This window comes from Methylobacterium marchantiae (genome assembly GCF_042679825.1).
Classification (GTDB): Bacteria; Pseudomonadota; Alphaproteobacteria; order Rhizobiales; family Beijerinckiaceae; genus Methylobacterium; species Methylobacterium marchantiae.
This window is the reverse complement of record NZ_JBHTND010000016.1, coordinates 1-111021: the sequence shown is the minus strand read 5'-3', so window position 1 is coordinate 111021 and position 111021 is coordinate 1. Positions and strand designations below refer to the sequence as shown.

Annotated in this window: 107 protein-coding genes, 3 pseudogenes and 1 riboswitch (1 of these 111 only partly in view); of the genes and pseudogenes, 57 read left to right on the top strand and 53 right to left on the bottom strand. The window is 67.0% G+C overall.

From position 1 onward, the window contains the following. From ACFQ4G_RS13280 to ACFQ4G_RS13270, 3 genes are all read right to left on the bottom strand, one after another. Positions 1-175, bottom strand: partial view of a hypothetical protein gene (locus ACFQ4G_RS13280; RefSeq protein WP_238206229.1) — the 5' portion only. The gene continues 53 nt to the left of window position 1, outside the view; the window shows 175 of its 228 coding nt (coding positions 1-175); it begins with the start codon at positions 173-175; its stop codon lies off the left edge, out of view. A gap of 196 nt (positions 176-371) precedes the next feature. After that, complete coding sequence (locus ACFQ4G_RS13275; RefSeq protein ID WP_238206228.1) at positions 372-1877, bottom strand: carbohydrate porin; 1506 nt, start codon at positions 1875-1877, stop codon at positions 372-374. Positions 1878-2045: 168 nt separating this feature from the next. Then, complete coding sequence (locus tag ACFQ4G_RS13270) at positions 2046-2843, bottom strand: enoyl-CoA hydratase/isomerase family protein (RefSeq protein ID WP_238206227.1); 798 nt, start codon at positions 2841-2843, stop codon at positions 2046-2048. 426 nt (positions 2844-3269) lie between these two features. Here ACFQ4G_RS13270 and ACFQ4G_RS13265 point away from each other — a divergent pair, with 426 nt between their 5' ends. Next, a complete protein-coding gene (locus ACFQ4G_RS13265) occupies positions 3270-4130 on the top strand; it encodes an SDR family oxidoreductase (protein ID WP_238206226.1) in 861 nt (286 codons plus the stop codon). Between the two features lie 91 nt (positions 4131-4221). On the opposite strand, the gene ACFQ4G_RS13260 is transcribed toward ACFQ4G_RS13265, so the two are convergent. The 4 genes from ACFQ4G_RS13260 to ACFQ4G_RS13245 form a co-directional block, all read right to left on the bottom strand. Continuing rightward, the gene (locus ACFQ4G_RS13260; protein WP_238206222.1) at positions 4222-5079 is read right to left on the bottom strand and encodes an outer membrane protein; all 858 of its coding nucleotides are present in this window, start codon (positions 5077-5079) and stop codon (positions 4222-4224) included. Between the two features lie 173 nt (positions 5080-5252). After that, positions 5253-6518, bottom strand: coding sequence for a D-amino acid dehydrogenase (locus ACFQ4G_RS13255; protein ID WP_238206221.1), 1266 nt, complete (start codon positions 6516-6518; stop codon positions 5253-5255). 311 nt (positions 6519-6829) lie between these two features. Beyond that, positions 6830-7219: a tautomerase family protein gene (locus ACFQ4G_RS13250; RefSeq protein ID WP_019906553.1), complete on the bottom strand. Its 390-nt coding sequence runs from the start codon at positions 7217-7219 to the stop codon at positions 6830-6832. A gap of 80 nt (positions 7220-7299) precedes the next feature. Next, on the bottom strand, positions 7300-8649 hold the full coding sequence (locus tag ACFQ4G_RS13245; RefSeq protein ID WP_238206219.1) for an aspartate aminotransferase family protein: 1350 nt from the start codon (positions 8647-8649) through the stop codon (positions 7300-7302). A 176-nt stretch (positions 8650-8825) separates the two neighbouring features. Between ACFQ4G_RS13245 and ACFQ4G_RS13240 the strand changes: the two genes are divergently transcribed. From ACFQ4G_RS13240 to ACFQ4G_RS13225, 4 genes are all read left to right on the top strand, one after another. Then, entirely contained in the window at positions 8826-10232 is a 1407-nt protein-coding gene (locus tag ACFQ4G_RS13240; RefSeq protein WP_238206217.1) for an aminotransferase-like domain-containing protein, read from the top strand. A 59-nt stretch (positions 10233-10291) separates the two neighbouring features. Beyond that, the gene (locus ACFQ4G_RS13235) at positions 10292-10708 is read left to right on the top strand and encodes an HIT domain-containing protein (protein ID WP_238206215.1); all 417 of its coding nucleotides are present in this window, start codon (positions 10292-10294) and stop codon (positions 10706-10708) included. Further along, a complete protein-coding gene (nudC, locus tag ACFQ4G_RS13230) occupies positions 10708-11613 on the top strand; it encodes an NAD(+) diphosphatase (protein WP_238206214.1) in 906 nt (301 codons plus the stop codon). Before ACFQ4G_RS13235 ends, nudC begins: the two co-directional genes overlap by 1 nt. 90 nt (positions 11614-11703) lie before the next feature. Next, positions 11704-12267, top strand: a complete 564-nt coding sequence (locus tag ACFQ4G_RS13225; RefSeq protein ID WP_238206212.1) for a TY-Chap domain-containing protein — start codon at positions 11704-11706, stop codon at positions 12265-12267. 32 nt (positions 12268-12299) lie between these two features. On the opposite strand, the gene thiC is transcribed toward ACFQ4G_RS13225, so the two are convergent. Beyond that, positions 12300-14207 carry a phosphomethylpyrimidine synthase ThiC gene (thiC, locus tag ACFQ4G_RS13220; protein ID WP_379040363.1) on the bottom strand — a complete coding sequence of 636 codons (1908 nt, stop codon included), beginning with the start codon at positions 14205-14207 and terminating at the stop codon, positions 12300-12302. 72 nt (positions 14208-14279) lie between these two features. After that, a riboswitch (TPP riboswitch) is annotated at positions 14280-14385 on the bottom strand. A gap of 272 nt (positions 14386-14657) precedes the next feature. On the opposite strand from thiC, the gene ACFQ4G_RS13215 reads away from it, so the two are divergent. The 3 genes from ACFQ4G_RS13215 (at position 14658) to uraD (ending at position 16726) form a co-directional block, all read left to right on the top strand. After that, positions 14658-15410, top strand: coding sequence for a BA14K family protein (locus ACFQ4G_RS13215; RefSeq protein WP_238206209.1), 753 nt, complete (start codon positions 14658-14660; stop codon positions 15408-15410). A 251-nt stretch (positions 15411-15661) separates the two neighbouring features. Further along, positions 15662-16084 (top strand): hydroxyisourate hydrolase, encoded by a 423-nt coding sequence (gene uraH / locus ACFQ4G_RS13210; protein ID WP_379040378.1) that lies wholly within the window; start codon positions 15662-15664, stop codon positions 16082-16084. Between the two features lie 3 nt (positions 16085-16087). Then, entirely contained in the window at positions 16088-16726 is a 639-nt protein-coding gene (gene uraD, locus ACFQ4G_RS13205; protein WP_238206207.1) for a 2-oxo-4-hydroxy-4-carboxy-5-ureidoimidazoline decarboxylase, read from the top strand. Between the two features lie 207 nt (positions 16727-16933). Here uraD and ACFQ4G_RS13200 read toward each other — a convergent pair whose 3' ends face one another. Together ACFQ4G_RS13200 and ACFQ4G_RS13195 are read right to left on the bottom strand one after the other, a co-directional pair. After that, positions 16934-17188, bottom strand: a complete 255-nt coding sequence (locus tag ACFQ4G_RS13200) for a hypothetical protein (RefSeq protein ID WP_238206205.1) — start codon at positions 17186-17188, stop codon at positions 16934-16936. A gap of 96 nt (positions 17189-17284) precedes the next feature. Further along, entirely contained in the window at positions 17285-18064 is a 780-nt protein-coding gene (locus ACFQ4G_RS13195; RefSeq protein ID WP_238206203.1) for a site-2 protease family protein, read from the bottom strand. A gap of 198 nt (positions 18065-18262) precedes the next feature. On the opposite strand from ACFQ4G_RS13195, the gene ACFQ4G_RS13190 reads away from it, so the two are divergent. The 3 genes from ACFQ4G_RS13190 (at position 18263) to ACFQ4G_RS13180 (ending at position 20711) form a co-directional block, all read left to right on the top strand. Further along, a complete protein-coding gene (locus tag ACFQ4G_RS13190; RefSeq protein WP_238206201.1) occupies positions 18263-19096 on the top strand; it encodes an alpha/beta hydrolase in 834 nt (277 codons plus the stop codon). 24 nt (positions 19097-19120) lie between these two features. After that, positions 19121-19489, top strand: coding sequence for an HNH endonuclease (locus ACFQ4G_RS13185; protein WP_238206199.1), 369 nt, complete (start codon positions 19121-19123; stop codon positions 19487-19489). Between the two features lie 127 nt (positions 19490-19616). Beyond that, positions 19617-20711 carry an acyltransferase family protein gene (locus tag ACFQ4G_RS13180; protein WP_238206197.1) on the top strand — a complete coding sequence of 365 codons (1095 nt, stop codon included), beginning with the start codon at positions 19617-19619 and terminating at the stop codon, positions 20709-20711. A 22-nt stretch (positions 20712-20733) separates the two neighbouring features. Here the strand turns inward: ACFQ4G_RS13180 and ACFQ4G_RS13175 are convergent, their stop codons facing one another. Continuing rightward, on the bottom strand, positions 20734-21636 hold the full coding sequence (locus tag ACFQ4G_RS13175) for a response regulator transcription factor (RefSeq protein ID WP_238206195.1): 903 nt from the start codon (positions 21634-21636) through the stop codon (positions 20734-20736). Beyond that, complete coding sequence (locus ACFQ4G_RS13170; protein WP_238206194.1) at positions 21629-25069, bottom strand: hybrid sensor histidine kinase/response regulator; 3441 nt, start codon at positions 25067-25069, stop codon at positions 21629-21631. The genes ACFQ4G_RS13175 and ACFQ4G_RS13170 overlap by 8 nt, the downstream gene beginning before the upstream one ends. 340 nt (positions 25070-25409) lie before the next feature. Between ACFQ4G_RS13170 and urtA the strand changes: the two genes are divergently transcribed. The 10 genes and pseudogenes from urtA to ACFQ4G_RS13120 all read left to right on the top strand — a co-directional run. Continuing rightward, the gene (gene urtA, locus ACFQ4G_RS13165) at positions 25410-26669 is read left to right on the top strand and encodes an urea ABC transporter substrate-binding protein (protein WP_238206193.1); all 1260 of its coding nucleotides are present in this window, start codon (positions 25410-25412) and stop codon (positions 26667-26669) included. Between the two features lie 301 nt (positions 26670-26970). Further along, positions 26971-27897, top strand: a complete 927-nt coding sequence (urtB, locus tag ACFQ4G_RS13160; RefSeq protein ID WP_238206192.1) for an urea ABC transporter permease subunit UrtB — start codon at positions 26971-26973, stop codon at positions 27895-27897. 13 nt (positions 27898-27910) lie between these two features. Beyond that, on the top strand, positions 27911-29077 hold the full coding sequence (urtC, locus tag ACFQ4G_RS13155) for an urea ABC transporter permease subunit UrtC (protein ID WP_238206191.1): 1167 nt from the start codon (positions 27911-27913) through the stop codon (positions 29075-29077). Positions 29078-29088: 11 nt separating this feature from the next. Then, complete coding sequence (gene urtD / locus ACFQ4G_RS13150; RefSeq protein WP_238206185.1) at positions 29089-29874, top strand: urea ABC transporter ATP-binding protein UrtD; 786 nt, start codon at positions 29089-29091, stop codon at positions 29872-29874. A 74-nt stretch (positions 29875-29948) separates the two neighbouring features. Beyond that, complete coding sequence (gene urtE / locus ACFQ4G_RS13145) at positions 29949-30638, top strand: urea ABC transporter ATP-binding subunit UrtE (protein ID WP_238206269.1); 690 nt, start codon at positions 29949-29951, stop codon at positions 30636-30638. A 28-nt stretch (positions 30639-30666) separates the two neighbouring features. After that, positions 30667-31722 carry an alpha/beta fold hydrolase gene (locus ACFQ4G_RS13140; RefSeq protein WP_238206267.1) on the top strand — a complete coding sequence of 352 codons (1056 nt, stop codon included), beginning with the start codon at positions 30667-30669 and terminating at the stop codon, positions 31720-31722. Positions 31723-31855: 133 nt separating this feature from the next. Further along, positions 31856-33085 (top strand): formamidase, encoded by a 1230-nt coding sequence (fmdA, locus tag ACFQ4G_RS13135; RefSeq protein WP_238206183.1) that lies wholly within the window; start codon positions 31856-31858, stop codon positions 33083-33085. 1 nt (position 33086) lies between these two features. Then, positions 33087-33404: an FmdB family zinc ribbon protein gene (locus ACFQ4G_RS13130; RefSeq protein WP_238206181.1), complete on the top strand. Its 318-nt coding sequence runs from the start codon at positions 33087-33089 to the stop codon at positions 33402-33404. Between the two features lie 58 nt (positions 33405-33462). Further along, positions 33463-34494, top strand: coding sequence for an aliphatic amidase (locus ACFQ4G_RS13125; protein WP_238206179.1), 1032 nt, complete (start codon positions 33463-33465; stop codon positions 34492-34494). A 414-nt stretch (positions 34495-34908) separates the two neighbouring features. Then, positions 34909-35534 (top strand): annotated as a pseudogene (locus ACFQ4G_RS13120) (IS1595 family transposase); the annotation flags it as partial. Positions 35535-35552: 18 nt separating this feature from the next. On the opposite strand, the gene ACFQ4G_RS13115 reads toward ACFQ4G_RS13120, so the two are convergent. Then, positions 35553-36635: a RelA/SpoT domain-containing protein gene (locus ACFQ4G_RS13115; RefSeq protein WP_238206177.1), complete on the bottom strand. Its 1083-nt coding sequence runs from the start codon at positions 36633-36635 to the stop codon at positions 35553-35555. Between the two features lie 157 nt (positions 36636-36792). Then, positions 36793-38493, bottom strand: coding sequence for a sensor histidine kinase (locus ACFQ4G_RS13110; protein WP_238206175.1), 1701 nt, complete (start codon positions 38491-38493; stop codon positions 36793-36795). 241 nt (positions 38494-38734) lie between these two features. Here ACFQ4G_RS13110 and ACFQ4G_RS13105 point away from each other — a divergent pair, with 241 nt between their 5' ends. Further along, a complete protein-coding gene (locus ACFQ4G_RS13105) occupies positions 38735-39622 on the top strand; it encodes an aldose 1-epimerase family protein (protein ID WP_238206173.1) in 888 nt (295 codons plus the stop codon). Further along, a complete protein-coding gene (locus ACFQ4G_RS13100; RefSeq protein WP_238206171.1) occupies positions 39619-40302 on the top strand; it encodes a TenA family protein in 684 nt (227 codons plus the stop codon). Before ACFQ4G_RS13105 ends, ACFQ4G_RS13100 begins: the two co-directional genes overlap by 4 nt. Here the strand turns inward: ACFQ4G_RS13100 and ACFQ4G_RS13095 are convergent. Then, positions 40275-41150, bottom strand: a complete 876-nt coding sequence (locus tag ACFQ4G_RS13095; RefSeq protein WP_238206169.1) for a class II glutamine amidotransferase — start codon at positions 41148-41150, stop codon at positions 40275-40277. The genes ACFQ4G_RS13100 and ACFQ4G_RS13095 overlap by 28 nt on opposite strands. Before the next feature lie 289 nt (positions 41151-41439). Between ACFQ4G_RS13095 and ACFQ4G_RS13090 the strand changes: the two genes are divergently transcribed. The 3 genes from ACFQ4G_RS13090 to ACFQ4G_RS13080 all read left to right on the top strand — a co-directional run bounded on the left by ACFQ4G_RS13090 (position 41440) and on the right by ACFQ4G_RS13080 (position 46245). Next, the gene (locus ACFQ4G_RS13090; RefSeq protein ID WP_238206167.1) at positions 41440-43992 is read left to right on the top strand and encodes an ABC transporter transmembrane domain-containing protein; all 2553 of its coding nucleotides are present in this window, start codon (positions 41440-41442) and stop codon (positions 43990-43992) included. Between the two features lie 225 nt (positions 43993-44217). Next, positions 44218-44796 (top strand): hypothetical protein, encoded by a 579-nt coding sequence (locus ACFQ4G_RS13085; protein ID WP_238206165.1) that lies wholly within the window; start codon positions 44218-44220, stop codon positions 44794-44796. A 243-nt stretch (positions 44797-45039) separates the two neighbouring features. Further along, positions 45040-46245: a L,D-transpeptidase family protein gene (locus tag ACFQ4G_RS13080; RefSeq protein ID WP_238206163.1), complete on the top strand. Its 1206-nt coding sequence runs from the start codon at positions 45040-45042 to the stop codon at positions 46243-46245. A gap of 13 nt (positions 46246-46258) precedes the next feature. On the opposite strand, the gene ACFQ4G_RS13075 is transcribed toward ACFQ4G_RS13080, so the two are convergent. The 17 genes from ACFQ4G_RS13075 to ACFQ4G_RS12995 all read right to left on the bottom strand — a co-directional run bounded on the left by ACFQ4G_RS13075 (position 46259) and on the right by ACFQ4G_RS12995 (position 60644). Next, positions 46259-47473 (bottom strand): divergent polysaccharide deacetylase family protein, encoded by a 1215-nt coding sequence (locus ACFQ4G_RS13075; protein ID WP_379040353.1) that lies wholly within the window; start codon positions 47471-47473, stop codon positions 46259-46261. Between the two features lie 164 nt (positions 47474-47637). Next, on the bottom strand, positions 47638-48960 hold the full coding sequence (locus tag ACFQ4G_RS13070) for a S41 family peptidase (protein WP_238206161.1): 1323 nt from the start codon (positions 48958-48960) through the stop codon (positions 47638-47640). Beyond that, entirely contained in the window at positions 48960-50336 is a 1377-nt protein-coding gene (locus ACFQ4G_RS13065; protein WP_238206159.1) for a murein hydrolase activator EnvC family protein, read from the bottom strand. Before ACFQ4G_RS13065 ends, ACFQ4G_RS13070 begins: the two co-directional genes overlap by 1 nt. Then, entirely contained in the window at positions 50333-50836 is a 504-nt protein-coding gene (gene rlmH / locus ACFQ4G_RS13060; protein WP_238206157.1) for a 23S rRNA (pseudouridine(1915)-N(3))-methyltransferase RlmH, read from the bottom strand. Before rlmH ends, ACFQ4G_RS13065 begins: the two co-directional genes overlap by 4 nt. A 34-nt stretch (positions 50837-50870) precedes the next feature. Continuing rightward, positions 50871-51299: a ribosome silencing factor gene (gene rsfS / locus ACFQ4G_RS13055; protein WP_238206155.1), complete on the bottom strand. Its 429-nt coding sequence runs from the start codon at positions 51297-51299 to the stop codon at positions 50871-50873. Positions 51300-51372: 73 nt separating this feature from the next. Next, a complete protein-coding gene (locus tag ACFQ4G_RS13050) occupies positions 51373-51984 on the bottom strand; it encodes a nicotinate-nucleotide adenylyltransferase (RefSeq protein ID WP_238206149.1) in 612 nt (203 codons plus the stop codon). Between the two features lie 35 nt (positions 51985-52019). After that, a complete protein-coding gene (locus ACFQ4G_RS13045) occupies positions 52020-53318 on the bottom strand; it encodes a glutamate-5-semialdehyde dehydrogenase (protein WP_238206148.1) in 1299 nt (432 codons plus the stop codon). Positions 53319-53425: 107 nt separating this feature from the next. After that, complete coding sequence (gene proB, locus ACFQ4G_RS13040) at positions 53426-54547, bottom strand: glutamate 5-kinase (RefSeq protein ID WP_238206263.1); 1122 nt, start codon at positions 54545-54547, stop codon at positions 53426-53428. Then, on the bottom strand, positions 54547-54948 hold the full coding sequence (locus ACFQ4G_RS13035; RefSeq protein ID WP_238206147.1) for a type II toxin-antitoxin system VapC family toxin: 402 nt from the start codon (positions 54946-54948) through the stop codon (positions 54547-54549). The genes proB and ACFQ4G_RS13035 overlap by 1 nt, the downstream gene beginning before the upstream one ends. Next, on the bottom strand, positions 54945-55214 hold the full coding sequence (locus ACFQ4G_RS13030) for a type II toxin-antitoxin system VapB family antitoxin (protein WP_238206146.1): 270 nt from the start codon (positions 55212-55214) through the stop codon (positions 54945-54947). The genes ACFQ4G_RS13035 and ACFQ4G_RS13030 overlap by 4 nt, the downstream gene beginning before the upstream one ends. Before the next feature lie 63 nt (positions 55215-55277). After that, on the bottom strand, positions 55278-56312 hold the full coding sequence (gene obgE / locus ACFQ4G_RS13025) for a GTPase ObgE (RefSeq protein WP_238206145.1): 1035 nt from the start codon (positions 56310-56312) through the stop codon (positions 55278-55280). Between the two features lie 64 nt (positions 56313-56376). Next, a complete protein-coding gene (locus ACFQ4G_RS13020; protein WP_238206144.1) occupies positions 56377-56871 on the bottom strand; it encodes a hypothetical protein in 495 nt (164 codons plus the stop codon). A 151-nt stretch (positions 56872-57022) separates the two neighbouring features. Beyond that, on the bottom strand, positions 57023-57289 hold the full coding sequence (gene rpmA / locus ACFQ4G_RS13015) for a 50S ribosomal protein L27 (RefSeq protein WP_238206143.1): 267 nt from the start codon (positions 57287-57289) through the stop codon (positions 57023-57025). Between the two features lie 32 nt (positions 57290-57321). Next, positions 57322-57636, bottom strand: a complete 315-nt coding sequence (gene rplU, locus ACFQ4G_RS13010; protein WP_238206142.1) for a 50S ribosomal protein L21 — start codon at positions 57634-57636, stop codon at positions 57322-57324. 164 nt (positions 57637-57800) lie between these two features. Then, positions 57801-58370 carry a helix-turn-helix domain-containing protein gene (locus ACFQ4G_RS13005; RefSeq protein WP_238206141.1) on the bottom strand — a complete coding sequence of 190 codons (570 nt, stop codon included), beginning with the start codon at positions 58368-58370 and terminating at the stop codon, positions 57801-57803. Positions 58371-58503: 133 nt separating this feature from the next. Further along, a complete protein-coding gene (locus ACFQ4G_RS13000; protein WP_379040347.1) occupies positions 58504-59106 on the bottom strand; it encodes a hypothetical protein in 603 nt (200 codons plus the stop codon). Positions 59107-59123: 17 nt separating this feature from the next. Next, a complete protein-coding gene (locus tag ACFQ4G_RS12995; RefSeq protein ID WP_238206139.1) occupies positions 59124-60644 on the bottom strand; it encodes a helicase HerA-like domain-containing protein in 1521 nt (506 codons plus the stop codon). Between the two features lie 159 nt (positions 60645-60803). Here ACFQ4G_RS12995 and ACFQ4G_RS12990 point away from each other — a divergent pair, with 159 nt between their 5' ends. Together ACFQ4G_RS12990 and ACFQ4G_RS12985 are read left to right on the top strand one after the other, a co-directional pair. Beyond that, the gene (locus tag ACFQ4G_RS12990) at positions 60804-61190 is read left to right on the top strand and encodes a DUF2267 domain-containing protein (RefSeq protein WP_238206138.1); all 387 of its coding nucleotides are present in this window, start codon (positions 60804-60806) and stop codon (positions 61188-61190) included. 247 nt (positions 61191-61437) lie between these two features. Beyond that, complete coding sequence (locus ACFQ4G_RS12985) at positions 61438-62493, top strand: GNAT family N-acetyltransferase (RefSeq protein ID WP_238206137.1); 1056 nt, start codon at positions 61438-61440, stop codon at positions 62491-62493. A 94-nt stretch (positions 62494-62587) separates the two neighbouring features. On the opposite strand, the gene ACFQ4G_RS12980 is transcribed toward ACFQ4G_RS12985, so the two are convergent. The 3 genes from ACFQ4G_RS12980 to ACFQ4G_RS12970 form a co-directional block, all read right to left on the bottom strand. Then, positions 62588-63451, bottom strand: coding sequence for an SDR family oxidoreductase (locus tag ACFQ4G_RS12980; protein ID WP_238206136.1), 864 nt, complete (start codon positions 63449-63451; stop codon positions 62588-62590). Then, positions 63448-64578 carry a tRNA epoxyqueuosine(34) reductase QueG gene (queG, locus tag ACFQ4G_RS12975; RefSeq protein WP_379040375.1) on the bottom strand — a complete coding sequence of 377 codons (1131 nt, stop codon included), beginning with the start codon at positions 64576-64578 and terminating at the stop codon, positions 63448-63450. Before queG ends, ACFQ4G_RS12980 begins: the two co-directional genes overlap by 4 nt. Before the next feature lie 83 nt (positions 64579-64661). Continuing rightward, entirely contained in the window at positions 64662-65354 is a 693-nt protein-coding gene (locus tag ACFQ4G_RS12970; RefSeq protein WP_238206134.1) for a glutathione S-transferase family protein, read from the bottom strand. Positions 65355-65558: 204 nt separating this feature from the next. On the opposite strand from ACFQ4G_RS12970, the gene ACFQ4G_RS12965 reads away from it, so the two are divergent. The 4 genes from ACFQ4G_RS12965 to ACFQ4G_RS12950 all read left to right on the top strand — a co-directional run bounded on the left by ACFQ4G_RS12965 (position 65559) and on the right by ACFQ4G_RS12950 (position 69433). Beyond that, a complete protein-coding gene (locus ACFQ4G_RS12965; protein WP_238206254.1) occupies positions 65559-66362 on the top strand; it encodes an undecaprenyl-diphosphate phosphatase in 804 nt (267 codons plus the stop codon). 183 nt (positions 66363-66545) lie between these two features. Continuing rightward, positions 66546-68417 (top strand): methylmalonyl-CoA mutase subunit beta, encoded by a 1872-nt coding sequence (locus tag ACFQ4G_RS12960; RefSeq protein ID WP_238206252.1) that lies wholly within the window; start codon positions 66546-66548, stop codon positions 68415-68417. A gap of 64 nt (positions 68418-68481) precedes the next feature. After that, the gene (locus tag ACFQ4G_RS12955) at positions 68482-68868 is read left to right on the top strand and encodes a hypothetical protein (RefSeq protein ID WP_379040372.1); all 387 of its coding nucleotides are present in this window, start codon (positions 68482-68484) and stop codon (positions 68866-68868) included. A 145-nt stretch (positions 68869-69013) separates the two neighbouring features. Further along, positions 69014-69433, top strand: coding sequence for a hypothetical protein (locus ACFQ4G_RS12950; RefSeq protein WP_238206132.1), 420 nt, complete (start codon positions 69014-69016; stop codon positions 69431-69433). Between the two features lie 569 nt (positions 69434-70002). On the opposite strand, the gene lepA is transcribed toward ACFQ4G_RS12950, so the two are convergent. Together lepA and ACFQ4G_RS12940 are read right to left on the bottom strand one after the other, a co-directional pair. Beyond that, positions 70003-71808 carry a translation elongation factor 4 gene (gene lepA / locus ACFQ4G_RS12945; RefSeq protein WP_238206131.1) on the bottom strand — a complete coding sequence of 602 codons (1806 nt, stop codon included), beginning with the start codon at positions 71806-71808 and terminating at the stop codon, positions 70003-70005. Positions 71809-72255: 447 nt separating this feature from the next. After that, positions 72256-73065 carry a HugZ family pyridoxamine 5'-phosphate oxidase gene (locus tag ACFQ4G_RS12940; protein WP_238206250.1) on the bottom strand — a complete coding sequence of 270 codons (810 nt, stop codon included), beginning with the start codon at positions 73063-73065 and terminating at the stop codon, positions 72256-72258. Between the two features lie 352 nt (positions 73066-73417). Here ACFQ4G_RS12940 and ACFQ4G_RS12935 point away from each other — a divergent pair, with 352 nt between their 5' ends. Next, positions 73418-74128: a response regulator transcription factor gene (locus tag ACFQ4G_RS12935; protein WP_018046124.1), complete on the top strand. Its 711-nt coding sequence runs from the start codon at positions 73418-73420 to the stop codon at positions 74126-74128. On the opposite strand, the gene ACFQ4G_RS12930 is transcribed toward ACFQ4G_RS12935, so the two are convergent. Then, positions 74125-74382, bottom strand: coding sequence for a hypothetical protein (locus tag ACFQ4G_RS12930; RefSeq protein WP_238206278.1), 258 nt, complete (start codon positions 74380-74382; stop codon positions 74125-74127). The genes ACFQ4G_RS12935 and ACFQ4G_RS12930 overlap by 4 nt on opposite strands. Between ACFQ4G_RS12930 and ACFQ4G_RS12925 the strand changes: the two genes are divergently transcribed. The 4 genes from ACFQ4G_RS12925 (at position 74263) to ACFQ4G_RS12910 (ending at position 77526) form a co-directional block, all read left to right on the top strand. Next, positions 74263-75960 (top strand): stimulus-sensing domain-containing protein, encoded by a 1698-nt coding sequence (locus ACFQ4G_RS12925; RefSeq protein ID WP_238206248.1) that lies wholly within the window; start codon positions 74263-74265, stop codon positions 75958-75960. The genes ACFQ4G_RS12930 and ACFQ4G_RS12925 overlap by 120 nt on opposite strands. Before the next feature lie 12 nt (positions 75961-75972). After that, positions 75973-76497 carry an HPr kinase/phosphorylase gene (locus tag ACFQ4G_RS12920; RefSeq protein ID WP_238206126.1) on the top strand — a complete coding sequence of 175 codons (525 nt, stop codon included), beginning with the start codon at positions 75973-75975 and terminating at the stop codon, positions 76495-76497. Between the two features lie 122 nt (positions 76498-76619). Then, on the top strand, positions 76620-77021 hold the full coding sequence (locus ACFQ4G_RS12915) for a PTS sugar transporter subunit IIA (protein WP_238206124.1): 402 nt from the start codon (positions 76620-76622) through the stop codon (positions 77019-77021). 178 nt (positions 77022-77199) lie between these two features. After that, positions 77200-77526, top strand: coding sequence for an HPr family phosphocarrier protein (locus ACFQ4G_RS12910; protein WP_238206122.1), 327 nt, complete (start codon positions 77200-77202; stop codon positions 77524-77526). Positions 77527-77556: 30 nt separating this feature from the next. On the opposite strand, the gene ACFQ4G_RS12905 is transcribed toward ACFQ4G_RS12910, so the two are convergent. The 3 genes from ACFQ4G_RS12905 to ACFQ4G_RS12895 form a co-directional block, all read right to left on the bottom strand. After that, complete coding sequence (locus ACFQ4G_RS12905) at positions 77557-78399, bottom strand: hypothetical protein (protein WP_238206120.1); 843 nt, start codon at positions 78397-78399, stop codon at positions 77557-77559. A gap of 226 nt (positions 78400-78625) precedes the next feature. Beyond that, entirely contained in the window at positions 78626-79753 is a 1128-nt protein-coding gene (locus tag ACFQ4G_RS12900; protein ID WP_238206118.1) for a CobW family GTP-binding protein, read from the bottom strand. A gap of 51 nt (positions 79754-79804) precedes the next feature. After that, positions 79805-81331: a D-alanyl-D-alanine carboxypeptidase family protein gene (locus ACFQ4G_RS12895; protein ID WP_238206116.1), complete on the bottom strand. Its 1527-nt coding sequence runs from the start codon at positions 81329-81331 to the stop codon at positions 79805-79807. Positions 81332-81965: 634 nt separating this feature from the next. Here ACFQ4G_RS12895 and ACFQ4G_RS12890 point away from each other — a divergent pair. The 7 genes and pseudogenes from ACFQ4G_RS12890 to ACFQ4G_RS12860 all read left to right on the top strand — a co-directional run. After that, on the top strand, positions 81966-82604 hold the full coding sequence (locus tag ACFQ4G_RS12890) for a helix-turn-helix domain-containing protein (RefSeq protein WP_238206114.1): 639 nt from the start codon (positions 81966-81968) through the stop codon (positions 82602-82604). Further along, on the top strand, positions 82597-83829 hold the full coding sequence (locus tag ACFQ4G_RS12885; RefSeq protein ID WP_238206112.1) for a type II toxin-antitoxin system HipA family toxin: 1233 nt from the start codon (positions 82597-82599) through the stop codon (positions 83827-83829). Before ACFQ4G_RS12890 ends, ACFQ4G_RS12885 begins: the two co-directional genes overlap by 8 nt. Positions 83830-84044: 215 nt before the next feature. Then, a complete protein-coding gene (gene queE / locus ACFQ4G_RS12880) occupies positions 84045-84677 on the top strand; it encodes a 7-carboxy-7-deazaguanine synthase (protein WP_238206110.1) in 633 nt (210 codons plus the stop codon). A 49-nt stretch (positions 84678-84726) separates the two neighbouring features. Then, the gene (gene queD / locus ACFQ4G_RS12875) at positions 84727-85092 is read left to right on the top strand and encodes a 6-carboxytetrahydropterin synthase QueD (protein ID WP_238206108.1); all 366 of its coding nucleotides are present in this window, start codon (positions 84727-84729) and stop codon (positions 85090-85092) included. Further along, the gene (gene queC / locus ACFQ4G_RS12870) at positions 85089-85793 is read left to right on the top strand and encodes a 7-cyano-7-deazaguanine synthase QueC (RefSeq protein ID WP_238206099.1); all 705 of its coding nucleotides are present in this window, start codon (positions 85089-85091) and stop codon (positions 85791-85793) included. Before queD ends, queC begins: the two co-directional genes overlap by 4 nt. A gap of 295 nt (positions 85794-86088) precedes the next feature. Continuing rightward, positions 86089-87765, top strand: a complete 1677-nt coding sequence (locus ACFQ4G_RS12865; protein ID WP_238206098.1) for a methyl-accepting chemotaxis protein — start codon at positions 86089-86091, stop codon at positions 87763-87765. A 16-nt stretch (positions 87766-87781) separates the two neighbouring features. Beyond that, positions 87782-88036 (top strand): annotated as a pseudogene (locus tag ACFQ4G_RS12860) (hybrid sensor histidine kinase/response regulator); the annotation flags it as partial. 307 nt (positions 88037-88343) lie between these two features. Here ACFQ4G_RS12860 and ACFQ4G_RS12855 read toward each other — a convergent pair. The 6 genes and pseudogenes from ACFQ4G_RS12855 to ACFQ4G_RS12830 all read right to left on the bottom strand — a co-directional run. Continuing rightward, positions 88344-88529, bottom strand: a pseudogene (locus ACFQ4G_RS12855) (YjbQ family protein); the annotation flags it as partial. Between the two features lie 153 nt (positions 88530-88682). Next, a complete protein-coding gene (locus ACFQ4G_RS12850; RefSeq protein ID WP_238206096.1) occupies positions 88683-89036 on the bottom strand; it encodes a hypothetical protein in 354 nt (117 codons plus the stop codon). Between the two features lie 92 nt (positions 89037-89128). Further along, positions 89129-90055 (bottom strand): hypothetical protein, encoded by a 927-nt coding sequence (locus tag ACFQ4G_RS12845; protein WP_238206088.1) that lies wholly within the window; start codon positions 90053-90055, stop codon positions 89129-89131. A 338-nt stretch (positions 90056-90393) separates the two neighbouring features. After that, positions 90394-90864: a secondary thiamine-phosphate synthase enzyme YjbQ gene (locus ACFQ4G_RS12840; protein WP_238206086.1), complete on the bottom strand. Its 471-nt coding sequence runs from the start codon at positions 90862-90864 to the stop codon at positions 90394-90396. Continuing rightward, positions 90861-92600: a cisplatin damage response ATP-dependent DNA ligase gene (locus ACFQ4G_RS12835; RefSeq protein ID WP_238206084.1), complete on the bottom strand. Its 1740-nt coding sequence runs from the start codon at positions 92598-92600 to the stop codon at positions 90861-90863. Before ACFQ4G_RS12835 ends, ACFQ4G_RS12840 begins: the two co-directional genes overlap by 4 nt. Next, a complete protein-coding gene (locus ACFQ4G_RS12830; protein WP_238206083.1) occupies positions 92597-93664 on the bottom strand; it encodes a ligase-associated DNA damage response exonuclease in 1068 nt (355 codons plus the stop codon). Before ACFQ4G_RS12830 ends, ACFQ4G_RS12835 begins: the two co-directional genes overlap by 4 nt. 55 nt (positions 93665-93719) lie before the next feature. On the opposite strand from ACFQ4G_RS12830, the gene ACFQ4G_RS12825 reads away from it, so the two are divergent. Both ACFQ4G_RS12825 and ACFQ4G_RS12820 read left to right on the top strand, forming a co-directional pair. Further along, positions 93720-94673, top strand: coding sequence for a class I SAM-dependent DNA methyltransferase (locus tag ACFQ4G_RS12825; RefSeq protein WP_238206081.1), 954 nt, complete (start codon positions 93720-93722; stop codon positions 94671-94673). A 190-nt stretch (positions 94674-94863) separates the two neighbouring features. After that, the gene (locus ACFQ4G_RS12820; protein ID WP_238206079.1) at positions 94864-95589 is read left to right on the top strand and encodes a YoaK family protein; all 726 of its coding nucleotides are present in this window, start codon (positions 94864-94866) and stop codon (positions 95587-95589) included. On the opposite strand, the gene arfB is transcribed toward ACFQ4G_RS12820, so the two are convergent. Continuing rightward, complete coding sequence (arfB, locus tag ACFQ4G_RS12815; protein WP_238206077.1) at positions 95590-96012, bottom strand: alternative ribosome rescue aminoacyl-tRNA hydrolase ArfB; 423 nt, start codon at positions 96010-96012, stop codon at positions 95590-95592. Positions 96013-96043: 31 nt separating this feature from the next. After that, positions 96044-96322 (bottom strand): BolA family protein, encoded by a 279-nt coding sequence (locus ACFQ4G_RS12810; RefSeq protein ID WP_238206075.1) that lies wholly within the window; start codon positions 96320-96322, stop codon positions 96044-96046. Between the two features lie 140 nt (positions 96323-96462). Here ACFQ4G_RS12810 and ACFQ4G_RS12805 point away from each other — a divergent pair, with 140 nt between their 5' ends. The 7 genes from ACFQ4G_RS12805 to ACFQ4G_RS12775 all read left to right on the top strand — a co-directional run bounded on the left by ACFQ4G_RS12805 (position 96463) and on the right by ACFQ4G_RS12775 (position 103064). Further along, the gene (locus ACFQ4G_RS12805) at positions 96463-97095 is read left to right on the top strand and encodes a J domain-containing protein (protein WP_238206073.1); all 633 of its coding nucleotides are present in this window, start codon (positions 96463-96465) and stop codon (positions 97093-97095) included. A 233-nt stretch (positions 97096-97328) separates the two neighbouring features. After that, the gene (gene cobS, locus ACFQ4G_RS12800) at positions 97329-98312 is read left to right on the top strand and encodes a cobaltochelatase subunit CobS (protein WP_238206070.1); all 984 of its coding nucleotides are present in this window, start codon (positions 97329-97331) and stop codon (positions 98310-98312) included. 20 nt (positions 98313-98332) lie between these two features. Beyond that, a complete protein-coding gene (locus tag ACFQ4G_RS12795) occupies positions 98333-98830 on the top strand; it encodes a DUF29 domain-containing protein (RefSeq protein WP_238206068.1) in 498 nt (165 codons plus the stop codon). 6 nt (positions 98831-98836) lie between these two features. Further along, positions 98837-100741 carry a cobaltochelatase subunit CobT gene (gene cobT / locus ACFQ4G_RS12790; RefSeq protein ID WP_238206066.1) on the top strand — a complete coding sequence of 635 codons (1905 nt, stop codon included), beginning with the start codon at positions 98837-98839 and terminating at the stop codon, positions 100739-100741. Between the two features lie 215 nt (positions 100742-100956). Then, positions 100957-101433 (top strand): BLUF domain-containing protein, encoded by a 477-nt coding sequence (locus tag ACFQ4G_RS12785; protein ID WP_238206064.1) that lies wholly within the window; start codon positions 100957-100959, stop codon positions 101431-101433. Positions 101434-101686: 253 nt separating this feature from the next. Beyond that, positions 101687-102601, top strand: coding sequence for a cobalamin B12-binding domain-containing protein (locus ACFQ4G_RS12780; RefSeq protein WP_238206062.1), 915 nt, complete (start codon positions 101687-101689; stop codon positions 102599-102601). Between the two features lie 40 nt (positions 102602-102641). Beyond that, complete coding sequence (locus tag ACFQ4G_RS12775; protein ID WP_238206061.1) at positions 102642-103064, top strand: BLUF domain-containing protein; 423 nt, start codon at positions 102642-102644, stop codon at positions 103062-103064. Positions 103065-103113: 49 nt separating this feature from the next. Here ACFQ4G_RS12775 and ACFQ4G_RS12770 read toward each other — a convergent pair whose 3' ends face one another. The 4 genes from ACFQ4G_RS12770 to rpmB all read right to left on the bottom strand — a co-directional run bounded on the left by ACFQ4G_RS12770 (position 103114) and on the right by rpmB (position 105627). Then, positions 103114-103674 carry a TetR/AcrR family transcriptional regulator gene (locus ACFQ4G_RS12770; RefSeq protein WP_238206060.1) on the bottom strand — a complete coding sequence of 187 codons (561 nt, stop codon included), beginning with the start codon at positions 103672-103674 and terminating at the stop codon, positions 103114-103116. A 22-nt stretch (positions 103675-103696) separates the two neighbouring features. Then, the gene (locus ACFQ4G_RS12765) at positions 103697-104170 is read right to left on the bottom strand and encodes a nuclear transport factor 2 family protein (protein WP_238206059.1); all 474 of its coding nucleotides are present in this window, start codon (positions 104168-104170) and stop codon (positions 103697-103699) included. Between the two features lie 78 nt (positions 104171-104248). Further along, positions 104249-105178, bottom strand: a complete 930-nt coding sequence (locus ACFQ4G_RS12760) for an AEC family transporter (RefSeq protein WP_238206058.1) — start codon at positions 105176-105178, stop codon at positions 104249-104251. 143 nt (positions 105179-105321) lie between these two features. Then, entirely contained in the window at positions 105322-105627 is a 306-nt protein-coding gene (gene rpmB / locus ACFQ4G_RS12755; RefSeq protein ID WP_018046086.1) for a 50S ribosomal protein L28, read from the bottom strand. A gap of 310 nt (positions 105628-105937) precedes the next feature. On the opposite strand from rpmB, the gene ACFQ4G_RS12750 reads away from it, so the two are divergent. The 4 genes from ACFQ4G_RS12750 to ACFQ4G_RS12735 form a co-directional block, all read left to right on the top strand. After that, the gene (locus ACFQ4G_RS12750; RefSeq protein WP_238206057.1) at positions 105938-106843 is read left to right on the top strand and encodes a DUF3108 domain-containing protein; all 906 of its coding nucleotides are present in this window, start codon (positions 105938-105940) and stop codon (positions 106841-106843) included. A gap of 39 nt (positions 106844-106882) precedes the next feature. After that, the gene (locus tag ACFQ4G_RS12745) at positions 106883-107452 is read left to right on the top strand and encodes an STM3941 family protein (protein WP_238206056.1); all 570 of its coding nucleotides are present in this window, start codon (positions 106883-106885) and stop codon (positions 107450-107452) included. Continuing rightward, positions 107452-107799, top strand: a complete 348-nt coding sequence (locus tag ACFQ4G_RS12740) for a hypothetical protein (protein WP_238206055.1) — start codon at positions 107452-107454, stop codon at positions 107797-107799. The genes ACFQ4G_RS12745 and ACFQ4G_RS12740 overlap by 1 nt, the downstream gene beginning before the upstream one ends. 81 nt (positions 107800-107880) lie before the next feature. After that, positions 107881-111021, top strand: a 3141-nt coding sequence (locus ACFQ4G_RS12735) for a helicase-related protein (RefSeq protein WP_379040328.1), incomplete at its 3' end; no start/stop codon positions are given.

Below are 111021 nucleotides of genomic sequence, written 5' to 3'. Positions count from 1 at the left end.
CACGCGGGGTCAGGGACGGCGTGGTGGTCAGCTCGGAGGCCGGACGCACGGCGGCCGTGGCGCGGGCCTGCTCACGATAGAGCGTCGGGGTGACGGTGATGCGCTCGTCGGCGATCGCGGTACCGACCAGGGTGGCGGAAGCGAGAGCGGCTAGGACAAGGGTACGAACGGTCATGATGGTGATCCCTCTGATGTTTCGGGGCCGATGCCCCGTTTCATGAGAGGGATATATTTTGCGGCGCACCATCAATCAAACAGATGATATCGATAGTCGATATCGATAGAATCAATGTCGAAGAATGGCGGACGTTCGCGGAAAGCAGATCTGCCCGAGCGCTAACCGGCCCCGAGCGGGAGCGCCGTGAGCGATCTCAATACCGCACCGTCGCCCGCAGCCCGAACACGGCGGCGTTCTTGATCCGGGCGCCGTCGGGATCGCGCGGGTTCGCCACCCCGCCGCTCGGGCGGAAGACGTACTGGAAGTCGGGCTGCACCGTGACGCCGGGGCCGAGCACGGCCTGGTAGGTCGCCTCGATCACCGCCTCGCTGCTGCGGCGGGGTCCGGTCGCGCCGCCGAGCAGGATCGCATCGGTGTCGAGCCCGCGGGCGCTGTCCGAGATGCGGGCCAGGGCGAAGGCGATGCCGATCGTATCGTCCGACCGTCCCTTGAAGAGCCCCTTATAGGCGATGCCCGCATCGGCGTAGAAATCGACGATGTTGCGGTCGGAGGGCGATCCGGACAGGCGCACGAACACGCTGGCGCCGTCGTTCGGGTCGTCCGGCTCGCGGTAGATGGTCTGGTCGATGATGCCGTAGAGTCCGCTATCGCCGCGGAACCGCCGGGCAATGCCGGTGGTGGACGGGTCGGCGAGAGAGCGCCCGGCATTGTCGAAGCGCTGGCTGTCGAACCGGCCGAAATGGTGCCAGCCGCCCAGCGTCACCGTGCCGGGATCGCCGATATCGCCCTGCGCGATGTTGTAGGCATAGGCCGCCTCGGCGATGACCAGGGCCGGATCGCCGGTGCGGAAATTCGTGCCGGTGCGGTTGCGGCGCTGGGGGTCGAGATCGCTCGGGCTGGGCCCGGCCGGATCGCCGTCGAAGAGGCCGACCTGCAGCGAGAAGTTCTGGTTCGGGACGTATTTCGCGCGGATCGCCGGCACCGCCAGCGGGTAGATCGGGCCGCCGCTCGGCAGCACCTCGGCCATGATGTTGGGCCAGCCGAAGGTGGAATTGATGAACAGCGTGCCGGTCTGGCTCACGGCGAACTCGGTATCGGCGGCGATCTGCCCGACCTTCAGCCCGAACTGGCCGTCGAAGAGCTTCTGCTCGATCCAGAGTTCGTAGAGCCGCGAGGACGGCAGCGCCTCGATGGCGCTCACCGTGATGAAGTTGTTGACGTAGTAGCGCGACAGGCCGGTGCCGTGGATGAGGTAGAGGTTGGTGTGGAACGCCGCTCCCTGCCAGCCCATCAGTGTCTCGAGATCGGCATCGAACTGGACGTCGAGGCGCCCCTCGTAGATCGCGCCGCGCCGCGCGCCGCCCGTCGCATTGCCGAAGCTCTCGCCGATATAGGTGAGGCTGTACTCGATGCCCCTGGCCTTCAGGAACGAGCGCAGGCCGTAGGGATCGCCGTAGGGCCCGAGCTGATCCTGGATCGAGGTGTTGAGGTTGGCCGAGGGCTTGGCCGAGGTCACCGACTGGGCCACCGATGTCTGCGGATCGCCGCCGGCGCCGCGGGGCGAGCCGATGTCGAGGCCTTCCAGCGCCAGGCGCGCACGCCGCGCCGCGTCCTCCGCCGCGCTCTGGGCATGGGCGCCCGAAGCGGCGAGGCCCCCTATCAGAGCGGCGGTCGCGAGACGAAACGGGCAGCGCATCATCCCTCGGAAAAAGCGTGTTCCGGGGCGAGCTTTCCCCTCCGCGACCCCTATCACGACGAGCATGACAGGGCTGCAACCGGGCCGGGGGGAGCAGGGCGACGGGCCGCTTTCCCGGCCCGGTGTGTCGCGCCGCCCACATCCGCATCGGGCGGAGCGCTTCGAAGCGCCCTACCGGCCGGTCCAGTCGGGCGGACGCTTGGCCAGGAACGCCTCCATGCCCTCGCGGAAATCGGCGCTGGTGTAGCACATCAGGATCAGGTCATCGCCGGGGCGCTCGCCCTCCGCCTCCTCCTCGGCGGCGAGCCGGCGCAGGCCTTCCTTGGTGGCCCGCAGGGTCAGCGGCGCATGGCCGGCGATCTGCGTCGCGAGGGCCGAGGCCCTGGCGGCGAGGGCTTCGGCATCCTCCACCACCTCGCCGACGAGGCCGGCCGCCAACGCCTCCTCGGCGCCGAACAGCCGGGCGGTGAAGATCATGTCCTTCACCCGGGCGGGGCCGATGAGGCCGGACAGGCGCCGGAGGTTGGACATCGACAGGCAATTGCCCAGAGTCCGCGCGATGGGAAACCCGAACCGGGCGTCGCGGGTGGCGATGCGCAGGTCGCAGGAGGCGGCGATGGCCGCCCCGCCCCCCGTGCAGGCGCCGGCGATGGCGGCGATGACGGGCACCCGCAGGCGTTCCAGCGCGCCCAGCACCCGGTCCATGAAGCGCTCGTAGCCGAGGGCATCCTCGGCGCTGGAGAAGCCGCGGAACTGGGCGATGTCGGTGCCGGCGGCGAAGGCCTTCTCGCCGGCGCCGGTGATGACGACGACCTTGATCCGCTCGTCCGCCTCGATCCTCCCGCACAGGTCGATGAGGCCCTGATACATCGCGAAGGTCAGCGCGTTGCGGGCCTGCGGCCGGTTGAGGACGATGCGGGCGATCCCCGCATCGTCGGTGTCGAACAGGATCTCGTCGGTGGCGCTCATGCTGGGTGTCTTTCGCAGGGTCGTCGAACGAGCCCCGATGTCGAACCGGCAGGGCCGGCGGGTCCGGCACCGGTCTCGCCCATCCTGGCCGTCGCGATCAAGGGTCGAGCGATGTCCGGCGGGCGATACCCGGGAGGCGGCGCCGACACGGGACGCACACGCCGATGCGCGGATCATTCCCCCGGAACGATGAGAACGGGCGAAACCATGCGATGCGCAAGGTGTTGTCTGGTCAGAATCGTCAGGTAGCGATGACCGACGACGGCCATCGTTTCGATCAGAACTCGGCTTTATCTCCGCCTATCCTGAACGACATGGAAGCGTGACCATGGATCGTCTCGCTCCATCGGCTTCCGGCCACCGGATAGACTTGAGCTGAGCGTCACCCGCCGATCGGAACGTCAGATCATTCGAGGATCGTTCGAGATGTTGGATTTCCCGAAGCCGCCATTCGAGAACCAGCGCCAGCTGACCCCGCCGGGCCGCGACGCCGACATGGACCCGCGCCCGGATTACGGCGAGGCGCATTACAAGGGCTCGGGACGTCTCGCGGGCCGCAAGGCGATCATCACCGGTGGCGACAGCGGCATCGGCAAGGCCGTGGCCCTGGCCTATGCCCGTGAGGGAGCGGACGTGCTGGTGAGCTACTACGACGAGCACGACGACGCCCAGGAGGCCTGCCGGCTGGTGGAATCCGCCGGCCGCAAGGCCGTGCGGATGGCGGGGGACGTGAAGGACCCCCGGCATTGCCGGGCCATCGTCGAACGCGCCGTCGCGGAATTCGGGGGGATCGACATCCTCGTCAACAACGCCGCCCACCAGAAGACCTTCGCCGATCCGGAAGACATCTCGGACGAGGAATGGGAGGTCACCTTCGCCACCAACGTCCACGCGATGTTCTACCTCGTGAAGGCGGCGCTCCCGCACATGAAGGCCGGCAGCTCGATCATCAACACGACTTCGGTCAATGCCGATTCGCCGAGCCCGCATCTCCTCGCCTACGCCACCACGAAGGGGGCGATCCAGAACTTCACCGGCGGGCTCGCGCAGATGCTGGCCGAGCGCGACATCCGGGTGAATTGCGTGGCGCCGGGCCCGGTCTGGACCCCGTTGATCCCCGCCACCATGCCGATGGAGAAGGTGCGCGACTTCGGCAAGCAGGTGCCGATGAAGCGTCCGGGCCAGCCCTGCGAACTCGCGCCCGTCTATGTGATGCTGGCGAGCTCCGAGGCGAGCTACGTCTCCGGTGCCACCGTCGCCGTGACCGGCGGCAAGCCGATCATCTGATCGTCGTCGCGCGGGCGGCGCCCGGGCCGTAATAAAACCCGCCCCGTCTCGCGACGCGGCGGGTGTCCGGCATGGCGTTCGACCGAAGAAATCAGTACGTGCCGAACTTGTAGTTCAACCCGACGCGGACGACGCTGCCCTCGGAGCGGAAGCGGGAGACGGCATCGACCGTGGGCCGAGGGAAGGCGTTCGCATTCACGAGCGAGACGTTCCGCTTGTTGAGATCGTAGTGCAGGTACTCGACCTTGAGCGTCACCGCCGAGGACCGGAACACGTTCAGGAAGCTCTCGGTCGGCAGCGCGTATTCGATGCCGCCGCCATAGGCGAAGCCCGTCTCCAGCCGGTCGATTCCGCCCGCGTAGAGATCGAGGGTGGGGATGGCCGCGACCTGGAAGGTGGTGCTGCTCTCGGTACGGACGTTTCCGTAGGCGAAGCCGCCGGTGCCGTAGACCAGGACACGGTCGAAGGCGTAGCCGAGGCGGCCGCGGACGGTGCCGAGGAAATCGAGGCTCTGCCGCGTCGTGTTGGTGATGAGGGATCCGCCGGCCCCGCCGAAGAGCGGCCCGGACACCCGCCTGGTCTTGTCGAGATCGGTATAGGCGATGTCGGTCTCGACACCGAAGACGAGCCCGGAACCGGGCGTCAGCTGGTAATTGTAGCCCGCCTGCCCGCCGACGGCGAAGCCCTGCTGCCGCGACGACAGCGAGCCGGTGCCGATCCGGCTGATGAACAGGTCGACGCCGCTGCCGTTCACTTCCGTCGTGCGGATGGTCTGCTGATCGCTGAAGGCGTAGCCGGCCTGGATGCCCGCATAGAAGCCCGTCCAGGTGAAGGGCTGAACCGGCACGAAGACCGGCGGAGGAGCGGAGCGACGGGGAAGATCGGCGGCCGAAGCGGCTCCGGTCATCAGTCCGAACACCGTGCCGAAACCAAGCAGGATTTTGTACATCGACCCCTCGTCCCCCTCTGGAAGCGGCGACGAGAATCCGAGCGCCGGGGCGCCGACTAGTGCGGGAGGGCCACATTCCGCGGCGGAATGAAACCGAACCTTAACCGGACCATGCAGGGCCGGGCTTCATCGGCCTTCGATGTAAAAATGTCACAGCCGGCCGGCCCTCTCCGTCAGGCGCGTCCCACGTAGCGGGCGACTGCGAGGTCCGGAGTGGCGATGTCGGGTTCGCGGCCGGAGACGAGGTCGGCGAGCACGCGCCCGGAGCCGCAGGCCATGGTCCAGCCCAGCGTGCCGTGACCGGTATTGGTATAGAGGTTGGCGAGCCGCGTGGCCCCGACGATCGGCGTGCCGTCCGGCGTCATCGGCCGCAGACCTGTCCAGAACTGCGCCTGGGCGAGATCGCCCCCCGCCGGGAACAGGTCGTCGACCGAGCGGGCCAGGGTCTCGCGGCGCGGCGCACGCAGGAGCGCGCTGAAGCCGGCGAGCTCGGCCGTGCCGCCGACCCTGATGCGATCGCCCAGCCGCGTGATCGCGACCTTGTAGGTCTCGTCCATCACCGTCGAGACGGGCGCCGCCTCGGCATCCAAGACCGGCAGCGTCAGGGAATAGCCCTTCACCGGATAGACCGGGAGGTCGATGCCGAAGGGGCGCAGCAAAGCCGGGGTGTAGCTCCCCATGGCGGCGACATAGGCGTCGGCGGTCAGGACCGCGCCATCCGCCGTGACGACGCCCTCGATCCGGTCATCGGCGCCCCGCAATCCGGCGATGGACGTGCCGTAATGGAAGACGACGCCGAGGCTCTCGCAGATCGCGGCGAGGCGCTGGGTGAACAGATGCGCGTCGCCGGTCTCGTCGCCCGGCAGCCGCAGGCCGCCGACGAAGGTTCCGGCCACCCGCGCCAGGGCCGGCTCGGCCGCGATGCAGCCGGCGGGGTCCAGCACCGCGTAGGGTACGCCGTAAGCGTCGAGGACGCGGGTATCGTCGCCGACATGGTCGAGCTGCTTCGCCGTCCGGAAGAGCTGGAGCGTGCCCCGCTCGCGGTGGTCGTAAGCGATGCCGGTCTCGGCGCGGAGGTCGCGCAGCACGTCGCGGCTGTACTCGGCGAGGCGCACCATCCGCCCCTTGTTGCGCCGGTAGGCCTCCTCCGTGCAATTCGCCAGCATGCGCGCCAGCCAGCCGTAGAGGCGCGGCTCGAAGCTCGGCCAGACGACCAGCGGCCGGTGGCGCATCAGCAGCCACTTCATCGCCTTGACCGGGATGCCCGGGGCGGCCCAGGGCGCCGAATAGCCCGGCGAGACCTGGCCCGCATTGGCGAAGCTGGTCTCGAGGCCGGCCCCGTTCTGCCGCTCGATCACGGTGACCCGATGTCCGGCCCTGGCGAGGTAATAGGCCGAGGTGACACCGACGACACCGCCGCCGAGGATGATGACATGCATGGCCGGCGTTCCGTAGAGGGTAGAGACAGGGTCCGGAATGGGCTTGGCGCCCCGCTTGGGTTCGGGCCGCAGGAGCGGCGACCGGTGTCGCGAAACCCGCTCGGGGCCTGTTTGAGTTGTTTTCCTCTGCGGATGCTTCTGCCGAAGCAGGTCATCCCATCAGACCTCCTCATCCTGAGGTGCCCTTTGCTTGAGCAAAGGGCTTTGAGGGAGCCCTCCAGTGGTCGCGCGATCCCTGGAAGCCTCCTTCGAGGCCGCTGCGCGGCACCTCAGGATGAGGTAAAGCCTTGGAAAAACAACTCGAACGGCTCCTAGAGTTCGCCGGTGAGGAACTGCGCCCGGCCGTGGCCGAAGGACCAATCCTCGTCGGTGTTCTCCACCGTGGAGACCATGACGTCGGCCGGTGCGATCCCGCAGGCGGCTTCGAGCTTCTCGGTGAGCAGCCGGTAGAACAGCTGCTTCTTCTCCTTGCCGCGCGGCCGGGTGATCATCTGGACCACCACCACGTCCTTGGTGCGCGGGATGTCGAGACCGGTATCCTCGACGATCATCCGTGAGGGCTTGTGCTCGGTGACGATCTGGTAGCGGTCGCCCGGCGGGACGTTGAACGCCTCCAGCATCGCCTCGTGCGCCGCATCGAGGAGCGTCTTCAGCTCGGCATCCGTGCGGCCTTCCAGAATATCGAAGCGCATGAGGGGCATGGTCTGAGGATTCCTTGTCTCGGCGTGATGGGGGTTGGGTGGATCTCGGAACCTCGAAAAGGCGGCCGGGCGACCGCGGATCAGGCTTCGGCGCGGATGAGCGTGCGCAGCATCTCGATCATGCCGGTGATCTCGGCGGGGGTCGAGATGAAGGGCGGCCCCATGGCGATGGTGTCGCCGGTGAAGCGCAGGAGGATGCCCTCGCGCAGGCCGCGCTCGAAGATTCTCAGGGCGCGCGCGCCGGGCTGGCCCGGCATAGGTTCGAGATCGACGGCGGCGGTCAGGCCGAAATTTCGGATGTCCTTGATGCCCGGCTCGTCGCGCAGCGTGTGGACGGCCCCCTCCAGGATCGGCTCCAGCTCGCGCACGCGGGCGAACAGGTCGCCCTCCTCCATCAGGTCGAGGGAGGCATGCGCCACGGCGGCGGCCAGGGGATGGCCCGAATAGGTGTAGCCGTGGAACAGCTCCACCGCCGAGGCCGGTCCGGTCATGAAGGTGTCGTAGATCTCCTTGCGGACGATGACGCCGCCCATCGGCACGATGCCGTTGGTGATGCCCTTGGCGAAGGTGATCATGTCCGGGATCACGCCGAGGCGGTCCGCGCCGAAGGGCGCGCCGAGGCGGCCGAACCCCGTGATCACCTCGTCGAAGATCAGCAGGATGCCGTGCCGCGTGCAGATCTCGCGCAGGCGCTCCAGATAGCCGAGCGGGGGAACGATGACGCCGGCCGAGCCCTGCAGCGGCTCGACGATGACGCAGGCGATCGTGCCCGCATCGTGCAGCGCCACCATCCGTTCGAGGTCGTCGGCGAGATGCGCGCCCCAGGTGGGCTGCCCCTTCGAGAAGGCCATCTCGGCGTAATCGTGGGTATGGCGCAGGTGATCGACACCCTGGATCATCGCTGTGGCGAACATCTTGCGGTTGGCCACCATGCCGCCCACCGACATGCCGCCGAAGCCGACGCCGTGATAGCCCTTCTCGCGGCCGATCATCCGGAAGCGGCCGGCCTCGCCGCGCAGGCGATGGTAGCCCAGCGCGATCTTGAGGGCGGTATCCACCGCTTCCGAGCCGGAATTGGTGAAGAACACCCGGTCCAGCCCGGCCGGCGCCATGTCGGCGATGCGCTCGGCGAGCCGCAGCGTCACCGGATTGCTCATCTGGAAGGCGGTGCAGTAATCGAGGGTCTCGGCCTGCCGGCGCAGGGCCTCGACGATCCGCGGCTGCGCGTGGCCGAGGGGACAGCACCACAGGCCCGACAGGCTGTCGAACAGCTCGCGCCCTTCCGCCGTGCGGTAATAGGCCCCCTTGGCCGAGGTGATGATGCGCGGCGTCGGATCGGCCTTCACGTGCCGGTTCGGCGTGAACGGCATCCAGTAGGGCTCGACGTTCAACTGCCGGTCGCCGGCTTGGTCGATGATCGTCCGATCCATGTGGCACTCCGCCGGTCCGCGATGGGCGATCCCGCCCGGTGCGTTATCGCCCGGCGGGGATGAACCGCCTATCGACAGTTGGCGAGTTGGCGCACGCAGCTGTATCTGTTCACCCGCATGTACAGTCGGGCCATCTCAGGCCGCCGACGTCGTCGTCGCTCCACCCGGGACCGTCCATGATCAGTCTCGATCCCGCCAGCACCGCGCCCCTCGTGACCCAGCTGGTCGAGGCGTTCTCCGAGCGTATCCGCAGCGGAAGCGTCGCGCCGGGCGCCCGCCTGCCCTCCGTGCGCAAGCTCGCCGTCCAGTGCGGCGTCAGCACGCTGACCGTGTCGAACGCCTATAACCGGCTCGTGGCCGACGGCCTGCTCGAAGCCCGTCGCGCCAGCGGATACTTCGTCTCGGCCCGGATCCTCGATCGCAAGGCCGTCGTCCCGCGCCGCAAGCCGGTTCAGATCTCGGTGGATTCCGGCTGGCTGCTCCAGCGCGTCTACGAAGAGGACACCTTCGCCATCAAGGCCGGCTGCGGCTGGCTCCCCGACAGCCACCTGTTCGCCGACGGCATCAAGCAGGCCCTGTCGGCGCTGGCGCGGCGGCCCGACCGGCTCGTCTCGCGCTACGGGCACCCGCTCGGCTACGCCCCCTTGCGCCGTGCGATCCAGCTCCTCCTCGCGCAGCGCAACATCGACTGCGATCCGGACCAGATCCTGCTCACGCACGGGGCAAGCCAGGCCCTCGACCTGACCATGCGGACCTTCCTGCAGCCGGGCGACGTCGCCTTCGTGGACGATCCCGGCTATTGTAACCTCTACCCCTCGCTCCATGCCATGGGGGTGACGATCGTCGGCGTCGAGCGCACCCTCCAGGGCCCCTCGGTCGCGGCGCTCCAGGCACTGGCGGAGCGGCACAAGCCGAAGCTGTTCTTCACCAACACCAATTTCCACAACCCGACCGGCACCTCCTGCTCGCCGGCCACCGCCTACCAGATCCTGCGCATCGCCGAGCGGCACGACTTCCAGATCGTCGAGGACGACATCTATGCGAGCTTCGTCGAGGAGACGGCGCCCAGCATCGCCAGCCTCGACCAGCTCGGGCGCGTCATCCACATCAGCAGCTTCTCGAAGACCATCTCGCCCTCGCTGCGGGTCGGCTACCTCGCCTGCAGCCCCGAGAATGCGCGCCGTCTCCTCCACATGAAGATGGCGGCGAGCCTCACCAGCTCCGAGATTTCCGAGAGCATCGTCCACTCGATCCTGACCGAAGGCCAGTATCGGCTGCACATCGCGCGGCTCCGCGAAAAACTCGCCGCCGAGCAGAAGATCGTGGCCGACGCCCTGCTCTCGGTGGGCCTGTCGCTGTTCCACCGTCCCGCCAACGGGCTCTTCCTCTGGGCCGGCTTCGGCGGCGATCCGGACACGGCCGGCCTCGCGCAAAGGGCCGCCGCCAAGGGCATCATGCTCGCTCCCGGACACCTGTTCCGCGCCGATCAGGAGCCGACCCCTTGGCTGCGGTTCAACGTGGCGCATGCCAACGCGCCGGCCCTGTTCCGCTTCCTCGACACCGAGCGGCCCGCGCCCGCGTGACTTACGAGCCCGAACCGGCGAGAACTCGGCCTTCCCGACGCATCCCAGCTTGAGCGGCGATGACAGACGAATTCACCCTCGACCCGCGCCTCGCCGCCGACACCGTGCCGGTGGGCGACCTCGCCCTGTGCAGCGTCCTGCTGATGGACGATGCCCGGTTTCCCTGGCTGATCCTGGTGCCGCGGCGCGCCGGCGCGAGCGAGCTCACCGACCTGCCGGCCGAGGAATCCCATGCGCTGATGGACGAGATCAGGATCGCCACCGGCGTGATGCTGGCCTTCGCCAAGCCCGACAAGGTCAACGTCGCGGCTCTCGGCAACGTCGTGCCGCAGCTCCACGTCCACGTGATCGGGCGCTTCCTGTCGGACCCGGCCTGGCCCAAACCGGTCTGGGGCGTCGGCACGAGCCAGCCCTACCCGCTTCATGCCCGCGCCCAGATGATCGAGCGCCTCGGCGCCCTGTTCGCGGCGGCCTGATGAGGGCCCGCCTCGACGGCCTCGGCTATGCGGAAAGCCGGCTCATCCGCCACTCGGCCGAGAGCATCGACGCCGTGCCGACATTCGACGCGCCGGATTCGCGGATCGTGCTCATGGCCGGCGACCGCGTCGTCCTGGCCGGCGATTCCGCGCTGCTGACGGCCGATCTAGCCGCGAGCGCATGCCACGGCGACCTCACGCTCTTCCTCGGGCGCCTCGACGGTGCCCCGGTCTTCGCCTGCGCCATCGCCCCGGAGGCCGCCGAGGCCTACGAATCCGCCCCGGACTGCCGGACCACCGACCTGCGCAGCCTCGCCGCCGAGAACGCGGTGGCAGCGCATGAGCTCGGCCTCCTCGCCACGGCGAAATCGATCCTGGCCTGGCATGCCCACCACGGCTTCTGCGCCAATTGCGGAACGGCGACCCGCTTCGCCGCCGGCGGGTTCCGCCGCGAATGCCCGAGTTGCGAAGCGCATCACTTCCCGCGCGTCGACCCGGTGGTCATCATGCTGATCGCCCGTGGCGATTCCTGCCTGCTCGGGCGCTCGCCGCGCTTCAAGGAGGGGATGTATTCCTGCCTCGCGGGCTTCCTCGAACCCGGCGAGACCATCGAGGACGCGGTCCGCCGCGAGACCTTCGAGGAGGTCGGCCTGCCTGTCGGCGCGGTGACCTATCACGCCTCGCAACCCTGGCCGTTCCCGTCCTCGCTGATGATCGGCTGCGTGGCCGAGGCGCTGGACGAGACCATCACCATCGATCCGAACGAACTCGCCGATGCCCGCTGGTTCTCCCGCGACGAGGTCTCGGCGATGATCGCCGGCACGCATGGCGACGGCCTCACCGTACCGCCGCCGATGGCGATCGCGCATCTCCTGATGCGGGCATTCGTCGACCGGCAGGTCTGACACCCGCCACCCTGACGATACAGTCTTGAATTGCATGGCCGTTCCATAGACAACCGCCATAGGGCGGGCTGTCGAGGGGAACGACGCGGGATGACGACGGGAAACGGGACGCGCGCGGCGGGGATCCGGTGCATTGCCGCCCTCGGCATCATCCTCGCGCAATCGTCTCATGAGGCGTCCGCCGCATCATCGCGCACGGCCTTCATCGACCGGCATCGCTGTGCGATCCTCACGCGTCTCGAGCGCATCCATCAGCGCGGGCCGGTCACCACATCCCGCGACCGCTTCATCATCGTAGCGTTGCAGCACAGCCCGCAGAGCTACGTGCAATGCATCTTCTTCGACAACGACACGAAGATGCGGTGCGAGGCCTCGTCGGGCGCCTTTCGCTACCGGCCCGAGGACCCAGTGGAGCTCGGCCTGTCGCCGGACTCCCTGACCACCCTCCTCGGCCTCGGCTTCACCCGTGCCAGACCGGCCGAGAATTACTCCCGGGAGGTCGCGATCGGCACCCCGCCGGACCTCGCATCCGTGGCGGAGCTCATCCTGACGACGCTCCATGACGTGTATCGCGCCGACACCACGCATCGGCTTTCCGTCATGGCTCCGAAGGCGGACCCGATGACGGACACATGCGCCGAGCCGAGCGCCTGACGACGCCCGGCTCGATCGGCTTCGCGCCGCCGCTACTCCGCCGCGTCCACGTAGAGCTTGCCGCCCTCGGCCTGGAACTCGGCGGATTTGGCCGCCATGCCGGCCTCGCGCTCGGCCGCGCTCATCGGCGTCGCCTCGCCGAGCACCTGTCCCGCCGCCTCCATCGCCAGCACCTCGGCGCGCAGATCCTGCGTGATCTTCATCGAGCAGAATTTCGGGCCGCACATGGAGCAGAAATGCGCGACCTTGTGGGCGTCCTTGGGCAGGGTCTCGTCGTGATAGGCCCGCGCCGTGTCGGGATCCAGCGAGAGGTTGAACTGGTCCTCCCAGCGGAAGTCGAACCGGGCCCGTGACAGGGCGTCGTCGCGCAGCTGCGCCGCCGGATGGCCCTTGGCGAGGTCGGCGGCATGGGCCGCGATCTTGTAGGTGATCACGCCTTCCTTGACGTCGTCGCGGTTCGGCAGCCCCAGATGCTCCTTCGGCGTGACGTAGCAGAGCATGGCGCAGCCGAACCAGCCGATCATGGCGGCACCGATGCCCGACGTGATGTGGTCGTAGCCGGGCGCGATGTCGGTGGTCAGCGGGCCGAGGGTGTAGAACGGCGCCTCGCCGCACTCCTCCAGCTGCTTTTCCATATTCACCTTGATCTTGTGCATCGGCACGTGGCCGGGGCCCTCGATCATGGTCTGGCAGCCCTTGTCCCAGGCGATCTTCGTCAATTCGCCGAGGGTCTCGAGTTCCGCGAACTGGGCCGCGTCGTTGGCGTCCGCGATGGAGCCGGGGCGCAGGCCGTCGCCGAGCGAGAACGAGACGTCGTAGGCCCGCATGATGTCGCAGATCTCGTCGAAGCGCTCGTAGAGGAACGATTCGCGGTGACCGGCGAGACACCAGCGCGCCATGATCGAGCCGCCGCGCGAGACGATGCCGGTGACGCGGCGCGCGGTGAGCGGCACATGGGCGAGGCGGACGCCCGCATGGATGGTGAAGTAGTCGATGCCCTGCTCGGCCTGCTCGATGAGCGTGTCCTTGAAGACCTCCCAGTCGAGCTTGAGCGGATCGCCGCCGACCTTCTCCAGGGCCTGGTAGATCGGCACCGTGCCGATCGGGACCGGCGAGTTGCGCACGATCCACGAGCGGATGTTGTGGATGTTGCGACCCGTCGAGAGGTCCATCACCGTGTCGGCACCCCAGCGGGTCGCCCAGACCAGCTTCTCCACCTCTTCGGCCGCCGACGAGGTCACCGCCGAGTTGCCGATATTGGCGTTGATCTTCACCAGGAAGTTGCGGCCGATCGCCATCGGCTCCACCTCGGGGTGGTTGATGTTGGCCGGAATGATGGCGCGACCGCGGGCCACCTCGTCGCGCACGAATTCCGGCGTGATGAAGGGCGGCAGGGACGCGCCGAAGCTGTTGCCGTCGGCGAGCGCGGCCTGCGCGCCCTCCAGCATGGTCTCACGCGCGAGGTTCTCGCGGTGGGCGACGTAGATCATCTCCTCGGTGATGATCCCGGCCTTGGCGAATTCGTACTGCGTCACCAGCTGGCCGGGGCCCGCCTTGCGGATCTGGCGCGTCGCCGGACAGGGCGCCACGAGCTTGTCCTCGGGCACGAAACCGTTGTCCTCGGGCTTGACCGCACGCGGCGTGATCGTGGCGTAGCCGCGCTTGGCGATCCACGGGTCGCGCAGCAGCGGCAGGCCGGCGTTGAGATCGATCCGGGCCTCGGTCTCGGTATAGGGACCCGACGGATCGTAGACCCGCACGGGGGCCTCCTTCGGGTCGCTCAAGGTGATCTCGCGGAACGGCACCCGGATGTCGTCACGACCGGAAACGCTCGCATAGACCTTGCGCGAGCCCATGATCGGCCCGGTGGTCACGGCCTGCGGCTGGCCCTTGGCGGGGTCTTTTCCGGAAAAGTCTTTGGGAAGGACGGGTGCGTTCATATCGGATTCGCTCCTGGCGTGGGAGGCGACCCGGTTCGCAACGGTACGTCAGGACGACGGGCGCCTCTGCACCCGGACAAAAGTTCCCGTCCCTCCGCCGGTATGAGCCGGATCAGGTTCAAGGGTCAGGGCTTAAGCCCAATCTCAGCCCCTTCATGGGGCCCCCCTCGGAACGATTCGAAGGTCTGCGCTCGCGCCCGCTTTGTCAATCTCGACGGCGAACATCCCCGCGCGGCTGAAAGGAGGTTCCGTTTCCTTTCCGGCGGCGCTCGACCGCCCCAGATGCCCGCGTGTTCGGTGCCATTGTCGAACATACGGTTTTAATCCCCGGAAATCGACAATGATCGAGCCGGCATCTTCGATATTCAAACCAACAGACTTGATGGAGCCTTCTCGAATAGCTGCGCGTTGCCAGTCATAATGTCCCGAAGACAACCCGGCTGGTGTTCCATGAACAAGATCATTCTTGCCTCCGCCGCGCTGCTCGGCGCGGTCGCGTTCCTACCGGCCACGGCCGATGCCCGTGAAGGCGGCGGCTGGGGTGGAGGCGGCGGTGGTGGAGGCGGCATGAGCGCTGGCGGTGGTGGTGGCGGTGGCCTCGCCGCTGCGGGTGGCGGTGGCCGAGGCTGGGGCGGTGGCGGTGGCGGCATGAGCCGCGGCGGTGCTGGTGGCGCAGGGCTCGCCGCTGCAGGCGGCGGTGGGCGAGGCTGGGGCGGTGGCGGCATGAACCGCGGCGATGGCGGCATCGGTGGCGGCGGACTCGCCGCGGGTGGTGCTGGCCGGGGAGGCTGGGGCGATGGACGTGGGCAGGGCGTAGGACAAGGCGGCGTCGGCCGCGGCCCGATCGTCGGTGGCGGCTATGGCCGGGGCGGCGGGTTCAATCGCGGCGGCTACGGCTACAACCGCGGCTACGGCCGGGGATACGGTTACGGCGGTCTCGGCCTCGGATTGGGTCTGGGCCTCGCGGGCGCCGGTCTCGGCTACGGCTACGGCAGCGGCTATTACGGCAACGATTACTACGATGGCGGCTATTACCGCGGCGGCTACGCGCCGGCCTATTACGGCGGCGCGGTAGAGGTTCAGCAGGATGTCGGGGGGTCGGACCAGGACGTGGCCTACTGCATCCGGCGTTTCCGTTCCTACGATCAGCGGTCGGGCACCTATCTCGGCAATGACGGCCTGCGTCACCGCTGTCCGCAGTAACGCGTCCCAAAAGCGCGATTTCGGCTGAAGCAGGGTCCACGAAGAAGCCCCGCAATCGATCGTTGCGGGGCTTTCTCATGTGGCGAGACGTCATCGCGACGATTGTCGCTTCGGAATTTTCCGCTGCGGGATTTGCCGTCAGGCACGTATTCTGCAGCCGATCGTCTGCCGACCGACGAGTCGGTCCGGGCGACGCCCGGTATCCTTCGGGCAAGGAACGAACCATGGGCTTCGACGGATCGCGACGCGTGATGCTCGCAGCGGCACTGGGCCTGGCCGCCGCCTCGCTGCTTCCGGCGACCGGAGCCTTGGCGGACGAGGGCGGACGGCTCTCGACCCACGTTCTCGATACGCTGAGCGGCAAGCCGGCCGGCGGGATGAAGATTGATTTCTACGTGTCCGAGAACGGCGCGTACCGTCTCGTGACGCAGATGACGACGAACGCCGACGGCAGGACCGACAAGCCCGTTCTCGCCGGCGACGCGCTGAAGGCCGGGCGCTATCAGTTCGTCTTCCATGTGGGCGACTACTTCCAGGCGAAGGGCGTGCCCCAGAGCGATCCCCCCTTCCTCGACCTGGTGCCGATCCAGTTCTCCATCGCGGACGCGAAGGCGCATTACCACGTGCCGCTGCTGACGACGCCCTGGAGCTACTCGACCTATCGCGGCAGCTGAGCGATGCCGCCGCCGACAGGGGCGGCCCTGCTGATCGGGCTGGCTCTCATGGGTCCGGGCTCCATGATGGCGCCGGGTTCGACGCCGATCGTGCAATGGATCGTCGAGCGCAGGAACGAGGTGGCCTTGCCGGACATGGATGCCGTGAACGCGTTGTCGCGGCAGGATTTCGTGACGACCTTCGGCGGCGTGTTCGAAAACTCGCCCTGGGTCGCCGAGCGCGCGGCGAGCGCGCGGCCCTTCGCCTCTCCGGCCGCCCTCCATGCCGCGATGATGGCGGTGGTGCGGGCCGCCCCTTCGCGGTACGTCCTCGCCTTCCTCAACGCCCATCCCGAACTCGCCGGAGCCGAGGCGAGGGCACGGCAGATGACGGCGCATTCCTCCGCCGAACAGGGCAGCGCCGGGCTCGACCGGATGACGGAGGCGGATTTCGACCGGTTCGCCCGGCTCAACGCCGCCTATCGCGCGACATTCGGGTTTCCCTTCATCATCGCTGTGCGCGGGCGAACCAAGGACGCCATCCTCGCGGAGTTCGAACGACGGCTCGCCAATCCGCGCGACGTCGAGCGCGACGCTGCCCTGGCCGAGATCGCCCTCATCACCCGGATGCGGCTCGAACGGATTCTCGGCCCGTTCGACTGAACGCGTCTGATCGGACTTTTCAGCGGATGCTCGTGCCGAAGTAGGTAATCCCACCCGACCACCTCATCCTGAGGCGCCCTTTGCATGAGCAAAGGGCCTCGAAGGAGCCCTCCAGACACCAGAGCGATCCCTGGAAGCCTCCTTCGAGGCCGCTGCGCGGCGCCTCAGGATGAGGTAGAGCCTTGGAAAAACAACTCTAATACGCTCTCAGCCGCCGACGAGACTCTCGGCGAAATCATCAGGGACCTCGCCGAACTGGCAGAGGATCGTCGCGCTCTCGAGTTCGCCGGTCTCGTCATCGGCCACCACCTTCAGCGCGGCGGTACCGGGCAGGCGCCCGGCCATGGCCTCCGCCTTCTTCAAGGCGCCGCTCTCGGTGGGCGCGACCTCGCGGTCGCCGGGCACGAGGCGCTTGCGCTTGATCACGAAGGTCTGGACCACGAAGGTCGTCTTGAGGGCCATGGCGGTCTCCGAGGGCCGTGCCGCCCTCCCCGCCACATAGGCCCGGATGGAAGCCGGGTCGAGGCGCCCAATCCGAGAGGCCGTCCCCGACGCATCCTACCAGAGTCGGATCAGCCCGTAGCCGATGCGGGCATCGGCCATCTCGATACCGAGGAGGCCGATGATCGCGAGGCTCGCACGGAACACCGCCGGGCCGAACGTGCTGGAGAACAGGAAGAGGCCCGCCAGGACCAGGTTGACGTGCAGGGCCGCCTGGTCGGCGAACCGACGTAGGGAAGCGGGCAGCCAGGGCCGAAGAATCCCGTACCCGTCGAGGCCCGGCAGCGGCATGAGGTTGAGGAGGATGGCCGTGCCCTGGAACAGGGCGGACACGGCGAGCACCGCCCGGAGCGTATCGGATTCCTCCCCGGCGAGGCGATACAGCAGCGCGATAACGAGGAGGACGATTCCGTTCATCGCCGGGCCCGCCGCCGCCACGGCGGAGATCCAGGCCTTGCCGCGCAGCAGGTGGGTGTTGACGAGCACGCTTCCACCCGGAAACCCGATCCCGCCGAGGATCGTGAACAGCAGCGGCAGCACGATGGTCGAGAGCGCATCGGCGTAGAGGCGCGGATCCAGGGTGAGGTAGCCGGTCTGCGGGATCTCCGCATCGCCTCCCTTCCAGGCGACGAAGGCATGGGCGAATTCGTGGAGGCACAGGCCGAGGAGCCATCCCGCCATCACGAAGACGAAGGCCGCACCCGAGCCGTCGGCCACGCCGGTGCCGATGGCGAGGCCGCTCCCGAGGAAGATCAGGGCGATCAGCAGAAAGTTCGCGCTCGGCCCGAGGGCGGCGGCCGGTGCTCGAACCCGGGTCGGCGGAAGCTCTGACGACATCTCGATCCTCGAAGGAACGTCCGCCCGATCGAACGGCAGGGACCGGCACCCTGTCCGGGTCGCGGGCGCCGCAGGGACACGGCGCAGGGATTTCGTGCGCATGACACGATAAGATGATGGTCTCAACGGGACTCCGCTTCGGATTGTCCCCGCACCGCCTCTTCCCACACGCGGTCGTATCGAGTGGTCCTGTCGAGAATGTCCCTGCTCCGCGTGATCCTGCCCCTCGCCCTCGGTCTCTGCGTGTCGGCTCTCGGCGCCCTGTTCCTGTTCCAGCGCCATCTCATCTATCCCGGCGCCTTCGGAACGGGGCTCCGGCAGGCCGACCGCGCGGTGCCGCCGGGCACCGAGGCGGTCTCGGTGACGACCGCCGACGGCGACCGGCTCTACGGCCTGTGGCGGGCGCCCGAGCCCGGAGGCGGGGTCGTCCTCACCTTTCACGGCAACGGCTCGCTTCCCGAACCGCATGCGGCGCGGTTCTCGACGGGGGTGTGGCGGGCCGGCGGCTGGGGCACCCTCGCCATCGCCTATCGCGGCTATCCGGGCTCGACCGGATCTCCGAGCGAGGCGGGCCTGATCGAGGACGGGCTGGCGGCCCGACGCCTCGTCGCGCGCCTTGCCCCCGACGCGCCGATCCTGCTCCACGGCCATTCCATGGGGGCGGCCGTCGCCGTGGCCCTGGCCGCGCGCGAACCGCATCTCGGCCTCTATCTCGAAGCGCCCTTCGTGTCCCTCGCGGACCTCGTGGGCGAGCGCTTCCCGCTCCTGCCCGGCGCGCTCCTGCGCGATCACTGGCGCTCGGACGAGCGCATCGGCAGGAGCCGGGGCCCGATCCTCATCGTCCACGGCACCGACGATCCCGTCATTCCCCTGGCGCACGCCCACAGGCTCGGGGCCATGGCCGGGACCAGGGCGAAGGTCGTCGCCCTTCCCGGCGATCACGTCTCGATTCTCGGACTGCGCGACGAGGAGGCGGAAGCGACGTTCCGCCCCGTCCGAACCGGTGAGCCCGATCCTGCGCTGCCGCGTTGATGCGGGGCGCAAAGGGAGAGAGATTTGGGACGACGCGCCCGGCGATGGCGGGACGACGAGGAGAACGGCGAGGTTTCGGCCGCTCCCGTGACCTGCCCGCTCTGCGGGCGGCCGATCCCGCCGCGTGCCAGATCGAGCCTGCACCACCTCACACCGAAGCTGAAGGGTGGTGCCAGGGCCGGGACCGTGCGCCTGCACCAGATCTGCCATTCCGCGATCCATGCCCGCTACAGCGAGGCCGAGATCGCCCGGCGCCTCGCCGATGTCGACGCCCTGCGGGCCGACCCCGACATCGGCGGCTTCATCGCCTGGGTCCGGACCAAGCCGGACGATTTCCATGCCGCCACGCGGATGACGCGAACCCGCAAGCTGTCGCGCCGCAAGGTGTCCTGAGACGCCGCCGATCCGAGCGTCCGCGTTTACGGGGCGTTCGGCATGACGTGCGGACGGGCGCCTGCGCTGCCTCCTCCTTAACCCTCGGCCTGCGATGCTCGCCGTCGGATTTCGATGGAGCTCACGGGTGACCTCAGCGGCACAGGACCGAAGCCTCGGGGCCGAAGAGGCGGTGCGTCTGGCCTGGGTCGACGTCGCCAAGGGCCTCTGCATCGTCCTCGTGGTGATGATGCATGCGACGCTCGGCACCGGCAACGAGATGGGCGGCGAGGGTTTCCTCCACACCGTCGTCGCCTTCGCCAAGCCCTTCCGCATCCCCGACTTCTTCCTCCTGTCGGGCCTGTTCGTCGGCCGCGTGATCGACCGGGACTGGCGTCTCTTCGCCGACCGGCGCGTGGTCCATTTCGCCTATTTCTACGGGCTCTGGGTCCTCGTCCAATCGGCGGTGAAATACGGACAGATCGTCGACGGCGCCGGACCGGGCGCCTTCCTCGCCCATCTCGCCCACGCTCTGGTGGAGCCCTATTCCACCCTCTGGTTCATCTACCTGCTCGCCGTCTTCTCGGTCCTGACCAAGCTGCTGCGCGGCCTGCATCCGGCCCTCCTACTCGGCGGGGCCGCCCTGCTCCAGAGCATCCCGCTCCAGGGCCAGTCGGAACTCGTCACCGAATTCTGCGGCCGCTACGTCTGGTTCGTCGCCGGATACCTGTTCGCGGCCCGAATCTTCCGGTTCGCCGACCTCGTGCAGCGATTCCCGCGCGCGGCCCTGGGCGGCCTCGCGGCCTGGGCCCTGGTGAACGGGATCTTCGCCTTCACGGCGACCGGCAGCGAGACCTTCCCCACCCTCGCGAGCCTGCCCCTCGTCAGCCTGATCCTCGGGGGCGCAGGAGCCCTCGCCATCGTCGCCACCGGTGCCCTGCTCAGCGGCGCCGGGGGGCCGGTGACGGCGGCGCTCAGGACCTGCGGCGAGCGCTCCATCGTCATCTACCTCGCCTTCTTCCTGCCCATGGCGGCGACCCGGACGCTCATCGTGAAGACGGGAGCCATCGCCGATATCGGCCTCGCCAGCCTCGTCGTGACAGTCGTCGCGGTGCTCGTCCCCCTCGCCATCGAGCGGGTGGTCCGCCACACGCCCCTCGTCTTCCTGTTCCGCCGCCCGGCGGCGTTCCACCTCGTCCCGGAGAGACGACCGCCCGCCGCGAGGGCGGCGACGGCGGGTTGAGCGGGCGACCCCGTCGATACGCTCAGACCTGATCGTCGATGAAGCGGGTGGCGATCATCGAGGCGGCGGTGCGGTTCTCGACGCCGAGCTTGGCGTAGATGCTCTCCAGGTGTTTCGTTACCGTGCGCGGCGAGAGGCCGAGAATGTCGCCGATATCGCGGCTCGACTTGCCCCGCGACAGCCAGAACAGCACGTCCGCCTCGCGGGCGGTGATCGGCAGGTTGCTGCGCAGACGCTCGATCCCGGTCGCGGACGCGTCGCGGGAGAGGCGCAGCAGGACCTCGTCGCCGGTGGTGCCGATGAGGCTGAGGCTGTGGGCGGCCCCCTCCGTGTCCGGCAGGATGACGGAGGCCGCGATGCCGCCCCTGAGCTGTTCGGCGAGCCAGACACGGCCGGCCTCGGGCAGGCGCGAGCCCCCGTCGCCGAGCTTGGCCAGCACGCGGGCGGCCTGCGGCGTGCTCCACAGGACGACGCCCTGGCGATCCACGGCGAACAGCGTGCGGCCCGTGGTGTCGAGGGCCGCACGGGCGCTCTGCGCGGCGCGCGCGCTCGCCAGATGCACACGGATGCGGGCCAGGATCTCGTCGGGGGCGATGGGCTTGGTGACGTAGTCGCTGCCGCCCGCCTCCAGGCCCTTCACGATGTGCTCGGTCTCGGACAGCCCGGTCATGAAGATCACCGGCACATGCGCGAGGTCGCTGCGCGCCTTCAGGCGCCGGCAGGTCTCGAACCCGTCCATGCCCGGCATCACCGCGTCGAGCAGGATGATGTCCGGCGTGATCTCCTCGACCAGCGCCAGGGCGAGGTCGCCGGCCACCGCCACGAGCACGGTGGCGCCGGAGCGCTCGATCGCCTCGGTGAGGAAGCTCAGCGTGTCGGGGGAATCGTCGACGACGAGGACGATGTCGCGCTGCATCTCAGCCATCGCGCATCCCTTCGAGGACGCGGACGTAGCGGCGGAGGTCGTAGGAGGCGACGAGCCCGCGCATCTGCGCGGCGATCTCGGCGGGCATGGCGGACTGGCCTTCGAGTTCCGACAGCTTGGCCTCGATGCCGCGGACATGGCCGATGCGGCCGAGGCGGATCAGTTCGGCGATGTGGTCGGGGCGCAGGGAGGCCGGGACGGACCCGCTGGACCTCGGCGCCTCCGCCGAGGGCGGCTGAGGCGGGGCGGGCTGGCCCAATGCCAGGAGCCGGTCGATGCGCTCCAGGAAATCGCGCAGGTCGAACGGCTTCGGGATGATCTCGTCATGGGGGGCATCGTCGCCCCGAATCGGGCTGATCTCGTGGACGTTGGCGGACATGATGGCGATCCGGGACGAGAGACCGGCATCGCGCAGGGCCTTGGCCACGGCCCAGCCGCTCATGCCCGGCATGGCGATGTCGAGGAGGATGATATCCGGCCGGCGCTCCATCGCCAGCGCCAGGCAATGCGGCCCGTCGGGCGATTCCAGCACGAGGAGACCGAGCGGTTCGAGCACTTCGCGCATGAGCGCACGGTGCGAGGAATCGTCATCGGCCACCAGCACCGTGCGCGGCGGCCCGTCATGGGCCGGCATCTCCCGGCGATGGCCTGCGGCCGGCTCCACCGCCTCCGCCGGCTTGGGCGCGGCCGGCCGATGCACCGAGGCCAGCATCAGTCGCAGGCTGAAGCAGGTGCCCCGACCGACCTCGCTCTCCACGGTGATCTCGCCGCCCATCACCTGGGCGAGGAGATGCGCGATGGTGAGCCCGAGCCCCGTGCCCGGGGTGTTGCGGGCGGCCGGCAGCGAGCCGCGTTCGAACGGCCCGAAGATCCGCTCCAGATCGTCCTCCGGAATGCCGAGGCCGCTGTCGCGGATCGAGAACAGGGCCACCTGATTGCGGTAGGTCATCTCCAGCGAGATCCAGCCCGATTCGGTGAACTTGATCGCGTTGGAGAGGAGGTTGAGGAGGATCTGGCGCAGGCGCTTCTCATCCGCCGCGACCACGGCGGGCAGCACCGGCGGCCGCGAGAACCGGAATTCGAGGCCGGCCGCATTGGCCTGGAGCCGGACCATGTCGACGATCTGGTCGAGGAAATCGGCGAGGCGGAACTCGTTGCGGTGGATCTGGAGACGTCCCGCCTCCATGCGGGAGATGTCGAGGAGGCCGTCGATCAGGCCCGAGAGGTGCTGGGCGCTGCGCCGGATGACGCGGATGCCGTTGCGACGGGCCATGGGGATGTCGTCGTCGCCCTCCAGCAATTGCGCGTAGCCGAGGACGGCGTTGAGCGGCGTGCGCAATTCGTGGCTCATGCCCACCACGTAGCGGCTCTTGGCGAGATTGGCGGCCTCCGCCGTCTCCTTGGCCTGCTGCAGCTTGGCGTCGGTGATCTTGTGGGCCTCGATCTCGGCCTCGTAGAGGGCGGTCTGCCGGGCGGTCTCCTCCTGGGCCACGCGGCGGCTCTCCTGGGCGAGCACGAACAGCCAGGCGACGATGCCGAGGATCACCACGAGGATGAAGAACACGCTGGTGAGCGCGGCGCGCAGGGTCTCGCGATGCGCGGGCTGTGCCGTGGAGACCCCGGCATGGACGATGCCGAGGATCAGGCCGATCACCGAGACCAGGGTCAGCATGAGCGCGAGGTAGCGGCCGAGCGGAGCGCCGATCCAGCCGGCGGTCCTGGCCGGCATGATCCGGGCGAGGGCGCTCTGGGCCTGCGCCTCCAGGCGTCCGTGCGGTTTGCACAGGTCGCCGCAGCGGGCGTCCAGCGAGCAGCAGAGCGAACAGATCGGCCCGGCATAGGCCGGGCAATGGGCCATGTCCTCGCCCTCGAACGGATGCTCGCAGACGGTGCACTGGATCTCCGACCGCCCTCCCCAATCGGCGGCGGCGGGCCTCGCCAGATAGTAGCGCCCGCCGGTGGCGTAGGCGATCGCCGGCGCGGCGGCGAAGGCGGTGACCAGCGCCAGCAGCGGCGCGAAGTTCTGGAGCCCGGCCCCGAGCAGGCCCGCATGGGCGAGGAAGCCGGCGAGCAGGGCCAGGGCGGAGGCTCCGGTGCCCACCGGGTTCACGGCGTAGAGATGGGCCCGCTTGAACTCGATGCCCGGCGGCGACAGGCCGAAGGGCTTGTTGACGGCGAGATCCGCCGAGAGCGCGCCGACCCAGGCCGACACCACCACGGCATAGAGCGAGAGCGTGCTGGCGAGGGTCTTGTCGATGCCGAGTTCCATCAGCAGCAGCGCGATGGCGACGTTGAAGACGAGCCAGACCACGCGGCCGGGATGGCTGTGGGTCAGCCGCGAGAAGAAGTTCGACCAGGCGATGGAGCCGGCATAGGCGTTGGTGACGTTGATCTTGAGCTGCGAGATCACCACGAAGAGGCCGGTGAGGAGGATCGCCCCCTCCCGCGTCGGCATGACGTAGCCGAAGGCGACCACGTACATCTGCGTCGGCTCGGCGGCCTGGTCGTGGGGCACGCCCTGCCCCAGCGCCACCACCGCCAGGAAGGCGCCGAGCATGATCTTGAACATGCCGGGCAGGATCCAGCCCGCGCCCGCCCCGAGCACGGCGAGCCACCAGCGCGGGTCCCGTCCCACCTTCGCCGGCGGCACGAAGCGGAGGAAATCGACCTGCTCGCCGATCTGCGCCAGGAGCGCGAGCAGGATGCCGGAGGCGAGGCCGAACTGGGCGAGGTCGAAGCCGGAGAGCGCGTAGCCCGCCACGGTGAGGGTCGAGCCGACCGCATCGACCGATCCGGGATGGGCCGATCCCGGATAAGCGAGGAGATCGGTCAGGCCCGAACTCGATTGCCACGCGATGAAGCCGAGGGGCAGGAGATTGAGGCCGATCCAGAGCGGCTGGGTCCAGATCTGGAAGCGGCTGATCAGGCTGATCCCGTAGACGACGAGGGGAATCACCACGACCGCGCTGACGACGTAGCCGATTCCCAGCGGCAGGCCGAGGCAGAGTTGCAGCGCCAGCGCCATGATCGACGCCTCGATGGCGAAGAACAGGAAGGTGAAGCTCGCATAGATCAGCGAGGTGATGGTGGAGCCGAGATAGCCGAAGCCGGCCCCGCGGGTGAGGAGGTCGATGTCGACGCCGTAGCGGGCCGCATAGAGACTGATCGGCACCGCCGTGGCGAAGATCACCGCGCCGACGAACAGCACCGCCGTCACCGTGTTGGTGAACCCCGTGGCGAGGACCAGCGTGCCGCCGATCGCCTCCAGCGCCAGGAACGAGAGCGAGCCCAGCGCCGTCTGCGCCACGCGCAGGCTCGACCATCGCCGCGCCTTCTTCGCGGTGAAGCGGAGCGCGTAATCCTCGAGGGTCTCGTCCGCGACGAAGCGGTTATAGGCCCGCCGGATCGGGGGAATCTGCTGGCGGCCACTCATCGGATCGTGGGTCTGCCCGGTCGGCGTCAGGTGTGGGAAGGGCCGGCCCGCACGCGGTCGCGGAGAAACGGCGGACGATCAGCAATCCCCGTGCCGCGGGGCCGGACGACACTGGTACACCAGACGAGCCGCGTCGAGGCCCCTCTTCGAAGGGAAGGCATGCCCCACGAAGGGAAGCGCATTCTCCGATGCAGGCGGAACGCAGGACGCTCGCGCCCCCACCCTACGCAAAACAGCGTATATGCTGCGCTGCGCCATCCCGCCTAGCTTCCGCTCGTCCGCAACGGCCCGCCTTATGCAGGAGCCGGCGGGAATATCTCGTGGAAGAGGTTCACGCACGATGGCAGCCGACAACGAGCACGGACCGCACTCGGCCCTGCGCCGCAAGCTTCTGATGGGGTTGGCGGGCATCCCCGCCATGGCGATGTTGCCGCGCAGCGCCTTCGCGGCGGCTCCCCCGACCTCGGCGGTGAACACCACCGGGCTCGCGGTGACCGATACCGAGGTGACCGTCGGCATCCTCCATTCGGCCACCGGCACCATGGCGATCTCCGAGACCGGCTCGATCCAGGCGGAGAAGCTCGCCATCGCGCAGATCAACGAGATGGGCGGCGTGCTCGGCCGCAAGATCAAGATCATCCAGGAGGACGGCGCCTCCGATTGGCCGACCTTCGCCGAGAAGGCCAAGAAGCTTCTCGTCAACGACCATTGCGCCGCCGTGATGGGGTGCTGGACCTCGGCCTCGCGCAAGGCCGCGCTGCCGGTCTTCGAGCAGTATAACGGCCTGCTGTACTATCCGACCTTCTACGAAGGCCTCGAGCAGTCCAAGAACGTCATCTATACCGGCCAGGAGGCCACCCAGCAGATCCTCGAATCGCTGAACTGGGTGACCAAGGAGAAGGGCGCCAAGACGTTCTTCTTCATCGGCTCGGACTACATCTGGCCGCGCACCTCGAACAAGATCGCCCGCAAGCACATCGAGAACGTGCTCAAGACCAAGGTCGTCGGCGAGGAATACTTCCCGCTCGGCCACACGCAGTTCAACTCGGTGATCAACAAGATCAAGCTTACCAAGCCGGACGTGATCTTCACCGACGTGGTCGGCGGCTCGAACGTGGCGTTCTACAAGCAGCTCAAGGCGGCCGGCATCGATCTTTCGAAACAGACCCTTCTGACCATCTCGGTCACCGAGGACGAGATCGACGGGATCGGCGGCGACAACATCGCCGGCGCCTATTCCTGCATGAAATACTTCCAGTCGCTCAAGAACGCGAACAACGAGAAGTTCGTCGCCGCCTTCCACAAGATGTGGGGCGAGAAGACCGTCATCGGCGACGTCACCCAGGCCGCCTATCTCGGGCCGTTCCTGTGGAAGATGGCCTGCGAGAAAGCCGGTTCCTTCGATGTCGACAAGGTCTCCGCGGCCTCCCCGGACATCGAGTTCAAGGAAGCTCCCGAGGGCTACGTCAAGATCCACCCGAACCACCACCTCTGGTCGAAGACCCGCGTCGCCAAGGCCCTGCCGAGCGGCCAGTTCGAGATCGTCTACGAGAGCCCCGCGCTGATCGAGCCCAACCCCTTCCCCAAGGGCTACCAGTAGGCCGGCACTCCCGGCGGGCTTCCTCTCCGCACAGGCAGCGCAATGGCCGCGGGCGAGAGGAGCCGCCGGAGATCCGGGCACTCCGTCGTCCCGGGTCCACGACGTGGAGCCCGGGATCCGGAAACGCAGGTCCGGCAAGGCCTTACACCGCCGGCGGCTCCGGGTTCCGGGCTCGCCTGCGGCACCCCGGAACGACGGAGTGCGGGATGCGGTCGCCCTGTCGGAAGGGAGGACACCTGCGGCCCGATGCTTGCACGACCGTCCTCGCACGACCGTCATCGCCTCCCTCGGAGTACGAAACATGCTCGGTGACTATTCCCTCGGCGATCTCGGCGCGATCTTCGCCATGCAGGGCTTCGCCGGCCTGATCCTGTTCTCGGTCTACGTGCTGATGGCGCTCGGCCTCGCGGTCATTTTCGGCCAGATGGGCGTGATCAACATGGCGCACGGGGAATTCATGATCCTCGGGGCCTACGTCACCTATCTGTGCTCGACCTTCTTCCAGGCCCACCTGCCCGGCCTGTTCGGCATCTACTTCTTCGTGGCGATGATCCTGGCCTTCCTGGCCTCGGGAGCCCTCGGGATGATCGTCGAATGGACGCTCATCCGGCATCTCTACAAGCGCCCCCTCGACACGCTGCTCGCCACCTGGGGCCTCTCGCTGATCCTGCAGCAATCCTACCGCACCATCTTCGGAGCGCGCGAGGTCGGCGTCGAGCTGCCGTCCTGGCTCATCGGCTCGGTCCAGGTCACCGACACGATCGAGGTGCCGATCAACGGCCTGTTCGTGATGGCGATCACCACCCTCATCACCGTCGGCGTCGGCCTGCTGATGTACCGCTCGCGCTTCGGCCAGCAGGTGCGCGCGGTGATGCAGAACCGGCCGATGGCGGGCGCCGTCGGCATCGATACCGAGAAGGTCGACCGCTACACGTTCGGCCTCGGCTGCGGCATCGCCGGTGTGGCCGGCTCGGCCTTCACCATGATCGGCTCCACCGGGCCGACCTCGGGCCAGCTCTACATCGTCGACACCTTCCTGATCGTGGTCTTCGGCGGCGCGGCCAGCCTGCTCGGCACCATCGCCTCCGCCTTCTCGATCTCGCAGACCCAGTCGACCCTCGAATTCTTCCTGTCCGGCTCCACCGCCAAGGTCCTGACGCTGCTCGCCGTCGTCGGGATCCTGATGGTCCGCCCGCAGGGTCTGTTCACCCTCAAGGTCCGGCGCTGAGGAGGCCATCCCGATGACAAGCCCCGTCCAGACCCTGTCGAAGTCGCTCACCGTGAACGACAATCCGTTCATGAAGCCGATGGAGTGGCTGAGCCTGGCGCTCCTCGCCGCCTTCATCCTCGTCGTCCTGCCTGCGACCCTCGACGCGTTCCGCCTCAACCTCGTCGGCAAGTACCTCACCTACGCCTTCGTCGCGCTCGGCCTCGTCATGTGCTGGGGCTATGCCGGCATCCTCTCCCTCGGCCAGGGCGTGTTCTTCGGGCTCGGCGGCTATTGCATGGCCATGTACCTGAAGCTCGAAGCCTCCAGCGTCGAGAACACCAAGATCCAGTCGACGCCGGGCATCCCGGACTTCATGGACTGGAACCAGATCACCGAGCTGCCCCTGATCTGGAAGCCGTTCCAGAGCCTGCCGCTGACGCTGATCCTCGTCGTCGCCCTGCCGGTGTTCTTCGCCTTCGTCATCGGCTTCGCGATGTTCACCCGCCGTGTCGGCGGCACCTACTTCGCCATCATCACCCAGGCCATCGCCGCCATCCTGACGATCCTCATCGTCGGACAGCAGGGCTATACCGGCGGCATCAACGGCATCACCGACCTGCGGACCCTCCACGGCTGGGACATCCGCACCGACAGCGCCCACACCATCCTGTACTTCCTCAACGGCGGCCTGCTCATCGGCTGCATCCTGGCCGCGCAATACGTGAAGAAGGCCAAGCTCGGGCGCATCCTCGTCGCCATGCGCGACAAGGAGGACCGGGTGCGGTTCTCGGGCTATTCGGTGGCCGGGTTCAAGGTCTTCGCCTTCTGCCTCGCCGCCGCCTTCGCCGCCATCGGCGGGGCGATGTTCACCCTCCAGGTCGGCTTCATGTCGCCGTCCTTCGTCGGGATCGTGCCCTCGATCGAGATGGTGATCTACGCCGCCGTCGGCGGGCGGATGTCGCTGTTCGGCGCGGTCTGGGGCACGCTGCTGGTCAACTGGGCCAAGACCACCTTCTCGGAGAGCTTCCCCGAACTCTGGCTCTTCGGCCTCGGCGCCCTGTTCATCGCCGTCGTCCTCGCCTTCCCCAACGGTCTCGCCGGCATCTACCGCAGCTATGTCGAGCCGCGCCTGACCCGCAAGGTCAAGGCCCTGGCGCCGGTCGACGGCGCCCTCCCCCACGGCACGCCGGCCGAATAGGAGCGTCCCCGATGAACGCCGCCATGCTGCACCAGCCGATCATCGGCGAATCCCCCGACGCGAAGGAGTTCCTCCTCGCGGTGGAGGCCCTCACGGTCTCGTTCGACGGGTTCAAGGCGGTGAACGACGTGTCGTTCTACGTCGATCCCAACGAGATCCGCGTCATTATCGGCCCCAACGGCGCCGGCAAGACCACAGTGCTCGACCTGATCTGCGGGCGCACCAAGGCCAGCACCGGCTCGATCAAGTTCAAGGGCCAGGAACTCACCAGGATCTCGGAGAGCGCCATCGTCCAGGCGGGCGTCGGCCGCAAGTTCCAGACGCCGTCGATCTACGACGACCTCACGGTGTTCGAGAACCTGGAGATCTCCTTCCCGCGCGGCCGCACTGTGTGGGGAGCGCTGACCTTCAAGCGCGATGCCGAGGTCCGCGACCGCATCCACGAGGTCGCGACGATGATCTTCCTGAAGGATCAGCTGAAGGAGCGGGCCGAGTTTCTCAGCCACGGCCAGAAGCAGTGGCTCGAGATCGGCATGCTGCTGATCCAGGACCCGGAACTGCTCATGCTCGACGAGCCGGTGGCCGGCATGAGCGTCGGCGAGCGCATCAAGACCGCCGAGCTCCTCAACCAGATCATCGTCGGCCGTTCGGTGCTGGTGATCGAGCACGACATGAAGTTCGTCGAGGACATCGCCCACCGGGTCACCGTGCTGCACCAGGGCAAGGTGCTCTCCGAAGGCTCGATGGAGCGGGTGAAGAACGACCCGAAGGTCATCGAAGTCTATCTCGGCCACTGAGAGGGAACGGACCCATGCTCCAGACCGCGCCGTCCCCGTCCCCCGTCCCCTTCGTCCAGGGTGGCCTCGAGCCGATGCTGGCGATTCGCGACCTGCACTCGGCCTACGGCCAGAGCGAGGTCCTGCACGGCCTCGACATCTCCATCGCCCCCGGCGAGATCGTCGCGGTGATGGGCCGCAACGGCATGGGCAAGACCACGCTGATGAAGACCCTGATGGGGATCGTGCCGGTCAAGTCCGGCACCATCGCCGTCGACGGCCGGGACGTCACCGCCCTCAAGAGCCACCAGCGCGTGGCGGGCGGCCTCGCCTACGTGCCGCAGGGCCGGATGATCTTCTCGGCCATGACGGTGCAGGAGAACATCGAGACGGGCCTCACCGTCACCAAGGAGCGCAAGGTTCCGCAGGACCTCTACACCATGTTCCCGGTCCTGCTGGAGATGAAGGGGCGGCGCGGCGGCAACCTCTCCGGCGGCCAGCAGCAGCAGCTCGCCATCGCCCGGGCGCTGGCGAGCCGGCCGAAGGTGCTCCTCCTCGACGAGCCGACGGAGGGCATCCAGCCCTCGATCATCCGCGAGATGGGGCGTACCCTGAAGAAGATTCGCGACGAGCGCGGCCTCTCCATCGTCGTCTCCGAGCAGGTGCTGAGCTTCGCCCTCGACGTCGCCGACAGGGTGCTGGTGATCGAGAACGGTAACATCGTCCACGAGGCGATGCGGGCCGATATCGACGAGGCGCAGGTCGCCCGCTTCCTGTCGGTCTGAAGGAGAGCCCATGTCTGAAGGAGAATCTCTGGCCGATTACGAGACCTTCGAGCTCGGCAATGTCGTCCTTCAGTGCGGCAAGACCCTGCGCGACGCGAAACTGGCCTACAAGACCTTCGGCACGCTGAACGCGGCGCGTGACAACGTCATCGTCTACCCGACCTGGTATTCCGCCAGCCACAGCGACAACGAATGGCTGATCGGCGAGGGCATGGCCCTCGACCCGGCTCAATACTTCATCATCATCCCGAACATGCTCGGCAACGGCGTCTCGTCCTCCCCGAGCAATACCGGCGAACCCTACGATCGCGCGCGCTTCCCCGCGGTGACGATCTACGATCAGGTCCGGCTGCAGCATCGGCTCGTCACCGAGAAGTTCGGCATCGAACGGATCAAGCTGGTGACCGGCTGGTCGATGGGGGCGGCCCAGTCGTTCCAGTGGGGGGCGTCGTATCCCGACATGGTGGAGCGCATCCTGCCCTTCATGGGGGCGGCGCGCTGCTCGCGGCACAACTTCGTCTTCCTCGAAGGCGTCAAGGCGGCACTCACCGCGGACGCCGCCTTCAAGGACGGCTGGTACGACGAGCCGCCGCGCCGGGGCCTGCGCGCCATGGCGCGGGTCTATGCGGGCTGGGGCTTCTCGCAGACGTTCTACCGCAAGGAACTCGACCTGAAGCAGCCGGTCCGGCCGTTCGGCGGACGACCGGCGGACGTGCCGTGGAATTACTCGTCGCTGGAGGATTTCCTCGTCTACTTCTGGGAGGGATTCTTCCTGCCAAAGGACGCGAACGATCTCCTCGCGTTGCTGTGGACGTGGCAGCATGCCGACATCTCCGGCGATCCGGCCTATGGCGGAGACTTCGACAAGGCGCTCGCCGGCATCACGGCCAAGGCGATCGTCATGCCGGGCTCGACCGACCTCTACTTCCCGCCGGAAGACAGCGCCTACGAGGTCTCGCGCATGCCGAACGCGGAATTGCGCGTCTGCCAGAGCGACTGGGGCCATTTCGCCGGCGACCCGCGCGGCACCAGTCCCGACATCGCCTTCGTCGACGCGGCCCTCCGGGAGCTGCTCGCACGCTGATGGAGAAGCCCGGCCGCGAGGCCGGGCCTATCCGACGACACGTCGCACGCGGGCGGGAACCACCGCCCGCGCGAACGAGGGCGCATGTCCGGAATCCGGCATGACCCGAAACCTGGGAAGGGAGCACGGAACGATGGCTGAGACCCTGATCAAGGTCGACCTGACGCAGTCGGCCTACGACAACGACATGGTCCACAACCGCTGGCACCCGGACATTCCGATGGTGGCCATGGTCAAGCCCGGCGACGACTTCATCGTCGAGACCTATGACTGGACCGGCGGCTTCATCAAGAACAACGATTCCGCCGACGACGTGCGCGACATCGACCTGTCGATCGTGCACTTCCTGTCCGGTCCCATCGGCGTCGAGGGCGCCGAGCCCGGCGACCTGCTGGTGGTCGATCTCCTCGATATCGGCGCCAAGCAGGAAAGCCAGTGGGGCTTCAACGGCTTCTTCTCCAAGAAGAACGGCGGCGGCTTCCTCGACGAACACTTCCCCCAGGCCCAGAAGTCGATCTGGGATTTCGAGGGCATGTTCACGAAATCCCGCCACATCCCCGGCGTGCGCTTCCCCGGCCTGATCCATCCCGGCCTGATCGGCTGCCTGCCCGATCCGAAGATGCTGGAGACCTGGAACACCCGCGAAAAGGCGCTCTACGACACCAATCCCGGCCGCGTCCCGGCGCTCGCCACCCTGCCCTTCGGCCCGACGGCCCATATGGGCCGGCTGAAAGGCGAGGCGAAGGACAAGGCGGCGGCGGAAGGCGCCCGCACGGTGCCGGGCCGCGAGCACGGCGGCAATTGCGACATCAAGGATCTGTCGCGCGGCTCGAAGATCTACTTCCCCGTCTACGTGCCGGGCGCGGGCCTCTCCATGGGCGACCTGCATTTCAGCCAGGGCGACGGCGAGATCACCTTCTGCGGCGCCATCGAGATGGCCGGCTGGGTCCATCTCAAGGTGAGCCTGATCAAGGACGGCATGTCGAAATACGGGATCAAGAACCCGATCTTCAAGCCGTCGCCGGTCACCCCGAAATTCGATGATCACCTGATCTTCGAAGGTGTCTCCGTCGACGAATACGGCAAGCAGCACTATCTCGACGTCACCGTCGCCTACCGGCAGGCCTGCCTCAACGCCATCGAATACCTGAAGAAGTTCGGCTATTCGGGCGCCCAGGCCTACTCGATCCTCGGCACCGCGCCGGTCCAGGGCCACATCTCGGGCGTCGTCGACATCCCCAACGCCTGCGCCACGCTCTGGATTCCGACGAAGATCTTCGACTTCGACATCAATCCGGGTGCGGACGGACCGATCAAGCACATCGACGGCTCGATCCAGATGCCGCTCTCGCCGGATCTGTGAGATGCCGGTCTACGACTATTCCTGCGAGGGCTGCGGCCCGTTCACGGTGCTGCGCCCGATGGCGCAGTTCAAGGACCCGCACGATTGCCCCGATTGCGGCTCGTCCTGCGGCCGCGCCTTCCTCACGGCGCCGAACCTCGCCTCCATGGATGCGGGACGGCGCAAGGCGCATGCGGTCAACGAGCGGAGCGCGCACGCGCCCCGCAAGTCGTCCGGCCACGGGGCGGGATGCGGATGCTGCTCGGGTACTTCGAAAGCCAAGCAACCCGCCGCCGCGAAAAGCTTCCCCAACGCGCGGCCGTGGATGATCAGCCACTGACGGCACTCAGCCCTCCCCCTCCGCGGGGGAGGGTTCGCAATGACAGGAGGAACACCCCATGATGCACGGCGACATTTCCTCGAGCAACGACAGCGTCGGCGTCGCGGTCGTCAACTACAAGATGCCCCGCCTGCACACGAAGGCCGAGGTTCTGGAGAACGCGAGGAAGATCGCCGACATGGTCGTCGGCATGAAGTCCGGCCTGCCCGGCATGGACCTCGTGATCTTCCCCGAATACTCGACCCACGGCATCATGTACGATGGCGCCGAGATGTACGAGACCGCCTCGGCGATCCCCGGCGAGGAGACGGCGATCTTCGCCGAGGCCTGCCGCAAGGCGCGTGTCTGGGGCGTGTTCTCGCTCACCGGCGAGCGCCACGAGGAGCATCCGAACAAGGCGCCCTACAACACCCTGATCCTGATGAACGACCAGGGCGAGATCGTGCAGAAGTATCGCAAGATCATGCCCTGGACCCCGATCGAGGGCTGGTATCCGGGCGAGTGCACCTATGTCTCGGACGGGCCGAAGGGCCTCAAGATCAGCCTCATCATCTGCGACGACGGCAATTACCCCGAGATCTGGCGCGACTGCGCCATGCGCGGCGCCGAACTCATCATCCGCTGCCAGGGCTACATGTATCCGGCCAAGGAACAGCAGATCCTGATGTCGAAGGCGATGGCCTTCGCCAACAACACCTACGTGGCGGTGGCCAACGCGGCGGGTTTCGACGGCGTCTATACCTATTTCGGCCACTCGGCGATCATCGGCTTCGACGGCCGCACGCTCGGCGAATGCGGCACCGAGGAGATGGGCATCCAGTATGCCGCGCTCTCGAAATTCCTCATCCGCGACGCGCGCGCCAACATGCAGTCGGAGAACCACCTCTTCAAGCTGCTGCACCGCGGCTACACCGGCATGATCAACTCGAAGGAAAACGAACCCGGCAAGGCCGATTGCCCCTACGATTTCTATCGCCGCTGGATCGAGGACCCGGCCGGCACCCGCGAGGCGGTCCGCGCCATCACCCGCCCCGACCTCGGCACGCCGGAATGCCCGATCGAGGGGATTCCCAACGGCGCACCGAAATGAGGTGTCTTTTCCAGGGCTTCACCTCGTCCTGAGGTGCGGCGGCAGCCGCCTCGAAGGAGACTTCCAGGGATCGCGTGACCACTGGAGGGCTCCTTGGAGGCCTTTTGCCAAAGCAAAGGGCACCTCAGGATGAGGTGGTTTGTTTGGATGATCTGTTTTGGTGTGAATATTTGCAAAAGAGAAGCTTCACCTCATCCTGAGGTGCCGCGCAGCGGCCTCGAAGGAGGCTTCCAGGGATCGCGTGACGACTGGAGGGCTCCTTCGAGGCCCTTTGCTCAAGCAAAGGGCACCTCAGGATGAGGGAGTCTGATGGGATGATCTACTCTGGCAGATGATCTATTCTGACATGAACATCCCTAAAAATTCAGCGATGTTATAATTTAAGTACCCACCTTTGAAGCTTAGATTTATAATATAAGCAACGCCCTTTCATCTCCCCATTTCCACAACGAAGAGAAGGCTTACGCCTTTGTCGAGGCCCGGATCTGGCCCAGCGGACCCATACGCCCACATTGCGGTGGCGCAGAGCGTATTAGCAAGATGCAGCTTAAGTCGACCTGCACTGGAACTTACAAATGCTACCATTGCCGGAAGCCTTTCGCCGTCAAGATCGGAACGATTCTCGAAGACTCGAAAGTAGCCATGCACGTTTGGATGCAGGCAATGTACCTTATAACTGACAGCTAGAAAGTTATTTCTAGCAATCAACTTCACCAAACACTCGGGGTCACGCTTAAGATCGCGTGGTTCATGTCTCACCGCATCCGCAACGCCATGAGTGACGGTTCCTTGGCTCCCATGGGCGACATCAACGGCATGCCCGGCGCTGGCGACATCATGGAAGTCGACGAGACATTCATCGGTCGCGAGCCGGGCGTGCCGAAGGCCCGCGCCTCTCACCACAAGATGAAGGTCGTGTCCCTGGTGGATCAGGATAGCGGTCAGGTCCGCTCTTTTGTCGTGGCAAGCCCGAGACCATCCGCCCGATCATCGAAGCGAACATCCTCAAGGACGCTAGCCTCTTCACCGACGAGTCCAGAGAGTCATGTCCAACCTTGCTAGTCTTCACCGGAACTGGCTACAGGGGGAAGAGGATCAGGAAAATCCCCTTTAAGCACCTTCTCAACTAGTCGCGAAAACAACGCGGTATCCAAGAAATAATTCGGGTATGCCCGTTTTAAGGCATTAATGTCTGTAACTGAGACCAAAACAACCTGCCGCCTTGACGTTTCCTGTATCTGGCTTTCCAATTTGGTATACTGCCTATTGGCCTCCGATGATTCTTTTGCCTTAAAGCGACGAACAGTAACTTTGCTCTCCTCCGGGTCAAGTTCGACTATAAAGTATTTTGCGTCCTTCGCTGACCCAATCGTGTTTAGCGTTGTGTTGTACGCCCGAAGCATGCTGCGAGCCGCAAGGCTATCTGCTAACTTTGCAAGCTCAATGAGAAGCTCTTTTTTCATATAAGGCGTTCTCGGGACAGACGGCGTCTGTTCGATCGCTGCTATGGCTGTGCCCATTAAAGCAAAAAAACGCAGCCAATCGGCGTCGCCTTGGCTAGACTTTAATGCTTGTCGCGTAAATATTCCAACAGCTTCGACAGCCGTGGCCCAAGCATGTTGTGTTTGCGTGCGAACTTGAATCTCGACGCGTAGGCCGCAGTACGGCGCCGCCGCGCCATAGCCAACATACTCGTAGACTAAATGATAGGATCGATATCCGTCTGGTTTTGGATTGACAATATAGTCTTTTCCATTTCGAAATTTGTGATCGAACTGTCGATTCTTATAGATTTCAACTAGTTTATAAACGTCGGCAAGCTTGCCAAAGACTGACCGGCATCCTGCAATGTCTTGCATTTGCGTCATTCGCATGCTCTTTTTTTGCACAAGTTTGCGATGTATTGAGTCCAGTCGTTTTTCTCGCTGTGCAACGATCACGGTACGCTCTATTCTTCGAGCACGATTGCGTAGGGTGATTTGAAAAGTGTTGAGGGGGTATGCGTGTGATGAGCGCCAATTGTTTATAACGGCAAGGGCCTGCAAAGCTTCTTCATTCTCGACTGGAAACGCCATCTTACCCAGGGCTTTCCCTGCAGAATTGACGTGTTGAGGATCATATTCAGGCACCGCCCACGCCATAGATCTCCGCCCCTTCAAGTCATTTTGACGTAGCATGCTGCACGACAAATGGGTACGTCAAGTATAATATCGCTTAAAGAGCAGATCGAGCACGCTCCAAGACAAGACCTCGGTCAGCCCAATCCATGGGCCAGGCTCACCAAGCCTTGGTCTGAGCTCAATGGAACCGGGCGGGCGGCGGCACTTCGACCGGGACGTCGATGCGGCAGCGCAGGCCCTCCGGCAGGAAGTCGAGCTGGACCGAGCCCGCCAGCTCGCGGGCGATGCCGCCGGTGATGAGGCGGGTGCCGAAGCCGCGCCGCGTCGGTGGTGCCACGACCGGGCCGCCGCGCTCCCGCCACTCGATCTCCAGGCGGCGCGCGCCCATGCCGTCCTCCACCACGCGCCACGTCACGGACAGGCGTCCCTGCGTCCCCGACAGGGCGCCGTATTTCGCGGCGTTGGTGGTGAGTTCGTGCGCCGTCATCCCCAGCGCCAGCACGTAGCGCGGCGGCAGGTCGATCTCGGGACCGTCGAGCTTCATGTGGTCGGCGGAGTTGCGGTAGGGGCTGAGTTCGTTCTCCAGCACCGCCCGCAGCGGTGCGCCGGTCCAGTCGTCGCGGGTCAGGAGGTCGTGGGTCTTCGACAGGGCGAGGATGCGGCCTTCGAGCTGCGCCGCCTGTTCCTCGCCGCCGCGCGACTGCCGGGCGAGGGACTGGACCGTGGCGAGGGTGTTCTTCACCCGGTGGTTCAGCTCGTGCATCATCGTCACCTGCTGTTCCTGCAGGGTGCGGGTGCGCGCGAGCTCGGCCCTCAGCCCGTCCTCGTGCTCATGCAGCGCCGCGGCCATGGCGTCGAAGGCCTGGCCGAGCTGGCCGAATTCGGACCTGCCCGTCAGACCCGAGCGGGTGGAGAGCTGGCCGGAGCGCCAGGCGCGGGAGGCCTTCAGGAGCCGCCGCACCGGCTTGCGGATGAAGACGCGGCCGCCGATCAGGGCCGCCACGATGGCGACGAGGGTTCCGAGGAAGATCAGGACGACGCCGCGCCGGGTCGCCGCGTCGATATCGGCGAAGGCCGTCTCGCGCGACAGGCCCACGGCGAGGATCATGCCGTCGAGGGCGCCGTCGGGATGGACCACGCCTGTGATGCGCCGGGCTCCGTCGAGCCCCGGCATCTCGACGACGCCGCCCCCGGCCTCCGCCCTGTTCAGACCGGTGGCGAAGGCCGCCGGCATCGCTCGGCCGACCCAGGAGTCGGAATCGGGATTCTGGACGATGATCGTGCCGCTGCGGTCGGCCACCGTCACGGTGGCGTCCCGCGGCAGGCCGGCATGGGCCAGACGATCGCCGAGCCAGGCCGGATCGAAACCGAAGATGAGCAGGCCGCTGGACTTCGCGCTCGCATCCCGGATCGGATAGGCGAACTGGATGGTGGGAACCCCGCTGCCGCGGCCGACCACGTATTCGCCGATCACCGGAACGCCCGACACCATCGCCTTCCGGAAATACGTCCGGTCGGCCATGGAATAGGCCCCCCGCTCCATGCCGCGGCTGTTGCAGACGAGGGACCCCTCCGCATCCGCGACGATGAGGATCGTCGCTCCGGACAGCTTGCCGATGATGGAGCGCAGGAAGCTGGTGCATCCCGCCGCCTCCTGGTCGCGGATGAACGGCGCCTCGGCGAGGATGTCGAGGAGCTGCCTCATCCCGCCGGCGAACTGGGCGAGGTCCTCCGACACGGCGCGGGCGTTGCGCAGGGCCGATGCGGTCACGGCATCCTCGCGGGCGCTGCGCAGCGCATGCTCGTTGAAGCTCTGGACCGCGATGGCGGGAACGAGAGCGAGCAGGACCAGTGCGACGATACGGGATGTCAGCGTCATGACGGAGGGTCGGCCGAGGGGACGTGCCAGCCGGGCGGACCCGGCTCCGGTGGCCGAATCAGCTTGGCCATGGACTGTATGCCCGACTTGCCGGGTCAGCCGTATGGGTAATTGGCTTCGGCGCCGGGATTTCTCCGAGACGGTGAACGCTTGACGGGCCGCCCCCATCCCGGTTGAGGCTGGACCGGCGCTCCGCCTGCGGCCACAACCGCGGCAGCGTGACAATCCCGGGGAGCACGACATGAGCGACCGCATCACTCTCAAGGCCGGCGACGGCACCGTTGCGGTGGTGGCGGCGTCCGGCGCCGAGCCCGTCTCGTGGCAGGTCGGGGGCCGCGAATACCTCTGGAGCGGCGATCCGGCTCACTGGAACCGGCACGCGCCCTGGCTCTTCCCGGTGGTCGGCGCCTCGTCCGGCGGAATGGTCCGCGTGGACGGCACGGCCTATCCGATGGGCCAGCATGGTTTCGCCCGCGACCTGCCCTTCGCGATCGTCTCGCAGAGCGACGACAGCGTCACCCTGCGCCTGGAGGATAGCGAGGCGACGCGCGCCCATTACCCCTATCCGTTCCGCCTCGACATCACCACGCGGGTCGGCCCGGCCCATCTCGATTTCGAGATCTGGATCGAGAATACCGGCGAGGCGCCCCTGCCCTACGCGTTGGGCTTCCATCCGGCCTTCCCCTGGCCCTTCGCCGATGGCGAGCGCAGGGCGGGCGGCGGCTATGCGGTCGAGTTCGAGCATCCCGAGCGGGCGATGGCGCCGGAAGTGGGAGAGGGCGGCCTGCTCCTGCGCCAGGAGCGCCCCTTCCCCCTCGAAGGGAGGATCCTGCCCCTCGATCCCGACATGTTCGCCGAAGCCATCGTCCTGCGCGATGCGGCCAGCGCCAGGATGCGCTTCACCGCGCCCGATGGCAGCGCGATCCGCATGAACGTCTCGGACTTCCCCCATCTCGCGATCTGGACGAAGCCCACGGCGCCGTTCCTCTCCCTCGAATGCTGGACCGGCCATGCCGACTGGTCGGGCTTCGAGGGCGACCTGACCCGGCGCGACTCGCAACGCCTCCTCGCCCCCGGCCAGCGCGCCCGCCACGGCGTCAGCCTCACCCTGGAAGGTCCCCGCTCATGATCCGCCCCGCCGACGAGACCGGCTTTTCGGCCGAAGCCTGGGCGCGGAACGCCGAGATCTACGAGACCATCCGCACGATGCCGTTCAATGCCGAACTCGCCGCCGGCACCCTCGGTCAGGCCCGGTTCCGGCACTACATCCTGCAGGACGCGCATTACCTGATCGGCTTCGGCCGGGCGCTCGCGCTGGCGGCGGCGAAATCGCCGGAGCCCGAGGGGATCGTGCAGTTCGCGAAGGCCGCCGAGACCGCCATCGTGGTCGAGCGCTCGCTCCATGGCGGGTTCTTCCGGGATTACGGCATCTCGGCCGAGACCTTCGCCGCCACGCCGCTCTCGCCGCCCTGCGACCACTACGTGTCCTATCTCCTCGCCACCGCCTACGGCGAACCCTACGAGGTGCTGCTCGCCGCCCTGCTGCCGTGCTTCTGGATCTATGCCGAGATCGGCACCGACATCCTGTCGCGGTCGCAGCCGGGCAATCCCTACGCCACCTGGATCGACACCTATGCGGGCGAGAAATTCGGCACCGCCGTCGCCGAGATGATCGCGGCCACCGATGCCGCCGCCGAGGGGGCGTCCCCCTCGCTGAGGGCGCGGATGCACGGGGCCTTCACCCAGGCGACCCGCCTCGAATGGATGTTCTGGGACGGCGCCTATCGCGAGGCGGCCTGGCCTGTCTGAGCCCGGCGCGACGGAGCGGAGACCGCGCCGTTCCCCTGCCGGCACGGGCGCGGAACGCGGGTCGGCACCGGCTCGCCCGGCTTGATCACGCGCACGGTGCCGTCCCGCAGGGACAGCATGTGTCCGCGCTCGACATCGGTCCAGCATTCGTCGCGGGTGAGCGCCTTGGTGGCGACCACCGTCACCACGTCGTCCGTCCCCGTCTCCTGTGCGAAATCGACGTTCCAATCCTCGTCGACGAGGGTCGCGGTGCCGAAGGGGGCGCAGCGGGTGAGGTAGCACAGGCGCTTGCCGCAATGGGCGTAGAGCGTCCGGCTGTCGCTGAGCAGCATGTTGAACACGCCGAGCCCGTGCAGCTCGGCGCAGAGCCCGGCGACCGCCGCATCGAGCCGCGTCGGGCTCGGCAGGCCCGGATAGCGCTGCTGCAACTGGTCGAGCATCCAGCAGAAGGCGTATTCGCTGTCGGTGGAGCCCACCGGCTTGAACCAGGTGAGCGGCCACTTCTTCACGCCCTTGAGCTGTCCGTTATGGGCGAAGGTCCAGCGCCGGCCCCAGAGTTCGCGGCTGAACGGATGGGTGTTCTCCAGCCCGACCCGGCCGCGATTGGCCTTGCGCACATGGGCGATGACGATCCGGCTCTTGATCGCGTAGTTGCGCAAGAGCTTGGCGAGGACCGAGCTCGCGCTCGGCTCCGGCTCGTGGAAGGCTCGCGCCCCGCGCCCCTCGTAGAAGGTGATGCCCCATCCGTCCGCGTGAGGCCCGGTCTCGCCGCCGCGCCGGGCGAGGGCGGCGAAGGAGAAGCGGATATCGGTGGGCACGTTCGCGCTCATGCCGAGCAGTTCGCACATGGAAAATCTTGCAGCTTCTGGCGATGCGCTTGCGACGGGACCGCGGGCGGGGAAGGGCGCGAGGCAGGGGACGAGGGAGGGGGACGAAAGAGGGGACAGGTGCCGAGCCCCTGGAGACGGACCAACCTAGGAGTGTTTGTCTCCCCGAACAACCGCGGAGCCGCATGTGCCGGGCGACACGGGGAGATTCGTCACGGGTGCCGTCACGCCTATCCTGCCCGCCGGCGATCCTCTAAGCCGGCCGTGATGATGGACCGTACCCGGCACGGGCCGCCGGAGGGAAACGTCGATGGACCGTGATCCGATCGCCTTCGCCTGGACGTCGGCGCGGACGCTCCAGATCTCCGTCATCGCCCTGACGCTGGGGCTCGGCCTTCCGCTCTCCCTGTTCGCCCTCCTCTGCCTGCGCGACCTCGTGAGCGTGCTGGTCCAGGCACCGGCGCAGACCGTGCCGTTCCTCCGGATCGCTCTCGAACCGCCCTGGCAGACGGACGGGCCACCCACCCTCGTAGCCGTGTCCGGCTGGCCCATGCCACCGGTCGACGTGATCCTCTGGGCATTGACCGGGCTCGCGGCCGTGGCGGTCCTCGCGGCGGCCCTGGGTTGGATCGTGGCGCGGCTGTGCTTCTTCGCCCAGACCCGGACGATCCGCCTGCTGAACGAGCGGGTGACCACGGCGATCCTGCACGCCCCGACGGCGGCGCGGGACGAGGCCCGCACCCTGACGCAGCTCGTCGGTTCGGTGCTGGCCAGGATCGACACGCTGTTCGGCCTCGGCATCGTCGTCCCGGTCACGGCCGTCGCCGCCATGATCCTCGCCCTCACGCTGGCCGCCCTCGCGGCGCCGAGGCTGGTGCCGGCGATGGCGGTGGGGCTCCTCGCAGCCGGCCTCGCCCGCATCCTGATCCTCCAGCGGACCCGCGCGCGCACGAACCTGCGCCTCGATGCCGGGGCGTCCGCCGAACGGTCCCTCGCCGACCTCATCCGGCGGGTCCCGGCGGTGCGGGCCCATGGCGCGGAAGCCTTCGAGCGCAGCCGCCTCGCGGCCAAGGGCGCCGCGATCCGCGACGCGCTGGCGGCTGCCGAATCCTCCCTCGCCTTCGCACGGGCACCGTCGCTCGCCCTCGGCGTCCTGCTTCCCGCGATCATGCTGGCCGTCGCCCTCTGGCGCGGCGAGAGCGGCACGGCACCGCCCGTGTCGCCCGGAGCCCTGGTGGCGGCCGGCGGCGGCTTCGCCCTCGCCGTCGTGACCCTGGCGGTCACCCTGCATCTCCGCTCGGTCCACGAGGCGGTGGCACCGGTGTTCCGCGACCTCACGGCGACCCTGGCCTCCCTCGAAGGACGGGGCGGCTACAGGCCGGGCCCCTTCGCCGCGCTGCCGCAGGGCGGCCCCCTCGCGGCGACCGGCGTCGGCGCCTACGACCCCGCCAGCGGGGAGCGCCTCGCCGGTGTCGACGTCGCGGTGCCGATGCCCTCGCATCTGGCGATCGTCGGAGAACGCGGCAGCGGCGCCAGGGCGCTCGCCGCCCTGCTCGCCGGCCAGCTCGAACCCACCGCCGGCGCGGTGACCTATGACGGGATCGACCTTCGCAGCCTCGATCCGGCCGAGCGGGCCAGCCACATCGCCCTGGCGGGCGCCGAGGCGATCCTGATCGAGGGGACCCTCGAGCAGAACATCCTCTACGGCGCGGCGCGCCAGGAACGGCCGTCCGAGGCAGACCTCATCGACGTGTTGCGGCTCACCGGGCTCGACGCCTTCGTCTATGCGCGCGGCCTCGAAGGCACGGTGGATCCGAAGGCCGAGCCCGACATCGCCGAGGCCGTGGTCTCGGCCCGCCACGCCGTGCGCGAGGCGCTGGCGGCGGACAAGGCGGCGCGGCTGGTGGAGCCGTTCGATCCCGCCCGGTACAACCATCAGGCCAATGTGGGCGAGAACATCCTGTTCGGCGAGGCCGTGGGGCCGGCCTTTTCCGGCAGCCACATCGCCGCCCATCCCTACCTGCGCGCCGTGCTGGAAGCCGAGGACCTGACGCGGTCCTTCACCGAGATCGGGCTGCAGGTGGCGCGCAGCACCATCGAGATCTTCGCCGACCTGCCGGACGATCACCCGCTCTTCGACGCGTTCTCGCTGTTTCCGGCGGCCGAGCGCGGCTTCTTCGAGGATCTGGTCAGCCGTCAGCCGGAGGCGAAGGGCTGGCGCCGCGGGCCGGCCGGCCAGCGCGACCGCAAGCGCCTGATCGGGCTCGCGCTCCGCTACAGCGAGACCCGGCACCGGTTCGGCCTGATCGATGCCGCCTTCGAGGACCGCATCGTCGCCGCGCGCCACTCCTTCGCACGGCTGATGCCGCAGAGCCTGCGTTCGGCCATCGAGTTCTACGACCCGACCCGGCTCAACCCCGCCGCCAGCCTGGAAGAAAACCTGCTCTTCGGCCGCATCAACGGCGAGGAAGCCGGCGCCGAGGCGCGGGTGCGCGCCCTGGTGCGCCGGGTCCTGGTCCAGCAGGGGCTCGAATCCACGGTCTACCGCCTCGGCCTTGCCAGCCGCGTGGAGCCGGGCATGGGCGGCGGCGGGGCGAGCCTCGGCGAGAATGCCATCGGCTCGCGCGAGCGCATCGGCATCGATCTCGCCCGCTGCCTCGTGCGCAAGCCGGACATCGTCGTCGTCGCCATCGCCCTCGACGACGGCAAGGCCGCCGAGATCAAGGAGCGTCTCGCCAACCTGCGGGCAGCGAGGGCCGGGCGCGGGCTCATCGTCTGCCTGCCCGACACCCAGGCCCTCGATGCGGGCGACCCCTTCGGCGCGGTGCTGCATGTGGAGCGCAGCACGGTGCTGGCCGCCTGATGCGGCGAGGATGTAAATCCTTCTTCGGCACGTGATGAGGTTTCATCGGAGACCTTCCATCAACGCGCACTTATTCTGAATAATGGATTTTCGATAACAATAGAACGCAGGCGATATCTGGTTTTCCGGAGAAAATACCCTCAGTTACTACCTAAAGTTGCATTTATGTGACATATTATCAGTCTAGTCTAGTTTAGTCCTCCGCAGGAACTGAGGAGGATGTTCATGGCTGCCTGGGGACCAACGACAACCGGAGTCGTCGCCGGATTATTGTCGGGAACGGTCATTCCTGCAATACTTGCGTTTGCTTGGAGTGCCGGCAGCAGTGGCGCTCTCATCGATAGTCTGGGCGGTGTATCGAAAGCTCGGATGACCGAAATTCTGGAGAAAAATCAGAGCGTGGCGAGCAAGGCCGTGTCGCCAGACGTCGTCCCGACGGCAATGATCGCGGCCTTCGATAGCGACGTCTGCCCAGCGGGTTGGGAATACTTCTCCAATGCCGGGGGAAGGTTTCTCGTGGGTGCGGGCAAGCATAGCAATAAACAAGTATCGATTTATGATTGGCGCAGCACAGGCGGTTTGGAAAACGTTTCTTTGGCGGTCGCTCAAATGCCGAGCCATAAGCACAGCTACGCCATTCTCGAAAAGTCCGGAGAGGGATTGGACGTTGACAATCTTACAAAGAATATAAGCGTGTCCCCCAGAGCTTCTGAAACGTCAGCAACGGGAGGGGGACAACCTCATGAAAATCGGCCTCCCTACTTTGCCGCCACCTTTTGCAAGTCCGTATCAAAAATAAGATAGGACGTTCTATCCAGGGATGGCAGAAGATGCTGCCGTGCTTTCTGAAAAATCGTCGAGACGAGGGTCGCCTAGCGTGATCGATGGTCTTGAACGTTTCGTCTTTGCATAAGTCCTGCCCCTCGAAGACAAGACCACCCGATCCATCCTCCCTATTGCGGCCCCAATGGGATACGATAGGGAGGAAGCGTGCATCGTGCACGGGCGTCCGCGCATTGCCGGATGAGTCGCTGTTCAGGGCCGCGCATGGTCTTTCTTCCCCGGCATCCGATGGGCTCGGCGGCGCTCGCCCGTCTTGCCGCGGGAGCGTTGATCCTGACCCTCGGGACGATCACAGCGGCGCCGGTCTCGGCCGAGCTCGGAAAAGCCTACGCGCCGATTCCGGCGGCGACCCTCGCATTGATGAGCCAGAAGGGCACGACCGCCTCGGCGCCGGTCCTGTTCCGGGCCTACAAGAAGGAATCCGAGATCGAGGTCTGGAAGAAGGCCGCCAACGGGCGCTTCGTCCATATCAAGACCTTCCCGATCTGCCGCTGGTCGGGTCAGCTCGGACCGAAGCGCAAGACCGGCGACCGCCAGACGCCGGAAGGGTTCTACACGGTGCCTCAGCGCCAGATGAACCCGAACTCGAAATACTACCTCTCCTTCGATGTCGGCTATCCCAACGCCTACGACCGCGCCCAGGGCTCCACCGGTTCGGCCGTGATGGTCCACGGCGTCTGCTCGTCGATGGGGTGCTTCGCCATGACCGACCAGGTGGTCGGCGAGATCTACGCCATCGCCCGCGACGCCTTCGCCGGCGGCCAGGCGGCGTTCCAGTTCCAGTCCTTCCCGTTCCGGATGAATGCGGCGAACATGGCCCGCTACCGGACCGACCCGAACATCGCGTTCTGGCGCCAGCTCAAGGAGGGCTCGGACCGGTTCGAAGCGACGGGCGAGGAGCCGAACGTCACCGTCACCGCCGCGCGCTACGCCTTCCTTCCCTACAGGGACACCGCCCTGGAATCCCTGGTGACGGCGCGCCGGGCGCAGGAGGAGGCCCGCATCGCCAGCCTCGTCGAGGAAGGGAGTGCCGCCGTGCGCACCACCTATTCCGACGGGGCCCAGCACCCGTTCTGGGCGGCGCTGTCCGCCAAGGGCGTCTCGCTGGGCGATGTCAGCCGCCCCGAGGCCCTCGCCTATGCGGGGCAGGACGTGGTGGTGATCCCGGCCCAGCGTCGTCCGGTCCAGGTCGCGGAGGCGGTGTGGTCGCGCTGGATGGCGGCGGCTGCCCTTCCCCCGCTCGTGCGGGTCCGCGGGTTCGTTCCGGCCTACGAGACGGAGCCGCCGCGCTTCGCCGCCCTCGTCACGCGCTACGAGCAGACCCTGCCGGCGATGCTCTCGGCCTCCCTCGCCGGGCAGATGCCGGCCCCGACCCCGCCGGCCATCGTCGAGACCCTGGCGCGGCGCTGAGGAGCCCCGCGCCTTAAGGCGTCGCGCTCGTCATCCGCGCGGGCGGCGTGCCGCGCAGGGCGGTGCTGACGGGGACGAGGCGGATGCCCCGGGTTTCGAGATCGCGCGACCAGCGGGCGATCCGCTCGATCGTCAGCGGCATCGCCCCGGCCGAGGCCAGCGCGAACCCGTTGGTCTTGGCCTGGGTCTCGAGCCGGGCGAGTTCGCGGTCGATCGCCTCGGCGCTGGGCGTGGCGTCGAGGACGATCTCGGCGCGGGCGACGGGGGTCTTGACCTTGCCGCCGAGCGACGTTGCCAGGGAGCGGGGCGACGTGCCGTCATCGACGAAGCCCAGCCCCCTGGCTCCGATCTCCCGCAGCACGGGTTCGAGGGCGGCGGCATCGCTGGCGAGCTTGGCCCCCATGAAGTTCACGAGCCCGACATAGCCGCCGAACCGGCTCATGACCCAGGACAGGCGGTCGAGATTCTCCGGGGGGCGCGAACTCGTCAGCAGGGTCTGCGGGCCGGGATCGCTGTCGGGATAGTCGAACGGCTCCATCGGCGCCTGGACCAGGATCTCGTGGCCGAAATCGCGGGCGCGGGCGACGCTGCGTTCGAGGTCGCCGCCATAGGGCGAGAAGGCGAGGCTGATCGCGGGTGGGAGCTTGGTGATGGCGCCCGCCGTCGCGGCCTGACCGACGCCGAGGCCGGTGACGAGGATGGCGATGCGCGCGCCGGGCGCCCCCGCATCGGAATCGGACCTCGCATAGACGTCGAGGGGCCGGCGGCGGCCCTCGCCGATCTTCGGCAGGCTGCCATGGCGCCCGCGCTCCGTCAGCCGGGGATCGGGGCCCGCGAGCCGCACGGGCTCGGCGGTGGGCACGCGGATGATCACCGCATCGGTGGGGGCCGCGCTGCCGGCCGGCCGGACCACGTGGACGCCGGAGGCCGTCTCGATCTCGCCGGCCGAACGCGATCCCGAGGGAGGAGGCTCCGGCGCCTTCGCGACGGGGGCCGGGCTCTCCGGCGCGCGCAGGGTGATCGTCGCGACGGCGGAGGGCTCGCCGCCATTGGGATCGCCGGTGATCGCCAGGATGGTGCCGCCGAGAGTGAGGCCGGCGACCGCGACGGCCACCATGGCCGGCAGACTGGCCCTTGGTATCGAGACGCCGCGCAGCCGCTGCCCCAGCGAGCGGGAAGCCGCCTTCTCGGTCCCCAGCGGACGCGTCAGGATGTCGTCGGTGGCCACGATCAGCCGTTTCCCTCGAAACTCGCGACCGATGGAGGCCGGCGCTTCGGACGAGAAACGAAGCGGCCCGCAGAATCGGTCCTGACCGACATTGCGGGCCGCGCTGGTTAACGTTTGCTTAAATCCCGCGACACCGGTGGCGTTTCAGGACGGAACCGAGCTCTTCAGTTCGGAACGGCGGCCTTCGGGGTGTTGGCCGCGCCCTTCTGGATGCCGCGGACGAAGTCCACGGCCGCGATCAGCTGCTTGTCCTTGGCCGGATCCGGCGGGACATAGGCCGACGAACCGCCGCGCTCCTCCACGTCCTTCTGCTTCAGGTGGCCCTTGAGGCCGGCCTCGCCCTTGGTCTCGTCCTTGCCCTTCAGCTCGTCCGGGATCTCCTGCAGGACCTCCTGGTCCGGCTCGATGCCCTTGGCCTGGATCGAGCGGCCCGACGGCGTGTAGTAGCGCGCCGTCGTGAGACGGAGCGCGCCGCTGCCGCCGAGCGGGATGATCGACTGGACCGAGCCCTTGCCGAACGAGCGGGTGCCGAGCACGGTGGCGCGCTTGTGATCCTGCAGGGCGCCGGCCACGATCTCGGAGGCCGAGGCCGAGCCGCCATTCACCAGCACGACGATGGGCTTGCCCTTGGTCAGGTCGCCGGCCTTGGCCGAGAACCGCTGGGTCTCGTCCGGGTTGCGGCCGCGGGTGGAGACGATCTCGCCGCGGTCGAGGAAGGCGTCGGAGACCATCACGGCCTGGTCGAGGAGGCCGCCCGGGTTGTTGCGCAGGTCGAGGACGTAGCCCTTGAGCTTGTCCTGCCCGACATCCGTCGAGAGCTTGTCGATGGCGTTGCGCAGGCCGTCATAGGTCTGCTCGGTGAACTGGGTCAGGCGGATGTAGCCGACGTCGCCACCCTCGGCGCGCGACCGCACCGGCTTGATCTTGATCACGTCGCGGTTGAGCACGACGTCGATCGGGTCCTTGGATTCCTTGCGGCTGATCTTGAGCTTCACCGGCGAGTTCACCGGTCCGCGCATCTTGTCGACGGCCTGGTTCAGGGTGAGGCCCTGGACCTGATCCTCGTCGATCTGCGTGATGATGTCGTTGGTGAGGATGCCGGCCTTGGAGGCGGGCGTGTCGTCGATGGGGCTGACCACCTTGATCAGGCCGTCCTCCATCGTGACCTCGATGCCGAGGCCGCCGAACTCGCCCTTGGTCTGCACCTGCATGTCGCGGAAGCTCTTCGAGTCCATGTAGCTCGAATGCGGGTCCAGCGAGGTGAGCATGCCGTTGACGGCCGCCTCGATCAGCTTGGCCTCGTCGGGCTTCTCGACGTAGTCGGTCCGCACCTTCTCGAACACGTCGCCGAACAGGCTGAGCTGGCGATAGGTCTCGGCGGAGGCCGCCACCGCGCTCGTCCCGGAGAGCAGGTGCGTCTGGGTGGCGAGCAGGGAAGAACCGACGCCGAGAAACGCGCCGGCCAGGACTAGGGAAATCTTGCGCATTATCCGCGAACCTTCTCGCTGGGGCTTTTGGCCCACCAAGGCTCCGGATCGATGGAGCCGCCGTCTTTCCTGAACTCGACGTACAGAACCGGTCCGTCGCGGTCGCCCGGAGTGGCGCCCTGGCCGCCCTCTCCCATGGCTGCCACCGGTTCTCCCGCGAGCACGAACTGTCCGACCTCGACGTTGATCTGATCCATTCCGGCCAGCAGCAGATAGTAGCCATCGCCGGCATTGATGATCAAGAGTCGTCCATACGAGCGGAACTGCCCGGCGAACGACACCCACCCATCGGACGGAGAGGAAACCACCGCCTTCGGGCGGGTCGCGAGCGATATGCCGCGGGTCGTTCCGCCATTGCCGTCGGGCTGGTTGAAGCTGCGCAGGGTCGTGCCGCTCACCGGCCTGGGCACTTCGCCGCGCGTATCGACGAAGCGGATCTTCGGTGCGAGCCGCGCGGGATCGCGGATTCCGGCCGCCGCGAAGCGCTCCTGGGTGGCGCGGGCTTCGCGCGTCTCGGCGGCACGGGCCTCCTCGGCGGCGCGGCGGGCCGAGGCGACCTCGCTCTCCATCCGGTCGAGGAGTTCCTTGAGGCTCTTCGCCTGGACGCCGAGCTCGGCGGTGCGGGCGCGCTCGGTGACGAGACCGCTCTCGACCTCGGCGAGGCGGGTGCGGCGCGCCGTGATCAGGGCGTTCAGCCGTTGCTGCTCCCTGGCCCAGCCGGAAAGGTCGTTCTGCAGCCCCTCGCGGTCGGCGGCGATGAGGCCCTTGAGCCGCACCATCTCGGTCAGGTCGGCGGCCAGGGTCTCGGCCTCGCCGCGCAGTTCGGGCACGACGGCACCGAGGAGCATCGAGGTGCGGATGACGGCGAGCACGTCCTCGGGCTGGACCAGGACGGCCGGCGGGGGTCTCCGTCCCATGCGCTGGAGCGCGGCGAGGATCTCGGCGATGACCCCTCGGCGGGCCTCCAGCGAGCGACGGATGCCCGCCTCGCTGGCGGTCAGCGTCTTCAGGCGCTCCTCGAGCCGGCTCATGCGGTCCTCGGTCGCCTGCGCCTGCCGGGCGGCATCGAGGAGGGCCGCGTTGAGCTTGGCGCGGTCCCCGCCGATGGATGCGATCTCCGCCTCGAGCTTCGCCCGCGCGCCGGTGGAGGCGGCGAGCTGCTCCTCGATCCGTTTCAGGTTCTCGGCGCGGCGGGTCTTCTCGTCGAGGGCCCGCTGGATCGCATCGGCCGCGGCGGGGTCCTGCTGTTTGGGAGTGTCCGGCGGCCGCGGCGCCTCCTGCGCCACGGCGCGGCCGAACGCGAGCACCGCCACCGCCGCGGATGCGGCGATGCGGATCGCTCCGCCATGGGGCCTGCGCCGCGCGGTTCCGCTCATGATGCGTCGATGTTTCCCCGGTGATAGGGATGCCCCGCCAGGATCGTCAGCGTCCTGTACACCTGCTCCAGCGCCAGCACGCGCACAAGGCCGTGAGGCAGGGTGGCGGCTCCGAAGGCGAGGGAGAGGTCCGCACGGTCGCGGACCTCGGGGGCGAGACCGTCCGCGCCGCCGATGGCGACGACGAGGGTGGCCGTGGCGGCGTCGCGCCACGAGGCGATCCGCTCGGCGATGCGCTCGCTTGTCCAGTCCGAGCGTCCGCGCTCGTCATAGACCAGGAGCGCGCTCGACGCGGCCGGGGCATGGGACAGGATCGCCGCCCCCTCCTCGACGCTGCGGTCGATCGGCCGCCGGGCCCTGCTCTCGGGGATCTCGACGACGTCGCAGGCCGGGAAACCGAGACCACGGCCGAGCTGGACCGCCCGGTCGCGATAGCGCGCGGCAAGATCCCGCTCGGGTCCGGGTTTGAGACGGCCGACCGCCGTCACCAGCAGACGCACGCGTCAGGCGCTTCGTGCCATCGGGATCGGTCGCTCAGCCGGCCAGGAGCCCTGCGGGGCGATCGGCGCCCCACATCTTCTCGAGATTGTAGAAGCCGCGGACCTCGGGCCGGAAGATATGGACGATGATGTCGCCGGCATCGATCAGGACCCAGTCGCAGGCCGGCAGGCCCTCGACCCGGGCCGTGCCGAAACCCTTGGTCTTCATGTCCTGGAGGATGCGGTCGGCGATGGCGCCCACATGGCGCTGCGACCGGCCGGAGGTGATGATCATGGTGTCGGCGAGCGAGGTGCGACCGGCGAGATCGATCTCGATGGTTTCCTCCGCCTTCATGTCTTCCAGACAATCGAGCGCGAGCGCCTTCAGATCACCGATCTTCTGATCGGCAGCGTGGTCGGAACCTGCGGTTCCCGGATGGAGCGAATCGGTCAGTGTCTCGATTCCCGAAGTGACGGCGGTCATTTTATCTGGACATTCTATAGTCTGGAGAGAGTGGAACGATCACTCTTCGTTTTCAAGAGTCGCGACGCGCTCGTCAGCGTCCGGCCCTGAGGGCGGTGGACGACAGGGTCGAGCGCGGGCCGTGGAGAAACACCCAGGCCGGGGGTTCGAGATCGGCGAGGATGCCCGCATCCGATTCGTCGATGCGCCACCGTGCCATGGCCTGGGCCCCACGCGCGTTCGGTGACGTCAGGGTGAACCCTGGCCTATCGATGATCGCGATCGGCATCATGGCGGCGATAGCACGAAAATCGCGCCAGCGGTGAAATGCCGCGAGACTGTCGGCGCCCATGATCCAGACGAAACGAACCTGGGGATGCCGCGCCCGGAGATAATCCAGGCTCTGGCGCGTGTAGCGGGCGCCGATCCGCGTCTCGAAATCGGTGATGGCGATGCGCGGATGGTTCGCGATCCCGTCCGCGATCTCCATCCGCCGGTCGAGGGGGGCCAGCGCCGAGCGGTCCTTCAGCGGGTTGCCCGGCGTGATCATCCACCAGACGCGGTCGAGGGCCAGGCGTTTCAACGCGACCAGGCTCACATGGCGATGGCCGAGATGCGCCGGGTTGAACGATCCGCCGTAGAGCCCGATCCGCAGACCGGGTGCGGCGGGCGGCAGCCGGGCGAGCCCGGCCGCATCAAGCCGCACGGGTGGTGCCGGCGAGCCGCATCAGGCAGGCCGCATCAAGGACGCGTCTGCCCGCGACCGTGGACGCGGTACTTGAAGGTCGTCAGCTGCTCGACGCCCACCGGACCGCGCGCATGCATGCGCCCGGTGGCGATGCCGATCTCGGCGCCGAAGCCGAACTCGCCGCCATCGGCGAATTGCGTCGAGGCATTGTGGGTGACGATGGCCGAATCGACCTCCGCCAGGAAGCGCGTCGCCTCGTCCGCGTCGGCGGTGACGATGGCGTCGGTGTGGTGCGATCCGTTGGTCTCGATATGGGCGATGGCCGCATCGAGCCCGTCCACCACCTTCACCGCGATGATCGCGTCGAGATACTCGGTGCGCCAGTCGGCCTCCGTCGCGGCCACGACCCGCCCGTCGACGGCCTGCGTCGCCGCATCGCCGCGCACGACGCACCCGGCCTCGATCAGCGCCGTGACCAGGGGAGCGAGATGGGTGTCGGCCACCGCCCGATCCACCAGCAGGGTCTCGGCCGCGCCGCAGATGCCGGTGCGCCGCATCTTGCTGTTGAGCACCAGGGTGCGGGCCATGTCGAGATCGGCACCGGCCGCCACGTAGACGTGGCAGATCCCGTCGAGATGGGCGAAGACCGGCACCTTGGCCTCGGACTGGACCCGCTCCACGAGCCCGCGCCCGCCGCGGGGCACGATCACGTCGATGCAGCCGTCGAGCCCCGACAGCATGGCGCCCACCGCCGCGCGGTCGCGGGTGGGGACGATCTGCACCGCGTCGGCGGGCAGGCCGGCTGCCTCCAGCCCCTCGCGCATGGCGCCGGCGATCGCCATGGCGGTGCGGTGGCTGTCGGAGCCGGCGCGCAGGATGGCGGCATTGCCGGCCTTCAGGCAGAGGGCGCCCGCATCGGCGGTGACGTTGGGGCGGCTCTCGAAGATGACCCCGACGACGCCGAGCGGCACGGCGATGCGCTCGATCAGCAGGCCGTTGGGCCGCTCGAACGCCGCGAGCTGGCGGCCGACGGGATCGGGCAGCGCGCCGATCTTGGCCACCGCGTCGGCCATGGCGGCGAGCCGGCCCTCGTCGAGGGTGAGACGGTCGATGAGCGCCTGGGTCTGTCCGTTCGCCTTCGCGGCGGCGACGTCGCGGGCGTTCTCCGCGAGAATCGCGTCGCGGTTCATCCTCAGGCGGTCGGCCACCTGGCGGAGGGCGATGTCCTTCGCCTGGGCCGACGCCTGCGCGACCCGGCGCGCGGCCGCGCGGGCGCGACGCCCGATCTCGTGCATCTGCTCGGAGAGATCGGGGGGCGCGGCGAAATCGGATCTCAGGTTCAGAACGGGCACGGTCTGGTTCCTCGCAGCTCACCGTTCAAGGCGATGGCGGCATATCGATTGCGCTGTCATGCCATGCACGGAGGCGGCAAAACAAGCACATTGCTCAATATCCGAGCCTATTCTCCCACCATCGCGAGGTCATCGCGATGCACCATTTCCGCGCGACCGGGATGAGTGAGCAATTCGGCGATCTCTCGACTCGGGCGACCGATGATCTGTGCCGCCTGAGCACTGTCATAGGCCACGAGGCCCCGCCCGAGGGTGTGGCCCTGCACGTCCCGGATGACCACCGCATCCCCGCGCCCGAAGCTTCCCTCGATCCCGGTGACGCCGACCGGAAGCAGGCTCGCGCCGCCCTGCAACGCACGGGCCGCACCGGCATCGACCACGAGGATGCCGCGCGGCTCCAGCGAGCCGGCGATCCAGGCCTTGCGCGCGGCGACGGGGTTCGAGCCCGACAGGAACCAAGTGCAGCGCCCGCCCTGGAGGATGGCGTGCAGGGGGTTCTTCTCGCGCCCGTCGGCGATGATCATGTGCGTCCCGCCGCTCGCGGCGATCTTGCCCGCCTCGACCTTGGTCCGCATGCCGCCGCGCGAGAGTTCGGAGGCCGGCCCTCCGGCCATGGCCTCGATCTCCGGGGTGATCCGCTCGATGAGGGGCAGATGCCGCGCCTGCGGGTCGCTGGCGGGGGGCGCCGTGTAGAGCCCGTCGATATCCGAGAACAGCACCAGCACGTCGGCGCCGATCATGGTGGCGACGCGGGCGGCGAGCCGGTCGTTGTCGCCGTAGCGGATCTCGCTGGTGGCGACCGTGTCGTTCTCGTTGACCACCGGGACGGCGCGGACTTCGAGGAGCTTCAGCACCGTCGCGCGGGCGTTGAGGTAGCGGCGGCGCTCCTCGGTGTCCTGCGGCGTCACCAGGATCTGGCCGGCGGCGATGCCGTGATGGCCGAGCGCCTCGGCCCAGTAGCGCGCGAGCGCGATCTGCCCCACCGCCGCGGCGGCCTGGCTCTCCTCCAGCCGGAGCGTGCCGGGCGGGTAGCCGAGCACCGTCCGCCCGAGGGCGATGGCGCCGGACGAGACCACGAGGACATCGACGCCGCGCGCATGCAGGTCGGCGATGTCCTCGACGAGGGCCGCGAGCCAGGCATGGCGCAACCGCCCGCGCGAACGATCGACGAGGAGCGCGGAGCCGACCTTGATGACGACGCGGCGGAAATCTTGAAGCGAGGGGATCATCACGTCAGGGGCCATGCGGACGTGATGTCGGTTCGTCCGAAATCATCGCCCTTGAACAGAAGCGGGAGCTTGGTGTGCCTTGCCACCGCATACGACAGGCAGTCGCCGAAGTTGAGCCGGGCCGGATGACCGCGCCCCTTGCCGAAGCGGGCGAAGGCGTCACAAGCGAGTTCATGCATCTCCGCATCGAAGCCGAGCACGGTGATCGCCGGACGGCTCGTCAGGCCGTCGAGAAAGTTCACCACCTCGTCCGGGATTCGCGAGTCGAGAACCATGCGGGCCTCGACCAGGGTCGGAGCCCCGACCACCGCCTTGCGACTCGCGATGAGGCGGTTGAAGTCCCACTCCTCGGGTTCGCACAAGGCGATGGCCACGATCGCCGAGGTGTCGAGGACGGTCATATGGGCAGGCCGAAAGCGTCGTACATATCCCGGTGATCGGAGGTGGCACCCGGCCGTTTGTTGGCCGAAGCTTTCTTTGCCAGAGCCCGGAGCGCCTCGAATTCCGCCTGTTGGCTCGGCGTGAGCTCATCACGTGGCGTGAGCTTCGCCCCGAACTCCCGCAGGGCCTGCAGAACGACGTCTGTCACGCTGGTGTCGAGGCGTTCGGCGATGTCCGAGGCCAGGGCATGGGCCTCGTCGCTGCGAATATTCAATTGCCTGGTCATGACACGTTCTCGCCCGCTAGCTGGGACGACCGGCATGCTAGCACATCGCAGGAGGACCGTCGCTCACGGCTGCCAGGCCTCCGCCGGCTGTGCCTCGGCCTCGGCCGCCTTGGCCTCCATCATCTCGCGGGTGACCGCGCGCAGGGCGTCCTGCACACCGAGGCCGGTGGCGGAGGACAGGATCAGCGGCTTCACCTTGGCGGCCCGCTTCAGGCGCGCCACCTGCTCCTTCAGAGTGTCGGGATCGACGATGTCGGCCTTCGACAGGGCGACGATCTCCGGCTTGTCGGCGAGGCCGTTGCCGTAGGCCTCGAGCTCCTTGCGGACCAGCTTGTAGGTCTTGCCGGCATGCTCGCTCGTCGCCTCCACCAGATGGAGCAGCACGCGGCAGCGCTCCACATGCGCGAGGAACTTGTCGCCGAGGCCGACGCCGTCATGGGCGCCCTCGATCAGGCCGGGAATGTCGGCGAGCACGAATTCGCGCTCGTCGGAGCGCACCACGCCGAGGCCCGGATGGAGCGTCGTGAACGGGTAGTCGGCGATCTTCGGCTTGGCCGCCGTCACCGTGGCGAGGAAGGTCGACTTGCCGGCATTGGGCAGGCCGACGAGGCCGGCATCGGCGATGAGCTTGAGGCGCAGCCAGATCCACTGCTCGTGGCCCTCGAGCCCCGGATTGGCGTGTTTGGGCGCGCGGTTGGTGGAGGTGGTGAAATAGGCATTGCCGAAGCCGCCATTGCCGCCCTTGGCGAGGCGCACCCGCTGGCCGACATGGGTCATGTCGGCGATCAGGGTCTCGCCGTCCTCGGCGATGATCTCGGTCCCGGCGGGGACCTTGAGCACCACGTCCGCCCCGTTGGCGCCGTGGCGGTTCGAGCCCATGCCGTGCTCGCCCTTCTTGGCCTTGAAATGCTGCTGGTAGCGGTAGTCGATCAGCGTGTTGAGGCCGTCGACGCACTCGACCCAGACGTCGCCGCCGCGCCCGCCGTCGCCGCCGTTCGGGCCGCCGAACTCGATGAACTTCTCGCGCCGGAACGCGACGCAGCCGGCGCCGCCGTCACCGGAGCGGACATAGACCTTGGCTTCGTCGAGGAATTTCACGGGTGCTCTCGTCTCTGTCGTTCGGTCGCGCGGCATGCCGGCGCGAATCAGGGAGGATCGGGGATCAGGCTGCGCCCTGTCGGCACTTCCCGTCGAGGTTCAGGTACTGCACGCTGCGCAGACCCGCCTCGAACCACGCCCCACCCGACTTCGTCCGGTCATAGGCGTAGAGATTGATGACGATGGCGCCGTCCGGCGAGGTGAGCGTCGCCGGAACCTGCGCATCGTCGAAGGCCCAGGCCGGGCGCGGCGTATCCCGGCCGAACTCGGCCCGGCTTCCGTCCATCTCGAACTGGCTCACCTGGGCGAAGTCCGGCCGCGAATCCCGGTCGGTCACCGCGAAGGTGAAGCCGACCTTGGGGCTGCGGCCGACGAAATTGTAGAACTCGCAATAGAGCGTCGGAATCTTTCGAGACGGCTGCGGCGCATCGTCGGTCCTGACGACCCCGGATGCGGGCGCCTCGCTTCGACCCTTCGGACCGAAGACGGCCGCCGCGAGCCCAACCAGCAGGAGACCCGCCAGCACGAGGCCGGCCAGTACGAGAGTGCGCTTCGTCATGGCCGGCCGCTTCCGGACGCAACACCGTTCAGACGACGAAAGGGAGGATGGTTCGCCATCCTCCCTCCGATATCCATCGATTCTCGGCCTGTCGATTCTCGCGAAGGCGCCGCCCGAAGCGGGATGTCGCCTCGCAATGGGAGACCGTGGATTACTCCGCGGCTTCCTGGTGCGGCACGACGGCGACGAAGGCGCGTCCGCGCTTCACCTGGAACAGCACGCGGCCATCCGCCTTGGCGAACAGGGTGTGATCCGTGCCGATGCCGACATTGACGCCGGGGTGGAACTTGGTGCCGCGCTGGCGAACGATGATGTTGCCGGCGATGACGGCCTCGGAACCGAACTTCTTCACGCCGAGGCGCTGACCGGCCGAGTCGCGGCCGTTGCGGGACGAGCCGCCTGCTTTTTTATGGGCCATGGGAAATCACTCCGAATGTGTCGATCAGAACGTCAGGCGCTGATGCCGGTGATGCGCACCACGGTGTGGTGCTGGCGATGACCGCGCTTGCGGCGCGAGTTCTGACGGCGGCGCTTCTTGAAGGCGATGACCTTGGCGTCGCGGCCGTGGCTGACGATCTCGCCGGCGACGCTGATGCCGGACAGGAGCGGCGCGCCGACCTGGGTGGCGCCTTCGCCGTTCGTGAACAGCAGGACATCGCCGAAGGTCACGGCGGAACCGGGCTCACCCTCGAGGGTGGCGATCGTGATGGTGTCGTTGGCGGCAACGCGATATTGCTTGCCGCCCGTCTTGATGACTGCGAACATCGTTCTCTCTCGTGTTCTCTGCCGGCCTCCGGCTCACGCCTGGACCGTCTTCTTGTTCAGGTCATCCGCGACACCGATCGAGCGATGCGCGAACGCGAAACGCGCGGACTTCGTCGAGGAAGCCGCGCGTTGCGAGGCTGGATAGGCGCTCGGGGGGTGATTTGTCAATGCGATGGCGCGGCCGGGATGCCGGGCGAGGCACTCGGGGGTCCTTCGATTCCCACGTCATCGCGTTCCATCAGCACCGATTCCACGATGGACGGATGGCGCGCAATGATCGCCAGCAGGATGCGCGCGGAGGCGTCGGGCCGGTTGCGGCCCTGGTCCCAATTCTGAACCGTATCGAGCTCGAAGCCGAACGCCGTCGCGAAATCCGCCTGAGACAGGTTCAACCGCGTCCGGATGTCCTTCGGACTGACCTCTGGGATCTTCAACTCGACCGCCTCGATGCCGAGATCCGAGAAATCGGCGACGAGGGCGTCGGAATTCTCGCTCCACATCTGGGCCGCGACGGTGTCGCCCGCGGCGATGCGCTGGAGGAACCCGTGCGCCCGCTTGAGGGACACCCCGTGCGAGACGAGGAGACGGGCAACGTCGACCGGGCGGTCGATGTCAGCTTTGTCGATCTCGGCTTTCATGCGCAGCCGCGGGCGAACGGGGATACCGGAACGGGCGCTGGACTCGGCCTTTGGCGCGTCCCGTCGTGCGAGTGCTTCCTTCAACGACAAGGCCATCGGCGCCCGCCTCCTCCATGAGTCGTCATGCGATCGCATTGAGGCCCGCAGGGCCCGTGGCATCATTGCAGGTCCGCGCGAGTAGCCCTCCAAAACGGAATCCTAATCGAAATTTGGAGCGCCAACGCTTGCTTCAATCGGTCTGTGTCACGGCGTAGAAATGCCCGCCGAGGTGCTGAATATTAACCTTGGCGCCATCTCGGTGGATACCCTGGAGTCTCCAGTCCTGACGAGCCTGCTCAAGCCAACGTTTGGAACGTTGATCCGCCGAAAGAATGATCTCACCCGCTTCGTCGAAGACGAGCGTAAGAAATTGGTTCGTCGAACCGGCTCCGCCTGTCTCTCCCCAATCGAATGCCTTCAGTCGGGGGGCGTCCGCCTGCCTCACCATGCGGGCGATTTCTGCATCATAGTGGCTTCGGTTGAGTGTGAAGCGTAGCCAAGTGGGCGTGAGGCCTAGATGTTGGCAGAGGAACAGCGGCACCGCTGCCGCGAATGGTGCCATGAGGACCGATAGAACTCGCCGCCAGCGGCGCCGGAAAAGGTTGAGAGTAAGGCCGACGAGGAGCGTGACGGCGAGGAGCAGCCCAGGGATCAGCAGGATCGGAACGAGGAGGATGAAAAGATTGAATGCGCGATCCAGTTCCCAGCTGAACGCGAGGAGAAGGTAAAATCCGAGCGTCAGAACCACATAGAAGACTGTGAAGCTATCGCTCTTGGGCTGCGCTTCGAACACCACCCTCATCGCACGACCTACCGCTTCATCAGCCCACCCAGCACGTTCCGCAAAATCGCATTGCCCACCTGCGTGCCCACCGTCCGCGCCATGGAGCGGGCGGCGTTGCCGATGACCTGTTCGGCCAGGCTCTGCGGCGGGCGGCGGCCGCCCTTGGCGGCGGGTTTCGAGCCGAGCACGCCGCCCAGCAGCCCGCCGAGCATGCCGCTCAGACCGCCCTCCGATTGCTGCGCCGCTTCGGCGGGGGCGGAATCGAGGTTCTTGCGCTTGGCCAGGATCTCGTAGGCGCTCTCGTTGTCCACCGCCTCGTCGTATTTTCCGCGCAGCGGGCTTTTCGCGATCAGATCGGCGCGCTCCGCCTCCGTCAGCGGTCCGACCCGGCCCTGGGGCGGGGCGATGAGGGCGCGCTCCACCACCGAGGGCGTGCCCTTGGCTTCGAGGAAACTCACCAGGGCCTCGCCGACGGCGAGCTCGGTGATCGCCTTGGCCACGTCGAAGCCGGGATTCTGGCGGAAGGTCTCGGCCGCCGCCTTCACCGCGCGCTGGTCGCGGGGCGTGAAGGCGCGCAGGGCGTGCTGGACCCGGTTGCCGAGCTGGCCGAGCACGGTCTCCGGCACGTCGAGGGGGTTCTGGGTGACGAAATAGACGCCGACGCCCTTGGAGCGGATCAGGCGGACCACCTGTTCCACCGCATCGAGCAGGGCCTTGGGCGCACCGTCGAACAGGAGATGCGCCTCGTCGAAGAAGAACACGAGCTTGGGCTTGTCGAGGTCGCCGACCTCGGGAAGCTGCTCGAACAGTTCCGACAGCATCCACAGCAGGAACGAGGCGTAGAGACGCGGCCGCTGCATCAGCTTGTCGGCGGCCAGGATGTTGACGATCCCGCGCCCCTCGCGGTCGACCTTCATGAAGTCGTTGAGATCGAGGGCCGGCTCGCCGAAGAACTGGTCGGCGCCCTGGTTCTCCAGCATCAGCAGCTGGCGCTGGATCGCTCCGACGGAGGCGGCCGAGACGTTGCCGTACTTGCCCGAGATCTCCTTGAGGTTCTCGGTGAGGAACAGCAGCAGCGCGCGCAGGTCCTTGAGGTCGAGGACGGGCCATTGGTTGTCGTCGGCGACGCGGAAGGCGATGTTGAGCACGCCTTCCTGCGTGTCGTTGAGTTCGAGCAGGCGGGCCAGCAGCAGCGGCCCCATCTCGATGACCGTGCAGCGGATCGGGTGCCCCTGCGCCCCGAACAGGTCCCAGAACACCACCGGGAAGCGGTCGGGCTCGTAGGTGATCCCGAGCTCCTCGGCACGCTTCACGAAGACCGGCTTCGATTCGCCGGCCGCCGCCAGCCCGGACAGGTCGCCCTTGATGTCGGCGGCGAAGACCGGGACGCCGGCATTGGAGAAGCCCTCGGCCAGGACCTGGAGCGTCACCGTCTTGCCGGTGCCGGTGGCCCCGGCCACGAGGCCGTGGCGGTTGGCGAGCCTGAGGGTGAGCGCCTCCGGCTTGGTGCCGCTTTTGCCGACGAGGATGGTGCCGTCGCTCTGCATGATCGCCTGAACCCACCGCTTCGCGTCGCGCCCAGCGCGTCGACCCTGGCGTTATGCCGCCGACGACACGCATTTTCCAGCGCCGCCGGAGCCGGCGCTTGATTTCATCGCGGACAGGCCGGATGGACTACGGACCCGCATGCGTTGGAGCATTTGCACATGGAAGAGTTGATCGCCCGCGTCACCAACGTGACCGGTCTCGATGCCGCGACGGCGCAGACGGCCATCGGCCACATCCTCGCCTTCCTGCAGAAGGAAGGGCCGGCCACCGAGGTCGCCCAGCTCTTCGCGGCGATGCCCGGCGCCGACGCTGCGGCGGCCCAGTCCAACGAGGGCGAGGGCGGCGGCGGCCTGATGGGCATGCTCGGCGGCATGATGGGCGGCGGCGTGATGGCGCTCGGCCAGAAGCTGATGGCGGCGGGCGTTCCCATGGGACAGATGCAGCCACTCGGCCGCGAACTCTTCGCCTTCGGCCGCGAGAAGGCCGGCGAGGACGTGATGGGCCCCATCGTCGGCTCGATCCCCGGCCTGAACCAGTTCGTCTGAGACCGGGACGCCAAGGACCGGTTCCTCTCCGCCCTCGGGGGAGAAGGAACGGCCTGCCGATGCTTCGGCGGCTACCCATGGAGCCGCCGGGGCCACACCCTTCCCCGCACTCACTAACCATCTCTGGCTAAACGCAAAAGCCTGTCATAAAAGCGTTCGGGCTTCGTGATGATGTGGCCCCGCCGACATGAGGCTCCGGCGCTCCATCGGGAGCCGGCCTCGCGGGTCTGGCAGAGCGGATTGGACCATGGTCCCGAACTTCGCGCGCGATGCGTCCACGGCGTGGCTCAACGGCTGGGAAGCGCATGTCCATGCCCCCATCGCCCGTTTCAAGCAGAAGCGCCTGGAGGCCGGGACTGCGGGCTTTGCCGGGTTTTCCGGTTTCACGAGCCTTCCGGGCTTCGGTGCGAAGGCGCTGATCCCGCCGGGCGGGACGCCGATCAAGTTCAAGCCGCGCCTGAAGAAACCGCTCGCCGCTCCGGGTCTCGACCCGGTCCTCGGGCGTATCGGCGACCTCGAAGTGCGCCTCGCCACCACCGTCTCGGAGATCCGCCGCGCCCAGCGCCTGCGCTACCAGGTGTTCTACCAGGAGATGTCGGCGGTCGCCTCGGGCATGTCGCTGCTGTCGCGGCGGGACATCGACGATTACGACACGGTTTGCGACCATCTGCTGGTGATCGACCATGCGGCGACGGAGGCGAAGCCCTTCCGCCGCCCGAGGCCGAAGGTGGTGGGTACCTACCGCCTGCTGCGCCAGGACGCCGCCGACCGCAATTTCGGCTTCTACACCGCGGGCGAGTACGACATCGCGCCGCTGCTCGCCGCCCATCCCGGCAAGCGCTTCCTCGAACTCGGCCGCTCCTGCGTGCTCAAGCCCTATCGCACCAAGCGCACGGTGGAACTGCTCTGGGCGGGGATCTGGGCCTATGTCCAGCATCACCGGATCGACGCCATGCTCGGCTGCGCCAGCCTGGAGGGGACCGACCCCGACAGGCTCGCCCTCGCCCTGAGCTTCCTCCACCACCATGCCCGCGCCCCCGAGCCCTGGTGCGCCAGGGCCTTGCCGGGGCGGCACGTCGCCATGGACCGTCTGCCGCGCGAGGTGGTGGACCCGAAGGCCGCGCTCCAGGCGCTGCCCCCGCTGATCAAGGGATACCTGCGGGTGGGCGCCACCTTCGGCGACGGCGCGGTGATCGACCACCAGTTCGGCACGACGGACGTGTTCGTGGTGCTGCCGGTCTCGGCCATCGCCGCCCGCTACATCGGCCATTTCGGCCCGGCCGCGAACAAACGCGCGGCCTGACCGCGGAATCCGGTACGAAGCCCTTCCGAATCCCGTACCGAAGCCCTTCCGAATCCGGTACCGAAGGGGCCCGCAATGGAGCTCGAACCGGGGGTCAGATGGAGGCATCCGCGACCAGTGCGGCCAGCCCCTCGCGGTAGGTCGGATAGGCGAGGTCGACGCCGAGTTCCTCGCGGATCAGGCGGTTTCGCACGCGCTTGTTCTCGCCGTAGAAGCTGCGCGCCATCGGGCTGAGATCGGCGGTCTCGAAATCGATCTCCGGCGGCAGGGGCAGATCGGCGAGCCCCGCCGCATATTCCGTCACCACCTGCGGCGCCGTCGGCTCGTCGTCGGTGACGTTGTAGATCGCGCCGTTGCGCGGCCTGTCGATGGAAGCGAGCAGAGTCGTCGCGATGTCGTCCACATGGATGCGGTTAAACACCTGTCCCGGCTTGATAATCCGCTGCGACTTGCCCTCCCGCAGCTTGACGATCGGGTTGCGGCCGGGCCCGTAGATGCCGGACAGGCGGAAGACCTGCACCGCCTTGCCCGTCCGCGCCCCGAGATCGAGCCAGGCCTTTTCCACGGCGATGCGGCCGTGGGAACGCCCCTTGGTGGGGTTGGGCTGCGTGGTCTCGTCGATCCAGGCGCCCTGCTGGTCGCCGTAGATTCCGATGGTGGAGAGATAGCCGATCCAGCCGATCCGGCTCTTCTCAATGGCCTCGCGATAACGCGCCAACACCGTATCCCCCTCCCGTCCCGGCGGCGCCGAGACCAGCAGCACGTCCGTATCGGCGAGGTCCGCCGCGATCCGCTCGTCATCCGCATCGGGACCGAATCCGCGCAGAACAACATCGCCGAACCCGGCGCCCGGCCGGGTCGTGTCGGTGACGGTGGCGCGGATCCTGTCGAACCGTCCGGACGCGCGTTCGACGAAGCGGCGTGCCGTGAAACCCAGACCGAAGACGAAGAGGTTCATGCCGCCGTATTCCCCACGTAATCGCGTGCCGCGCGCCATTCCGCGCGGACATCGGCATCCGTTTCGCCGATGGCGTAGCGATTGAAAAGGTCGTGCACTACCGCCGCGTCGGCAAGGCGACCGAGAGCCCACACCGCCATGCCGCGCACCAGCGGCGACGCGTCGGACAGGCAACTTTCGGCCTCGACCGCCAGGGATACGTCGCCCGAATTCCCGATGGCGATGAGGACGTTGCGCAGAAAGCGGTCGCGCCCCGTGCGCTTCACGGGAGTTCCGGCAAAACGCGTCCGGAAGGCCGCATCATCGAGTCGCGCCAATTCCGCGAGCGGCGGTGCGGCGAGGTCGGCCCGCGCACCTAGACGCCCCTCTGCGGCGATCACGGCGAACTTGTTCCAGGGGCAGATGGCGAGGCAATCGTCGCAGCCGAAGATGCGGTTGCCGATGAGGTCCCGGAATTCCGGTGCGATCGGACCCTCGTGTTCTATGGTGAGGTAGGAGATGCAGCGCCTGGCATCGAGCTGATAGGGCGCCGGAAACGCCGCCGTGGGGCAGATGTCGAGGCAGCGGCGGCAAGAGCCACAATGGTCGTCCTCCGGTTTATCGGCCACCAGATCGGCCGAGGTGTAGATCGCCCCTAGGAGCAGCCAGTTTCCATGCTCGCGCGAGATCAACACAGTGTGCTTGCCCTGCCATCCGAGGCCGGCTGCGGCGGCCAGAGGCTTCTCCATGACGGGCGCGGTATCCACGAACACCTTCACCCGCACGTCGCCCTTGGCGGAGAGGTAACCGCCGAGCTCCTTGAGCTTACCCTTCAAAACCTCGTGATAATCCCGGCGCTGGGCATAGGCCGCGATGGCGCCGCGATTCTTCAACGCCAGCAACGAGAGCGGGTTGGTCTCGGGGCTGTAGGTCATGCCGAGCATCACTACGCTACGGACTCCCGGCCACAGGGTCGCCGGATCTGCGCGCTGGTCGGCGCGATCCACCATCCAGGCCATCTCGCCGTGGTGCCCAGCTGCGAGCCATGCCGACAGGCGCTCTCGAAGCGCAGGCACGGCATCGGGTGTCGTGACCCGAACCAAGTCGAGGCCGAGATGACGGGCGCGAGCCTCGACAGCCTGTCTCAGGGCATCACCGGAGAGGATCTTGCGCTGCTGCCGGCGACCGGCCGCCCGCTTACCTTTCGGATGAGTGAGGTCTGCTGGAGTGTTCAGAAATCCAGGTCCGCGTAATGATCGGCCGGCGCCATGCCCGGCACCCGGTCCGCCAGCAGCATCCGGAACGAGGGGCGCGACTTCAGCCGCGCGTACCAGTCCCTCGCCGTCTCGTCCTCGTCCCATGGCACGTCGCCGAGATAATCCACGCAGGAAAGGTGGGCCGCGGCCGCGAGATCCGCATAGGTCAGATGATCGCCAGCGATCCATTTCCGACGGGACATCAGATAGCCGATGTATTTCATATGATAACGCACATTGGCACGTGCCGCCCGGATGGCGTTCATGTCTGGCGGACCGCCGCCGTTGGCACTGGTCATGAACCGCTTGGAGATCTTTTCGGTGACGAGGTAGCCGGTCACTTCCGCGTCGAATTTTACCAGGAACCAGTCAAGTAGGCGGCGGACCTCCACGCGCTGAGCGGTGGTCTCGGGCAGGAGACGCCGTCCGGTCAGGCCGAGACCGCGGGTCTCGTCGAGATATTCGGCGATGATCCCTGCTCCCGGGATGGCAAGCCCCGTTTCCTCTACCAGGACCGGCGTCGTACCTGCCGGGTTGATGAGCAAGAAAGACTCCCGGCGGTCCCACACCCGCTCCTCCACGAGCGCAGGCTCCATGCCCATCTCGCTGAGTACGAGACGGATGAAGCGCGAGTGCGGACAAAAGGGAGAGTGGTGAAGCGTCGCCATAGAGGCCGTTTGAGAGGGAAAAAAGTCGCGGGACGCGCCGTGTCGAGGCCGCATGGAAGATGGTCGGCAGTCGAGACTTATTGCCCGATCATTGCCGCCTCATTAACACGCTGAACATGGCCCGGTAACCGCTCATCAACCCTGATCGCCGACACCTCCCGGCGAACCGTGCTTTTCACTCTGAACAATCGAGGCGATGACATGATGGATGCCATGAGCATCGTGAAGGCGGTTGTGCTCGCCGTTGTCGAGGGCGCCACCGAATTCATCCCGGTCTCCTCCACGGGCCACCAGCTTCTCGTCGGTCATTTCATCGGCTTTCAATCGCCCAACAACACGTTCGAAGTTCTGATCCAACTCGGCGCGATTCTCGCGATCCTCGCCGTCTACTTCCGCCGCCTCCTCGGGATCGCCACGGCCTTCTCCACCGATCCGAACGCGCGACGCTTCGTCTTCGGCATCCTCCTAGCGTTCCTGCCCGCGGCGATTATCGGTGGGCTGTTCTCGAAGTATATAAAGTTCTACCTGTTCAATCCCTGGATCGTCTGCGCCACGCTGGTGGCCGGCGGTCTCGTCCTCCTCGTCCTCGACGAGACCGAACTCGATGTGAAGAAGCGCGACGTCTTCGATTTTACCCTGCCAATGGATTTCAAGATTGGCATCTTCCAATGCCTAGCCATGATTCCGGGCGTGTCGCGCTCAGGCGCCACCATCGTCGGGGCGATGCTGATGGGAGCAGACAAACGCTCGGCAACCGAATTTTCGTTCTACCTTGCGATCCCGACAATGGCCGGCGCCTTCGCAAAGGATCTCCTCGACAATTATAAAAACCTCTCGAAGGACGATGCAGGACTAATTGTCATCGGCTTCGTCGTAGCCTTCATCTCTGCCTTCATCGTGGTGCGCACAGTGCTCGACTATGTCGCCTCACATGGATTTCGGCTGTTTGCCTGGTGGCGCATCATCGTCGGCTCACTCGGTTTCGCCGGTCTGATCCTATTCGGATGAGGAAGCCTAGACAGCGGCTGCTCTTCGGTGCGACGCCCTGAGGACGGGAGCGCTTTCTTTGCCTCCGCCTCGACTTCTTTGATAGGTGCGCCGTGTTGCCCGCCAAGCCTTGCCGTGCGAGGGCTGTCGCCGAAAGCGTCCGGCCACGAGCGGCCGGCGGAAGCCCGCGCCAAGGCCCTGACGATGGAAGACCGCCCCCTCGCCGACCTGTTTCCGACTCCGACTCGCGAGCGTTGGCTCGGGTTGGTGGAAGGCGTCCTGAAGGGTGGAGATTTCGAGAAGCGGCTCGTCTCCAGATCGACGGACGGCATACGGATCGAGCCGCTCTACGAGCCGGCCGCCCCCGTGGCGCAGCCTATGCGCGCGCCCGGCCCGTGGCGCATCTCCCAGCGGGTGGACCATCCCGAAGCGCAAGCCGCGCACGATCTGGCTTTGGCCGATCTCGAAGGCGGCGCCGATGCGCTCACCCTGGTATTCTCGGGTGCAGCCTCAGCGCGCGGTTTCGGCCTGAAGGCCGAGGACGTGCAGACCCTCGACAAAGCGCTTGCCGGCGTGATGCTGTCGCTAATCGCGATGCGCCTTGATGCCGGCGGACATGGCCTGGAGGCCGCAAGGCTGGTCAAGGCGCTGGCCGCGCATCGCAGCGAAGATCTCGGCCGTCTCGATCTCGACCTCGGGATCGACCCGATCGGCACTCTCGCTACCACCGGCCGGCTCGATGCGACCATCCCCGAACTCGGCGCAGCCGTGTCGTCTCTGCTTTCCGAGTTCGATCGGGCCGGCTTCACCGGCCGGGCGATGCTCGCCGACGGGCGACCATACCACGAGGCCGGCGCCAGCGAGGCTGCCGAACTTGCCGCCGCCCTCGCCGCGGCGGTCGCCTATCTGCGCATGCTGGAGGCCGGTGGGCATGACCTCGCCCGCGCTCGCGACGCGGTCGCCATCCTGCTCGTGGCCGATGCCGACGAATTCCTCACCATCGCCAAATTCCGTGCCATGCGCCGCCTTTGGGCGCGGGTGGAAGCCGCCTGCGGGCTGGAGCCAAAACCGCTGCGTCTGCACGCGGAGACCGCATGGCGGATGATGAGCCGACGCGACCCGTTCGTGAACATCCTACGCACCGGGATGGCCGCCTGCTCGGCCGGCCTCGGCGGCGCGGATTCTGTGACAGTCCTCCCCTACACCGCATCCTTGGGCCTCGCCGACGCCTTCGCTCGTCGGGTGGCACGCAACAGCCAGATCGTCCTTATCGAGGAATCGAATCTCGCCCGCGTTGCCGATCCCGCGGCCGGAGCCGGCGGCTTCGAGGCGCTTACCGAGGAGCTCACCACCACGGCCTGGGCCGCGTTCCAGGCGATCGAGCGCGAAGGCGGCATCATCGCGAGCCTGCAGTCCGGCGCGATTCAGGGCCGCATCGGCGAGACCCGGGCCATCCGCGCCAAGAATGTCGCCACGCGGCGTGATCCGATCACCGGAGCGAGCGAGTTTCCGTTTCTCGCTGAGAAGCCGGTGACGGTCCTCGACATCTTGCCCACTGAGACACTCGCGCAGGCTTTCTCTCTCGGCGGAACCGAGACGACTACCTGCGAGGCATTGCCCTCAATCCGCCTCTCCGAGCCCTACGAAACGTTGCGCGACCTTTCCGACACCCATCTTGCCGAGACAGGGCAGCGGCCAATGGTGTTTCTCGCGAATCTCGGGGCGGTCGCCGTCTTCAACGCCCGCTCGACCTTCGCCGCCAACGCCTTCGCGGCAGGCGGCATTGAGGCGGTGAACGAGGAGGGGTTTTCGGATCCCGAGACCGTGGGTCGGGCGTTCGTGACCTCCGGCGCGCGGATCGCCTGCATCTGTTCGTCAGACGCTGTCTACGCCATCCAGGCCGTCGCAGTAGCAGAAGTACTGAAGCGGGCTGGCGCGAGGAGGGTTTATCTAGCAGGCAAGCCTGGCGAACTCGCACAGGAGCTCGATGCGGCCGGCATCAATGCCTATCTCTATGCCGGAAGCGATCTCCTTACCCTCGTTCAGACTGCGCTCAGTGAAGCCACGAAGGCGTGAATCGCAACCATACGAGGCTCAGGGGGGTTCCCGTCCCGACCACGTCTTTGCAGAACGGGCCATGATGCGACGCTCCTTCCTCGCTGCCGGTACTCTCGCTCTCATCACGGCCTTCCTCGGAACGGCGGAGGCCGCAAAGCGCAAGGTCGTGGTGCCCCACCGCTACGACGGCAACTGGAGCATTGAGGTCATCACCCAGGACGGGCCCTGCGATCGCGCCTACCGCTACGGCGTTCAGATTGCCAAGGGTGAGGCGACCTATCCGGGCGGCGATTTCGATATCAGGGGTCGCGTCTCCGGCAACGGCGCCGTGCGAGCGACCATTATGCGGGGTTCCGATGGTGCCGATGTCGTCGGCCGGCTCAACCGCGATGGTCTTGGCAGCGGCACGTGGGCGAGCACCGGCCTGATCCGCTGCACTGGTCGCTGGAATGCTGAGAAACGTGGCTGAACGTCTCCCTGTAATCGGCCGAGCACAGTCGGCTCACGAAATGGTGACTCGCTGATCCCATATGGCGGCATGCCCTGTTCCGGTCCAAGTCTTCGATAAATTGTCGAGACGAACCAGAATGGGTCAGCTTCGGGGTACGTGCGCGATGAAAGCTCGGCTGCTTAGCGTTCTCTTGATCAGTGTCGTATCATTGGGTGCCGCGGACGCGGCTCCTCGTACACCCGGGCACGCTCATGCGGGTATCGTACCGCTGGAGCGAGCCGCCACAGACTGCTTTGCCGAGACGGTGATGGCGAACCCAGGTGCAATGCGCCACGCCAGAGCGGGCCGTTGGTACGAAGCGGCCGGAATCATCGGGTTTCTGTGCCGCCCTGAAGTGGATGCGCTGATCCGTACCCACGACCGACTTTTCGGCAAAGGCACCGGCGAGCGCTATTTCAAGATGGCCTATACGAAGCATCTCGGCGGTGAACTCGCCGTCCGCCTCCAGCCGATGCTGGAGAGGAAGGCGGTGGCAACAGCTGAGCCGCCCGCCGACAAAGCAGCGGACGATGGCACGCATTAGAGTTGTCAGGCGTCGATCAGATTCGCGTCCTTCGCCGCGGGCTCAATGCTGCCATCCTGTCACGGCGAGACTGGCATCCGGGCGGAGGAGTATATCCACGACAGTAGGGTTTCGGTCCGCCACGCCCGGATCCAGCAGGACTCCCCGAACCAACGCGCGTGCCTTTTGGAACGAAGTTCCGAAGACAGGGAGATCTCCTAAGCAATCGCGTCTTTGACGGCCAACGCGGCGCGGACTTCGTTGCGCGGGTCGAAGCGTCGGTTGGGAAGCGTGAACATCAGTTTGTTGAATTCCCGGGCGCCCTACGCTCCACGGGTTTGCAGATGGCCGATGCGGATGAGAGCGGCTTCAATGTTGAGGATCGCGATAAGACACAGGATGGGCGGATGAAGCGTCGCGCCATTCCAAAACATTCCGCGGTAGGGTGAATCAGCTTCAAACGTCGGGGCCGCACGATGCTGGCTCGATCGTCAGGGCCGTGCTGCGAGTGCGGACTACGAGGGCCGCGAGTTCGGCGAGGCAATCCGTATCGGCGCGCTGGAAACGAGCCGATACGATCGCCCAGAGCCTCAATCGTCCATCTTCAGCGCGGCGATGAACGCCTCCTGCGGGATCTCGACCTTGCCGAACTGACGCATCTTCTTCTTACCCTCTTTCTGCTTGTCGAGTAGCTTGCGCTTACGCGAAATGTCGCCGCCGTAGCACTTGGCGGTCACATCCTTGGAAAGGGCCTTGATGGTCTCGCGGGCGATGATCTTGCCGCCTAAAGCCGCCTGGACCGGGATCTGGAACAGGTGACGCGGGATCAAGTCCTTCAGCTTCTCGCACATGGCGCGGCCGCGATGCTCGGCACGGGTGCGGTGGACTAGCATCGAGAGGGCGTCCACCGGCTCGGCATTGACAAGGATCGACATCTTAACGAGGTCGCCCTCGCGGTAATCCGAGATGTGATAGTCGAAGCTCGCATAGCCCTTCGAGATCGACTTCAGCCGGTCGTAGAAATCGAACACCACCTCGTTGAGGGGCAGGTCGTAGACGACCATGGCGCGTTTGCCGACGTAGTTGAGGTCGACCTGGGAGCCGCGTCGGTCCTGGCAGAGCTTAAGCACGCCGCCGAGATGCTCGTCGGGGGTGAGGATGGTGGCGCGGATCCAGGGCTCCTCAATGGCGGTGATCTTCATCACGTCCGGCATGTCCGCCGGGTTGTGCAGCTCCTTGATCGTGCCGTCCGTCATCTGCAGTCGGTAGACCACGGACGGGGCCGTGGAGATGAGGTCGAGGTTGAACTCCCGTTCCAGGCGCTCCTGGATGATCTCGAGGTGGAGGAGCCCAAGGAAGCCGCAGCGGAAGCCGAAGCCCAGAGCCGCGGAGGTCTCCATTTCGTAGGAGAAGCTGGCGTCGTTCAGGCGCAGCTTGCTCATGGCGCTGCGCAGGGTCTCGAACTCGGCGGCGTCCACGGGGAAGAGACCGCAGAACACCACGGACTGCACGTCCTTGAAGCCCGCCAGCATCTCCTTGCAGGGGCGCTTGTCTTCCGTGAGCGTGTCGCCGACGCGGGTGTCGGCGACCTCTTTGATCGAGCCGGTGAAGAATCCGACCTCGCCGGGGCCGAGCTCGCCGATATCGGCCATCTTCGGGCGGAACACGCCGATCTTGTCGACGCCGTGGACGGCATCGGCCCGCATCATGCGGATGTTCATGCCCTTCTTCAGGACGCCGTCGACGATGCGCACCAGTACGACGACGCCGAGATAGACGTCGTACCATGAGTCCACCAGCAGGGCCTTGAGGGGTGCGTCGCGGTCGCCCTTAGGCGGCGGCAGGCGGGTGACGATGGCCTCCAGCACCGCCTCGATGTTGAGGCCGCTTTTCGCCGAGATCGCCACGGCCTCGGAGGCGTCGATGCCGATCACCTCCTCAATCTGGGCGCGGATGCGCTCGGGCTCCGCCGCCGGCAGGTCGATCTTGTTAAGGACCGGCACGATCTCATGGTTAGCGTCGAGCGCCTGATAGACGTTGGCCAGCGTCTGCGCCTCGACGCCCTGGGAGGCGTCTACCACGAGGAGCGAGCCCTCGCAGGCGGCTAGCGACCGCGAGACCTCGTAGGCGAAGTCCACGTGGCCCGGCGTGTCCATCAGGTTGAGGATGTAGTCCTTGCCGTCCTCGGCCCGGTATTCGAGGCGCACCGTCTGCGCCTTGATGGTGATGCCGCGCTCCTTCTCGATGTCCATCGAGTCGAGCATCTGCTCGCTCATGTCGCGGAGCGCCACGGTGCCGGTGGTCTGGATCAGCCGGTCGGCGAGCGTCGACTTGCCATGGTCGATATGCGCGACGATGGAGAAGTTGCGGATGTTGTCGATGGGGACGGTGGTCATCGAGAGGTCTGTCTCCGGCGCGGTCGCGGTCCGTCGGCGTAAGGACGGGCCCGGCGCACGGCTTTTTGGTGTGTGGACGCGTGCTGGGAGATAGCAGTGTGGCCCCGGCACGCCAAGCGGAGGTAGAGCGCCTCAAAGAAAGGACACCCTCTGCCGAACTTCCCGCATCGTCGATCTCATGGATCATGCGATCCATTGGATCGTAGGTGATGAGGCAGCGGGCGGGGACACCGTTCAAACCTTCGAGACGCATGATCGGCGGTCGTCAGGGCCAATCGCGGGAAAAACCACGATCCGACGGTGACCACTCTCATCCGACTTGACGCCTGCAAAGCGATCAAAACAACCACCCGGTGACGCGGCAACAGAACGAAGCGGCGCTTGGCCTCGGGTGCCTTGACGACCAAAAGTCGCATAAAGTCTTTAAATTTGTATCTTAGATTGTGCTCAAAGGGTGGGCGCGAGAGCCTCGCGAGCCTTGGCAGCCATCTGGACCACTGCCTTGCGCAGGCCGCCCATGTCGGTGACCGGCACTGGATAGAGGACGCGCACGGTCCGGTCACCGGCCAGTAGGTCCATTCCCTCAGGGTCGATACCGGTCAGGCGCCAGGGACCGTCACCCTCGCCCTCCATCCTCGCGTAGAGGGCGAGGGCGTCGGCATGGTCTGCATTCATGTGATTGATCGCCCCGCGCTCACCGGCCAATAGAGCGTCCGCTCCCGATAGGTTCAGACGCAGCTCAGCGGGCGTCAGCGTCGCGGCTTTGGCGAAGCCGCCGTTCAGATGGCCGGCACTGGGCTCGAGGGCGAAGAATCCAAAATCCGGGAAGTCAGCATAGAGCTTCGCCTTCGGATGGCGCGCGACGAAACGCTCGCGGATGCGTGGCTCGTTCGTCTGTGCTGCACGACCGGTGACAGTGAGACGAGGGTGGGCCAGAGGATCTCCCTTTCCGCCGGCGCTGAACAGCAGCGAGGCACGCGGGTCGGCGAGGAGGTTGCGCGTATGAGCCGAAAGCCGCGACAGCAGCAGCAGGGGCGTACCATCGACATCAGTGGCGATGGTGACCAGGGAAGCGAATGGTGTGCCGTCCTGTGCATCGAGGGTCGCCAGCGCACCGGAGCGGATGCTTCGGAGGAGATGCCGGGCTAGACCAACTGCATCGAAAGGAGCTTCGGAGGCCGGCAGCGGAACAGCTGGCCTTCGCTCCTGCGACGAGGGCCCTGCTCGTTCGCCCTCGACCTGACGATCCTCGATCATTTCACCTTCAGCCATGTTCCGCCCTGCCCTGGTATGGTTTCGTATCGGTGTCCCGGATCATCCGGCGTTCATTCAGTATCGCGATGATAGCGCTTGAAGCGACGCTTTTGCGAGGCTCCCGAACTGCGGCACGCCAGCCTCAGTCAAGCGTCAAATCAGCCCAAACATCGAGGAAGCTCGCTTTTTTGAACCGAACTCTCTACACAACCTGACTCTCCGCGCGAATGCGGCCCATGCTTCCGGCGATCCGCTAGCGCGTTTTGCCGGCCCTCCTTTCCAGAGGGCGGGATGCGGAGATGGTTGAGCGAACCAACGTCCGCGAAGGCCGCATCCGAGCAATAGGGAACGTGCAATGCCTACCATCGCCCTCGTGGACGACGACCGAAACATCCTCACCTCCGTCTCGATCGCCCTTGAGACTGAAGGCTACAGGATTCAGACCTATACCGACGGTGCCTCGGCCCTTGATGGATTGAAGCATTCCCCTCCGGATCTCGCCATCTTCGACATCAAGATGCCGCGCATGGACGGGATGGAACTCCTGCGCCGCCTGCGCCAGAAATCGGACCTACCGGTGATCTTCCTCACCTCGAAGGACGAGGAGATCGACGAACTCTTCGGCCTCAAGATGGGTGCCGACGACTTCATCCATAAGCCGTTCTCGCAGCGTCTGCTGGTCGAGCGGGTGAAAGCGGTCCTGCGCCGCTTCGCTCCCAAGGACGGCCCCGGCGCCGCGGCGCGCGAGGCGGATGCCGCCGCCCGTTCTCTGGAGCGCGGCCTGCTGATGATGGATCCAGAGCGACACACCTGTACCTGGAAAGGCGAGGCCGTGACGCTGACGGTCACCGAATTTCTAATCCTGCAGGCCCTGGCCCACCGCCCCGGCGTGGTCAAAAGCCGCAACGCCCTGATGGATGCGGCGTATGACGATCAGGTCTATGTCGATGACCGTACCATCGACAGCCACATCAAGCGGCTGCGCAAGAAGTTCAAGGTCGTTGATACCAACTTCGATATGATCGAGACCTTGTACGGCGTCGGCTACCGCTTCAAGGAAGGCTAGGCGTGACATTTGAACATCGCTTCGGCGTCGCGACGTCGCACCTCTAGATCCGGACGATCGTGGCCTCCAACGACCAAGGCGAAGATTCGCGTGACCGTGACCCGCAGCGCGGCCTCCTGAATTTGCCGCGCGCGATTTGGCGCGGCATCGGCCAGCGAGCTTCGTCGAGCCTGACGCGCCGTATCGTGGTACTCAACCTCGTCGGATTGATCGCACTGCTGTTCGGCTTCCTTTACCTGAATCAGTTTCGGCAAGGGCTGATCCAGGCACGAGTGCAGAGCCTGTTGATCCAAGGCGAGATCATCGCTGGCGCAATCTCCTCTTCGGCCTCGGTCGATACCGACGCGATCCGAATCGATCCCGACAAGCTGCTCCAGCTTCAGGCCGGAGAGGGCGGCGCTGGTGACGACGCTCCTTCACCTCTGACCTTCTCGCTCAATCCGGAGCGCGTGGCCCCGTTGCTTCGCCGCCTCATCACGCCAACGGGCAATCGTGCGCGTGTCTACGACCAGGATGGCGGCCTACTCTTCGACACGCGAACGCTCTCGGCCCGTGGCGAGATGGGCCGCAACGACGGCATCGCCTTGCGGCGCAAAGGGAATTTCCTTGAAAGGGCTTGGGAGCTCGTCCAGGCCAAACTGTTCGGTGCCGCACGGACGCCGGTGATAGAGGAGGTCGGGCCTGCGAGCGGCCATAGCCTGAAGGAGGTCCAGGTGGCGCTGAGCGGCGCCCGGGGCACGCTGGTTCGGCGTAACGAGGCCGGAGAGACCAACGTTTCAGTGGCAGTCCCGATCCTTCGGGCGGGGGCGGTACGCGGCGCCCTGATGCTCTCGACGCAAGGCGGTGACATCGACAAGGTGATCGCTTCCGAGCGTTTCGGTCTGCTTCAGGTCTTCCTCATCGCCGCCGCCGTGATGCTGGTGCTGTCGATCCTGCTCGCCGGGGCCATCGCCGGCCCGGTGCGACGACTCGCGGACGCCGCCGAGAAGGTTCGCCTCGGAATCAAGTCGCGCGAGGAGATCCCCGACTTCACCGGCAGGACCGACGAAATCGGCCACCTCTCCGGAGCATTGCGCGACATGACCCAGGCCCTCTACCGGCGCATCGACGCCATCGAGAGCTTCGCGGCCGATGTCAGCCACGAATTGAAGAATCCCCTCACCTCGCTCCGCAGTGCCGTCGAGACGCTTCCTCTCGCCAAGACCGACGATTCGCGCTCACGCCTGCTCGCCATCATCCAACACGACGTGAAACGGCTCGACCGCCTGATCAGCGATATATCGGACGCCTCTCGCCTCGATGCGGAACTCGCCCGCGCCGAAGCGCGCAAGGTCGACTTGCGCAAGCTGATGACGACGGTGGTGTCGGTTGCAAATGAACGCCGCCGTCCCAAGGACGCCCTTATTCAATTCGACGTTGACGCCCCCTCCGGCGATGTGGAGGCGCCTTTCATGATCTTCGGTCATGACAGCCGGCTAGGGCAAGTCGTCAACAATCTCCTCGACAATGCCCGCTCGTTCTCACCCCCGGATGCCAAGGTGCGGGTAGCGTTGCGCCGGGCCCGCGCCGACGTCGAGCTGATCGTCGAGGATGAGGGACCCGGCATCCCCGAACATGCCCTGGAGCGGATCTTCGAGCGCTTCTACACCGACCGGCCGGAACAAGGGTTCGGCCAGAATTCCGGCCTCGGTCTCTCGATCTCGCGCCAGATCGTCCAGGCTCATCGTGGCGCCATCCGGGCCGAGAACCGGCCTGGCCCGGCCGATGAGAACGGTGAGCCGACGGTGCGCGGAGCACGGTTCGTCGTGCGCCTGCCCGCCGCATCCCGCTAGACGAGGCGGCTTATGGACCGGAGCCGTTCCGAACCGGCGCTGACGATCCACGCCACTTGCATCGTCTATCGTGAGGCGGGCATCCTCATCCGGGGAGAGGCAGGCGCCGGCAAGTCGAGCTTGGCTCTCTCCCTCCTCGATCGAGCCAGACAAGACGGCAGCTATGCCGCCCTGGTGGGAGACGATCGGATCGGGATCCAACATTGCCACGGTCGCGTCGTTGCTCGCTGCCATCGCGCGCTTCACGGCCTGATCGAGATCCGGGGACTGGGACTCGTACCGCAATCTTCGCTGGCCGATGCCGCAATCGTCCGGATTGTGGTCGATCTGGTAGAGACGCTGCCGCGACTTCCCAATGCGTCGCCCGACACCACTGATCTCCTGGGCAAGACGATTCGCCGAATCATGCTGGACCGCAGCATACGCGACAGTGGCTTGGCGCCCGGAATCATCCTCGACATCCTGTTCGGGAGAGGGAGCGTTGCCCCACGGACGCACCTTGGCGCCGTCTCATGCGATCCGGCCTCTCGCGTATAGCGTGCTGAGCACCCACATGGCATGATCCTGGGGCTAGGATGCGCAAAACGTAACTCTCGTCTTGCGCTCGACCTTGCGCTGCACAAAATGGCGGCTCCCACTGGGTGTCGGAACACGTATCGATGATTGGAATGGTGCTCGTCACCCACGGGCTGCTCGCCACCGAGTTCAAGGCTGCGCTTGAACACGTGGTTGGCCCGCAAAAGCAGATCGAGACGATCACGATCGGTCCAGAGGATGATATGGAGCTGCGCAGGCTCGACATCGTCACCGCCGTGGGCCGGGTCGATTCCGGAAAAGGCGTCGTCGTGCTCACCGATATGTTCGGCGGCACACCGTCCAATCTAGCCTTGTCCTGCATGAATGGCGGCCAGGTGGAAGTGGTGGCCGGGATCAATCTCCCGATGCTGATCAAGCTCGCCAGCGTACGCGATGCCGAGCCTCTGGGCGATGCCGTGCTCCATGCCCAGGAGGCGGGGCGGAAGTACATCAATGTCGCCTCGCGTGTCCTCGCCGGCAAATAACACTTCCGCGAGACAAACGGACTTCCCCAAACATCCTGTGTCGGCTTATCAGGCAAGCGTGGCGATTTCGCGCGGCGCTGCCTCTGCGTGGCCGTGCCATCACTGGACGGAGACACGATCGGCCGCACCGGACTCCCGGTTCGTGGACCGACAGGAGCGACAGGGACGGCATACGCCCATGAGCGACGCTTACGACGACAACGATGTCGAATCCGAGATCTCGGTTCCGGAGGGTGGGCAACTGCGCATGCTTCCGGTGATCAATCGGCGCGGCTTGCACGCGCGCGCATCGGCCAAATTCGTGCAGACCGTGGAGAAGTTCGAGGCCGCTGTGACGGTCACGCGCTCGGGCGAGACGGTGGGCGGGCGCTCCATCATGGGCCTCCTCACCCTCGGCGCGGCGCAGGGCACCTCCATCGCCGTGGTGGCGACGGGCAGCGACGCCGAGGCCTGCCTCGCCGCCATCACCGAACTCCTCGCCAACAAGTTCGGCGAGGACGAGTAGGTATCGCGGCCCGTTCTCCGGACCGAGGTTTCAAGCCGCCCGCCCTTCCGCCTGTCGCCACACGATCGAGCCGGGACCGCTGCCGAGGCGCAGGGCGGCCGCCACGATGACACCACCCTTGCGCGCGAAGTCGACGCTGGTCTGACGCCTCTGGGCGAAGCGCCGCGTCACCACGCGGACCATGGACGAGGCTGAAGGGTCTCTCACGATCGGTTCGCCGGACACCTGCGCATCGAACGAGAGGTAGGCCTCGACCGCATCGCGGATGCGCCGCGGCTCGGTGATGCGCTCGATCTCCACGCCGCTGCGGGTCCATGGCCCGGCCAGACGCACGCCGACGCGATCCTTCTCCGGAATTCCGCCGCCGTTGGCCTGGGCGGAGAGAGGCGCCACCGCCTTGGCCGGGACGGTGACGGCGGGCGGCATCAGGACCAGGGTCGAGCGGGGATGGACGGCCCTGATCGCCGCCCGCAAGGCGGCCTCGACCTCGTCGTGGCAGTCGGGCTCGATGGTGGGCGCGAGAAAAGGTCCCGGCGGGTACCAGGCCTGAGCCCGGCCGTTGCCCCAGAGACCATGCGGCATGGCGAGGGGGACGATTCCACGCAGGCGCGAGCGCTCGCCCGCTTCGCTCCAGGCGAAGGCGAAGACGAGATCGCGACCACCGGATTGATGCACGGCGGCGGTGAGGAGATAGTCCGGGTCGGCGTAGATCGGCTCCGGCCACCGGATTCGGGTGAGAAGCGCGCGCCACGCCTCGGCCTCCACCGGCTCCACCGCGTGGGGGCGCCGGAGATCGATGCGCCAATCGCCGGCGTCCAGATCGACCTCCGTGAGAGGGCGTCCGCCTTCGATGATGCTCAGCCCCTGTCTCATTCCGCGATCCCGCTGCCCATCCGTCCCGGGGTGGGACGCCGTGCTCCGCCCTGCGGCCGAACATGGTGGACACGATCAAAACGGATGCCGCGGCGGACGGGCTCGAAACGGGACGGTGCGTGGCGGATCGAGAGCGCCTTCGATACCGGATTGCAGGGCGCTTCGGTACCGGATTCCAGGGCCCTTCGTGCCGGATTGCAGGGCGGTTCGTACCGGATTGCGGCGATCAGCCTCCCGGAATTGCCAGCGGATTGGCCGTGAGCGCCGCCGCGTCGGGTGCGTCGATCCTGGGACGCCCGAGAAAGGCGTCCCATAGCCCGGTGACGAAGGCCGGCTCCAGGTCGCGCACGATGAGGACGAGGCGTGAGCGATGGTCCGCATCGGGCCAGGCGGCGAGCTGGACGGGCGTGTGGATCACGTGCTGGACGCCGTGGACCACCACCGGCCGGTCGGGCTCCTCGGCGAGCGCCACGAGGCCCTTCAGGCGCAGGAGCTTGGGGCCGTGGCCGGAGCGCAGGAGATCGAGGAACATCTCGAAGGCGGCCCGCTTCACCGGCACGTCGCTGGTCAGGGTGAAGGCGCGGATCGCGGCATCGTGCCGGTTCACGTCGTGATGGTGGTGTCCGTGATGATGGCCGTGGTCGGAGAAGGCCTCCGCCCCGAGCCAGGACCGGACATCCTCGCTCTTGCCGTCGAGCCCGAAGAATCCGCCGAGCAGCTCGGACGGGGCGATGTCGGGGCCGTGGATCGGCGCCGCCGGGTTGAGGGCGTGGAGCCGGGCGCGCAGGGCGTCGCTGCCGCCGGCGAGGCGGTCTCGCTTTACCAGATCTTCCTTGGCGAGCACGATCCGGTCGGCGACGGCGGCCTGCCTCAGGGCCTCGGGATGAGAATCGAGGGTGGAATCACCGTTGACCGCGTCCACCACGGTGACGACGGCCTGGAGCCGATATCGCATGGCGAGATAGGGGTGGTAGATCAGCGCGTGGAGGATCGGGGCCGGGTCGGCGAGGCCGGTCGTCTCGATGACCACCCGGCGGAACGGCGTGATGCGGCCGTTGTCGCGCTTGCGCAGCAGGTCCTCGAGGGTGGCGATCAGGTCGCCGCGCACGGTGCAGCACAGGCAGCCGGCGCCGAGCAGGATCATGTCCTCGTCCACCGTCTCGATCAGCAGGTGATCGAGGCCGATCTCGCCGAACTCGTTGACGATGACCACGGTGTCGGACAGGGCCGGATCGCGCAGCATCCGGTTGAGCAGGGTCGTCTTGCCGGCCCCGAGGAAGCCGGTGAGCACGGTGAGCGGGATCGGCTCCGGACGGCGCGGGTCGGCGGGAGCGGGAGTGGAAGGACTGGCCATGGAGCCGGCCTAACCCGCCGGCGCCTTCGGCTCAATCCTCGCCCCGCCGTCTCACTCCTCGGCGGCGGCCTTGGTGCTCGTCCCCTTTGCCGCGCTCTTGACCGGCTTGGCGCCAGGCTTCGCCTCGGCCTTGGCGGCCGGCTTCTCCGACGCCTTGGGCGCGGGCTTGGCGGCGGCCTTCGCGGCGGGTTTGGCCGCAGGCTTCTTCGCCGTCTCCGCCTTGGAGGACTTTGCGGCCCCGGCGATCACGGGCGTGGTCTCCACCGGCGCATAGGCGCTGGCACTGGCCGGCACCGCCCCCTTGCCGTGAGCCGTCGCCTTGGACTTCGATTCGCTTTTGCCCTTGGCGTCGGATTTGGCGAGCTTGGCCGCCTCGCGCTTGGCATTGGCCGCGTCGAGCTTCGTCTTGCGGACCTCCGCGATCTTGGCGGCCTTCTCCGCCTTCTCGGCCTCGGCCTGCTCGTTCAGGGCGATGGCGCCTTCGGCCGGATCGCGGCCGATCCAGACCAGGATCGGCTGCAGCGGCGCACGCGGCGGCAGGGCGCGGCCCTTGAGCGAGCCGTTGTTGAGGGTGGCGAAGGCCAGCGCCGAGCCCACGGGCGCGGCGGCGGCGAGGATCGAGGCGTTCTCGCTGCCGGCCTGCGAGGCGATGGGGCCCGGCCCCTCGTCGATCGGCAGCGGCTTGCGCTTGTCGCAGATATAGGGGCGCAGGTCCGGCGGCTCGGCGATGGACGAGGCGGGCAGCGAATCGAGGGTGGGCGCGGTCCATCCCGCCGATTGGGCGAAGCCGTAATCGAACAGGTCGGAGGCCTTGAGGTCGCGCTCGCGGGCGCTCGGCTGGCCCATGATCACGGTGATGAGGCGCCGGCCGTTGCGGGTGGCGCTGGCCACCACGTTGAACCCGCCCGAACAGATGAAGCCGGTCTTCATGCCGTCGGCCCCGGCATAGCGGCCGAGCAGGCCGTTATGGTTGGCCATGATCGACTTGCCGAACTGGATCGCGCTGATCGAGAACAGGGCGCGATTGTCGGGAAAGTCGCGGATCAGCGCCCGGCCGAGCACCGCCATGTCGCGGGCCGAGGTCCATTGCCGGGCATCCGGCAGGCCGTTGGGATTGGTCCAGCGGCTCTCGCGCATGCCGATCCGGGCGGCGGTCTCGTTCATGAGGGCGGCGAAGCCCTCGACGGAGCCGCCGAGATTCTCGCCGATGGCCCAGGCCACGTCGTTGGCCGACTTGACCATGATGATCTTCAGGGCGTTGTCGAGGGTCAGCTGCGTGCCCGGCCGGAAGCCCATCTTCGAGGGCGGCTCGGCGGCGGCGGCGGGCGAGATGGTGATGAGCGAATCGAGGGAGACCTTGCCCTGCCGCACCAGGTCGAGGGCGACGTAGGTGGTCATCAGCTTGGTGATGGAGGCGGGAAACCACGGGTCGGTGGCGCCCTGCGAATAGACGACCTTGCCAGAATCGACCTCGACCACGAGGATCGGCGACGTCACCGCGCCGGCCGCACCCGCTCCGAGCAATCCCGCGGCCGTCGCGAGACCAAGGACGAGGCGGCGCAACGATCGGTTCGACATCAGGCCTGTCTCGACTGGGAACGCCCCGACGCCATCATGGCCGGTCCGTCCGAAGAAAAAGTAGCGCAACGGCCGAGCTTTGGCGAGAGATGCCAACCTCCGGCCCTCTCGACGAGAAGCCCCGGCGCGAACCCCCATCAACGCCGTCTCCGTGGCAAGACCGTGGCGAAGGCGCGCGCCGATGGTGCGTTGCACGCGGTTCGTCGCGGCCGGCTTCAGTGACCGAGATGTGCTTTCGATCGAAATCCGGCGTGTGGTGCCAGCGCAAAAAATCTTTCCTGGTTTAGCCCAATCGAAAGCAGGAGTCTCTGAAGGGTAAAACAATATTAATTCAAATTTATATCAATCAAGGTTGAGATATATCCGCTGTATACTTGGATGTTCATGGATCGTTTGGTATGGACATCTTAACGAGGTTGACGACCGACTCCGGATGAACGCGTTGGGTGACCGCAGTCGGCATCGAGCTTGCCAGGTTATGTGGCGCCGCCACAGGTCGGCCGTTCCGCAACCTCATCCGTCACGACACATTTCTTCATGAATCTATATGCATAAACATATTTACTTCTGCATTCTTGATCGTAGCAATATGCTAAAGTGCATAAATCTCCAGAAACATATATCAGGGCATATCATGTCTGCGGTCGGCGACATTGCCAAGAGCTTGAGAACGGCCCGGACGGACAGGGGCCTGAGTCAGGCCGCGCTCGGCGAACTCACCGGCCTGCCGCAGAGCCACATCTCGAAGATCGAGAGCGGCGCGGTCGACCTGCAACTGTCCAGCCTGATCGCACTCGCGCGCGTCCTCGATCTCGATGTACGGCTGGTCCCCCGCAAGGCCCTTCCCGCCGTAGACAGCATCGTCAGGACGACGGCGCCCTCGGCGGATACCGGGCGGCTGGCGCGGCTTCACGACAATCTCAGGCGCATCGCCGACATGTCGCGCGCGGTTGTCCGCCTGGATCCCTCGCCGGATGCGGAACGGCTCGCCGACCTCGCCACCCACCTGCAGACGGTGACGATCCCACGGGAGGCTATGGCCCGCGTGGAGAAGGCGGTCGACCGTTTGAGACTCCTGCAGCGTCTGCCCCTTGCCACCGCGAATGCCGAAGCTCTTGCGCGCCACATGCGGGAGCCGGGCGTGAAGACTGCGATGAGGAGCGCGGCGAGAACGCTCGGCGACGTCCGCAGCGACATCGTCCGTCACCCGGCTGTCGCGGAGGCCGCCATCCGGCCGGCCTACACGCTCGACGAGGAGGAGGACGATGCCTGACGTCTCCGTTCTCGACGTACGGCTCCATGGCGAGACGATCGGCACGCTGACCCGCGTGGGCGGCGACCGCACCATTTTCGCGTTCAGCGACAGCCATATCGAGCGCCGGGACAGGCCCATCCTGAGTCTGTCCTTCAAGGACGAGCTCGGCGGACTGATCACGGACCTGCCGGCGACACAGCGGCGCGTCGCACCTTTCTTCGCCAATCTGCTGCCCGAAGGCCCCCTGCGGACCTACCTCGCCGAGCGGGCGGGCGTGCATGTGGAGCGCGAATTCTACCTGCTGTGGGTCCTCGGGCGAGACCTGCCCGGTGCCGTGACCGTCGTACCGGCCGACGGAGAAGCCTGGCCGCCGACAGCGGACGACGCCTCTGCGAAGGCCGTCCAGCGTGATCGGGAGAACGCGCTGCGCTTCTCCCTTGCCGGTGTGCAGCTCAAATTCTCGGCCATCAAGAACAGCGGCAAGAATGGCGGTCTCGTCATTCCCGCCCAGGGCGTCGGCGGCGAGTGGATCGTGAAGCTGCCCTCGATCCGCTTCGAAGGCGTGCCGGAGAACGAGTACGCCATGATGAGCCTCGCGCGGTCGGTGGGGATCGACGTCCCCGACATCCAGTTGCTCGATGTGCGATCGATCGACGGCCTGCCGGACGGAATCGGCGCCCTCAAGGGACGGGCCTTCGCGATCAGGCGGTTCGACAGGAGGGCGGACGGACCGGTCCATATCGAGGATTTCGCGCAGGTCTTCGGAGTCTACCCGGAGGACAAATACAAGAAGGCGACGCTGCGCCGTCTCGCCCAAGTGCTCGGGATCGAGAGCGGCGGCGACAGCATTGCCGAATTCATCCGCCGCATGGTGTTCAGCGTCCTGATCGGCAACGCCGACATGCACCTGAAGAACTGGTCGCTGATCTATCCCGACCGGCGCACGCCGCTGCTGGCGCCGGCCTATGACTTCGTCTCGACCATTCCGTACATGCAGGATGACAGCTTCGCGCTGAAGTTCGCCCGGACGAGGCGGTTCGACGGCTTCACGCGCGAGGAGCTCTCCTATCTGGCCGACAAGGCAGGTCTGCCGGTCCGTCCGGCGCTGGCCGTGGCGGAGGACACCACCGAGCGGTTTCTGGCCCAGTGGAAGGGGGAGAAGAAGCACTTGCCCCTGCCGGCCGCCGCGGTCGAGGCGATCGACGCTCATCTGGCACGGCTGCCGATCGTTCGCGGCCGGTGACGGCCGTGCCGTCATGAGGTGACGAGGCAAGGCGCGACGCTGCGTTCGGGGAGCGGTGGGGCCTCATCGTCTCCCGCCCCTTCCCCCATGCATGGATGCGTCCGGCCCCGCGCCATGGCCTCCGGCGGCTCGGGCGGCTATGGGGTTTCCACGAGAGATCGGGCCTTTCCCCATCGTGGGGCGGGCTCCTTCCGGGGAGATCGGCTGAGAGAGCGATGGGCTACGCGGTCAAGGAACTGTTCCACACCCTCCAGGGTGAGGGGGCCCAGGCGGGCCGGGCCGCGGTGTTCTGCCGGTTCGCCGGCTGCAATCTCTGGTCCGGCCGCGAGGAGGACCGGGCGACGGCCGCCTGCACCTTCTGCGACACCGACTTCGTCGGCATGGACGGCGAGGGCGGCGGGCGCTTCGCCACGGCGGAGGCTTTGGCCGACGCCATCGCCGCCACCTGGGAGGGCGGCGCGTCCCATCACTACGTGGTCTTCACCGGCGGCGAGCCGCTGCTGCAGCTCGACCCCGCCCTGATCGCGGCGGTGCATGCGCGCGGCTTCGAGATCGCGGTGGAGACCAACGGCACGCTCGCCGCGCCCGAGGGGATCGACTGGATCTGCGTGAGCCCCAAGGCCGGCAATCCCCTGGTGCAGACCACCGGCCACGAGCTGAAGCTGGTCTACCCCCAGGACGAGGCGCGGCCCGAGCGCTTCGCCGCCCTCGACTTCCGCCACCACTGGCTCCAGCCCATGGACGGGCCCGACCGCCTTGCCCATACGCGGGCGGCGGTGGAGTATTGCCGCCGCGACGCGCGGTGGCGGCTGTCGCTGCAGACCCACAAGATCATCGGCATTCCGTGACCGTGTATCGGTCACACCCGCCGTGCGAAGAACCTCGGAATCGGCTCTCATGAAGATCACCCAAGCCTTCACCTTCGAGGCGGCCCACCGCCTGCCCAACGTGCCCGAGACCCATCGCTGCCACCGGATGCACGGGCATTCCTACCGGGTCGAGCTGACGATCTCCGGCGCCGTCGACCCGGCATCGGGCTGGGTGGTGGACTTCTTCGACGTGGAGCACGCCTTCGCGCCGATCCTGGCCCAGCTCGACCATTACTGCCTCAACGAGATCGAGGGGCTGGAGAATCCCACCGCCGAGCATATCGCGGCCTGGATCTGGCATCGGACGAAGCCCGCCCTCCCCGGCCTGTCCTCGGTCAAGGTGATGGAGACCCCGATGTCCTGGGCCGAATACGAAGGCGAAGCCCGAGCATGAGCGACGACGGCGCCCTGGTCCTGTTCTCCGGCGGACAGGATTCCACCACCTGCCTCGCCTGGGCGCTGGAGCGCTTTTCCAGGGTGGAGACCCTCGGCTTCGACTACAACCAGCGCCACAGGGTCGAGCTCGACCGGCGGGCGATCCTGCGCGAGGCGATGGCGGGCATGAACCCGGCCTGGCTCCGGCGCCTCGGCCGCGACCACACCATCGCCCTCGACGCCCTCGGCAAGGTCTCCGAGACCGCCCTCACCCGCAGCACCGAGATCGCCCTTGAGGCGGGCGGCCTGCCCAACACCTTCGTGCCCGGCCGCAACATCATCTTCCTCACCTTCGCGGCGGCTCTGGCCTACCGGCGCTCGCTCGGCCACATCGTCGGCGGCATGTGCGAGACGGATTATTCCGGCTATCCCGATTGCCGCGACGACACGATCAAGGCGCTGCAGGTGGCGCTCAACCTCGGCATGGACCGCCGCTTCGTCCTCCACACCCCCCTCATGTGGATCGACAAGGCCGAGACCTGGACGATGGCGCAGGACCTCGGCGGCCGGCCCCTGGTCGACCTCATCGTCGAGGACACCCACACCTGCTACCTCGGGACGCGCGGCGAGCGCCACGCCTGGGGCTATGGCTGCGGCACGTGCCCGGCCTGCGAGCTCAGGGCGAAGGGGCATGCGAAGTTCGTGGCCGAGGCCGCCTGAAGGCCAGGCCACAATGAGACTGGGGCCTTCGGCGGCTCCGCCGGGGTCCGTCCGCCGGTGGCCGCGCGATCCGGACCGGTGGAGAAGGACTCGAGTCCTCGGGCTGCTCCATGATGCGGCGCCTCTATTCAGTCCGCGCGCGACGTTCATCAATAGAGGCGGACCCGTTCCGCAACAGTCCATGGCGATCGTTCTGGTCCGATCAGGGCCTTTCATCCGATCTTAAATGTCGACGTGGATTTTACACACGGCAAGAGCGTGCGCATGCCCCGCGGCTTCGGATGAGATGACCTTCATGTTTCGGTTCACGCTGCCTCGCAAGCTCTATTCGCTCGTCGCTCTCGCGGGCTTGAGTCTGGTCGTCTTGAGCGGGGTCACGCTGTACTATCAGTATCAGAACATGCTCGATCAGCGCGTCGCCCGCATGGCGTCCCTGACCGAGGCCGCGACGAACCTCATCGAGCGGTATCGGACCCTCGCCGAAAAATCGGAGATGACCGAGCAGGCCGCCCGTGCTGCGGCCCTGAACGACATCACCGCCATGACCTACGGAAGCGACGGATACTTCTTCGTCCTCGACGAGAAGGCCGTCTTCGTCGCCCACATAAAGCCGGCGATGGTCGGCCGCGACTACAGCCAGCAGGCGGACACCGACGGCTTCCACTTCATCGCCGACGTGCTGCCCCGCGCGGCCCGCGACGGGCAGGCGACGGTGCGGTATGCCTGGGTTCGCCCGGGCGAGACCGAGGCGACCTCGAAGATCAGCTTCTTCCGCTTCTACAAGCCGTGGGGCCTCTTCATCGGCACCGGCGTGCACATCAGCGACCTGATGACGACGATCTGGATTCAGGTGGAGCGTCTGCTCGTCGTCGGTGCCGCGGTCATGCTGGTCCTCGGCGGCGCCTCGTACCTCATCATCCGCTCGATCGTGCGCCCGATGAACCGGCTGAGCCGGACCATGGACGCCCTCGCCGCCGGCCGGACCGACGTGACACTGGCGGAAGCGGAACGCACGGACGAAGTGGGCGAGATGGCCCGTGCCGTCCTCGTGTTCCGCGACAATGCGATCGAGCGTGAGCGGATGCAGGCAGAGCAGGAGGCCGACCGGGCGCAGAAGATGCGGCGGGCCGAGATGCTGAACCAGCTCATCCACGGCTTCGAGACCTCGATCACCGGCGTGGTGAGCGGCATCGGCGGGGCGGCGACGCAGCTGCAGGCGACGGCTCAGGCGATGACGGCGACGGCGACCGAGACGGCGAGCCAGTCCACCACCGTCGCCGCGGCCGCAGAGGAAGCGGCGGCGAACGTGAACACGGTGGCGGCGGCGGCCGAGGAGCTCGGCTCGTCGGTCCAGGAGATCGGACGTCAGGTCGACGGCTCGGCCCATCTCGCCCGGGCCGCGGTGAGCGAGGCGGGCCAGACCCGCATCCTGGTTCAGGAACTGAGCGCGGCGGCCTCGCGGATCGGCGACGTGGTGGCGATGATCTCGACGATCGCCGGGCAGACCAACCTGCTGGCCCTCAACGCGACGATCGAAGCGGCGCGCGCCGGCGAGGCCGGCCGGGGCTTCGCCGTGGTGGCGGCCGAGGTCAAGGAACTCGCCAATCAGACCGCGCGGGCGACCCAGGACATCACCGACCAGATCACCCGGATCCAGAGCTCGACCGGGCAGGCGGTCTCGGCCATCGCCGAGATCAGCACGCGGATCGAGGAGATCAGCAGCGTCGCCACCTCGATCGCCGCCGCGGTGGAGGAGCAGGGCGCGGCGACCCAGGAGATCGTGCGCAACGTGACCCAGGCGGCGGTCGGCACCGGCGAGGTCACCTCCAACATCTCCGGCGTGGCCAATGCCGCCGAGGAGACCGGCGAGGCCGCGAACCAGGTGCTGTCCTCCGCCTCCGAGCTGTCGCGTCAGTCGGAGCATCTCAACGGGGAGGTGGCCCGGTTCCTGGCGACCGTCCGGGCCGCCTGAGGCGGTGACGGCCGGCGCGGACGAGGCCCTGGCCCGGCTCGCAGCGAATGTGGCGATGCCGGGCATGAACGGCATCGACCTCGCCCAGGCGATCCGCCGCGACCATCCCGACCTTCCGGTGGTCCTGACCTCGGGCTACAGCCACGTCCTGGCGCAGAACGGCACGTCCGGGTTCGAGCTGCTGCACGAACCCTACCCGGTCGAGCGGCTCTCGCGCATCCCGCGCGAGGCCGCCACGTGGCAGCGGCGCAAGCGCATCCTCGGTCGGTAGCGCGTCGCGGGATTTCCGGGCACTCCACCCGACGAACCTCCGCTTGAGAGCCATTCGATCGGATTTCCCTGCGGATTCTCATGCCAGGGTGGATCAGCTGCCAGAGCTGATCATCCCATCGGACCGCCTCATCCTGAGGTGCCCTTTGCAAGAGCAAAGGGCCTCGAAGGAGGGTTCCAGATATCAAAGCGATCCCTGGAAGGCTCCTTCGAGGCCGCTGCGCGGCACCTCAGGATGAGGTAGAGCCTTGGAAAACAACGCAAACAATCTCCAGGACGATGGCACGGATCGCCCGCCACGGACCCGACTACGCCCCCACCACCGCCAGCATCACCTCCCGCCGGTGCGGCCGGTCGCGGTGCTCGATGAGGTAGATGCCCTGCCACGTTCCCAGGGCGAGGCGTCCGCCCGTCACCGGGATGGCGAGGCCGGAATCGGTGAGCAGGGTGCGGATATGGGCAGGCATGTCGTCCGGCCCCTCGATGCCGTGGATGTCAGTACGGTTAGCCTCGCCTTCTGTTGGGTCTTTTATTGCTTGGAAGGCAAATCGCCGAACATCTTCTTGCCATCACTCATTTTGAGTTAAATTAAATCCGACCATAAACACTTATCAAATCGCCATAGAACAGATGTAAAGCTTATTTATTTACTTCGTCCGCGATGCGCTAGGATTACTTGCTTGCTTGTAACCTGAGAAAAGCGTTTCAAATATTATTCCAAGGAAGCCGCCCGCAGCTACTTCAATCATAGCAAGCCTGTCTTTTAAATCATCAGGGTCTTGAATTGCTCCGATTTTAAATGAATAGAGATTGTATATTACTAGCAACCCGAAAAATGTGGAGAAAATTATTGATAACAATGAGAAAGTCATACTAATATGACTATCGTCCTCGACGATGTCATACATATGGCGAATCGCGTCCTTAAGGAATGCCATTGCATACACTGCCGAGACGGGAGCAATGAGCAGCAAAGTTATTCTGAAACTCTGCGAACTCATTTTTTCTTCTATCCATAAATAACAGAATAATACAGAAACGATATGCAATCCAACGAGCCCAAATCCTACCAAGTTTTTAAGATAAGATAGCCTCATTTATCACCCCTTCCAAGGCATTCCTGCAACCAAGTAGCAATTTTATTTTGAAATTCAAACGTATTGGAAACATGAGAGATATCCATCTCAGCATATCTTCCGTCTGGCGGAACCGTGTCTTCGCGCTCCTTCACTATTTGACTATCTGGTGTAAAAATTCTATATATAATAGTAATTTTACTTGCAGAGCGGGATTTAATTTCTCCTTCAAAGCGAAGACGGAGCTTTTCCCAATACCCGGCCATACTCTGAGACAAAAGACGACTTGGTCCTAATATTTTCAAGTTATATGTAAATTCTTCGCCCGCCCATTCGACCCCATAGAAATCAGCTACTACGCCTCTAGAGCGGATATCAACATTATTATTATCTCTTTTATTGTTTAAAGCCTTAATAAACGATAGCGCACAATTTTGAAATCTTTTCCGATGTAATGGTCTTTCGGCAAAACTTGACAAACCGCCCGTGGACCCAGACCCGATACCTTCGTCTTTGAGCGTAATTACTCGACTCTCAATAGAGTTATTATCTCCGACGCCGGAAGAAATGCCGCCCTTACTCGCTTGTTGGTTCTTGTCTATCTCGGGCTGCACACGTTGCTCGAAGCCTGGGTTGACTGTAGTGTCCTGCGACGGATTCGCTTTCGGCGTCAAATCGGGAGCAGGTTGCTTCGTCGCGCTTTGTTCGAGCCCTTCAGAAGACACTTTACTTTCCAAAGATTCGTGAGCTTGAAACTTCAACGGATCAGGAGCCGCACTCGGAACAAGAGGCGGCTCATCCGAGGTAAACTTTATAGGATTGGGGGCTGCGGCTATAAAGCTTGTATTCGCTAAATAATATTTATAATAAATTACACCAAAACATAATCCACTCAGGAATATAACACTATAAATTAGAATATTCCGTGGAGATAGACCTAGCATTGGGCAACTCGTTTGCGACAGGATTCAGCGTGGCTCCAAAACGTAGATCATGCACACCCTCATCCGTTATGCTAGTGCGCCAAGGCAATTAAAATGTACGCAATGCATTAGAATTCCCTTCTACAATCTACAGCGTTAATAGCCTGTTCTGCATTTCGCGCTCTCGTCAATAAATTATATCTAGTATTCATTAATTTTAGCAATTGATGGCTTTTTAGATCCATCATAGATCGAAGTAAAAATTTATCTAGATAAATAAAAAAAGAATTATTGACTTTTCGATGCCTACTGTCAATTACGAAGACTGCTAAGTGAACATATGTCCAGTCAGAGCACTCTTACAACCCGATCACGTGCAGCATCACCTCCCGCCTATGCGGCCGGTCGCGGTGCTCGATGAGGTAGATACCCTGCCACGTCCCCAGGGCGAGGCGTCCGCCCGTCACCGGGATGGCGAGGCCGGAATCGGTGAGCAGGGTGCGGATATGGGCCGGCATGTCGTCGGGCCCCTCGATGCCGTGGACGTAGCCGGAATGGCGCGGGGCGAAGCCGTCCAGGGCCGTCATCAGGTCGGTCCGGACATCGGGATCGGCATTCTCCTGGATCGTCAGGGAGGCCGAAGTGTGCCGGCAGAACACGCTGAGCAGGCCCTGCGCGATGCCGCTCCGCGCGAGGAAATCGGCCACGGCAGCGGTGATGTCGGTGAAACCCTGGCCGGGCGTCGAGACGGTGAGGCGGGCGCTCGCCTGGCGCCGGACCTCGCCCTCCTGAAACCCCTCGATCCCGCCGATCCTGCCAGATCCTCTCATGGTGTCTCCTCTGCGATGACGGCGCCGGGCGCGATCTCGCGCTCGCCGCGGGCCAGGATGGTCTCCAGGGCCTCGATCCGGTCGGCCTCGGCCGCCGGCTTGTCCCAGCGGATGCGATGGACCCGGGGGAAGCGCATGGCGACGCCCGATTTGTGCCGGGTGGAGCGCTGCACCCCCTCGAAGGCGATTTCCAGAACCAGCCCCTGGTCGATTCCGTAGGCCACTTCGCGCACCGGGCCGAAGCGCTTCGTGGTGTTGTTGCGGACGTAGCGGTCGAGCTTGGCCAGTTCCGCATCGGTGAAGCCGTGATAGGCCTTGCCCACCGGCACCAGTTCCCGCCCGCCCTCCGGCCGCTCGCGCCAGACCCCGAACGTGTAGTCGGAGTAGAACGACGAGCGCTTCCCGTGGCCGCGCTGGGCATACATCATCACCGCGTCGACGAGATGCGGCTCGCGCTTCCACTTCCACCACGGCCCCTTGGGGCGGCCGGGGAGATAGGGGCTGTCGCGCAGCTTCAGCATCACGCCCTCGATCGCGTCGGCATCCTCCCCCGCCCCCACCGAGGCCGGGTCGGCGCGGGCCTCGGCGAGGTCGTCCCAAGTCTCGAACGTCACCAGCGGCGAGAGGTCGATGCGGGCGTGGTCGAGGGCGGCGACGAACCCCTCCAGCCGGGCGCGGCGCTCGGCGAAGGGCAGCGGCCGCAGGTCCTCGCCCTCCGCCGTGAGGAGGTCGTAGGCCCGGACATGGGCGGGGAATTCCTCCAGCAGCTTGGGCGTGACCGCCTTCCGGTTGAGGCGCTGCTGCAGGACGTTGAAGCTCTGGACGCGGCTCTCCCGCAGGATCAGCAATTCGCCGTCGATGGTGCCGGTGAAGGTGATCGCCTCGGCGAGATCGGGAAATGCGTGCGTGATGTCCTCGCCGGTGCGCGAATAGACCCGCGCCACCTGCTCCCCGGCCTCGTCGCGTCCGCCGGCGAGCTGGACGCGGATGCCGTCCCATTTCCACTCGCCCGAGAAGGCGGCCGGGTCGAGCTTGTCGAAATCCGTCTCCTCGTCGATGGGATGGGAAAGCATCGGCGGCCGGAACGGGGCGGGATTGAGGGTGGTGGGGCGCTCGCCCCGTCCCTCGACCCAGGCGAACAGGTGGAGATACGGCGGCTCCAGGCCGTGCCAGACCTCCTCCACCGCATCGGCCTCGTGGCCGCCGAGCGCCCCGATCGCGGTCTTGGCGAGCCGCGCCGAGACGCCGACGCGGAGCGCCCCGGTGATGAGCTTCAGCAGCGCCCAGCGCCCGGTCTCGTCGAGGGCATCAAGCCAGTCGGCGATATGGCCGGGAAGGTCGGCTTTCTTCGTGGTGGCGAGGGTCTGCACCACCTCGGAGAGGGTGGGGATGTGAGGCGGCGGGTTGTTGTGGCCGGGGGGGGCGAGCGTCGACCCTCCCTCCCCCGCAGGGGCGGGAGGGTTCTGAGACAGCCAGATCAGCGCCGTGGTCTCGGCGAGATCGCCCACGTAATTGTGCGACAGGGCGAACAGCACCGGATCGACCCGCGCCTCCACCAGGCCGCGGATCATCGCGGGCTTGGCCTCGCGGAAGGTGAGGTTGCCGGTCATGGCCGCGAGCGCCCAGCCCCGCTCCGGATCGGGGGCATGGGCGAAGTAATCCTGCAGCAGGCGCAGCTTGGCGTTGCGGCGTGGCTCGTAGGCCAGACGGTCGAGGAGATGGGCGAAGTCGTTCATGCCACGGCCTCGTCCGAAACCGCCGGAGGCTCTTCTACTGCCGCGGCGGGCTCGGCCTCGCCGTCGTCGCCATAGCCCAGCATGTGCAGCGGTTTCGCCGCGATGCCTTGTGTCCCGCACCAATGCACCAGGGCGTCTTCCTGCCCGTGGGTGACCCAGACCTCGCCGGCCCCGGTCTCGCGGATGGTGCGGCAGAGGTCCGGCCAGTCGGAATGGTCGGAGATGACCAGGGGCAGTTCGGCGCCCTTCTGGCGGGCGCGGGCGCGCACCCGCATCCAGCCCGAGGCGAAGGAGGTGACCGGATCGGGGAATTTGCGCGACCACACGTCCTGGATCGCCGAGGGCGGGCACAGGACGATGGCCCCGTGCAGCTTGGAACGCTCCGTCGCCACCACCTTCGGCGTCTCACCCAAGGGAATGCCCTCGCGCTTGTAGAGCTCGGTGAGCTTTTCCATGGCGCCGTGGAGATAGATCGGCCGGTCGTAGCCCGCCTCCCGCAGCAGGGCCATGACCCGCTGCGCCTTGCCGAGCGCGTAGGCGCCGACGATATGGGCGCGCTCGGGGAACAGGGCGACCGAGTCGAGGAGCTTGCTGACCTCGCCTGCCGTGTCGGGCATCCGGAAGACCGGCAGGCCGAAGGTCGCCTCGGTGATGAAGACGTCGCAGGGGACGACCTCGAAGGGCAGGCAGGTCGGGTCGTAGGCGCGCTTGTAATCGCCCGACACCACGACCCGCACGCCCTGCGCTTGAATCGCGATCTGGGCCGAGCCGAGGACGTGGCCGGCGGGCGCGAAGCGCACGGTGACGTCGCCGATGCGGATCTCCTCCCCGAGCACCGCCTCCTGGCGGGTCTCGCAGAAATCCTCGCCGTAGCGCACCGCCATGATCCGCAGGGTCTGGCCGGTGGCCAGCACCTTGCCGTGGCCGGAGCGGGCATGATCGGCATGGCCGTGGGTGATGAGGGCGCGCGGCACCGGCCAGGTCGGGTCCACGTGGAATCCGCCGAGCGGGCAGTACAGGCCCTCGCGGGTCTGGGTCAGGAGGTCGCCCGCGCGGAGGCTCATGCGCGGGACCGAAGGGCGGGATCACGGATCATGCGGCGTGATATAGGGCACCCGCATGAACCCGCGAGCGCGCACCTCCCTGCAGAACAGCTCCGGCGACCTCCTCGCCGACCGGCGCTACGCCTATGCCGAGGCCTGCCTCGTCGAGGGCGATGCGGCGGGCGCGGCCGAGATGGCCGAGCAGACCCTGGAGATCGCGCCGCGTTATGCCGCGGCCTGGTTCCTTCTCGGAAGGGCCCGCGAGGCGCGCCACCTCGCCACGCGGGACGCCGCCGACCACCATGCCGCGCTGAGGGCCTACGGCAACGCCCTCGACCTCGATCCGCACGACGAACTCGGGGCGCGGCTGCGCCTCGTCCAGATCGGCGAGGGCGCCGCCCTGGGCTCGATCTCGCCGGCCTATATCCGCGCCCTGTTCGACGGCTACGCCCCGCGTTTCGAGCGCCACCTCGTGGACGACCTGCACTATCGCGGGCCGGACCTGCTGGTGAAGGCCCTCGATGCCGTGGCCGCCGCGCCCGGGAGCTTCGGCGACGTGATCGATCTCGGCTGCGGGACCGGCCTGATGGGCGAGGCGCTGGCCGGCCGCGCCCGCACCCTCACCGGCATCGATCTCTCGCCCGGCATGCTCGCCGAGGCGGCGCGGGGCAAGCGCTACCACCGTCTGGTGGAGGGCGATCTCGGACAGGCGCTGACGGAGGAGGCAGCGGAAAGCGCCGACCTCGTCGTGGCGGCGGACGTCTTCATCTATGTGGGCGGCCTCACCCGGGTGATGGCGGAGACGGCCCGCATCCTGCGGCCCTCGGGCCTCGTCGCCTTCACGGTGCAATGGGCGGAAGACGAAGGCCTAACCCTCGGGGCCGATGCCCGCTACGCCCACGGCGAATTCTATCTCCGGCGGGTGGCCGACGAGGCGGGCCTCGAGATCCTGACGCTCGATCCGGCGGTGATCCGGCGCGAGCGCGGGATCGACGTGGCGGGACGCATCGCGGTGTTGCGCAGAGGCTGATCCGGCCGGGCTTAATCCCATTGTGCACGATCGGGTTGAACCGAAGCGGTTCGCCGTGTGTTGCAAGGCACGGCACTCCCCCACCGATGCCCATCGACCGCACGCGAGCGGTTCCACCGCCGCGTTCGATCGGTAAGGTCCGGGCTCATCCCCATCCCGAACGTCCCTTCGAAGGAGCATGTGCAGACGCATGGCCGACAAGTCGTTTCCCGCGAGCCCGAGCACGCGCATACCCTTCGCCCTCGCCCTTTCGGGCCTGGCCGGATGCACCGATTCCATCGGCTTCCTCGAATTCTCCCAGCTCTTCATGTCGTTCATGAGCGGCAACACCACGCGCTTCGGCGTGTCGGTGAGCAAATTCGACTGGGAGAGCACGGCGCGGGTCAGTTCGGTCATCGTCGTGTTCTGCTTCGGCGCCTTCATCGGCACGCTGATCGCGGCCTGGGTCGGGCGCTGGCGCCTCTCGGTGCTGCTGCTGCTGCAGGCGGTGCTCCTCGCCGTCGGCCTGGTGATGCCCTACGGCACGTTCGCCTGGCCGCTCCACGTCTATCCGATCGTCCTGGCGCTGGGGCTGCAGAACGCGACGCTGCAGGACGAGGCCGGGCGCAGCCTCGCCCTCACCTACGTCACCGGCGCGGTGGTGCGCTTCGGGACCGGGCTCGCCAACCTGCTGATGGGCAAGGTCGCGCCCTCGTTCTGGCTGCAGGCCCCGCTCTGGGGCGCCCTGAGCACCGGCGCGGTGGTCGGCGGCTTCCTGCAGACCCATTACGGCGAGGATGCCTTCCTGTTCCCGGCCGCCCTGGCGGCGCTCCTCGCCCTCGTCGCCATCGCGCTCACGATCCTGAAGCCCGGCAGCGCCTACGTCACCGGCGCCGAGGAGTATCACCCGCCGGACGCGCAGGGACCCGTGAAGTAGTCAGTCTCCGCCGCCGTCGCCGCGCAGGCGCTTGGTGGCGCCGCGGCGGGATTTGTCGTCGAGGCGGCGCTTCTTCGAGGCGAGGGTCGGCCGCGTCGCCCGGCGGGGTTTGGGCGGCACCGCCGCCTCAGCGACGAGGGCGGCGAGGCGCTCGCGGGCATCGGCCCGGTTGCGGTCCTGGGTCCGGAACTGCTGGGCCATGATGACGATGACGCCGTCCTGCGTCAGCCGCCGCCCGGCGAGGCGCATGAGGCGCACCGCCACCGCGTCGGGCAGGGATTGCGAGCGCCGCGCGTCGAAACGGAGCTGGACCGCCGTCGAGAGCTTGTTGACGTTCTGTCCGCCGGGCCCGGAGGCGCGCACGAAGGTCTCGTCGAGCTCGGCCTCGTCGATGGCGAGATGCGGGGTGCATTGCAGGGCCATCGCCACCATATCCCTCGGGTGCCGGGCGGGTTCAGGCCGCCTCGGACGGCGCCTTCGCCTTCACGGCGAGGGCGTGGAGGCCGCGCTTGAAGGCCTCGTCGAGGAGGCCGTTGACGATGCGGTGGCGCTCCACCCGGCTCTTGCCCTCGAAGGCGTCGGAGACGATCTCGACCCGGAAATGCGTCTCTCCCTCGGGGCGGGAACCGGAATGGCCCGCATGCAGGTGGGATTCGTCGACCACCACCAGGGCCTGCGGCGCCAGTTGCGTGCCGAGCGTTCCGGTGATCCAGTCCTTGAGCGTGTCGGCCATCGTTTCCTCGCGTCTTTCGTCTCTGAAGTCCGGTCCGGAAGCGCCCGGAGGCTCCGGGGTCGTCAACCCCCGATCTCAGCATGCGTCATCAGGCCCGCCGCTCTTGTGTCTCGGACCCGCCCTCTCATAATCGCCCCACCATGGATCTCAACTCGCGCCTGTTCGACAGCATCCGCATCAAGCGCAAGCCCACCTGCGACGAGCCCAAGGCTGCGTCCCAGACGGGCTGCGAGACGCCCGGCTGCACCAATGCCGGTCTCTACCGCGCTCCCAAGGGCCGCAAGGAGGAGGGGCAGTACTGGCGCTTCTGCATCGACCACGTGCGCGCCTACAACGCCACCTACAACTACTTCGACGGCATGAACGACGCCGCCGTGCAGGCCTACCAGAAGGACGCCGTGATCGGGCACCGCCCGACCTGGGCGATGGGCGTGAACCCGGCGACGCGCACCGGCGCCGCCAAGCCGGGCGAGGCCAAGCGCGACTGGGCCTATGTCGACCCCCTCGACATCCTGCGCAGCGAAGGCGTCGGCGAGACCGCGCGCCGGGCGAAGCCCGAGCCGCGCCGTCCGAAGCTCTCGGTGGCGGCTCTCAAGGCCCTCGACGTCCTCGGCCTCGACGAGAACGCCGACACCGCCGCCATCAAGGCGCAGTACAAGGTGCTGGTGAAGCGCTTCCACCCCGACGCCAATGGCGGCGACCGCTCGTTCGAGGAACGCCTGCGCGACATCATCCGCGCCCACGACACCCTGCGCGCCGCCGGCCTGTGCTGAGCCGAGCGCTCCCGGACGGCACGATCGATGCACGTTTTTGCAAATGACCCGCGGTGAGTTGCGGCAATCGGCGCGGGAGGCCCTATATCGAGCTTTCGCACCCCTTGGCGTCCGCCGACGCAGCCTTTTAAAGGTGGCATGCCACATCCTGCCTCCCGCAGGAGCCCGCAATGGCCACCGTGACACAGCCGCGAGCCCGGCCCCTGCCGAAGCCCGCCTCGACGAGGTCCCGTATGCTCTCTGACGACACCCAAGCCGCGCTGCCCGACCGGATGGTCTCCGTCCGCGAGGCCTTCGGCATCGACCTCGACCTCAAGGTGCCGGCCTTCTCGCGGAGCGAGGAGCACGTTCCCGATCTCGACCCGGACTACATCTTCGACCGCGAGACCACCCTGGCGATCCTGGCGGGCTTCGCCCGCAACCGCCGCGTCATGGTCACCGGCTATCACGGCACCGGCAAGTCGACCCATATCGAGCAGGTCGCGGCCCGCCTGAACTGGCCCTGCATCCGGATCAACCTCGACAGCCACGTCTCGCGCATCGACCTCGTCGGCAAGGACGCGATCGTGGTGAAGGACGGCAAGCAGATCACCGCCTTCCAGGACGGAATCCTGCCCTGGGCGCTGCAGAACAACGTGGCCCTGGTCTTCGACGAATACGATGCCGGGCGCCCCGACGTGATGTTCGTGATCCAGCGCGTGCTCGAAGTCTCGGGACGCCTGACGCTCCTCGACCAGAAGCGGGTGATCCGCCCCCACCCCGCCTTCCGGCTGTTCGCCACCGCCAACACGGTGGGCCTCGGCGACACGTCGGGCCTCTACCACGGCACCCAGCAGATCAACCAGGGCCAGATGGACCGCTGGTCCATCGTCACCACGCTCAACTACCTCGCCCATGACCGCGAGGTGGACATCGTCCTGTCGAAGGCGGTGCACTATCAGAGCGACGGCGGCCGGGACATCGTCAACCGCATGGTCCGGGTCGCGGATCTCACCCGCAACGCCTTCATGAACGGCGACCTCTCCACCGTCATGAGCCCGCGCACGGTGATCACCTGGGCCGAGAATGCCGACATCTTCCAGGATATCGGCTTCGCCTTCCGGGTGACCTTCCTGAACAAGTGCGACGAACTCGAACGCACCCTGGTGGCGGAATTCTACCAGCGCGCCTTCGGCAAGGAGCTGCCCGAGAGCGCGATGAACGTGGCGCTGAGCTGAGGATCGACGCGGAGGACGCGATGGGTGAGCCGGCTCTGAAGGGTGAACCGACCGGAGAGGGACCAGTCCCTACCGGTCGGACGCGCTATGAGGACGATCTCTACACCTGGGTTCAGGAGCAGGTCGCCTTCCTCAGAGCGGGTCGGATCGATGCGCTCGATCTCGATCTTATCGCCGAAGAGCTAGGCGACGTGGGTAGGGCACAATACGATCAGTTGGAAAGCGCCCTGCGAGTCCTGCTCATGCACATGCTGAAGTGGGACCAGCAGCCGGAGATGCGAACCCCGAGCTGGATCTACTCCATCATGGAGCAGCGCCGACGCTACGCACGCCTGATCAGGACGAATCCCGGACTGAAATCGTCTCTCGATGAAATCCGGGACGGCATCTACCCGATCGCCCGCAACTGGGCAGCGGACGAAACCCATCTCTACGGGAGTGAATTCCCCGATACCTGCCCCTACCCCTGGGACGACATCCTGAACCGCCCCTTCGAGCTCGACTCAGTGAAGAAATAATTCGGCATGGCCATCTCGAACCGCAAAGCCGGCGAACGCCGGGAGCCCATCGCCGAACCGCTCAAGCGCTCGGTGGCCGGATGCCTGCGCGCCATCGCCAAGCGCTCCGAGATCGAGGTGGTCTATGCCAGCGACCGCCCGGCGCTCACCGGCGACAAGGCGCGCCTGCCCGAGCCGCCGCGCAAGCTCACTGCGGAGGATGTGGCGATCCTGCGCGGGAATGCCGATTCGATGGCGCTGCGCCTCGGCTGCCACGATGTCGCCGTGCATCGCCGCCTCGCCCCGGAGAATGCCGGCGCGCGCGCGGTGTTCGACGCCGTGGAACAGGCCCGGGTCGAGGCCATCGGCTCGCGCCGCATGTCCGGCGTCGCCTCGAACCTCTCGGCGATGCTGGAGGACCGCTACCATCGCGGCGGCAAGTACGAGGACATCACCGACCGGGCCGACGCCCCGATGGAGGACGCCGTCGCCCTGATGGTGCGCGAGCGCCTGACCGGGGAAGCCCCGCCGAAGGCCGCGCGCAGGATCGTGGACCTGTGGCGCTCCCATATCGAGGAGAAGGCGGGCACCAATCTCGACGGCCTCATCGGCAATATCGAGAACCAGCGCTCCTTCGCGCGCTCGGTCCGCGAGCTCCTGTCCTCCCTCGACATGGCGGACCAGACGCCGCTGGACCCCGAGGACGACGACAACGAGGACGAGAACGAGGGGCAGGACGACGACCAGACCCCGAGCGAGGGCGAGGCCGAGGAGCAGTCGCAGGGCGACAAGTCCGAGATGGAGACCTCCGAGGAGGCCTCCGACGAGTTGCAGGACGGCGCAACGGAAGCCGCGGATGCGCCCTCCGGAGAATTGCCGGACGAGGCCGAGAACGCGGAATCCGAGGAGGCCTCCGAGGCCAAGCGCCCGCCCAACACCCGGCCCAACGAGCCGCGCGGCCCCGAATACAAGGTGTTCAACCCGCGCTTCGACGAGATGATCGATGCCGAGGACCTGTGCGACGCCGACGAACTCGCGCGTCTTCGCACCTATCTCGACAAGCAGCTCGCCCATCTCCAGGGCGTGGTCGGCCGCCTCGCCAACCGCCTGCAGCGCCGGCTCCTGGCGCAGCAGAACCGCGCCTGGGAATTCGACCTCGAAGAGGGCCAGCTCGATCCCGCCCGCCTCGTCCGCGTGATGACCGACCCGTTCCAGCCGCTCTCGTTCAAGCGCGAGAAGGACACCAACTTTCGCGATACGGTGGTGACCCTGCTGCTCGACAATTCGGGCTCCATGCGCGGCCGCCCGATCACTGTGGCGGCCACCTGCGCCGACATCCTGGCGCGGACCCTGGAGCGCTGCGGCGTGAAGGTGGAGATCCTGGGCTTCACCACCCGTGCCTGGAAGGGCGGGCAATCGCGCGAGGCGTGGCTGGCGGCGGGCAAGCCGAACGCGCCGGGCCGCCTCAACGACCTGCGCCACATCGTCTACAAGTCGGCGGATGCGCCGTGGCGCCGGGCGCGCAAGAATCTCGGGCTGATGATGCGCGAGGGGCTGCTCAAGGAGAACATCGACGGCGAGGCCCTGGACTGGGCGCACAAGCGCCTGCTCGCCCGGCCCGAGCAGCGCAAGATCCTGATGGTGATCTCGGACGGCGCGCCGGTCGACGATTCGACCCTCTCGGTCAATCCGGGCAATTATCTCGAGCGCCACCTGCGCTGGATGATCGAGGACATCGAGACCCGCTCGCCGGTGGAACTCCTCGCCATCGGCATCGGCCACGACGTGACCCGCTACTACCGCCGCGCCGTCACCATCATCGACGCCGAGGAGCTCGGCGGGGCGATGACGGAGAAGCTCGCCGAGCTGTTCGAGGAGGATGCCGGCGGTGGCGCCGTGCCGCGGCGCAGGGCTGCGGGCGGACGGCGCTAGTCTCCGCGGTCCGGCTTTAGAAACATGCGTGCGGAAGCGGGATGATCGGCTCGCCGGTCGGCTCTCGACCGGAGACCGGGCGGAGTGTCGGACCCGCCCTGTCCGCGCGACGACCCGGGCGACCGGTCCGGTTTCAAATCGGGTCGGATGCGCTATCGTGCCACTCACGCATTGGGCGGAACGGCCCGTCCTGCATCAATGGAGCTGGTCGACCCATGTTGGACGAATACGGCTTTCTCCGTGGCGCCGAGTTGGACGACGACGCGCTGCCCGCTCTTTATCACTTCGTCTATTGCAGCCGTGCCGCCGACGGCGTCGACGACGCGGAGGTCGGCCGTATCGTCGAGTCGGCCCAGCGCCACAACCTTGCGCGTGGCATCACCGGCGTGTTGGTTTTCGGCAGCGGCATCTTCTTCCAGTGGATCGAGGGGCCGGCCGCTCAGATGCAAAACCTCATCGCGAGCCTGCACGATGATTCACGTCATCACGACATCGTTACGCTGAGCCAGAGCGAGGAGGAGCGGGAGCGTCTCTATCCGAACTGGGACATGGAGAAGGTCGAAGCCGAGGATATCCGCCTCGTCCTGCAGGACGCCCTCGAAAGCACCGACGACAAAGACAATGTCGCGGCACTGACGCGAATAATCCAGCAACTCGACTCGGGCCCCATCCATTCACTTGGACGAAGCTAGTCGAACCAGAGCCCGGTAGCCTTATACCGATCCGGCATCTGCGTCGTGGCCATGATCATCATGGCCGCGAACCTGACGAAAACAAGTGAGGCCGTTTCCGGCTTCCCTTACGGATCGGACGCAAGCCGGATCAGGAATTTTCCTGCAAGCTCCTTTACATTCGTTCTGAGCGGCGTTTTGATGTGCCCAAGAGGTGCACGGAATCGACCGGCAAGCGCCCCCTGCAGAGGAAGAGAGTTCAGGGGAGCGGACCATGTCAAACCTCGCTTCGTCCACCGCTGCGTGGACCGACCCGTCGGCACGTCAGGCTGGTTGGGTCTCGGAAGCTCGGCTTGCATATGCGCGCAAGCGCACGGCCGAGGAAAGCCGGCTGCGCGCCCTGGCTCTCAGCCGCATCGTCGAAACGGACATCATCCCTCGGTTGAAGCTGCTTCACCCGCAGCTCGCGCCCGCGGCGAGCGCTCCGCTCGCCAAACCCGATGCGCAGCAGGTCGAAGCCTTCACGCAGCTCCTCCTCGGTTCGGACCTCGCGGCAGCCTCTGACGCCGTCAGGGATCATCTGGCCAAAGGCTACTCCGCCGAGAGCATGTTCCTCGAACTTCTGGCGCCCGCCGCGTCCCTGCTGGGACGCTTGTGGGACGAGGATCTCTGCGACTTCATCGAGGTGACCGTGGGCGTCGCTCGCCTCCAGCTGCTCCTCTCGCAATACAGATCCGAACCAAAGGTGTCCTCCCACGACGAGCGCCGCTCCGCACTGTTGATGGGCGCGCCGGGCGAGCTGCACACGTTCGGAGTCGCCGTCGTCGAGCAGTTCCTGCAGGTCGCCGAATGGCAGGTCGTGAGCGGCCTGGCGTCCAGCCCCGATCAGATCTCGAGCCTCGTCGGTTCCACCTGGTTCGACGTCGTGGGGCTGACGCTCAGCTGCGAGACGCGCCTCGACGGGCTGACGGCCTCGATCCGGTCGATCCGCGACGTCTCACGCAATCGTTCGGTCGGCATCATGGTGGGCGGCCCCGTCTTCCTCGACAAGCCCGAACTCGTCGAGCGTGTCGGAGCGGACGCATCGGCCGTCGACGCACCGACGGCCGTGCTGCTGGCTCAGAGGCTCCTCGACATCAGTCGCGAGACCGGGCTTCGCCCCGATACGAAGGCCGCGGCCTCGGCGTGACCCCGGAGTTTCAGACCTAACTCGATGTGAGGCTGATGCAATGAACCTCGTGCAGCTCATCTATGCGTCCCGTCCGTTCGGGTTCGATCACTCTGCCCTGGACAGCATCCTCACCCAATCGCGGCGCTGCAATACGCGGGACGGTCTGACGGGCGCTCTGATCTGTCGTGGAGACATCTACCTCCAGCTTCTGGAAGGCGAGGCGGACGCCATCGATGCGACGTATGCGCGGATCCTCAGGGACGATCGACATCTCGAGATCAATCGCCTGTCCTATGAGGTCGCGACCAAGCGTCTTTTCCCGGCCTGGGCCATGCGGAGCGATCCCGCACGCTCCTGGATGTGGTCGCAGGACGAAGTCGCCAACGGGGCTGCAACTCGGGCGTCACCGGAACAGGTGCTCGGGATTTTCCGACGTCTCGCCGCCGAGCCGGCCGAACGGCCTCAGCTCACCATCGTATGATGTGCGATCGGACTGGGGTGGAAGCGGGCACCCCGCCATCGGGGGTCGCCTACACCGGCACCAGCCGCTCCTCCAACCGTGCCAGCATCCGGCCGAACAGCGCCGGATCGTCGAGGGCGCGGGCGAGGACGAGACCGCCCTGAATCGCCAGGACGGCGTCTTCGGCGAGGGATTCCGCCTCGGCGGCCGGACGTCCCGCACGGATGAGCGCCTGCGCCAGGGCCTCCCGCCAATCCCGGAAGTAGCCGCCGATCCGGTCCGCGAACCCGTCGCGCCCCTCGGTGAGGGCGAAGGCGCCGACGAGACAGACCCGGCGGCCCGAGCGGAAATAGGCGTCCGTCTCCGACAGCATGAGTCGGATGGCCGCCCCCGGATCGGGATCGTCGCGCAGGGGAGCGTAGATGCGCGCCTCGAACCAGCCGCCGATGGCGTCGAGGACGGCCTCCGCCATCTCGGCCTTGCCGCCGGGGAAGGCGTGGTAGAGGCTGCCCTTGCCGAGGCCGGTGCGGGCTCCGATGAGGGCGAGGCTCGCGCCCTCGTAGCCGTATTCGCGGAACACTTCGGCGATGGCGGGGATCGCGTCCTCCCGCGATCCCGGCTTCTTCGCCATCGCCTTTCTCGTCACGTCCCCGTCAGAGCCCGAGATCGGTGAGGCCGGGATGGTCGTCGGGGCGCGGCGCGCTGCGGTCCCAATGGAACTTGCGCTCCGATTCGGAGATCGCGAGGTCGTTGATGCTGGCATGCCGGACGGACATCAGGCCGTTGGCGTCGAACTCCCAGTTCTCGTTGCCGTAGGCGCGGAACCACTCGCCCGCCGCATCGTGGAATTCGTAGGCGAAGCGCACGGCGATGCGGTTCTCGGTGAAGGCCCAGATCTCCTTGATGAGCCGGTATTCGTGTTCCTTCGCCCATTTCCGGGTCAGGAACTCGACGATGGCGGGACGGCCCGAGAAGATGTCGGAGCGGTTCCGCCAGCGGCTGTCGGCGGTGTAGGCCAGGGAGACCTTCTCCGGGTTGCAGCCGTTCCAGCCGTCCTCGGCGGCGCGGACCTTCCGGATCGCGGTCTCGCGTGTGAAGGGGGGCAACGGCGGACGGGATTCGGACATCGGCTCGGGCTCCTGCGAGGTTCTGTACCGATCGGTACAAACAAGAAGCCTTCCGGTCAAGCCGTCACGGCACGGGCGTCAGGCGTGCCCGAGGATCGCCAGCCAGGCGATGGTCGTCGCGGCGGCGAGCAGGGTCGAGAGCATGACGGCGGCGGCGATCAGCCCGGTCTCGGTCTTGTAGCGGGCGGCGAGCAGGTAGGAGTTGATGCCCACCGGCATCGCCGCGAACAGGGTCGCGACGCCGGCATAGGCGGGCGGCATGGTGAAGACGTGGAAGGCCAGGACCCAGACCGCCAGCGGATGCAGGACGAGTTTCAGGCTCGTCACCACCATGGCGCCGGGCAGGTCGTGCAGCACCCGGTAGCGCACGAGGCCGGCGCCGAGCGCGATCAGCGCGCAGGTCGAGGCCGTGCCGGCGAGCGCGTCGATCAGCGACTTGACCATCCCGCCCGGCGCGAGGCCGAGGCCTTTCAGGCACAGGCCGAGCATCAGCGACAGGAAGATCGGGTTGCGGAAGAGGACGCGGCCGAGCCCCTTCAGGCGCTGGAGCACGCTCTGCTGGCCGTCCGATTCGATGAGGAAGGTGGCGCAGCCCATCATCAGCGGCAGGTGGATGGCGAGCAGCATGAAGAGCGGAAAGGCGCCCGCATCGCCATAGGCCTGGAGGATCATCGGCACGCCGATGAAGATCGTGTTCGACTGGCTCGCGGCGAATCCGTGCAGGATCGCGCCCGTGCGCCCGACGCCCTCGCGGCGCAGGCCGATCAGCGAACCGACGAGCCAGGACAGGCCGGCCCCGCCGAAATAGCTGAACCAGTACGACCAGGTGATCTCGCCCGAGAGACCCGGCCGCGTCAGCGTCGCGATGATCAGCGCCGGCACCGCGATGGCGAAGACGTATTCGGAGAGGCCGTCGCTGACCTTTTCCGACAGGAATCCGGCCAAAGCCGCGATCCAGCCGATCAGGATGAGTCCGAAGATCGGGGCGATGAGCGACAGCACCGTCATCGTGGGGAGCCGGATGGGATGGAGGGTCGAACCAACGCGAACGGCCGCCGCATGCGCGATGCATGCGGCGGCCGTTCACGATGAGGCAGAGATCGGCGTGATCGAAGCGGGCCTACGGCCCGGAGCTCCGATCGGCGCGGCCCTTAGGCGGCGGCCGGGGTCTCGACTTCGGCGAGCTTCTTGTGCAGCTCACGCTTGATCAGGCGGGCGGTCTGCGACAGCTCGATCTCGCGGGCCTTGATGAGGAAGGCGTCGAGGCCGCCGCGGTGCTCGACCGAGCGCAGGGCATGGGCCGTGACGCGCAGGCGGACCCGGCGCTTCAGGGCGTCCGACTGCAGCGTGACCTGGCACAGGTTCGGCAGGAACCGGCACTTGGTCTTACGGTTCGAGTGGCTCACGAGGTGGCCGGTCTGCACGGCTTTGCCCGTGAGTTCGCAACGGCGCGACATTGTTCTAAATCCCGTCTCGTTCCGCGTCTGACCGGGCGATGGCGGAAGACCGGTCGCAACGCGCCACGGGCCTCACGCACGCCAAACCCCAGCCGAGCGGCGTCTCATTGAAGGCGCGAGCCTATAGGTGACGGGTGGGGCCTCCGTCAAGGGAGCGCCGTCCTTTTGCGCATCGAAAGGGCCGCGGACCGTCCCCTCGCCGGCGCGGTCGAACGATGTGTTAACCATGAGCGGGGACGATGGCGGGACAATGCCACCCGGTGTCTCCCGCCGCGCGGTCTCAAGCCTTGGAACCCCAGAGCCCCACGCCATGTGCGCCACGCGCCTCCTCCGCGCCAGCCTCCTCGCCGCCATCTGCGTGATTCCCGCATCCGAGGGATCCGCGCGCGCCAGGTCGGGCGCTTCGAAAGCCGCCGCCCCCGCGACGGTCACCGTCGATTACGGCATCGCGCTCGCCGGGATCCCCATCGGCACCGCCCAGGTCTCCGGCCTGTTCGAGAGCGCCCGCTACCGCATGGACGTCTCGGCCCGCCTCACCGGCCTCGTCGGCGCGGTGACCGGCGGCATGGGCTCGGCCCGGGCCAGCGGCCTCATCGCCGAGGGGCCGCAGCCGAGCGCCTTCGCCATCTCCACCAAGACCTCGAATTCGGGCATCGCCGTGCGGATGGCCCTGGCGCGCGGCAACGTCACCCAATCGGAAGTGACGCCGCCCCTCGTCGACATGGGCGACCGGGTGCCGGTGACCCCGGCCAACAAGCGCGGCATCGTCGATCCGGCGAGCGCCCTGATGATGCCGGCGGTGAGCCGCGGCGAGCTCACCGACCAGGCCAATTGCAACCGTACCATCCCGGTCTTCGACGGCGCGACGCGGTTCAACGTGGTGCTCAGCTACGGCGAGACGCGCACCATCGAGAAGCCCGGCTATGCCGGCCCCGTCCTCGTCTGCAACGCCCGCTACCAGGCCATTGCCGGGCACCGTCCCGACCGGCCGGGCGTGAAGTTCATGGAGGACAACCGCGACATGTCGGTGTGGCTCGCCCCGGTGGAGGGCACCCGCGTGCTGCTGCCGGTGCGGATCGCCGTGCGCACGACGCTCGGCACCAACATCATCGAGGCGACCCGGTGGAACCGCGGCGGGGCACAGACCGTCACCGCCCGCGCAGCGGACGGGCAGGCCTCGGGCCCGGTGGTCCAGGCGACCCTGGTCGATCAATAAGAGCGTCTCCGGCAGCCCGGGCGGGGATCGTCTGAAACCATGGACGGGCAAGGCGTGGACGGGCAAGGCGTGGACGGGCAGGTCGATATCGCGGTCTCGCGCCTTCGCTCGGCGGGGCTGTTCCTCATCGCCCTGGGGTTCACCGTCGCCAGCGCATGGATGCTCCATGCGCGGCCCGAGACGCGCGGGCATCCGATGAAGCCCGGCGGCTACACCGAATTCATGCTGTGGCTCGGGCTGATCTTCTTCGGTGCGGCCAGCCTCGTCGGCGCACCCCGGATGTTCCGCACGGGCACGATGGTATCCGTCGGCCGCCGCGGGATCTTCGACCGGCGCCTGTCGACGGACTGGATCCCGTGGGACGCGATCGACGACATCCGGTCGATCACGGTGGGGCGCCAGCGCTTCATCGCCCTGCGCCTCGTTCCGGAACGCGAGGGCGGGCTGCCGCTCCTCGCCCGGCGGCGGAAAGGCGCACGTTTCGCGGGGCTCGGCCCCAACGGCTACGCGCTCGGCGCCAACGACCTGGAGGGCGGCTTCGCTTCACTCCAGGACGCCCTGTCGCGCGCGACCGCCTGGCGCGACGCTCCCGGCCTCGGACATCGCTGATGCGTCGCCCCCTCCTCACGCTCGGCATCTGTCTCGTTCTGGCCGGCCCGTTCGCCGGTCCGGGCCATGCCGGCGGGTTGACGAGCGACCTCTCGCCCTGCGGCGGCGATGCCTATTCCTCCGCCGAGGTGATCGAGGGCCGCCCGAAGCGGCGCGGCCCCCTCATCGCCATGCCCGACACGCTCTGCGCCGATCTCGCGCCGCAGCGGCCGCCGAACCCGGTGGAGATCTACGTCGATCCTTATGGCCACCGGGGCGGTGGCTATCGTGGCGGTGACGCCCCATATGGCGGGGAGACGCAGCGTGGGACCCGGCCGCCCGGACGGCCCCTGCGCGGCGGCGACTGACACCAGGGCGGCCCTCTCGACGGGCCGTTCCAGAGAACCCCGCCGCCGGCCTCTTTCGCCGAAGGGACCCGCTCCTCAGACATGACGCGCCGCTCCCTCCCCCCGCAGGCCCGCTCGCGCGGCGTCACGGCGGTGCTCGGGCCGACCAATACCGGCAAGACCCATCTCGCCATCGAACGGATGCTCGCCCATCCGACCGGGATGATCGGGCTGCCCCTGCGCCTGCTGGCGCGGGAGGTCTACCTGCGCGTGGTCGCAAGGGTGGGGGCGGAGCACGTCGCCCTCGTCACCGGCGAGGAGAAGATCAAGCCGGACCGGCCGCGCTACTGGATCTCCACCATCGAGGCGATGCCGCGCGACCTCGACGTCGCTTTCGTCGCCATCGACGAGATCCAGCTCGCCGCCGACATGGACCGCGGCTACGTCTTCACCGATCGCCTGCTGCACCAGCGCGGGCGCGAGGAGACGCTGCTCATCGGCTCCTCCACCATGCTGCCCCTGGTGCAGTCGCTGATTCCCGGCGTGCACACCACCACCCGCCCCCGCCTGTCGAAACTGACCTATGCGGGCGAGAAGAAGCTCGGGCGCCTGCCCCGGCGCACGGCCATCGTCGCCTTCTCGGCGGAGGAGGTCTACGCCATCGCCGAGCTGATCCGGCGCCAGCGCGGCGGGGCCGCCGTGGTGCTCGGCGCGCTGTCGCCGCGCACCCGCAACGCGCAGGTGGAGCTCTATCAGTCGGGCGACGTGGACTACCTCATCGCCACCGACGCGGTGGGGATGGGCCTCAACCTCGACGTCGACCACGTCGCCTTCGCCGCCAACTGGAAGTACGACGGCACCCGCTTCCGCCGGCTGACGCCGCCCGAGATGGGCCAGATCGCGGGACGCGCCGGGCGACACCTCTCCGACGGTACCTTCGGATCGACGGGGCGCTGCGCCCCGTTCGACGCGGAGATGATCGAGGCGCTGGAGACCCACGATTTCGAGCCGCTGCGGATGCTGCAATGGCGCAATCCCGATCTCGACTTCGCCTCGCTGAAGGCCCTGCAGGAAAGTCTGGACGAGCATCCCCACGAGAAGGGCCTCACCCGCGCGCCCATGGGCGAGGACCAGTCGGCCCTCGAAATCCTGATGCGCGAGGACGACATCCGCGACATGGCCGCCACCCCCTCCACCGTGAAGCGGCTGTGGGACACCTGCGGCGTGCCGGATTACCGCAAGGTCCATCCCCAGACCCATGCCGATCTGGTGGCCCAGCTGTTCCGATTCCTGATGAAGGGCATGGCCGGGCGCATCCCGAACGACTGGTTCGCCAAGCACGTGGCGATGATCGACCGCACCGACGGCGACATCGACGCCCTGTCCCAGCGCATCGCGCAGGGGCGGACCTGGACCTTCGTCGCGAACCGTCCCGACTGGCTGATTGATCCCGTCCATTGGCAGGGCGAGACGCGTCGGGTAGAGGACAGGCTGTCTGACGCCCTGCACGAGCGCCTTGCGAGCCGTTTCGTCGATCGGCGCACCAGCGTCCTGATGCGGCGCCTGAGAGAGAATACGATGTTGGAAGCTGAGATCACCGCCGGCGGGGACGTTACCGTCGAGGGCCAGCATGTCGGCCATCTGCACGGGTTTCAGTTCGTCGCCGACCCGGGCGCGGAAGGCCACGAGGCCAAAACCCTGCGCAGCGCCGCCGAAAAAGCGCTCGGCGGCGAGATCGAGGCGCGCGCCGAGCGCTTCTCGGCCGCGGCGGATTCGTCGCTGGTCCTGTCCCATGACGGCATCATCCGCTGGACCGGAGACCCGGTCGCCAAGCTGACGCCCGGCGACAAGCTGTTCGAGCCGCATGTGCGGCTGCTCGCCGACGAGCAGCTCACCGGCCCCGCCCGCGACAAGGTCGAGACCCGGCTGGTCGCCTGGCTCAAGGCCTATGTCGTCCGCCTTCTCGGCCCGCTGATCGAGATCGAGACGGCCGCCGACCTCGTCGGCCTCGCCAAGGGCATCGGCTACCAGGTGGTGGAATCGCTGGGCGTGCTGGAGCGCTCGAAGGTGATGCACGAGATGCGCACCCTCGACCAGGAGGGCCGCGGGGCGCTTCGCCGCCACGGCGTCCGCTTCGGCGCCTATCACATCTTCCTGCCGGCCCTGCTGAAGCCGGCGCCGCGCACACTGGCCGCCCAGCTCTGGGCGCTCAAGAACGGCGGCCTCGACCAGCGCGGCCTCGACGAGATCGCGCATCTGGCCGGCTCGGGCCGGACCTCGATCAAGGTCGATCCCGAGATCGCCAAGGGCCTCTACCGCGCCGCCGGCTTCCGCGTCTGCGGCGAGCGCGCCGTGCGCGTCGACATCCTCGAGCGTCTCGCCGACCTGATCCGTCCGGCGGTCACCTACGTGCCCGGCACCACCCCCGGCGAGGCGCCCGCTGGCACCGCCGATGGCGATGCCTTCGTCGCCACCGTCGGCATGACCTCGCTGGTCGGCTGTTCGGGCGAGGATTTCGGCTCGATCCTGAAATCCCTCGGCTACGCGCCCGAGACGCGTCCGGGCCCCGCCATCACCGTGCCGCTGCGGCCGGCCGCATCGACGCAGCCCATCGCGCCGACGGTCATCGCCTCCGACGAATCCGGCCCGGCCTCCGACGTGTCGGCGCCGGCGAGCGAGGACGACACGCCGGCCGAGACCGCCGAGGCGCCCGCCGATACGGCGCAAGCCTCCGTCGCGGAAGCCTCCGTCGCGGAAGCTTCCGTTGCGCAAGCTTTGGCGCCCGAAGGAGAGCCGGAACCCGCCATAGCGGCGGAACCGGCCGAGGAGACCACCGCGGAGGAAACCCCGGCCGAGGAAAACCCGGCCGAGGTCGCGGAAGCTCCGCCGGAAGCCGCGGCCGAGCCGGCGGAAGCCGATGGCGAGGCGGAGGCGGCACCCGTGCCGGTCGCGGAATCGGCGGCCCTCGCCGGTCTCCCGGACGCACCGGCCGAGGAAGCGGCTCCGGAGAGCACGGCTCAGGAAACGACGACCGAAGAAACCACCGCAGACGAACCCGCGACCGAGACGGGAGGCGAGGCCGCCCCGGCGGAACCCGTGGTCGTCGAGGTGTGGCGCATGCAGCGCCAGCAGCGCAGCTCCGCCCCGCGGCAGAATCGCCCGCGCGGAGGCCGCGACGGTGCGGGTGCCGGCAACCGCGCTCCCGGCGAAGGCCGCCAGGACCGTCGCCCCGCCCATGCCGGC

Coding starts and splice junctions, on each gene's coding strand:
- ACFQ4G_RS12895 (WP_238206116.1), bottom strand. CDS start 81,331: ATGTCGAACCGATCGTTGCGCCGCCTCGTCCTTGGTCTCGCGACGGCC.
- ACFQ4G_RS12830 (WP_238206083.1), bottom strand. CDS start 93,664: ATGAGCCTCCGCGCGGGCGACCTCCTGACCCAGACCCGCGAGGGCCTG.
- ACFQ4G_RS12910 (WP_238206122.1), top strand. CDS start 77,200: ATGAGCGACGCTTACGACGACAACGATGTCGAATCCGAGATCTCGGTT.
- ACFQ4G_RS13235 (WP_238206215.1), top strand. CDS start 10,292: ATGACAGACGAATTCACCCTCGACCCGCGCCTCGCCGCCGACACCGTG.
- ACFQ4G_RS13080 (WP_238206163.1), top strand. CDS start 45,040: ATGGTCTTTCTTCCCCGGCATCCGATGGGCTCGGCGGCGCTCGCCCGT.
- ACFQ4G_RS13130 (WP_238206181.1), top strand. CDS start 33,087: ATGCCGGTCTACGACTATTCCTGCGAGGGCTGCGGCCCGTTCACGGTG.
- ACFQ4G_RS12850 (WP_238206096.1), bottom strand. CDS start 89,036: ATGAGTTCGCAGAGTTTCAGAATAACTTTGCTGCTCATTGCTCCCGTC.
- ACFQ4G_RS13085 (WP_238206165.1), top strand. CDS start 44,218: ATGGCTGCCTGGGGACCAACGACAACCGGAGTCGTCGCCGGATTATTG.
- queD (WP_238206108.1), top strand. CDS start 84,727: ATGAAGATCACCCAAGCCTTCACCTTCGAGGCGGCCCACCGCCTGCCC.
- ACFQ4G_RS13065 (WP_238206159.1), bottom strand. CDS start 50,336: ATGAGCGGAACCGCGCGGCGCAGGCCCCATGGCGGAGCGATCCGCATC.
- ACFQ4G_RS12770 (WP_238206060.1), bottom strand. CDS start 103,674: ATGGCGAAGAAGCCGGGATCGCGGGAGGACGCGATCCCCGCCATCGCC.
- ACFQ4G_RS12935 (WP_018046124.1), top strand. CDS start 73,418: ATGCCTACCATCGCCCTCGTGGACGACGACCGAAACATCCTCACCTCC.
- ACFQ4G_RS12950 (WP_238206132.1), top strand. CDS start 69,014: ATGAAAGCTCGGCTGCTTAGCGTTCTCTTGATCAGTGTCGTATCATTG.
- ACFQ4G_RS13095 (WP_238206169.1), bottom strand. CDS start 41,150: ATGTGCGAACTGCTCGGCATGAGCGCGAACGTGCCCACCGATATCCGC.
- ACFQ4G_RS12905 (WP_238206120.1), bottom strand. CDS start 78,399: ATGAGACAGGGGCTGAGCATCATCGAAGGCGGACGCCCTCTCACGGAG.
- ACFQ4G_RS12840 (WP_238206086.1), bottom strand. CDS start 90,864: ATGAGAGGATCTGGCAGGATCGGCGGGATCGAGGGGTTTCAGGAGGGC.
- ACFQ4G_RS12995 (WP_238206139.1), bottom strand. CDS start 60,644: ATGCAGAGCGACGGCACCATCCTCGTCGGCAAAAGCGGCACCAAGCCG.
- ACFQ4G_RS13020 (WP_238206144.1), bottom strand. CDS start 56,871: ATGACGAAGCGCACTCTCGTACTGGCCGGCCTCGTGCTGGCGGGTCTC.
- ACFQ4G_RS12765 (WP_238206059.1), bottom strand. CDS start 104,170: ATGTCCGAATCCCGTCCGCCGTTGCCCCCCTTCACACGCGAGACCGCG.
- ACFQ4G_RS12785 (WP_238206064.1), top strand. CDS start 100,957: ATGTTGGACGAATACGGCTTTCTCCGTGGCGCCGAGTTGGACGACGAC.
- ACFQ4G_RS13225 (WP_238206212.1), top strand. CDS start 11,704: ATGACGACGGGAAACGGGACGCGCGCGGCGGGGATCCGGTGCATTGCC.
- rpmA (WP_238206143.1), bottom strand. CDS start 57,289: ATGGCCCATAAAAAAGCAGGCGGCTCGTCCCGCAACGGCCGCGACTCG.
- ACFQ4G_RS12810 (WP_238206075.1), bottom strand. CDS start 96,322: ATGGCCGACACGCTCAAGGACTGGATCACCGGAACGCTCGGCACGCAA.
- thiC (WP_379040363.1), bottom strand. CDS start 14,207: ATGAACGCACCCGTCCTTCCCAAAGACTTTTCCGGAAAAGACCCCGCC.
- ACFQ4G_RS12775 (WP_238206061.1), top strand. CDS start 102,642: ATGAACCTCGTGCAGCTCATCTATGCGTCCCGTCCGTTCGGGTTCGAT.
- ACFQ4G_RS12920 (WP_238206126.1), top strand. CDS start 75,973: ATGGACCGGAGCCGTTCCGAACCGGCGCTGACGATCCACGCCACTTGC.
- ACFQ4G_RS13070 (WP_238206161.1), bottom strand. CDS start 48,960: ATGCGCAAGATTTCCCTAGTCCTGGCCGGCGCGTTTCTCGGCGTCGGT.
- ACFQ4G_RS13275 (WP_238206228.1), bottom strand. CDS start 1,877: ATGATGCGCTGCCCGTTTCGTCTCGCGACCGCCGCTCTGATAGGGGGC.
- ACFQ4G_RS13110 (WP_238206175.1), bottom strand. CDS start 38,493: ATGACGCTGACATCCCGTATCGTCGCACTGGTCCTGCTCGCTCTCGTT.
- lepA (WP_238206131.1), bottom strand. CDS start 71,808: ATGACCACCGTCCCCATCGACAACATCCGCAACTTCTCCATCGTCGCG.
- ACFQ4G_RS12745 (WP_238206056.1), top strand. CDS start 106,883: ATGGACGGGCAAGGCGTGGACGGGCAAGGCGTGGACGGGCAGGTCGAT.
- ACFQ4G_RS12890 (WP_238206114.1), top strand. CDS start 81,966: ATGTCTGCGGTCGGCGACATTGCCAAGAGCTTGAGAACGGCCCGGACG.
- ACFQ4G_RS13005 (WP_238206141.1), bottom strand. CDS start 58,370: ATGGCCTTGTCGTTGAAGGAAGCACTCGCACGACGGGACGCGCCAAAG.
- uraD (WP_238206207.1), top strand. CDS start 16,088: ATGCCGCCGCCGACAGGGGCGGCCCTGCTGATCGGGCTGGCTCTCATG.
- ACFQ4G_RS13270 (WP_238206227.1), bottom strand. CDS start 2,843: ATGAGCGCCACCGACGAGATCCTGTTCGACACCGACGATGCGGGGATC.
- ACFQ4G_RS13195 (WP_238206203.1), bottom strand. CDS start 18,064: ATGTCGTCAGAGCTTCCGCCGACCCGGGTTCGAGCACCGGCCGCCGCC.
- ACFQ4G_RS12960 (WP_238206252.1), top strand. CDS start 66,546: ATGGAAGACCGCCCCCTCGCCGACCTGTTTCCGACTCCGACTCGCGAG.
- urtD (WP_238206185.1), top strand. CDS start 29,089: ATGAACGCCGCCATGCTGCACCAGCCGATCATCGGCGAATCCCCCGAC.
- ACFQ4G_RS12970 (WP_238206134.1), bottom strand. CDS start 65,354: ATGGCGACGCTTCACCACTCTCCCTTTTGTCCGCACTCGCGCTTCATC.
- ACFQ4G_RS12865 (WP_238206098.1), top strand. CDS start 86,089: ATGTTTCGGTTCACGCTGCCTCGCAAGCTCTATTCGCTCGTCGCTCTC.
- ACFQ4G_RS12845 (WP_238206088.1), bottom strand. CDS start 90,055: ATGCTAGGTCTATCTCCACGGAATATTCTAATTTATAGTGTTATATTC.
- ACFQ4G_RS13255 (WP_238206221.1), bottom strand. CDS start 6,518: ATGCATGTCATCATCCTCGGCGGCGGTGTCGTCGGTGTCACCTCGGCC.
- ACFQ4G_RS12940 (WP_238206250.1), bottom strand. CDS start 73,065: ATGATCGAGGATCGTCAGGTCGAGGGCGAACGAGCAGGGCCCTCGTCG.
- queC (WP_238206099.1), top strand. CDS start 85,089: ATGAGCGACGACGGCGCCCTGGTCCTGTTCTCCGGCGGACAGGATTCC.
- urtC (WP_238206191.1), top strand. CDS start 27,911: ATGACAAGCCCCGTCCAGACCCTGTCGAAGTCGCTCACCGTGAACGAC.
- urtB (WP_238206192.1), top strand. CDS start 26,971: ATGCTCGGTGACTATTCCCTCGGCGATCTCGGCGCGATCTTCGCCATG.
- ACFQ4G_RS13245 (WP_238206219.1), bottom strand. CDS start 8,649: ATGGATCGGACGATCATCGACCAAGCCGGCGACCGGCAGTTGAACGTC.
- ACFQ4G_RS12885 (WP_238206112.1), top strand. CDS start 82,597: ATGCCTGACGTCTCCGTTCTCGACGTACGGCTCCATGGCGAGACGATC.
- ACFQ4G_RS12740 (WP_238206055.1), top strand. CDS start 107,452: ATGCGTCGCCCCCTCCTCACGCTCGGCATCTGTCTCGTTCTGGCCGGC.
- ACFQ4G_RS12980 (WP_238206136.1), bottom strand. CDS start 63,451: ATGAACCTCTTCGTCTTCGGTCTGGGTTTCACGGCACGCCGCTTCGTC.
- ACFQ4G_RS12990 (WP_238206138.1), top strand. CDS start 60,804: ATGGAAGAGTTGATCGCCCGCGTCACCAACGTGACCGGTCTCGATGCC.
- ACFQ4G_RS12780 (WP_238206062.1), top strand. CDS start 101,687: ATGTCAAACCTCGCTTCGTCCACCGCTGCGTGGACCGACCCGTCGGCA.
- ACFQ4G_RS13265 (WP_238206226.1), top strand. CDS start 3,270: ATGTTGGATTTCCCGAAGCCGCCATTCGAGAACCAGCGCCAGCTGACC.
- ACFQ4G_RS13215 (WP_238206209.1), top strand. CDS start 14,658: ATGAACAAGATCATTCTTGCCTCCGCCGCGCTGCTCGGCGCGGTCGCG.
- ACFQ4G_RS13240 (WP_238206217.1), top strand. CDS start 8,826: ATGATCAGTCTCGATCCCGCCAGCACCGCGCCCCTCGTGACCCAGCTG.
- ACFQ4G_RS13105 (WP_238206173.1), top strand. CDS start 38,735: ATGAGCGACCGCATCACTCTCAAGGCCGGCGACGGCACCGTTGCGGTG.
- ACFQ4G_RS13175 (WP_238206195.1), bottom strand. CDS start 21,636: ATGGCTGAGATGCAGCGCGACATCGTCCTCGTCGTCGACGATTCCCCC.
- ACFQ4G_RS13030 (WP_238206146.1), bottom strand. CDS start 55,214: ATGACCAGGCAATTGAATATTCGCAGCGACGAGGCCCATGCCCTGGCC.
- rsfS (WP_238206155.1), bottom strand. CDS start 51,299: ATGACCGCCGTCACTTCGGGAATCGAGACACTGACCGATTCGCTCCAT.
- arfB (WP_238206077.1), bottom strand. CDS start 96,012: ATGGCCCTGCAATGCACCCCGCATCTCGCCATCGACGAGGCCGAGCTC.
- rplU (WP_238206142.1), bottom strand. CDS start 57,636: ATGTTCGCAGTCATCAAGACGGGCGGCAAGCAATATCGCGTTGCCGCC.
- ACFQ4G_RS13090 (WP_238206167.1), top strand. CDS start 41,440: ATGGACCGTGATCCGATCGCCTTCGCCTGGACGTCGGCGCGGACGCTC.
- ACFQ4G_RS12900 (WP_238206118.1), bottom strand. CDS start 79,753: ATGGCCAGTCCTTCCACTCCCGCTCCCGCCGACCCGCGCCGTCCGGAG.
- uraH (WP_379040378.1), top strand. CDS start 15,662: ATGCTCGCAGCGGCACTGGGCCTGGCCGCCGCCTCGCTGCTTCCGGCG.
- ACFQ4G_RS12795 (WP_238206068.1), top strand. CDS start 98,333: ATGGGTGAGCCGGCTCTGAAGGGTGAACCGACCGGAGAGGGACCAGTC.
- urtA (WP_238206193.1), top strand. CDS start 25,410: ATGGCAGCCGACAACGAGCACGGACCGCACTCGGCCCTGCGCCGCAAG.
- ACFQ4G_RS12835 (WP_238206084.1), bottom strand. CDS start 92,600: ATGAACGACTTCGCCCATCTCCTCGACCGTCTGGCCTACGAGCCACGC.
- cobS (WP_238206070.1), top strand. CDS start 97,329: ATGCTCTCTGACGACACCCAAGCCGCGCTGCCCGACCGGATGGTCTCC.
- ACFQ4G_RS12915 (WP_238206124.1), top strand. CDS start 76,620: ATGATTGGAATGGTGCTCGTCACCCACGGGCTGCTCGCCACCGAGTTC.
- ACFQ4G_RS12805 (WP_238206073.1), top strand. CDS start 96,463: ATGGATCTCAACTCGCGCCTGTTCGACAGCATCCGCATCAAGCGCAAG.
- ACFQ4G_RS13260 (WP_238206222.1), bottom strand. CDS start 5,079: ATGTACAAAATCCTGCTTGGTTTCGGCACGGTGTTCGGACTGATGACC.
- queE (WP_238206110.1), top strand. CDS start 84,045: ATGGGCTACGCGGTCAAGGAACTGTTCCACACCCTCCAGGGTGAGGGG.
- nudC (WP_238206214.1), top strand. CDS start 10,708: ATGAGGGCCCGCCTCGACGGCCTCGGCTATGCGGAAAGCCGGCTCATC.
- ACFQ4G_RS13100 (WP_238206171.1), top strand. CDS start 39,619: ATGATCCGCCCCGCCGACGAGACCGGCTTTTCGGCCGAAGCCTGGGCG.
- rpmB (WP_018046086.1), bottom strand. CDS start 105,627: ATGTCGCGCCGTTGCGAACTCACGGGCAAAGCCGTGCAGACCGGCCAC.
- ACFQ4G_RS13115 (WP_238206177.1), bottom strand. CDS start 36,635: ATGGCGTGGGCGGTGCCTGAATATGATCCTCAACACGTCAATTCTGCA.
- ACFQ4G_RS12955 (WP_379040372.1), top strand. CDS start 68,482: ATGCGACGCTCCTTCCTCGCTGCCGGTACTCTCGCTCTCATCACGGCC.
- ACFQ4G_RS13250 (WP_019906553.1), bottom strand. CDS start 7,219: ATGCCCCTCATGCGCTTCGATATTCTGGAAGGCCGCACGGATGCCGAG.
- ACFQ4G_RS12820 (WP_238206079.1), top strand. CDS start 94,864: ATGGCCGACAAGTCGTTTCCCGCGAGCCCGAGCACGCGCATACCCTTC.
- ACFQ4G_RS13200 (WP_238206205.1), bottom strand. CDS start 17,188: ATGGCCCTCAAGACGACCTTCGTGGTCCAGACCTTCGTGATCAAGCGC.
- ACFQ4G_RS13035 (WP_238206147.1), bottom strand. CDS start 54,948: ATGACCGTCCTCGACACCTCGGCGATCGTGGCCATCGCCTTGTGCGAA.
- cobT (WP_238206066.1), top strand. CDS start 98,837: ATGGCCATCTCGAACCGCAAAGCCGGCGAACGCCGGGAGCCCATCGCC.
- ACFQ4G_RS13190 (WP_238206201.1), top strand. CDS start 18,263: ATGTCCCTGCTCCGCGTGATCCTGCCCCTCGCCCTCGGTCTCTGCGTG.
- fmdA (WP_238206183.1), top strand. CDS start 31,856: ATGGCTGAGACCCTGATCAAGGTCGACCTGACGCAGTCGGCCTACGAC.
- ACFQ4G_RS12965 (WP_238206254.1), top strand. CDS start 65,559: ATGGATGCCATGAGCATCGTGAAGGCGGTTGTGCTCGCCGTTGTCGAG.
- urtE (WP_238206269.1), top strand. CDS start 29,949: ATGCTGGCGATTCGCGACCTGCACTCGGCCTACGGCCAGAGCGAGGTC.
- ACFQ4G_RS12750 (WP_238206057.1), top strand. CDS start 105,938: ATGTGCGCCACGCGCCTCCTCCGCGCCAGCCTCCTCGCCGCCATCTGC.
- ACFQ4G_RS13125 (WP_238206179.1), top strand. CDS start 33,463: ATGATGCACGGCGACATTTCCTCGAGCAACGACAGCGTCGGCGTCGCG.
- ACFQ4G_RS12825 (WP_238206081.1), top strand. CDS start 93,720: ATGAACCCGCGAGCGCGCACCTCCCTGCAGAACAGCTCCGGCGACCTC.
- ACFQ4G_RS12760 (WP_238206058.1), bottom strand. CDS start 105,178: ATGACGGTGCTGTCGCTCATCGCCCCGATCTTCGGACTCATCCTGATC.
- ACFQ4G_RS13170 (WP_238206194.1), bottom strand. CDS start 25,069: ATGAGTGGCCGCCAGCAGATTCCCCCGATCCGGCGGGCCTATAACCGC.
- proB (WP_238206263.1), bottom strand. CDS start 54,547: ATGATCCCCTCGCTTCAAGATTTCCGCCGCGTCGTCATCAAGGTCGGC.
- ACFQ4G_RS12985 (WP_238206137.1), top strand. CDS start 61,438: ATGGTCCCGAACTTCGCGCGCGATGCGTCCACGGCGTGGCTCAACGGC.